At 71.8% G+C, this 113,803-nt stretch carries 95 protein-coding genes, 3 tRNA genes and 4 pseudogenes (1 of these 102 only partly in view); 48 read left to right on the forward strand and 54 right to left on the reverse strand.

The features are described 5' to 3' along the window. Positions 1–12: 12 nt before the first annotated feature. The 4 genes from ABZ490_RS01035 to ABZ490_RS01050 all read left to right on the forward strand — a co-directional run bounded on the left by ABZ490_RS01035 (position 13) and on the right by ABZ490_RS01050 (position 5,974). The gene (locus ABZ490_RS01035; protein WP_358982550.1) at positions 13–1,266 is read left to right on the forward strand and encodes a deoxyguanosinetriphosphate triphosphohydrolase; all 1,254 of its coding nucleotides are present in this window, start codon (positions 13–15) and stop codon (positions 1,264–1,266) included. A 143-nt stretch (positions 1,267–1,409) separates the two neighbouring features. Then, positions 1,410–2,675, forward strand: a complete 1,266-nt coding sequence (locus tag ABZ490_RS01040) for an FAD-dependent oxidoreductase (RefSeq protein ID WP_358982552.1) — start codon at positions 1,410–1,412, stop codon at positions 2,673–2,675. 124 nt (positions 2,676–2,799) lie between these two features. Then, positions 2,800–4,698, forward strand: a complete 1,899-nt coding sequence (gene dnaG, locus ABZ490_RS01045; RefSeq protein ID WP_358982554.1) for a DNA primase — start codon at positions 2,800–2,802, stop codon at positions 4,696–4,698. 115 nt (positions 4,699–4,813) lie between these two features. Then, on the forward strand, positions 4,814–5,974 hold the full coding sequence (locus ABZ490_RS01050) for an RNA polymerase sigma factor (protein ID WP_358982955.1): 1,161 nt from the start codon (positions 4,814–4,816) through the stop codon (positions 5,972–5,974). A 54-nt stretch (positions 5,975–6,028) separates the two neighbouring features. Here ABZ490_RS01050 and ABZ490_RS01055 read toward each other — a convergent pair whose 3' ends face one another. The 4 genes from ABZ490_RS01055 to ABZ490_RS01070 all read right to left on the reverse strand — a co-directional run bounded on the left by ABZ490_RS01055 (position 6,029) and on the right by ABZ490_RS01070 (position 11,751). Beyond that, positions 6,029–7,957 (reverse strand): ABC transporter ATP-binding protein, encoded by a 1,929-nt coding sequence (locus tag ABZ490_RS01055; RefSeq protein WP_358982556.1) that lies wholly within the window; start codon positions 7,955–7,957, stop codon positions 6,029–6,031. Then, positions 7,957–9,690 (reverse strand): ABC transporter ATP-binding protein, encoded by a 1,734-nt coding sequence (locus ABZ490_RS01060; protein ID WP_358982558.1) that lies wholly within the window; start codon positions 9,688–9,690, stop codon positions 7,957–7,959. The genes ABZ490_RS01055 and ABZ490_RS01060 overlap by 1 nt, the downstream gene beginning before the upstream one ends. Positions 9,691–9,839: 149 nt before the next feature. Further along, complete coding sequence (locus ABZ490_RS01065; protein WP_055636451.1) at positions 9,840–11,294, reverse strand: FGGY family carbohydrate kinase; 1,455 nt, start codon at positions 11,292–11,294, stop codon at positions 9,840–9,842. A 151-nt stretch (positions 11,295–11,445) separates the two neighbouring features. Further along, positions 11,446–11,751 carry a YtxH domain-containing protein gene (locus ABZ490_RS01070; RefSeq protein ID WP_358982561.1) on the reverse strand — a complete coding sequence of 102 codons (306 nt, stop codon included), beginning with the start codon at positions 11,749–11,751 and terminating at the stop codon, positions 11,446–11,448. A 158-nt stretch (positions 11,752–11,909) separates the two neighbouring features. On the opposite strand from ABZ490_RS01070, the gene ABZ490_RS01075 reads away from it, so the two are divergent. The 3 genes from ABZ490_RS01075 (at position 11,910) to ABZ490_RS01085 (ending at position 12,333) form a co-directional block, all read left to right on the forward strand. Beyond that, positions 11,910–11,982, forward strand: a tRNA-Asn gene (locus ABZ490_RS01075). Between the two features lie 5 nt (positions 11,983–11,987). Next, positions 11,988–12,060, forward strand: a tRNA-Asn gene (locus ABZ490_RS01080). A 199-nt stretch (positions 12,061–12,259) separates the two neighbouring features. After that, positions 12,260–12,333, forward strand: a tRNA-Ile gene (locus ABZ490_RS01085). 22 nt (positions 12,334–12,355) lie between these two features. On the opposite strand, the gene ABZ490_RS01090 is transcribed toward ABZ490_RS01085, so the two are convergent. The 3 genes from ABZ490_RS01090 to ABZ490_RS01100 are packed head-to-tail and all read right to left on the reverse strand — an operon-like array spanning position 12,356 to position 15,627. Next, a complete protein-coding gene (locus ABZ490_RS01090) occupies positions 12,356–13,846 on the reverse strand; it encodes an aldehyde dehydrogenase family protein (RefSeq protein WP_358982563.1) in 1,491 nt (496 codons plus the stop codon). Between the two features lie 7 nt (positions 13,847–13,853). After that, on the reverse strand, positions 13,854–14,675 hold the full coding sequence (locus ABZ490_RS01095) for an IclR family transcriptional regulator (protein ID WP_358982565.1): 822 nt from the start codon (positions 14,673–14,675) through the stop codon (positions 13,854–13,856). Between the two features lie 10 nt (positions 14,676–14,685). After that, positions 14,686–15,627 carry an NAD(P)-dependent oxidoreductase gene (locus tag ABZ490_RS01100; RefSeq protein ID WP_358982567.1) on the reverse strand — a complete coding sequence of 314 codons (942 nt, stop codon included), beginning with the start codon at positions 15,625–15,627 and terminating at the stop codon, positions 14,686–14,688. A 125-nt stretch (positions 15,628–15,752) separates the two neighbouring features. Here ABZ490_RS01100 and ABZ490_RS01105 point away from each other — a divergent pair, with 125 nt between their 5' ends. From ABZ490_RS01105 to ABZ490_RS01130, 6 genes are all read left to right on the forward strand, one after another. Beyond that, positions 15,753–16,673: a LysR family transcriptional regulator gene (locus ABZ490_RS01105; protein WP_358982569.1), complete on the forward strand. Its 921-nt coding sequence runs from the start codon at positions 15,753–15,755 to the stop codon at positions 16,671–16,673. A 208-nt stretch (positions 16,674–16,881) separates the two neighbouring features. Beyond that, complete coding sequence (locus tag ABZ490_RS01110; RefSeq protein ID WP_358982571.1) at positions 16,882–17,547, forward strand: ABC transporter permease; 666 nt, start codon at positions 16,882–16,884, stop codon at positions 17,545–17,547. Next, the gene (locus tag ABZ490_RS01115) at positions 17,540–18,571 is read left to right on the forward strand and encodes an ABC transporter ATP-binding protein (protein WP_358982574.1); all 1,032 of its coding nucleotides are present in this window, start codon (positions 17,540–17,542) and stop codon (positions 18,569–18,571) included. Before ABZ490_RS01110 ends, ABZ490_RS01115 begins: the two co-directional genes overlap by 8 nt. Next, positions 18,568–19,359 (forward strand): ABC transporter permease, encoded by a 792-nt coding sequence (locus ABZ490_RS01120; RefSeq protein WP_358982576.1) that lies wholly within the window; start codon positions 18,568–18,570, stop codon positions 19,357–19,359. The genes ABZ490_RS01115 and ABZ490_RS01120 overlap by 4 nt, the downstream gene beginning before the upstream one ends. A 91-nt stretch (positions 19,360–19,450) precedes the next feature. Then, a complete protein-coding gene (locus tag ABZ490_RS01125) occupies positions 19,451–20,434 on the forward strand; it encodes a glycine betaine ABC transporter substrate-binding protein (RefSeq protein ID WP_358982578.1) in 984 nt (327 codons plus the stop codon). A gap of 54 nt (positions 20,435–20,488) precedes the next feature. Further along, complete coding sequence (locus ABZ490_RS01130) at positions 20,489–21,763, forward strand: Xaa-Pro peptidase family protein (RefSeq protein WP_358982580.1); 1,275 nt, start codon at positions 20,489–20,491, stop codon at positions 21,761–21,763. Positions 21,764–21,787: 24 nt separating this feature from the next. On the opposite strand, the gene ABZ490_RS01135 is transcribed toward ABZ490_RS01130, so the two are convergent. Together ABZ490_RS01135 and ABZ490_RS01140 are read right to left on the reverse strand one after the other, a co-directional pair. Next, complete coding sequence (locus ABZ490_RS01135; RefSeq protein ID WP_358982582.1) at positions 21,788–21,946, reverse strand: hypothetical protein; 159 nt, start codon at positions 21,944–21,946, stop codon at positions 21,788–21,790. A 148-nt stretch (positions 21,947–22,094) separates the two neighbouring features. Beyond that, positions 22,095–23,006, reverse strand: coding sequence for a LysR family transcriptional regulator (locus tag ABZ490_RS01140; RefSeq protein WP_358982584.1), 912 nt, complete (start codon positions 23,004–23,006; stop codon positions 22,095–22,097). 83 nt (positions 23,007–23,089) lie between these two features. On the opposite strand from ABZ490_RS01140, the gene ABZ490_RS01145 reads away from it, so the two are divergent. The 4 genes from ABZ490_RS01145 (at position 23,090) to ABZ490_RS01160 (ending at position 27,163) form a co-directional block, all read left to right on the forward strand. Next, positions 23,090–23,992, forward strand: a complete 903-nt coding sequence (locus ABZ490_RS01145; protein WP_358982586.1) for a DMT family transporter — start codon at positions 23,090–23,092, stop codon at positions 23,990–23,992. Between the two features lie 69 nt (positions 23,993–24,061). Then, complete coding sequence (locus tag ABZ490_RS01150) at positions 24,062–24,721, forward strand: MSMEG_1061 family FMN-dependent PPOX-type flavoprotein (RefSeq protein ID WP_358982588.1); 660 nt, start codon at positions 24,062–24,064, stop codon at positions 24,719–24,721. A gap of 119 nt (positions 24,722–24,840) precedes the next feature. Beyond that, a complete protein-coding gene (locus tag ABZ490_RS01155; protein WP_358982590.1) occupies positions 24,841–25,488 on the forward strand; it encodes a dihydrofolate reductase family protein in 648 nt (215 codons plus the stop codon). 196 nt (positions 25,489–25,684) lie between these two features. Further along, entirely contained in the window at positions 25,685–27,163 is a 1,479-nt protein-coding gene (locus ABZ490_RS01160) for a ricin-type beta-trefoil lectin domain protein (protein ID WP_358982592.1), read from the forward strand. Between the two features lie 60 nt (positions 27,164–27,223). Here ABZ490_RS01160 and ABZ490_RS01165 read toward each other — a convergent pair whose 3' ends face one another. The 5 genes from ABZ490_RS01165 to ABZ490_RS01185 all read right to left on the reverse strand — a co-directional run bounded on the left by ABZ490_RS01165 (position 27,224) and on the right by ABZ490_RS01185 (position 31,798). Continuing rightward, on the reverse strand, positions 27,224–28,249 hold the full coding sequence (locus ABZ490_RS01165) for a LacI family DNA-binding transcriptional regulator (RefSeq protein ID WP_358982594.1): 1,026 nt from the start codon (positions 28,247–28,249) through the stop codon (positions 27,224–27,226). A 171-nt stretch (positions 28,250–28,420) separates the two neighbouring features. After that, the gene (locus ABZ490_RS01170) at positions 28,421–29,074 is read right to left on the reverse strand and encodes a LamG domain-containing protein (RefSeq protein ID WP_358982957.1); all 654 of its coding nucleotides are present in this window, start codon (positions 29,072–29,074) and stop codon (positions 28,421–28,423) included. 18 nt (positions 29,075–29,092) lie between these two features. Beyond that, positions 29,093–30,118 carry a macro domain-containing protein gene (locus ABZ490_RS01175; RefSeq protein WP_358982596.1) on the reverse strand — a complete coding sequence of 342 codons (1,026 nt, stop codon included), beginning with the start codon at positions 30,116–30,118 and terminating at the stop codon, positions 29,093–29,095. A 54-nt stretch (positions 30,119–30,172) separates the two neighbouring features. Then, positions 30,173–30,934 (reverse strand): nuclear transport factor 2 family protein, encoded by a 762-nt coding sequence (locus tag ABZ490_RS01180; protein WP_358982598.1) that lies wholly within the window; start codon positions 30,932–30,934, stop codon positions 30,173–30,175. A 12-nt stretch (positions 30,935–30,946) separates the two neighbouring features. Beyond that, positions 30,947–31,798, reverse strand: a complete 852-nt coding sequence (locus ABZ490_RS01185; protein WP_358982600.1) for an NAD-dependent protein deacetylase of SIR2 family — start codon at positions 31,796–31,798, stop codon at positions 30,947–30,949. Positions 31,799–31,908: 110 nt separating this feature from the next. Here ABZ490_RS01185 and ABZ490_RS01190 point away from each other — a divergent pair, with 110 nt between their 5' ends. Next, the gene (locus tag ABZ490_RS01190) at positions 31,909–32,874 is read left to right on the forward strand and encodes an AraC family transcriptional regulator (protein ID WP_358982602.1); all 966 of its coding nucleotides are present in this window, start codon (positions 31,909–31,911) and stop codon (positions 32,872–32,874) included. A 225-nt stretch (positions 32,875–33,099) separates the two neighbouring features. Here ABZ490_RS01190 and ABZ490_RS01195 read toward each other — a convergent pair. The 4 genes and pseudogenes from ABZ490_RS01195 to ABZ490_RS01210 all read right to left on the reverse strand — a co-directional run. Continuing rightward, a pseudogene (locus tag ABZ490_RS01195) lies at positions 33,100–34,290 on the reverse strand (ABC transporter permease); the annotation flags it as partial. A gap of 38 nt (positions 34,291–34,328) precedes the next feature. Beyond that, positions 34,329–35,012, reverse strand: coding sequence for an ABC transporter ATP-binding protein (locus ABZ490_RS01200; RefSeq protein ID WP_358982959.1), 684 nt, complete (start codon positions 35,010–35,012; stop codon positions 34,329–34,331). A gap of 35 nt (positions 35,013–35,047) precedes the next feature. After that, positions 35,048–36,292 carry a hypothetical protein gene (locus ABZ490_RS01205; RefSeq protein WP_358982604.1) on the reverse strand — a complete coding sequence of 415 codons (1,245 nt, stop codon included), beginning with the start codon at positions 36,290–36,292 and terminating at the stop codon, positions 35,048–35,050. Then, positions 36,282–36,833 (reverse strand): hypothetical protein, encoded by a 552-nt coding sequence (locus tag ABZ490_RS01210; protein ID WP_358982606.1) that lies wholly within the window; start codon positions 36,831–36,833, stop codon positions 36,282–36,284. Before ABZ490_RS01210 ends, ABZ490_RS01205 begins: the two co-directional genes overlap by 11 nt. 92 nt (positions 36,834–36,925) lie before the next feature. On the opposite strand from ABZ490_RS01210, the gene ABZ490_RS01215 reads away from it, so the two are divergent. Both ABZ490_RS01215 and ABZ490_RS01220 read left to right on the forward strand, forming a co-directional pair. Then, entirely contained in the window at positions 36,926–37,627 is a 702-nt protein-coding gene (locus ABZ490_RS01215) for a response regulator transcription factor (protein ID WP_358982608.1), read from the forward strand. Continuing rightward, a complete protein-coding gene (locus tag ABZ490_RS01220; protein WP_358982610.1) occupies positions 37,617–39,446 on the forward strand; it encodes a HAMP domain-containing sensor histidine kinase in 1,830 nt (609 codons plus the stop codon). The genes ABZ490_RS01215 and ABZ490_RS01220 overlap by 11 nt, the downstream gene beginning before the upstream one ends. On the opposite strand, the gene ABZ490_RS01225 is transcribed toward ABZ490_RS01220, so the two are convergent. Then, the gene (locus ABZ490_RS01225) at positions 39,394–40,377 is read right to left on the reverse strand and encodes a helix-turn-helix domain-containing protein (RefSeq protein ID WP_358982613.1); all 984 of its coding nucleotides are present in this window, start codon (positions 40,375–40,377) and stop codon (positions 39,394–39,396) included. The genes ABZ490_RS01220 and ABZ490_RS01225 overlap by 53 nt on opposite strands. A 202-nt stretch (positions 40,378–40,579) precedes the next feature. On the opposite strand from ABZ490_RS01225, the gene ABZ490_RS01230 reads away from it, so the two are divergent. From ABZ490_RS01230 to ABZ490_RS01255, 6 genes are all read left to right on the forward strand, one after another. Continuing rightward, a complete protein-coding gene (locus ABZ490_RS01230) occupies positions 40,580–41,593 on the forward strand; it encodes a phenylacetaldoxime dehydratase family protein (RefSeq protein ID WP_358982615.1) in 1,014 nt (337 codons plus the stop codon). Between the two features lie 15 nt (positions 41,594–41,608). After that, complete coding sequence (locus ABZ490_RS01235) at positions 41,609–43,177, forward strand: amidase (protein WP_358982617.1); 1,569 nt, start codon at positions 41,609–41,611, stop codon at positions 43,175–43,177. A gap of 13 nt (positions 43,178–43,190) precedes the next feature. Then, a complete protein-coding gene (gene nthB / locus ABZ490_RS01240) occupies positions 43,191–43,883 on the forward strand; it encodes a nitrile hydratase subunit beta (RefSeq protein ID WP_358982619.1) in 693 nt (230 codons plus the stop codon). Positions 43,884–43,885: 2 nt separating this feature from the next. Further along, the gene (gene nthA / locus ABZ490_RS01245; protein WP_358982622.1) at positions 43,886–44,497 is read left to right on the forward strand and encodes a nitrile hydratase subunit alpha; all 612 of its coding nucleotides are present in this window, start codon (positions 43,886–43,888) and stop codon (positions 44,495–44,497) included. Then, positions 44,494–44,886 (forward strand): nitrile hydratase accessory protein, encoded by a 393-nt coding sequence (locus ABZ490_RS01250; RefSeq protein ID WP_358982624.1) that lies wholly within the window; start codon positions 44,494–44,496, stop codon positions 44,884–44,886. Before nthA ends, ABZ490_RS01250 begins: the two co-directional genes overlap by 4 nt. Before the next feature lie 66 nt (positions 44,887–44,952). Next, positions 44,953–45,849, forward strand: coding sequence for an alpha/beta hydrolase (locus tag ABZ490_RS01255; RefSeq protein ID WP_358982626.1), 897 nt, complete (start codon positions 44,953–44,955; stop codon positions 45,847–45,849). Between the two features lie 12 nt (positions 45,850–45,861). Here ABZ490_RS01255 and ABZ490_RS01260 read toward each other — a convergent pair whose 3' ends face one another. Further along, the gene (locus ABZ490_RS01260; protein WP_358982628.1) at positions 45,862–46,632 is read right to left on the reverse strand and encodes a methyltransferase domain-containing protein; all 771 of its coding nucleotides are present in this window, start codon (positions 46,630–46,632) and stop codon (positions 45,862–45,864) included. A 233-nt stretch (positions 46,633–46,865) separates the two neighbouring features. Here ABZ490_RS01260 and ABZ490_RS01265 point away from each other — a divergent pair, with 233 nt between their 5' ends. The 5 genes from ABZ490_RS01265 (at position 46,866) to ABZ490_RS01285 (ending at position 52,542) form a co-directional block, all read left to right on the forward strand. Beyond that, positions 46,866–47,441 carry an IS607 family transposase gene (locus tag ABZ490_RS01265; protein WP_358982630.1) on the forward strand — a complete coding sequence of 192 codons (576 nt, stop codon included), beginning with the start codon at positions 46,866–46,868 and terminating at the stop codon, positions 47,439–47,441. Beyond that, a complete protein-coding gene (locus ABZ490_RS01270; RefSeq protein WP_358982632.1) occupies positions 47,434–49,062 on the forward strand; it encodes an IS200/IS605 family accessory protein TnpB-related protein in 1,629 nt (542 codons plus the stop codon). Before ABZ490_RS01265 ends, ABZ490_RS01270 begins: the two co-directional genes overlap by 8 nt. A 6-nt stretch (positions 49,063–49,068) precedes the next feature. Then, the gene (locus ABZ490_RS01275) at positions 49,069–49,362 is read left to right on the forward strand and encodes a zinc-binding dehydrogenase (protein WP_358982634.1); all 294 of its coding nucleotides are present in this window, start codon (positions 49,069–49,071) and stop codon (positions 49,360–49,362) included. 124 nt (positions 49,363–49,486) lie between these two features. Then, positions 49,487–50,278 (forward strand): hypothetical protein, encoded by a 792-nt coding sequence (locus ABZ490_RS01280; RefSeq protein ID WP_358982636.1) that lies wholly within the window; start codon positions 49,487–49,489, stop codon positions 50,276–50,278. Positions 50,279–50,394: 116 nt separating this feature from the next. Beyond that, a complete protein-coding gene (locus ABZ490_RS01285; protein ID WP_358982638.1) occupies positions 50,395–52,542 on the forward strand; it encodes a glycoside hydrolase family 36 protein in 2,148 nt (715 codons plus the stop codon). Between the two features lie 77 nt (positions 52,543–52,619). Here the strand turns inward: ABZ490_RS01285 and ABZ490_RS01290 are convergent, their stop codons facing one another. The 3 genes from ABZ490_RS01290 to ABZ490_RS01300 form a co-directional block, all read right to left on the reverse strand. Then, positions 52,620–53,804 (reverse strand): VCBS repeat-containing protein, encoded by a 1,185-nt coding sequence (locus ABZ490_RS01290; RefSeq protein ID WP_358982640.1) that lies wholly within the window; start codon positions 53,802–53,804, stop codon positions 52,620–52,622. A 134-nt stretch (positions 53,805–53,938) separates the two neighbouring features. Beyond that, positions 53,939–55,885, reverse strand: coding sequence for a hypothetical protein (locus ABZ490_RS01295; RefSeq protein ID WP_358982643.1), 1,947 nt, complete (start codon positions 55,883–55,885; stop codon positions 53,939–53,941). A 167-nt stretch (positions 55,886–56,052) separates the two neighbouring features. Continuing rightward, positions 56,053–57,411 (reverse strand): macro domain-containing protein, encoded by a 1,359-nt coding sequence (locus ABZ490_RS01300; RefSeq protein ID WP_358982645.1) that lies wholly within the window; start codon positions 57,409–57,411, stop codon positions 56,053–56,055. A 74-nt stretch (positions 57,412–57,485) separates the two neighbouring features. On the opposite strand from ABZ490_RS01300, the gene ABZ490_RS01305 reads away from it, so the two are divergent. Continuing rightward, entirely contained in the window at positions 57,486–58,400 is a 915-nt protein-coding gene (locus ABZ490_RS01305; protein ID WP_358982647.1) for a macro domain-containing protein, read from the forward strand. A 62-nt stretch (positions 58,401–58,462) separates the two neighbouring features. On the opposite strand, the gene ABZ490_RS01310 is transcribed toward ABZ490_RS01305, so the two are convergent. The 14 genes from ABZ490_RS01310 to ABZ490_RS01375 form a co-directional block, all read right to left on the reverse strand. Continuing rightward, on the reverse strand, positions 58,463–59,227 hold the full coding sequence (locus tag ABZ490_RS01310; RefSeq protein ID WP_358982649.1) for a TIR domain-containing protein: 765 nt from the start codon (positions 59,225–59,227) through the stop codon (positions 58,463–58,465). Continuing rightward, positions 59,224–60,765 (reverse strand): hypothetical protein, encoded by a 1,542-nt coding sequence (locus ABZ490_RS01315; RefSeq protein WP_358982651.1) that lies wholly within the window; start codon positions 60,763–60,765, stop codon positions 59,224–59,226. The genes ABZ490_RS01310 and ABZ490_RS01315 overlap by 4 nt, the downstream gene beginning before the upstream one ends. Beyond that, a complete protein-coding gene (locus tag ABZ490_RS01320; RefSeq protein WP_358982653.1) occupies positions 60,762–61,469 on the reverse strand; it encodes a hypothetical protein in 708 nt (235 codons plus the stop codon). The genes ABZ490_RS01315 and ABZ490_RS01320 overlap by 4 nt, the downstream gene beginning before the upstream one ends. A gap of 437 nt (positions 61,470–61,906) precedes the next feature. Continuing rightward, complete coding sequence (locus ABZ490_RS01325; RefSeq protein WP_358982655.1) at positions 61,907–62,794, reverse strand: LLM class flavin-dependent oxidoreductase; 888 nt, start codon at positions 62,792–62,794, stop codon at positions 61,907–61,909. Between the two features lie 84 nt (positions 62,795–62,878). Further along, entirely contained in the window at positions 62,879–63,970 is a 1,092-nt protein-coding gene (locus ABZ490_RS01330; RefSeq protein WP_358982657.1) for a cellulase family glycosylhydrolase, read from the reverse strand. 197 nt (positions 63,971–64,167) lie between these two features. Next, positions 64,168–65,208, reverse strand: a complete 1,041-nt coding sequence (locus tag ABZ490_RS01335) for a rod shape-determining protein (protein WP_358982659.1) — start codon at positions 65,206–65,208, stop codon at positions 64,168–64,170. 210 nt (positions 65,209–65,418) lie between these two features. Further along, complete coding sequence (locus ABZ490_RS01340) at positions 65,419–67,452, reverse strand: MMPL family transporter (RefSeq protein ID WP_358982962.1); 2,034 nt, start codon at positions 67,450–67,452, stop codon at positions 65,419–65,421. An 89-nt stretch (positions 67,453–67,541) separates the two neighbouring features. Further along, positions 67,542–68,489 carry an RNA polymerase sigma factor SigJ gene (gene sigJ / locus ABZ490_RS01345; protein ID WP_358982662.1) on the reverse strand — a complete coding sequence of 316 codons (948 nt, stop codon included), beginning with the start codon at positions 68,487–68,489 and terminating at the stop codon, positions 67,542–67,544. Between the two features lie 90 nt (positions 68,490–68,579). Continuing rightward, positions 68,580–72,920, reverse strand: coding sequence for an SAV_2336 N-terminal domain-related protein (locus ABZ490_RS01350; protein ID WP_358982664.1), 4,341 nt, complete (start codon positions 72,918–72,920; stop codon positions 68,580–68,582). Beyond that, entirely contained in the window at positions 72,910–73,941 is a 1,032-nt protein-coding gene (locus ABZ490_RS01355; RefSeq protein ID WP_358982666.1) for a MoxR family ATPase, read from the reverse strand. Before ABZ490_RS01355 ends, ABZ490_RS01350 begins: the two co-directional genes overlap by 11 nt. Before the next feature lie 67 nt (positions 73,942–74,008). Next, entirely contained in the window at positions 74,009–75,736 is a 1,728-nt protein-coding gene (locus tag ABZ490_RS01360; RefSeq protein ID WP_358982668.1) for a trypsin-like peptidase domain-containing protein, read from the reverse strand. Then, positions 75,733–76,107 (reverse strand): CU044_2847 family protein, encoded by a 375-nt coding sequence (locus ABZ490_RS01365; RefSeq protein WP_358982670.1) that lies wholly within the window; start codon positions 76,105–76,107, stop codon positions 75,733–75,735. Before ABZ490_RS01365 ends, ABZ490_RS01360 begins: the two co-directional genes overlap by 4 nt. A gap of 115 nt (positions 76,108–76,222) precedes the next feature. Beyond that, a complete protein-coding gene (locus tag ABZ490_RS01370) occupies positions 76,223–77,560 on the reverse strand; it encodes a carboxyl transferase domain-containing protein (protein WP_358982672.1) in 1,338 nt (445 codons plus the stop codon). After that, positions 77,557–79,002 (reverse strand): acyl-CoA synthetase, encoded by a 1,446-nt coding sequence (locus ABZ490_RS01375; RefSeq protein WP_358982675.1) that lies wholly within the window; start codon positions 79,000–79,002, stop codon positions 77,557–77,559. Before ABZ490_RS01375 ends, ABZ490_RS01370 begins: the two co-directional genes overlap by 4 nt. Positions 79,003–79,203: 201 nt before the next feature. Here ABZ490_RS01375 and ABZ490_RS01380 point away from each other — a divergent pair, with 201 nt between their 5' ends. Further along, the gene (locus ABZ490_RS01380; protein ID WP_358982677.1) at positions 79,204–80,079 is read left to right on the forward strand and encodes a hypothetical protein; all 876 of its coding nucleotides are present in this window, start codon (positions 79,204–79,206) and stop codon (positions 80,077–80,079) included. Between the two features lie 135 nt (positions 80,080–80,214). Here the strand turns inward: ABZ490_RS01380 and ABZ490_RS01385 are convergent. Beyond that, positions 80,215–80,796, reverse strand: a pseudogene (locus ABZ490_RS01385) (hypothetical protein); the annotation flags it as partial. Positions 80,797–80,932: 136 nt separating this feature from the next. Here ABZ490_RS01385 and ABZ490_RS01390 point away from each other — a divergent pair. Continuing rightward, positions 80,933–81,706: an IclR family transcriptional regulator gene (locus ABZ490_RS01390; RefSeq protein WP_358982679.1), complete on the forward strand. Its 774-nt coding sequence runs from the start codon at positions 80,933–80,935 to the stop codon at positions 81,704–81,706. Beyond that, positions 81,703–82,551, forward strand: a complete 849-nt coding sequence (locus tag ABZ490_RS01395) for an SMP-30/gluconolactonase/LRE family protein (protein ID WP_358982681.1) — start codon at positions 81,703–81,705, stop codon at positions 82,549–82,551. The genes ABZ490_RS01390 and ABZ490_RS01395 overlap by 4 nt, the downstream gene beginning before the upstream one ends. A 109-nt stretch (positions 82,552–82,660) precedes the next feature. On the opposite strand, the gene ABZ490_RS01400 is transcribed toward ABZ490_RS01395, so the two are convergent. The 3 genes and pseudogenes from ABZ490_RS01400 to ABZ490_RS01410 form a co-directional block, all read right to left on the reverse strand. Beyond that, on the reverse strand, positions 82,661–84,088 hold the full coding sequence (locus tag ABZ490_RS01400) for an FAD-dependent oxidoreductase (RefSeq protein WP_358982683.1): 1,428 nt from the start codon (positions 84,086–84,088) through the stop codon (positions 82,661–82,663). 719 nt (positions 84,089–84,807) lie between these two features. Next, a pseudogene (locus ABZ490_RS01405) lies at positions 84,808–85,920 on the reverse strand (MAB_1171c family putative transporter); the annotation flags it as partial. Further along, positions 85,920–86,597 (reverse strand): toxin-antitoxin system, toxin component family protein, encoded by a 678-nt coding sequence (locus ABZ490_RS01410; protein ID WP_358982685.1) that lies wholly within the window; start codon positions 86,595–86,597, stop codon positions 85,920–85,922. The pseudogene ABZ490_RS01405 and the gene ABZ490_RS01410, both read right to left, overlap by 1 nt. Before the next feature lie 276 nt (positions 86,598–86,873). Here ABZ490_RS01410 and ABZ490_RS01415 point away from each other — a divergent pair, with 276 nt between their 5' ends. The 8 genes from ABZ490_RS01415 to ABZ490_RS01450 all read left to right on the forward strand — a co-directional run bounded on the left by ABZ490_RS01415 (position 86,874) and on the right by ABZ490_RS01450 (position 94,422). Next, positions 86,874–88,232: an extracellular solute-binding protein gene (locus tag ABZ490_RS01415; RefSeq protein ID WP_358982687.1), complete on the forward strand. Its 1,359-nt coding sequence runs from the start codon at positions 86,874–86,876 to the stop codon at positions 88,230–88,232. After that, positions 88,229–88,564: a hypothetical protein gene (locus tag ABZ490_RS01420; protein ID WP_358982689.1), complete on the forward strand. Its 336-nt coding sequence runs from the start codon at positions 88,229–88,231 to the stop codon at positions 88,562–88,564. The genes ABZ490_RS01415 and ABZ490_RS01420 overlap by 4 nt, the downstream gene beginning before the upstream one ends. Then, a complete protein-coding gene (locus ABZ490_RS01425) occupies positions 88,561–89,505 on the forward strand; it encodes a sugar ABC transporter permease (protein WP_358982691.1) in 945 nt (314 codons plus the stop codon). The genes ABZ490_RS01420 and ABZ490_RS01425 overlap by 4 nt, the downstream gene beginning before the upstream one ends. After that, positions 89,502–90,353, forward strand: coding sequence for a carbohydrate ABC transporter permease (locus ABZ490_RS01430; protein ID WP_358982693.1), 852 nt, complete (start codon positions 89,502–89,504; stop codon positions 90,351–90,353). Before ABZ490_RS01425 ends, ABZ490_RS01430 begins: the two co-directional genes overlap by 4 nt. Before the next feature lie 11 nt (positions 90,354–90,364). Next, complete coding sequence (locus ABZ490_RS01435) at positions 90,365–91,330, forward strand: arabinan endo-1,5-alpha-L-arabinosidase (RefSeq protein ID WP_358982695.1); 966 nt, start codon at positions 90,365–90,367, stop codon at positions 91,328–91,330. A 66-nt stretch (positions 91,331–91,396) separates the two neighbouring features. Beyond that, on the forward strand, positions 91,397–92,908 hold the full coding sequence (locus ABZ490_RS01440; RefSeq protein ID WP_358982697.1) for an alpha-N-arabinofuranosidase: 1,512 nt from the start codon (positions 91,397–91,399) through the stop codon (positions 92,906–92,908). A 34-nt stretch (positions 92,909–92,942) separates the two neighbouring features. Further along, on the forward strand, positions 92,943–93,401 hold the full coding sequence (locus ABZ490_RS01445; RefSeq protein ID WP_358982699.1) for an Rrf2 family transcriptional regulator: 459 nt from the start codon (positions 92,943–92,945) through the stop codon (positions 93,399–93,401). Between the two features lie 112 nt (positions 93,402–93,513). Continuing rightward, entirely contained in the window at positions 93,514–94,422 is a 909-nt protein-coding gene (locus ABZ490_RS01450) for a sulfite exporter TauE/SafE family protein (protein ID WP_358982701.1), read from the forward strand. Between the two features lie 169 nt (positions 94,423–94,591). Here the strand turns inward: ABZ490_RS01450 and ABZ490_RS01455 are convergent, their stop codons facing one another. Together ABZ490_RS01455 and ABZ490_RS01460 are read right to left on the reverse strand one after the other, a co-directional pair. Beyond that, the gene (locus tag ABZ490_RS01455) at positions 94,592–95,452 is read right to left on the reverse strand and encodes an intradiol ring-cleavage dioxygenase (protein ID WP_358982703.1); all 861 of its coding nucleotides are present in this window, start codon (positions 95,450–95,452) and stop codon (positions 94,592–94,594) included. 112 nt (positions 95,453–95,564) lie between these two features. Beyond that, the gene (locus ABZ490_RS01460) at positions 95,565–96,242 is read right to left on the reverse strand and encodes a macro domain-containing protein (protein WP_358982705.1); all 678 of its coding nucleotides are present in this window, start codon (positions 96,240–96,242) and stop codon (positions 95,565–95,567) included. A 116-nt stretch (positions 96,243–96,358) separates the two neighbouring features. On the opposite strand from ABZ490_RS01460, the gene ABZ490_RS01465 reads away from it, so the two are divergent. After that, the gene (locus tag ABZ490_RS01465; RefSeq protein WP_358982707.1) at positions 96,359–97,978 is read left to right on the forward strand and encodes an ADP-ribosyltransferase domain-containing protein; all 1,620 of its coding nucleotides are present in this window, start codon (positions 96,359–96,361) and stop codon (positions 97,976–97,978) included. Positions 97,979–98,148: 170 nt separating this feature from the next. Then, on the forward strand, positions 98,149–98,796 hold the full coding sequence (locus tag ABZ490_RS01470) for a DUF4360 domain-containing protein (RefSeq protein ID WP_358982709.1): 648 nt from the start codon (positions 98,149–98,151) through the stop codon (positions 98,794–98,796). A 22-nt stretch (positions 98,797–98,818) separates the two neighbouring features. Here ABZ490_RS01470 and ABZ490_RS01475 read toward each other — a convergent pair whose 3' ends face one another. Together ABZ490_RS01475 and ABZ490_RS01480 are read right to left on the reverse strand one after the other, a co-directional pair. Continuing rightward, positions 98,819–99,001 (reverse strand): DUF397 domain-containing protein, encoded by a 183-nt coding sequence (locus ABZ490_RS01475; protein ID WP_358982712.1) that lies wholly within the window; start codon positions 98,999–99,001, stop codon positions 98,819–98,821. Further along, positions 98,998–99,813: a helix-turn-helix transcriptional regulator gene (locus ABZ490_RS01480; protein WP_358982964.1), complete on the reverse strand. Its 816-nt coding sequence runs from the start codon at positions 99,811–99,813 to the stop codon at positions 98,998–99,000. Before ABZ490_RS01480 ends, ABZ490_RS01475 begins: the two co-directional genes overlap by 4 nt. Positions 99,814–100,051: 238 nt before the next feature. Here ABZ490_RS01480 and ABZ490_RS01485 point away from each other — a divergent pair, with 238 nt between their 5' ends. Together ABZ490_RS01485 and ABZ490_RS01490 are read left to right on the forward strand one after the other, a co-directional pair. Then, on the forward strand, positions 100,052–101,353 hold the full coding sequence (locus ABZ490_RS01485) for a transposase (protein WP_358982714.1): 1,302 nt from the start codon (positions 100,052–100,054) through the stop codon (positions 101,351–101,353). A 17-nt stretch (positions 101,354–101,370) separates the two neighbouring features. Further along, positions 101,371–101,745: pseudogene (locus ABZ490_RS01490) on the forward strand (FAD-dependent monooxygenase); the annotation flags it as partial. A gap of 25 nt (positions 101,746–101,770) precedes the next feature. Here the strand turns inward: ABZ490_RS01490 and ABZ490_RS01495 are convergent. After that, entirely contained in the window at positions 101,771–102,538 is a 768-nt protein-coding gene (locus ABZ490_RS01495) for an intradiol ring-cleavage dioxygenase (protein WP_358982716.1), read from the reverse strand. Positions 102,539–102,720: 182 nt separating this feature from the next. On the opposite strand from ABZ490_RS01495, the gene ABZ490_RS01500 reads away from it, so the two are divergent. Next, positions 102,721–103,692: an arabinan endo-1,5-alpha-L-arabinosidase gene (locus tag ABZ490_RS01500; protein WP_358982718.1), complete on the forward strand. Its 972-nt coding sequence runs from the start codon at positions 102,721–102,723 to the stop codon at positions 103,690–103,692. Between the two features lie 95 nt (positions 103,693–103,787). Here ABZ490_RS01500 and ABZ490_RS01505 read toward each other — a convergent pair whose 3' ends face one another. From ABZ490_RS01505 to ABZ490_RS01540, 8 genes are all read right to left on the reverse strand, one after another. Then, positions 103,788–105,458 carry a histidinol-phosphate transaminase gene (locus tag ABZ490_RS01505; protein WP_358982720.1) on the reverse strand — a complete coding sequence of 557 codons (1,671 nt, stop codon included), beginning with the start codon at positions 105,456–105,458 and terminating at the stop codon, positions 103,788–103,790. 183 nt (positions 105,459–105,641) lie between these two features. After that, the gene (locus ABZ490_RS01510; RefSeq protein WP_358982722.1) at positions 105,642–106,694 is read right to left on the reverse strand and encodes an aldose epimerase family protein; all 1,053 of its coding nucleotides are present in this window, start codon (positions 106,692–106,694) and stop codon (positions 105,642–105,644) included. A 100-nt stretch (positions 106,695–106,794) separates the two neighbouring features. After that, positions 106,795–108,039: a multiple monosaccharide ABC transporter permease gene (gene mmsB / locus ABZ490_RS01515; RefSeq protein WP_358982724.1), complete on the reverse strand. Its 1,245-nt coding sequence runs from the start codon at positions 108,037–108,039 to the stop codon at positions 106,795–106,797. Next, positions 108,036–109,586 (reverse strand): multiple monosaccharide ABC transporter ATP-binding protein, encoded by a 1,551-nt coding sequence (gene mmsA, locus ABZ490_RS01520; protein ID WP_358982727.1) that lies wholly within the window; start codon positions 109,584–109,586, stop codon positions 108,036–108,038. The genes mmsB and mmsA overlap by 4 nt, the downstream gene beginning before the upstream one ends. A 32-nt stretch (positions 109,587–109,618) precedes the next feature. Beyond that, complete coding sequence (chvE, locus tag ABZ490_RS01525; protein WP_358982729.1) at positions 109,619–110,725, reverse strand: multiple monosaccharide ABC transporter substrate-binding protein; 1,107 nt, start codon at positions 110,723–110,725, stop codon at positions 109,619–109,621. Positions 110,726–110,866: 141 nt separating this feature from the next. After that, positions 110,867–111,835, reverse strand: a complete 969-nt coding sequence (locus ABZ490_RS01530) for a hypothetical protein (RefSeq protein ID WP_358982731.1) — start codon at positions 111,833–111,835, stop codon at positions 110,867–110,869. Positions 111,836–111,962: 127 nt separating this feature from the next. Continuing rightward, on the reverse strand, positions 111,963–112,967 hold the full coding sequence (locus ABZ490_RS01535; RefSeq protein ID WP_358982733.1) for an alcohol dehydrogenase catalytic domain-containing protein: 1,005 nt from the start codon (positions 112,965–112,967) through the stop codon (positions 111,963–111,965). Further along, on the reverse strand, positions 112,964–113,803 hold the 3' portion of the coding sequence (locus ABZ490_RS01540; RefSeq protein ID WP_358982735.1) for a mandelate racemase/muconate lactonizing enzyme family protein. The gene runs 318 nt beyond the window's last position; only the last 840 of its 1,158 coding nucleotides appear in the window; its start codon lies beyond the right edge, outside the window — the gene reads right to left on this strand; the stop codon is at positions 112,964–112,966. Before ABZ490_RS01540 ends, ABZ490_RS01535 begins: the two co-directional genes overlap by 4 nt.

Consider the following 113,803-nt stretch of genomic DNA (forward strand, 5'->3'; position numbering starts at 1 on the left):
TAATGTCGAAACATGCCCTATGACCTGCCGTCAGCCGAACGCTGGGCCCCCGAACCGGACAAGCGCCCCGGCCGCACCGCCTTCCAGCGCGACCGCGCGAGAATCCTGCACTCCTCCGCGCTGAGAAGGCTCGCGGGAAAGACCCAGGTCGTCACGCCGGGGGAGCGCAGCCAGGAGTGGGACGCCACCCCCCGCACCCGCCTCACCCACTCCCTGGAGTGCGCCCAGGTCGGCCGTGAACTGGGCGCCGCCCTCGGCTGCGACCCCGACCTCGTCGAAGCGGCCTGTCTCGCCCACGACCTCGGCCACCCCCCGTTCGGTCACAACGGCGAACAGGCCCTCAACGACTTCGCCCACGACTGCGGCGGCTTCGAGGGCAACGCGCAGTCGCTGCGCCTGCTCACCCGGATCGAGCCCAAGCGCTTCACCGCCGAGGGCTCCGTCGGTCTCAACCTCACCCGGGCCACCCTCGACGCCGCCACCAAGTACCCCTGGCCCAGGGGCGGCCACCCCACGGACCCGGCCTCCCCCAAGTTCGGCGTCTACGAGGACGACCGGCCCGTCTTCACATGGGCCCGCAAGGAGGCCCCCGGCTCCCGTACCTGCTTCGAGGCGCAGATCATGGACTGGTCCGACGACGTGGCCTACTCGGTGCACGACGTGGAGGACGGTCTGCACGCCGGCCACATCGACCCCGCCCGGCTGCGCGACGCGCCGGAGCGCGCCGAGGTCTTCCGGGTCGCCGTCGGCCGTTACGTCCCGGCGGACACCGACCCGGCCGAACTCGCCGCCGCCCTCGACCGCCTCGAGGACCAGGAGTGGTGGCCGCACGGCTACGACGGCTCCGCGGTCGCCCAGGCCCGCCTCAAGGACGCCACCAGCCAGCTCATCGGCCGCTTCTGCCTCGCCGCGGAGGGCGCCACCCGCGGGCGCTACGGCTCCGGGCCCCTCACCCGCTACGGCGCCGCACTCGTCGTACCGCACGAGACCCGCCTGGAGTGCGCGGTCCTCAAGGCCGTCGCCGACCGGTACGTCATGCAGCGCGCCGAGCAGGAGCGGCTCCGCGCCGACCAGCGCGTCGTGATCACCGAGCTGGCCGAGGCGCTCACCGCCCGCGCGCCCGAGGGCCTCGACCCCCAGTTCCGCGCCCTGTTCGCCGAGGCCGCCGACGACCGCGCCCGCAAACGCGTGATCGTCGACCAGATCGCCTCCCTCACCGACGCCTCCGCCCGCTCCCTTCACTCCCGGCTGACCGGGCACCCGTGACCCCAGGGGCAGGAGTGCGCGCAAGTGCACCCAAACGGACCCGAACGTGACCCAGCGTGGCCTGATCGGGCCACGTCCCCTTCCCCCATCACGCTCCGTGCGGGACGCTCGCATGTGGCGGTTCTCTTACGAGGAGGCATCACGTGGTCGACGCGGATCAGACATTCGTCATCGTCGGAGGAGGCCTGGCCGGCGCGAAGGCGGCCGAGACGCTGCGGGCGGAGGGCTTCACCGGCCGCGTGATACTGATCTGCGACGAACGCGACCACCCCTATGAGCGGCCGCCGCTGTCCAAGGGCTTCCTGCTCGGCAAGAAGACCCGCGAGAGCGTCTTCGTGCACGAACCCGCCTGGTACGCGCGCCACGACATCGAGCTGCACCTCGGCCAGACCGTCGACGCGATCGACCGCACGGCGAAGACGGTCCGCTTCGGCGACGACGGCACCCTCGTCCACTACGACAAGCTGCTGCTGGCCACCGGCGCCGAACCGCGCCGCCTCGACATCCCCGGCACCGACCTCGCGGGCGTCCACCACTTGCGCCGGCTCGCGCACGCCGAGCGCCTCAAGGGCGTCCTCACCGCCCTCGGCCGCGACAACGGCCACCTGGTCATCGCGGGCGCCGGCTGGATCGGCCTGGAGGTGGCGGCGGCGGCCCGCGAGTACGGCGCCGAGGTCACCGTCATCGAACCGGCCGCGACCCCCCTGCACAACGTCCTCGGCCCCGAGCTGGGCAATGTCTTCGCCGAGCTGCACCGCGAGCACGGCGTCCGCTTCCGCTTCGGCGTCCGGCTGACCGAGATCGTCGGCCAGGACGGCATGGTCCTCGCCGTGCGCACCGACGACGGCGAGGAGCACCCGGCGCACGACGTCCTCGCCGCGATCGGCGCGGCCCCGCGCACCGCGCTCGCGGAGGCCGCCGGGCTCACGCTCGCCGACCGCGCCCACGGCGGCGGCGTCGCCGTGGACGCCCGGCTGCGCACCTCCGACCCGGACGTGTACGCCGCCGGGGACGTCGCCTCGTTCCCGCACGGCCTGTTCGACACCCGGCTGCGGGTCGAGCACTGGGCCAACGCCCTCAACGGCGGACCGGCGGCGGCCCGCGCCATGCTCGGCAAGGACGTCACCTACGACCGCGTGCCCTACTTCTTCACCGACCAGTACGACCTGGGCATGGAGTACAGCGGCTGGGCGCCTCCGGGGTCGTATGACGAGGTCGTGATCCGCGGGGACGCGGGGAAGCGGGAGTTCGTCGCGTTCTGGGTGAAGGAAGGGCGCGTCCTCGCCGGGATGAACGTGAACGTGTGGGACGTCACAGAGCCGATCCAGAGGCTGATCGCCTCGCGGGCCGCCGTGGACACGGAGGCGCTGGCGGATCCCCATGTGCCGTGGGAGAGCCTTGGCGCCTAGGCGTCCGCGGGGCTCTGCCGTCGCACGCGTGCGGGCCGTACGTGGCTTGTCGCGCAGTTCCCCGCGCCCCTGAGGGGTGCGACCGCTCGCCGGAGTTGTCGGCGCGCCCCCGTAGAATTCACGCGTGGCAGGACGGATCAACGACGAGGACGTGAAGGCGGTACGGGACGCGGTCCCGATCGACGCCGTGGTGTCCGAGTACCTCCAGCTGCGCAACGCGGGCGGCGGCAACCTCAAGGGACTGTGCCCGTTCCACGACGAGAAGTCGCCCTCCTTCCAGGTCAGCCCGAGCAAGGGGCTCTTCCACTGCTTCGGCTGCCAGGAGGGCGGCGACACCCTCACCTTCGTGATGAAGGTCGATCACCTCACCTTCTCCGAGGCCGTCGAGCGGCTCGCCGCCCAGGCCGGCATCACCCTGCGCTACGAGGAGGGCGGCTACAACCCCTCCCACCAGCGCGGTGAACGCATCCGCCTGGTCGAGGCCCACAAGATCGCCGCCGACTTCTACACCGAACAGCTCGCCACCAGCCCGGAGGCCGACACCGGCCGTCAGTTCCTCGCCGAGCGCGGCTTCGACCAGGCCGCCGCCCAGCACTTCTCCGTCGGCTACAGCCCCCAGGGCTGGGACCACCTCACCCGCTTCCTGCGCGGCAAGGGCTTCACCGACAAGGAGCTGCTGCTCTCCGGCCTCTCCCAGGAGGGCCGCCGCGGCCCCATCGACCGCTTCCGCGGCCGGCTGATGTGGCCCATCCGCGACATCGGCGGCGAGGTCGTCGGCTTCGGCGCGCGCAAGCTCTACGAGGCGGACAACGGCCCCAAGTACCTCAACACGCCCGAGACGGCGATCTACAAGAAGTCCCAGGTGCTGTACGGCATCGACCTGGCGAAGAAGGACATCGCCAAGGCCAGCCGCGCCGTCGTCGTCGAGGGCTACACCGACGTCATGGCCTGCCACCTCGCCGGCGTCACCACCGCCATCGCCACCTGCGGCACGGCCTTCGGCGGCGACCACATCAAGGTTTTGCGCCGACTGCTGATGGACAACGGCACCGCACGCGTCATCTTCACCTTCGACGGCGACGCGGCAGGCCAGAAGGCTGCGTTGCGGGCGTTCGAGGATGACCAGAAGTTCGCCGCCGAGACCTACATCGCGATTGCTCCCGATGGCATGGACCCCTGCGAGCTGCGCTTGGCGAAGGGGGACGACGCCGTCGCCGAACTGGTTCAACCGCGCACCCCGCTCTTCAAGTTTGCGCTTCAGCAGATCGTGAAGCGCTACGACCTGGAGACCGCCGGGGGGCGTGCTGCAGCCCTGGACGAAGCGGCCCCCGTGGCAGCCCGGATCAAGGAGCGCACCGCGCGGCGTGAGATGGCCGTGGAACTCGCCGGCCTGGTCGGCATCCTCGACCCGGAGTTCGTCGTGGACCGTGTCGGTCACCTGCACCGACGCGGGGGCGGCAAGGGCCCCGCGCCGACCGGCCGCGGCGGCCCCCAGCAGGCCTACGAGGCCGCCCCCCGCCCCGCCACCGCCGGCCCGGCCCTCACCCTGCGCAACCCCGTCTACGCCACCGAGCGCGAGCTGCTCAAGCTCGCCCTCCAGCGCCCCGAACTGGTCTCCCCGGCCTTCGACGCGTACGGCGTCGACGAGTTCACCGCCGCCCCCTACGCCGCCGTACGCCAGGCCGTCATGGACGCGGGCGGCGCCGAGTGGGGGCTCCAGGACGCCCAGGAGTACCTGATCCGGGTCCGCGAGGCCGCCCCCGACGACACCGTCCGCGCCATGGTCACCGAACTCGCCGTCGAGCCGATCATGCGCCGCACGGTCGACGACGTCTACGCCGGCACGGTCCTCGTCCAGGTCCGCCGGCGCGCCGTGGAACGCCGCGTCCGTGACGTCCAGTCCCAGCTGACCCGTCTCGGCGCCGGCGGCGACCAGGCCCAACTGGCCGCCGTACAGAACGAGCTGTGGGTGCTTCAGCAGTACGACCAGGCGCTGCGGGCACACGGCGCCTCGGCGCTCTGAACAGCTGGTTACGGACCGGACTCAAAAAGTCACCGCACGCCCCTCGTGGCGGGGATGTGTCGTACCCCACACTGGGTCCGGTGCCTGAGTCCTCGGAGCGGCCCCCGCAGTACCGCTGCCGCTCACCTCAGCAGCGATCATCCTGGAGGTCGCCCCCGTGCAGACCCAGACCCTGACGCAGAACGCCAGCACTACCGACGACACGGAACCGGACGCCGAGACCGACGTGCTGGTCGCGGTCCCGCCGCAGCACCGTGCCGCGCACCACCCGGAGACGGAACCGCCCCCGGAGGCCCTGGAAGAGGCCTCCGAGGCCCCTGAGCCCGCCGAGGCGCCCCCCGCGCGGGCCGCCGCCGACACCAGCGGGCCCTCCTCCGACCTGTTCCGCCAGTACCTGCGGGAGATCGGACGCATCCCGCTGCTCACCGCGGCCGAGGAGGTCGACCTCGCCCGCCGGGTCGAGGCCGGGCTGTTCGCCGAGGAGAAACTGGGCAGCACGCCCGACCTGGACAGCGACCTCGCCCTCGACCTCGACCGGCTGGTCGTCATGGGCCGCATGGCCAAGCGCCGCCTCATCGAGGCCAACCTGCGGCTCGTCGTCTCCGTCGCCAAGCGGTACGTCGGACGCGGCCTGACCATGCTCGACCTCGTCCAGGAGGGCAACCTCGGACTGATCCGCGCGGTGGAGAAGTTCGACTACGCCCGCGGCTACAAGTTCTCCACCTACGCCACCTGGTGGATCCGCCAGGCCATGTCCCGCGCCCTCGCCGACCAGGCCCGCACCATCCGCGTCCCGGTGCATGTCGTCGAACTGATCAACCGGGTGGTGCGCGTCCAGCGGCGGATGCTCCAGGAACGCGGCTACGAGCCGACCGCCGACGAGGTCGCCGGCCAGCTCGACCTCGCCCCCGAGCGGGTCGGCGAAGTCCTGCGGCTGGCCCAGGAACCCGTCTCCCTGCACGCCCCGGTGGGCGAGGAGGACGACGTGGCCCTCGGCGACCTCATCGAGGACGGCGACGCGACCAGCCCCGTCGAGTCGGCCGCGTTCCTCCTCCTGCGCGAGCACCTGGAGGCGGTGCTCTCCACGCTCGGCGAGCGTGAGCGCAAGGTCGTACAGCTCCGCTACGGCCTCGCCGACGGGCGCCCGCGCACCCTGGAGGAGATCGGGCGCATCTTCGGGGTGACGCGGGAGCGGATCCGGCAGATCGAGTCGAAGACCCTCAACAAGCTGCGGGACCACGCGTTCGCGGACCAGCTTCGGGGCTACCTGGACTGAAGGTTGCCCACCCGGAGGTGGGCAACCCCGCAACCCCTCGACCCCGGACCTGGATCAGTCCACCTCCGCCACCGCCTGCGCGAACTGCGCCTTGTACAGACGCGCGTACGCCCCGCCCGCCTCCAGCAGCTCGGCGTGCGCGCCCTGTTCCACGATCGAGCCGTTCTCCATCACCAGGATGGTGTCCGCGTCCCGGATCGTCGACAGACGGTGGGCGATGACGAACGACGTCCGGCCGTGCGCCAGCTTCGCCATCGCCTTCTGGATCAGCACCTCGGTACGGGTGTCGACCGAGGAGGTCGCCTCGTCCAGCACCAGGATCGTCGGGTCGGACAGGAACGCCCGCGCGATGGTGATCAGCTGCTTCTCACCGGCGCTCACCCCGCTGCCCTCGTCGTCGATCACCGTGTCGTACCCCTCGGGCAGGGTCCGCACGAACCGGTCCGCGTGGGCCGCCCGCGCCGCCTCCTCGATCTCGCCCCGGGTGACCTCGCGCGAGGCGCCGTACGCGATGTTCTCCGCGATCGTGCCGCCGAACAGCCAGGTGTCCTGGAGCACCATGCCGATCCCGGCGCGCAGCTCGTTCCGCGACATCCGCGCGATGTCCACGCCGTCGAGGGTGATCCGGCCGCCGGAGACGTCGTAGAACCGCATCAGCAGGTTCACCAGGGTCGTCTTGCCGGCGCCCGTCGGGCCGACGATCGCGACCGTGTGGCCCGGTTCCACCGTCAGCGAGAGGTCCTCGATGAGCCCCTTCTCGGGGTCGTAGCGGAACGAGACGTGCTCCAGCGCGACCCGCCCGCGCAGCTCCTCCGGCCTCGCGCCGGCCGCCGGGTCGGCCTGCTGCTCCTCCGCGTCGAGCAGCTCGAAGATCCGCTCGGCGGAGGCCACGCCCGACTGCACCAGGTTCGCCATCGACGCGACCTGCGTCAGCGGCATCGAGAACTGCCGGGAGTACTGGATGAAGGCCTGGACGTCGCCGATGGACAGGGCACCCGACGCCACCCGCAGACCGCCGACCACCGCCACCAGCACATAGTTGATGTTCGACACGAAGAACATCAGCGGCTGCATGATCCCGCTGTTGAACTGCGCCTTGAACCCCGCCTCGTACAGCGCGTCGTTCTGCTCGGCGAACTGCCGCGCCGACTCCTCCTGGCGGCCGAACACCTTCACCAGCGTGTGGCCGGTGTACATCTCCTCGATGTGCGCGTTCAGCTTGCCGGTGGAGCGCCACTGCTGCACGAAGTGCGGCTGCGACCGCTTGCCCACCTTCGCGGCGACGACCGCCGACAGCGGCACGGTCACCAGCGCGACCAGCGCGAGCAGCCAGGAGACCCAGAACATCATCGCCAGCACGCCGATGATGGTCAGCAGTGAGTTGATGAGCTGGCCCAGCGACTGCTGGAGCGTCTGCTGGATGTTGTCGATGTCGTTCGTGGCGCGGGAGAGCACCTCGCCGCGCTGGCGCTTGTCGAAGTACGACAGCGGCAGCCGCGACAGCTTCGTCTGCACGTCCTCGCGCATCCGGAACATCGTGCGGTTGACGGCCCGGTTGACCAGGCGCGTCGCCACCGCCATCAGCAGACCCGCGACGAGGAACACCCCGACCGCGAACAGCAGGACCTCGCCGACCTGGTCGAAGTCGATGCCCTTGCCGGGGGTGAAGTCGGTGCTCTTGAGCATGTCGGCGACCTGACCCTCGCCGCGCTCGCGCATCGAGTCGAGCACCTGCTCCTTGCTGGCGCCGTCCGGCATCTGCCGGCCGATGATGCCCGCGAACACCAGGTCGGTGGCCTTGCCGAGGATCTTCGGGCCGACCACGTTCAGCCCGACGCTCAGCACCACGCAGAAGAGCATCACGTAGAGCGTCAGCCGCTCCGGCTTGAAGTGGGTGAGCAGCCGCCTGCCGGACACCTTGAAGTCCAGCGAGCGGTTGTCGGGACCGGTGCCGGCCATCATGCGTCCCATGGGCCCGGCCATCAGGCAGCCTCCGCTTCCGTCAGCTGGGAGAGCACGATCTCCCGGTAGGTCTCGTTGTCCGTCATCAGCTCACGGTGGGTGCCGGAGCCGACGACCAGGCCCTCGTCGAGGACGATGATCCGGTCGGCGTCCCGGATGGTCGCCACCCGCTGGGCGACGATCACCACCGTCGCCTCGGCCGTCTCCCGGCCGAGTGCCGCGCGCAGGGCCGCGTCGGTGGCGTAGTCGAGGGCGGAGAAGGAGTCGTCGAAGAGATAGATCTCCGGCCGCTGCACGAGCGTCCGGGCGATCGCGAGCCGCTGGCGCTGACCGCCGGAGACGTTCGTCCCGCCCTGGGCGATGGGGGAGTCCAGCCCGTTCTCCAGCTTGGTCACGAACTCCTTGGCCTGGGCCACCTCCAGCGCGTGCCACAGCTCCTCGTCCGTGGCGTCCGGGTTGCCGTAGCGCAGATTGCTCGCGACGGTCCCCGCGAAGAGGTACGGCTTCTGCGGGACCAGCCCGACGGTCCGGGCGAGGAGGACCGGGTCGACGTCGGCCACCGGCACCCCGTCGACCAGCACCTCCCCGTCGGTCGCGTCGAACAGCCGGGGGACCAGACCGAGCAGCGTGGACTTGCCGCTGCCGGTGGAGCCGATGACGGCGGTGACCTCGCCGGGCCGCGCCACCAGGTCGACCGCCTTCAGGACGGGCTCCTCGGCCCCCGGGTAGCGGAAGCCGGCCGCCCGGATCTCCAGATGCCCGTGCCGGCGCAGCTCGGTGACGGGCGCCACCGGCGGCACCACCGAGGAGGAGGTCTGGAGCACCTCCTGGATGCGCTCGGCGCACACCTCCGCCCGCGGCACCTGCATGAACATGAAGGTGGCCATCATCACGGACATGACGATCTGCATCAGATAGGCGAGGAACGCGGTCAGATCACCGATCTGCATCTCACCGCTGTCGATCCGGTGGGCGCCGAACCAGACCACCGCGATCGAGGACAGGTTCACCGTGGTCATGACCACCGGGAACATCAGCGCCAGCATGTTGCCGGTCTTCAGCGAGATGTCCGTGAGGTCGGTGTTGGCCTTCCGGAACCGCTGCTGCTCGTACTCGTCGCGGACGAACGCGCGGATCACCCGGTTGCCGGTGATCTGCTCGCGCAGCACCCGGTTCACGGTGTCCAGCCGCACCTGCATCGACCGGAACAGCGGTCGCAGCCGCCGCACGATCAGCGTCACACAGACGCCCAGCACCGGGACGACGGCGACCAGCACCCCGGACAGCGGGACGTCCAGGCCGAGCGCCATCACGATGCCGCCCACACACATGATCGGCGCCGACGCCATCAGGGTGAACGCCATCAGGGCCAGCATCTGGATCTGCTGGACGTCGTTGGTGGTCCGGGTGATCAGCGAGGGCGCGCCGAACTGACCGACCTCCCGGGAGGAGAAGGACTGCACCCGGTCGAAGACGCCCGCCCGGATGTCCCGGCCGAGCGCGGAGGCGGTCCGGGCACCGTAGTAGACGGCGCCGATGTTGCACACGACCTGCGCCAGCGAGATGCCGATCATCACGCCGCCGTAGGACAGGATGTAACCGGTGTCCCCCTCGACGACGCCGTTGTCGATGATGTGCGCGTTCAGCGTGGGCAGGTACAGGGTGGCGCAGGTCTGCAGGAACTGCAGCAGCACCAGCAGGGCGATGGGTTTCTTGTAGGGCCTGAGATAGGTCCGCAGAAGTCGTATGAGCACGCTACGTCTCTCGGAGTCGGCGGGAGGGGCATTGGTTGCCCCTGGCCCCTATCGTCGGACACTCCACCCGCGTTACCTCAACTGATTAAGCCGAGAGCCGCGTGATATACGCCGTCCGCGTACCTGGACGGGTGCCCCCGGGCCCGGCCCTATGCCCGGAACGCCCCCGGATGCGTCTGCTCCCGCACCGACACGTACTGCTGGCGCACCGCCTGCCCCACCGCCAGATCCTCGCCCGGATCCAGCACGACCGCCGCCGCGCCCTGCCACACCGGCGGGGTCCGCGGATCGAGGGTGCCCTGCTTCGCCCCGAGCGCCCAGGCCGCCTGCCGGGCCGCCCCGATCGCCGCGTAGTCCGCCGGCTGCGGTACGACGACCTGCGCGCCGAAGAGCGCCGGCGCCGCCGCCTGCACGGCCGGCAGCTCGGCCGCCGCGCCCAGCAGGAAGATCCGCTGCACGCTCACGCCCCGCCCGCGCAGCACGTCGAGCGCGTCCGCGAGCCCGCACAGCATGCCCTCGAACGCGGCCCGCGCGAAGTGCTCGGGCTTCATGGACTCCCGGCGCAGCCCCGCCAGCGTCCCGGCGGTGTGCGGCAGGTTCGGCGTCCGCTCGCCCTCCAGATAGGGCAGCATCACCAGCCCGTGCGAGCCCGGCGTCGACTTCATCGCCAGCTCGGACAGCCCCTCCAGATCGGGCGCGCCGAGCAGTTCGGCGGTGCCGCGCAGGGTCCGTACGGCGTTCAGGGTGGTCACCACCGGCAGGTGCATGCCGGTCGCGTCCGCGAGGGAGGTGATCATCCCGGACTGGTCGACCAGCGCCTCGGGATGCACGGCCATGACGGACCCGGAGGCGCCCAGGGACACCACCACGTCCCCCATGCCCAGCCCGAGCCCCAGCGCCGCCGCCATGGTCTCGCCGGTGCCGGCGGAGATCAGCAGCCCCTCCGGTGTCGTACCGGCCGCGTCGGACGGCCCGATCACCTCGGGCAGCATGGCCTGGTGACCGAGCGCCAGCTCGACCAGATCCGGCCGGTATCCGCCCATCGCGGCGGACCAGTACCCGGTCCCGGAGGCCCCGCCCCGGTCCGTGGTCCTTCTCACCGGCCGGCCCAGCAGCTGCCACACCAGCCAGTCGTGGGCCTGCATCAGCACGGCGGTGCGCAGCGCGGCCTCGGGCTCGGTCTTGGCCAGCCACCTCAGCTTGGTCACCGGCTGGGCGGCCTGCGGCACGCATCCCACGGCCTGCGCCCAGGCCTCGCGCCCTCCGAGGGCGTCGATCAGATCGGCCGCCGCGACCTGGGCGCGCTTGTCGCCGCCCACCATCGCCGGCCGCACGGTGTTGCCCTGCGCGTCCAGCGGGACCAGCGCGTTCTGCTGCGAGGACACCCCGATGGCCTGCACACCCTCCAGCAGACCCCCGCCGGCCGCCTCCCCGAGGGAGAGCAGCCAGGCCTGGGGATCGACGTCACTGAGCCGACCCCCGCTGTCCGGACTCTCCACCGGGTGCGGCGCATATCCCTGCCTGAGCACGGCTCCGGTGTCCGCGTCGCAGACGACGATACGAGTGAAATCGGGCGAACTGTCCAGCCCGGCGACTATCCCCATGACGAAAATTCTGCCGCACGCGCCGCCGAGGTTGAGCCGCGTAGACCGTAGGGGGTGCGGGGGTGTCGCGGGTGCGGTCGCGTCGTGGCTGGTCGCGCAGTTCCCCGCGCCCCTTGAAGGAGTCGGTGTGATCGGTACCGCAATGGTGCCGTTACGTGTTGCTGGTGCCCCAGTCGTCCTCGGCGCCGTTGTGGGAGCTGCGGTCGCGCAGGGAGCGCACCCGGCCCGCGACGGACTCCGGCATCCGGTCGCCGACCTTGGTGCTGACCGCGTGGTACGCCTTGCCCGCGTACTGGCGGCCCTGCTGGGCGGCCGTCTCGGCGGTGTTGCGGACGGCGGGGTTCTGCGCGACCTGCCGCGCGGACTTCTTCAGCTGCTCGTAGCGCTCCCGTCCGGCACGCGTGCCCAGCACGTAACCGACGGCGATCCCGACGACGAACGTCAGCTTGTAGCGCATGGCGGCCACCCTCTCCTTGCGTAGGTCCCTGGGTGCGGCGTCGGTGCCGGGGGAACCGATTGGCGGAGCACCCCCCTGCTTGCGCTAATGTATGTGTCGCAGCGAGCGTCCGCCCCCTGGCGAATACCCAGGTGGGTACGTTCGATGCAACGAGGCATTCCTCCGTAGCTCAATTGGCAGAGCAGCCGGCTGTTAACCGGCAGGTTACTGGTTCGAGTCCAGTCGGGGGAGCTCGGTCCTCCGTAGCTCAATTGGCAGAGCAGCCGGCTGTTAACCGGCAGGTTACTGGTTCGAGTCCAGTCGGGGGAGCATCGTGAACGAGGACCCCGGTGGGGTCCTTTTTCATGTGGGTTCCCGCCGGTACGCGCCGGTGCCACTCCGGTGGGAACCGCGCAGGCCGCAGCGGGGTCTCCCTGGTCGGGCAAGGTCGACCAGCCGAAGCGTGAGATCGTATGAGCGGCTATGCTGCGGCACACGGCGCGTACACATGTACGCGACACGCCGCTATGGGGCGGTAGCTCAGCCGGTTAGAGCAGCGGACTCATAATCCGTCGGCCGTGGGTTCGAGTCCCACCCGCCCCACTGCCACCCGCATGACCTTTCGTCAGGTCCGGCAGGGGGCGTCCGGGCCCGTGAACCATCGCTGGGGCGTGGGGCGGGTGTTGTGCCAGATGTGTTTGGTCTCGCGGTACTCGTCGAGTCCGGCCTGGCCCAGCTCGCGACCGATGCCGGACTGCTTGTAGCCGCCCCACTCGGCCTGGGGGACGTACGGGTGGTAGTCGTTGATCCACACCGTGCCCATCCGCAGCCGGCCCGCGACCCGCTCCGCCTTGCCGGCGTCCTGGGACCACACGGCCCCGGCCAGTCCGTAGACGCTGTCGTTGGCGAGCGTGACCGCCTCGTCCTCGCCGCGGAACGTCTCGACCGTCAGGACCGGGCCGAAGGACTCGTCCTGGGTCACCGACATGGCGCTGGTGCACCGGTCGAGCACGGTCGGGAGGTAGTAGAAGCCCTGGGCGAGCCGGGGGTCGTCGGGGCGTCGGCCGCCGCAGCGCAGTACGGCACCCTCGGCGATGCCCGCGGCGACGTACGCCTCGACCTTGTCGCGGTGCCGGGCGCTGGTGAGTGGCCCCGTCTCCGCGTGCTCGTCGAACGGACCGCCGAGCCGGATCCGCCGCGCGCGGTCCACGAGCGCGTCCACGAACTCGTCGTGGATCGATTCCTCGACCAGGAGCCGGGCGCCGGCCGAACAGACCTGCCCGGAGTGCAGGAAGACCGCGGTGAGGGCGAAGTCGAGCGCGACCTCGCGGTCGGCGTCGGCGAAGACGATGTTGGGGTTCTTGCCGCCGAGTTCGAGGGCGACCCTCTTCACAGAGGCGGACGCCGCCGCCATGATGCGGCGCCCGGTGTCGAGGCCGCCGGTGAACGAGACGAGGTCGACCCGCGGGTCGGTCGACAGCGCGGCTCCGGCCTCGGGGCCGGTGCCCAGGACCAGGTTGCCCACCCCGGCGGGCAAGCCCGCCTCCTCCAGCACCTTCATCAGGTGGATCGCGCTGTGCGGGGTGAGCTCGCTCGGCTTGAGCACGAACGTGTTGCCGGCCGCCAGGCAGGGCGCGACCTTCCAGGAGACCTGGAGCAGCGGGTAGTTCCACGGCGTGATCAGGCCGCAGACCCCGATCGGCTCCCGCACGATCCGGCTGACCACGCCGGGGTTGCCGGTGTCGACCACCCGGCCGGCGTCCTCGGCGGCGACGCGGCCGAAGTGGCGGAACACCGAGACCACGTCGTCGACGTCGTACTCCGACTCCACCAGCCGCTTGCCGGTGTCGAGCGACTCCCTGCGCGCGATCTCGCCGCGGTCGCGTGCGAGCAGGCCGGCCACCCTCAGCAGGAGGTCGCCGCGCTCACGGCTGGACGTCGTCGGCCACGGACCGCTGTGAAACGCCCTGGTGGCGGCCGCGATGGCGGCCTCGGTGTCCTCGGGACCGGCCTCGTCGACCTCGCCGACGAGCGCGCCGTCGGCCGGACACCGGATCTCACGGCGCGATCCCGATCGCGCGCTCTTCCACGCGCCGTCGAGGTAGAGCTCTGGCATCGGTGACTCACTCCCCGCGCGACGCGCCCGGCGACGCGCAACTGTGGTGCGGTGGACTTGTGGTGTGCGAAACCCTGACCCCGAGCCGGTGGGACACCTCGGCCGCGGCGGTCAGGACCAAGGGCGCGACGCTCTCGACGCGCCCCTCGGCCAGGGGGAAGGCCGGTGCCGAGACGCTCAGCGCGGCGATCACGTCGCCCCGCGCGTCGCGCACCGGCGCGGCCACCGCGGTCAGGTCCGCCTCGCCCTCGTCCGCGGTCACCGCGTAGCCGAGCGCGCGGACGTGTCCGAGCTCCGCGCGCAGCTCCGCCTTCTCGGCGGTCGTGAGCGGGGCGCCGCCCGAGAGGACGCCGAGCATCTCGGCCAGCTCGCCGTCCTCCAGTCCGGCCAGCAGCACCTTGCCGCCGCTGGTCGCGTGCAGCGGGAAGTGCCGCCCCACCTGATCGCGCGGTGGCGGTACCGAGGGGCCCGCCACCTGGTCCAGGCAGAACGCCGAGGTCTCCGACCGCACGGAGACGCGCACGGTTCCGCCCGTGTCCGCGGCGAGTCGTCGGCAGACCGGCTGCGCCTCCTGGAGCAGGTCCGGGCCCGGGGCGGTCGCTTCGGCCAGTCGCAGCAGGCCCACCCCGAGGCGGTACTTCCCGCGATCGCCCGACTGCTCCACGATCCGGTGCCGTCTGAGCGTCGCGAGCATCCGCCACGCCGTGCTCTTGTTGACGCCGAGTTCGTCGGCGAGCTCGGTGACGCCCGCCTCACTGTCCCTGGCCAGCACCTCGAGGATGCTCAGGGCCCGGTCGACGCACCGAATGCCGGTACCGACGTCGTTCATGACGCCGTACTCATGTCCGGACCGGAGCCGAGGCGGTGTTGTCGTCGACGTCCCACGGGGCGACCCAGTCCCCGGCGAGGCGGAAGGAGACGTCCGCGTCCTCTTCGATGCGCTTCGCGACATGGAGTTCGGCCGCCTGGGGGCCGTAGCGGTCGGCGGCGAGCTTGAACGCGCCGCGGGCGGCGTCGGTGAGCGGAAGGTCGGCGCCGAGGCCCTCCTGGAGCCCTTCGATGAGGCGAAGGTCCTTGAGGCACAGGTCCAGGGTGAAGGACGGATCGTAGTGCCCGGCGAAGATGGAGGGGGCGTCGTGGGAGGCGACGAAGGAGTCGCCGACGGACTGCCGGATCGCCGACCAGAGCGTCCCCAGTTCCACGCCGTTGCGGACACCGACCGCGAACCCCTCGCCGATGGCCGCGGCGGAGATGAACCAGAGCTGGTTGGTGACGAGCTTGACGACGTTGCCGGTCCCGAGCGGGCCGCAGGCGATCACCGTGCCGAGGTTCTCCAGGACCGGTCGGACCCGTTCGACATCGGCCGCATCGCCCCCGGCGAACAGCGTGAGCCGGCCGTTGCGGGCGCCGTCGACGGCGCCGGTCACCGGCGAGTCGACGACGCCGACACCGTCGGGTGCGCGCTCCGCCAGGCCGGTGACGAGGCCGATGTCGTTCGTGGTGAGGTCGACCCAGAGGGAGCCCGGCCGCAGCGCCGCGAGCGCGCCCCCGTCGACCATGACGGCCTCCACATGATCGGGGCGCGGCAGCGACGTCAGGAAGATGTCCGCCGCGGACGCGCACGCGCTCGCGGATGCGGCGGCGACAGCGCCGGCCTCGACCGCCGAGGCGAGCTTCCCGGGGTCGATGTCGAACGCATGGACGTCGTAGCCTGCTTGCGCGAGACGGCGACACATCGGTCCACCCATACTGCCGAGACCGACGAAGCCCACAGAAACCATGATTGCTGCCCTTCGCTCAGCGCATCGCCGGTGACGGCGCGCTCCCACTGGGTGTGCGCAGCAACCTAGGGCGCTCGCAGACAACGAGGTAGCCTTCGTCTCCTTTCGGAGCCAAAGGAGATGCCTTGGTTACGCTGCACCAACTGCGCTGTTTCGTGGCGACCGTCGAACACGGCTCGTTCACCAAGGCGGCCGAGGCCCTCGGCCTGGCCCAGCCCTCCCTGGCCCAGCAGATCCGCTTGCTCGAGCGTGGCGTGTCCGCCACCTTGTTCCAGCGCGTCGGGCGCGGGGTCGTCCCCACGGAAGCCGCCCTGGCCCTGGAAGGGCACGCCCGGCAGGCGCTCGACGCGGTCGAACAGGGGAGCAGGGCGGTCGCGAGCGCGGACCAGGCGGTCACCGGAACCATCCGGTTCGGCCTCTTCGGCGCCGCGCACCTCTACCTGGAGACCCAGCTCGTCGCCGACATGCGCGCGCGGTTCCCCTCGGCGCGGCTCGCTCTCATCGGCCAGAACTCCATGGACACCATCGAACTGGTCCGCCGCGGGCAACTCGAGGCGGCCCTCGTCGCTCTTCCCGTCGACGACAGCGTGCTGCACGTCAAACCGGTGACGCGGGACGAGGTCGTGTACGTCACCGCTGATCCGGATCGTGTCCAGCAGTTCGTGACCCCCACCGACCTCGCCGCCGCCACCCTGGTGCTGTCCGAGGTCACCTGGGGTGACGCCGACTTCACCCGCCAGCAGCTCAGGAGCGCCGTGCAGTCGGTGGGCGGCACGCTGCGTGCCGCCATCGAGGTCGAGAACGTGGAAACCGCGCTGGAGGTGGCCGCGCTGGGGCTCGCCGACGCGATCACCGCCCGCAGCGTCGTGCGACGGCATCAGGACAAGCTGTCCGCACCGCTCTACTGCTTCTCGTTGGAGCCGCGGCTCTACGACCACTTCGCCATCGTGTGCCGGCACAATGCGGTGATCTCCCGCCCGGTGCAGGCCGTGATCGAGATGGCTGCCGCCCGACTGCGCGAACTGGTCCGGACGACGACGGCCTGACCCGGTTCTGACCCGGTCCCCCCGGTGCCCAAGGTATTTCCACTGGCTCCTGATGGAGGCGACAGCTACCACGTCACCTGTCTGCGGCCTAGGTTGTGCGCACACAGCTGGAGCGCGTTCTCGCTGACGACGCGCTGAGTGAAAGACAGCGGTCATGGTCTCAAGGCTTTGTCGTGTCGACTACTTCTCCACCGGCGGGTGATCCCACATGATGACTGGCTTCGGACTCACATTCGGCGAGTACCTCTCCGGTAATCGCGACGACATCATGGTCCGGGTGGAGCAACACGCTCTCCTGTCGCTTTACACCATGGTGTGCGCCGCGGTGATCGGAATCGGGTTGGCGATTCTCGTTCATCGCATACGCGCGGTGGCGAATTTCTGCGTGGCGATCGCCGCGGTCGGTTTCACCCTCCCTTCCGTCGCCTTGTTCGGCATCCTGTTCTCGCTGGTGGGCGGAAGTCTGCTGGCGGTGTTTCCCCCGCTGGTGCTGTACGCGGTCCTGCCGATCCTGCGCAACAGCGTGGTCGGACTCCAGAACGTCGACGAGGACGTGCTCGACGCCGCCCGCGGAATGGGAGTGAACCGTTTCCGCAGGCTGTGGCAGATCGAATTGCCGATGGCCTGGCCGGTCATCCTCGCCGGCCTGCGGATCTCCGCGCAGCTGACCGTCGGCATCGTCACCATCGCGGCCTTCGTCGTCGACATGGGGCTCGGTTATTACGGTTACGCCTCGCTCGACAACCTCGGTTCGGCGAATACCGGGAACGAGGCCCTGGTGTGCGTGCTCTTCGTCGCTCTCATCGCGCTGGCCTTCGACGCCGTCTTCGTTGTCATCCGTCGCCTCACCATGCCCAGGGGACTCCATGTTTGAGCGAACCCGAAAAGCCACCGACACCGTCGCGGAATCCGCCGGCCTCCCGATCGTCCTGGAAAACCTGACCAAGTCGTATCCGGGGACACCCAGACCCGCCGTGGACGCCATCACCATGGAGATCCCCGCCGGCGAGATCGTCGTCTTCGTCGGACCCTCCGGTTGCGGCAAGACGACCACGATGCGGATGATCAACCGGCTCATCACGCCCACCTCGGGGCGGATCACGATCGGCGGGGAGGACGCCGCCGCACTCGACGACGTCACGCTCCGCCGCCGCATCGGCTATGTGATCCAGCAGGCCGGGCTGATTCCTCACCTGACCATCGCGCACAACGTGGGCCTGGTCCCGAGGATGCTGAAGTGGGGCAAGAAGGACATCGACCGGCGTGTCGACGAGATGCTCACCCTGGTCGGCCTGGATCCCGACCGGTACCGCGGCCGCTACCCGCGTCAGCTGTCCGGTGGTCAGCAGCAACGGGTCGGGGTCGCCCGCGCCCTGGCCGCCGACCCCCCGATCATGCTGATGGACGAGCCGTTCGGCGCCGTCGACCCGATCACCCGCGCCCGGCTGCAGGACGAGTTCCTCTCGCTTCAGAAGATCCTGCGCAAGACGATCATCTTCGTCACCCATGACTTCGACGAGGCACTCAAGCTCGGCGACCGTATCGCCGTACTCCGTGAGGGATCGTGCATCGTCCAGTACGACACCCCCGAGCGGATTCTCGCCCAGCCCGCCGACGAGTTCGTGGAGGGCTTCATCGGGGAGGGAGCCGCCCTGAAGCGGTTGCACTTCGAGCGTGTCGACTCCCTGCCGTTCGTCAAGAGCGCCGAGGGGCCGGCCCCGTCGGAGACCGTGGAGGTGTCCTCCACGCTGCACGCCGCCCTGGACCTGATGGTCGGCAAGGGGCTGCGCTCGGTCCGGGTCGCGCACGCCGGTCAGCCGGTCGGAACGATCGGCATCGACGACATCCTCAGCCGGGTCGTCGCGGCCGGGCAGCGCGATCAGGTCGGTGCTCCATGACGCCGACGGCCGCGTCGGCGGCCCTCGCGAACGGGACCCGGACCCGCGACGCACACGGAAAGCCGGTGTTCAGCCGGAGCACCTTTCTCGTGCCGGTGCTGTGCGCCTTCGCTCTCACCCTGCTCTACCTGGTGGTCCGGGGCCGCAGCGTCGACGTCGTCGAGGCGAACATGCTCCGCTGGTCGACACTGCGGCACGCCGTCATCGAGCACATCTACATCAGTGTGGTCATCGCCGCACTGGTCCTGCTGATCGCCGTCCCGCTCGGCGTCCTGGTGACCCGTCGCCGCACCCGGTGGATGGCACCCTTCGTGCTGGCCCTGGGCAATCTCGGCCAGTCGGCGCCCAGTCTCGGGCTGCTCGCCCTGTTCGGGAGCTACCTGTTCATCGGCTTCTGGGCGGTCGTCATCATCCTGACCGCCTACACCACCCTTTCCGTACTGCGCAACACCATCGTCGGCCTGCAAGGCATCGACCCCAGCGTGCTGGACGCGGCCAGGGGGATGGGCATGTCCCCGGCCAGAATCCTGCTCGGCGTCGAGTTGCCCCTGGCCGTGCCCATCATCGGCGCCGGCACCCGCACCGCGATCGTGCTGGCCGTGGCCACCGTGCCCCTGGGGAGCTTCCTCGGCGCGGGCGGTCTGGGCGCCACCCTGTTCGGCGCGGTGCGCAGCGACCGCCCGTTCGCCGTCCTGGTGGCCTCCGTGATGATCGCCGTGCTCGCCCTGCTCATGGACTGGGCCGCCGGAATCATCCAGCGCTGCCTCACTCCTCGCGGCATCCGCTGACCTCGTCGGCGTGATCGGTCCGCGACGTCTCTCTCCCCCCGATACACCTCAGCAAGCCCTGCCCGTTCAGGGAGAACGAGAAGAGGAAGTCATGCTGTCTTCGCAGAGATTGACCGCCGTCGCCGTCGGGACGACGACGGCCGTGCTCGCCCTGACCGCCTGCGGCAGCGGTCTGAGCGCGGGCGGAGCGGACACCGGAAAGGGGCCCTGCTCGGGAGTGAAGGCCGGATCGGTCGCTCCCGCCGCACTCAAAGGGGTCACGGTGAAGGTGGGTTCCAAGGAGTTCGACGAGCAGCTCCTTCTGGGGCAGCTCACCGTGAAGATGATGTGCGCCGCAGGAGCGAAGGTCGTCGATGCGACCAACAGCAAGGGTGCCAGCCAGACGCGCGCGAAGCTCGTGCGCGGCGAGAGCGACGTCTACTGGGAGTACACCGGAACGGCCTGGGTCGACTTCCTGAAGCAGAAGCCGATCTTCGACGCGGAGAAGCAGTACGAAGCGGTCAAGAAGATGGACCTGGAGAAGAACGGCGTGGTCTGGGGGCAGCGAGCCCCCTTCAACAACACCTTCGCCTTCGCGGTCGCCGACGACTTCGCCCGGAAGAACAACCTGAAGACCGACTCCGACATGGCCGCGTACCTCAACAAGAACCCTTCGTCGAAGGTCTGTCTGGAGTCGGAGTTCCTCAGCCGCGTCGACGGCTACCCGGGCTACAAGAAGGCCTACGGAATCACCGGCGGCAAGACGACCTCGCTCGGTATCGGCGTGGTCTACACCCAAACCGCCCAGGGCGGCTGTGACTTCGGCGAGGTGTTCACCACGGACGGCCGCATCGGCGCACTCGGCCTGCACGCGCTCGACGACGACAAGTCCTTCTTCCCGATCTACAACGCCGTCCCCCAGGTGATGAAGGAGACGGACAAGGAGCACCCGCAGATCCTGGAGGTGCTCAAGCCGCTCGCCGAGCTGCTGACCACGGAGGTGATGCAGGAGCTGAACACCCGGGTGAGCGCGAAGGGCGAGGAACCCGCCGATGTCGCCACGGACTTCCTGAAGGAGAAGGGCTTCCTGAAGTAGTACGTGGGCGCAGCACGGGGGTGGAGCCCGCTCGGAACGAAAGGACGAGAACCCGTGAGCCGTATCCGCGCGAGCGCAGCGAGCCGACCGCCCGAGGAGCCGACCGGGCGGCCGGGGCAGCTGGAGATCGACATACCCCGCCGGCTGGAACTGATCGACACCGGGCGCATGAACGCCGATCGCCTCGCGCGGCTCCGGGAGCAGTTGGCCCAGGCCGACTACGGCGCGGCTCTGCTCAGCGACCCCTTGAACATCCGTTACGCGACGGGCACCAGGAACATGCAGATCTGGACGATGCACGCTCCCGGACGCTACGTCTTCGTCCCCGTCGACGGCCCGGTGGTGCTGTTCGAGTTCGGGACGTCCCTGCACCTGGCCGACGGCTTCGAGACCCTTGACGAGGTACGACCCAGCACATCCCCCTTCTATTTCCTCACGGGCCCTCGCCGCCCGGAGAAGTCCGAGCAGTGGGCGCGGGACATCATCGATCTGATGCGGGCGTACGGCGGGAAGGACCAGCGGCTGGCCGTCGACCGCTGCGAACCCTGGAACGCGGAACTCCTGGTGCGGGCCGGTATCTCCCTCTTCGACGCACAGGAGCCGCTGGAGCTCGCCCGCATGATCAAGACCGAGGAGGAGATCCGGTGCGTGCGGCTCGCGGTCGACGTGGCCGACGTCGCGATCCGCCGTATGCGCGAGGCGCTGGAACCGGGCATGACCGAGAACCAGCTCTGGGCGATCCTCCACGAGACGAACATCGCCCACGACGGCGAATGGATCGAGTGCCGCCTCCTCGCGTCCGGGCCCCGGACGAACCCGTGGTTCCAGGAGAGCAGCAACCGGATCATCGAGCCCGGAGACCTGGTCGCGTTCGACACCGACATGATCGGACCCGCCGGTTACATGGCCGACCTCTCGCGCGCGTTCGTGTGCCCCGGCAAGGCGCCCTCGGGCGAGCAGCGTCGGCTCTACGAGCTGGCACAGGAGCAGGTCCTCACCAACGTCGAACTCATCCGACCGGGCATGTCGTTCGCCGAGTTCGGCGCGAAGTGCTGGCCGGTACCGGACGCGTTCGTGCCGCACCGCTACATGATGACGGTGCACGGTGCGGGGCTGGCGGACGAGAGCCCGGTGGTCACCTACGCGGCCGACCACCGGCGGTCGGGCTACGACGGGGTGTTCGAGGAAGGCATGGTCGTCTGCGTCGAAAGCTTCATCGGCGAAGTCGGAGGACGGGAGGGCGTCAAACTGGAGGAACAGGTGCTGGTCACGACGGCGGGAGCGGTACGGCTCTCCTCCGACGCCCTGGACGGCGGGCTCGTCGTCTGACCTGAGGGCCGAATGGACGGCAGGTCAGTTACCGGTCCTCTTGTTGAACCATCCGAGCGACTGGAGGACGGTCGCGCCGCCGGTGAGGATGCCGAGAGGAACGATCGTGAACCAGGTGGCGCCGGCTTTCACGGCCGCGAGCAGGGCGATGGCGCCGATGGCCAGCGCCAGGAGCACGAGCATGCCCAGAAGGACACGGATCTTGGAAACCAACGGAGGACTCTCCCCTGTTCGGCCGGGCTCTGTCGACTCCCCGGCGTGACACCACGGCTCGGCCGGGAAGCTCATGGGGCGAGCCTCGCAATACTGCCTTCCGGAGGCGCCAGTAGAACTACGTAATCGCATACTGAGGTTCATCCGGGTGTCCGGCGGCGCGCACCAGGCCTTCCAGCAGTTCGACCGTGCGCCGGGCAGCGGGGTGTCGCGCGATCGATTTCTTCACCGCGAGGCTGAGATACCGGACTGGGGTGGGGGACACCAGGGCGACGGTCGTCAGGTCTTCGGGCAGCTCGCCGATCCCGAGCGCCGGCACCACGGTCAGCCCGATTCCCGTGGCCACGAAGGACATCGCGGTCCGGTAGTCGTGTGTTTCCACCACGAAGCCCGGGGAGAATCCGGCTTGCGCGCAGGCGTTGAGGAGCACCTGGCGGCACGCCCCTTCGCGGGGTTCGTTGTCCACCCAGGGTCGCTCGGCGAGGGCCGCCAACGGCACCTCCGGCACCTCGGCGAGCGGGTCGTCGACGCGGACGACCGCGAGGTAGGGGTCCGCGGCGAGCCTGTGCACATCGACGGACCCGGGACGCCCGACACCCGTCTCCTCGACGAAGACGTCGATGTCCGGGTCGCCCCGCGTGAACTCGGGCAGCACCAGGTCCAGCCGGAGGTCCGGGAACTCGGCACGCAGCGCGGCGACGGTCGGTGCCATCCACGCCGCGCCGGCCGAGGCGAAGTAGCCGATCGAAAGGCTGCCGACCCGGCCGGCGCGCAGATCGCCGACCACCCGCTCGACCCGGCTGAACGCCTCGAACAACGTGTCGGCCTCGGCGGCGAGGGTCCGGCCGGCCGCGGTGGGCTCGATGCCGCGACCGGATCGTTCGAACAGCTGGAGCCCGGTCTCCCGTTGCAGTGTGGCGAGTTGCTGGCTCACCGCGGACGGTGTGTAGCCGAGTGCGGAGGCGCTCGCGCGGATCGAACCCGTCGCGACGACCGCCCGCAGGACACGAAGCCGTGGGATATCCAGCATGCACATCAATGTACAGCTGAACTTAACGAAGGTACAGAACTGATCGCTTGTGCTGTACGGATGGTAGGGATGACGATGCCTGGGTGACCGATTTGATGGAGACCGCCCGGCCCGTCGGCGCCGGCAGAACGCACACCGGCAGGATCGCGGCTGCCGCCGGGCTCGCGGTGGTGTTGTGGGCCTCGGCCTTCGTCGCCATCCGCGGCGTCGGGCACGCGCTGTCCCCCGCACCGCTGGCGCTGCTCCGGCTGGGCGTCGCCGCCGTCACGCTCACCGTGATCGCGATGGCCAGGGGGACGGTCCGCGTCCGGCTGTCCCGCGAGGCGTTCCTGCTGATCGCGGCGTACGCCGTGCTGTGGCTCGCCGGCTACACCGTCGCCCTCAACGCGGCGGAACGGCACGTCGACGCCGGGACCGCGGCACTGCTGGTGAACCTCGCGCCGCTGCTGGTCTCCGTCGCCGCCGGGAAGCTTCTCGGTGAAGGCTTCTCGCGATCCCTCATCGTCGGCTCGCTTGTCGCGCTGGGCGGAACCGCGGTCATCGCGGCCGGGGCCACCGCACAGCGCGACTGGGCGGGCGTTCTGCTGTGCCTGCTGGCCGCCGTGCTCTATGCCGCGGGCGTCATGATCCAGAAGGTGACGTTGCGCCACGTCGACGGGCTCACCGCGATCCGGCTCGGCTGTGTCGTCGCCACCGTGGTGCTGCTGCCCTGGGCGCCGCAGCTGGTCGGCGAGCTGCACACGGCGTCCACCGGAGCGGTGCTCGGTGCCGTCTACCTGGGCGTGTTCCCCACGGCGATCGGTTTCACCGCGTGGGCCTACGCGCTGCGCCGGATGGACGCCGGCCGGCTCTCCACGGTGACCTATGCCGTTCCGGCCGTGTCGGTGCTGTTGTCATGGCTGCTGCTCGCCGAGATCCCGACGGCGTACGGGCTCGTCGGCGGCGTGCTCTGCCTGACCGGTGTCGCCCTCTCCCGCCGCCCGTGAGCCACCGACGGTCACCATGGCCGACGCTTCGACGCGGTTGATCGCAGGCCGGCCGTTAGTGTCGGGGACATGACCTCACCCCTTTCCGCCAGTGCCTTCGACCTGCTGCGCCTCGACGCCGTGTCCGACCAGGAGGCGCTGCGGCAGGTCTACGATCTTCCCGGCGACGCCGCCGTGCGCAAGCAGATGAGTGAACTCACCGAGCAGACACGGCGGTTGATCGCGTGCTCCTCGCTGGTCCTGGTCGCCAGCGCGGACGCCGAGGGCAACTGTGATGTCTCCCCGCGGGGCGGCCCCGCCGGGTTCGTCGCCGTCCTGGACGCGCGGACGGTGGCGATACCGGACGCGACAGGCAACAAGCGTCTGGACACCCTGCAGAACGTCGTCGCCACCGGACGGGCCGGGCTGCTGTTCGTCGTCCCGGGGCGCACCACGACCCTCAGGGTGAACGGCCGGGCCTGTGTCTCCACCCGCCCGGAGCTGCTGTCGCAGCTGACCGCCGTGGGCAAGCCGCCGGCCAGTGCGCTGGTGGTGGGGATCGAGGAGGTCTACCCGCACTGTCCCAAGTCGCTTCTGCGCGGCGGGGCCTGGAAGCCGGAGCAGTGGCTCCCGGCGGACGCCCAGCCGACCTCGGCCGAGGTGACGCTGGCCCAGCTGCGGATGCCGGAGCTGACGATCGCCGACATCGAACAGGCGGAGGCGGACTCGCTGACGTACCGGTACGAGTGAGCGGTCGATCCGGTACGGCACTCGGGTGAGGTCTCCGGCGCGGCGATGAGTTCGTCCGTGTTCAGGGGTCTACCTCTCGACCGACGTGACCGACAGGGACGAATCACCGGGAGCAGGACATGGGCCTCATTCATATCGAGCTGTTCGCGACCCTCGATCTGGTCGGGCAGGCGCCCGGCGGGCCGGACGAGGATCCGGAGGGGTTTCCGTTCGGGGGGTGGCAGGCGCCGCTGATGGACGAGGTCTCGGGGGCGCAGATCGGTGCGGCGTACGAGGGTACGGACGCGCTTCTGCTGGGCCGGCGGACGTACGACATCTTCGCCGCCTACTGGCCGAAGTACCAGGACGGCGGTGAGGACAACGAGATCGCCGAGCTCTTCAACCGTGTTCCGAAGTACGTGGCCTCCCGGGGGACCCCCGATCTGTCGTGGGCCGGGTCCACGCAGCTCGGCCCGGATCTGGCCGCCGCGGTGCGGGAGGTCCGGGAGCGGCACGAGCAGGTGAAGGTCGTCGGGAGTCTGGATCTCGTGCAGACGCTGGTGCGGGAGAGGCTCTTCGACCGTCTCGACCTCTGGGTGCACCCGATCGTGCTCGGGGTCGGGAAGAAGGTGTTCGACGGCGGCGCCGTGCCCACGAACCTCACCCTTCTCGAACCGCCGGCGGCCGGTGGGAAGGGGACGGTGTACCTGCGGTACGGGCTGGCCGAGGGGACCCCCGGGACGGGGGACATGAGCGCACCCGATCGCGGGGTGGGGCGCGACGACTGAATCCGCGCCGTCCGAGATCCGCCAGGGGCTTGTCACAGGAGCGGGCAACGTGCCAATGTCCGGCCATGGTTACGTAACCATGGCCGGTTTACATGGGTCTGGGGGTCTGTTGTCGGACGCTTGGATCAACAGTGCCTCGGCTCAGGTGACGAACCCGCACTCCCGCACTCCGCGATTCCCGTCACTGGAGACAGACATGAAGAAGACCCTGAAGGGGTCGAGAAAACTGGCCGGTGTGATCATGGCCGGCTTCGGCGCTTCCCTCATGTTCCTGACCGCCCCCGCCCTCGCCCAGCCGGCCGCCACGGCGCCGGCCGCCCCGCACGTGTCGGCGAAGCCCGCGGCGAAGGGCGGCACCAGTGACTTCCGCGGAGTGAACTGGGCGGACCCGCGCGACAACTACGCCAGTGACGCCGTCGTGCCCAGCGGGCTGTCGGTGACCGACGACTACCGCACCGTCTACCGCACCACGGGCCGTATGGTGCGCGGCTTCAAGAAGAACCTGGGCGCCAACACGCTGCGACTGCCGATCAACCCGGCGAGCGTCGGCACCACCTGGTGGAAGTCGTACCGGGCGACGATCGACGCGGCCACGGCCCAGGGCGACAAGGTCATCGTCAGCTACTGGGAGGCGAACACCAGCAAGGACGGCCTGGTCGACGACACGGCCGCCTGGAACACCATGTGGAACACCGTGGTGCGGGAGTACAGGCACAACCCGCGGGTCTACTTCGAGCCCATGAACGAGCCCCACGGCTACACCCTGGACCAGTGGGTGTCCGTCACCAGTGGCTGGCTGGCCCGGCACAAGGACGTCCCGCGCGGCCGTGTCGTGATCAGCGGTACCGGCTACAACGACAACGTCACCGGTGTCGGCGCGGCCCGCGCCCTGAAGGGGACGCTGCTGTCGCTGCACTTCTACGGCTACTGGAACAGCTACACCCAGCAGTCGGACTGGGCCGCCGACCTCGCGTCCAGGATCGGCGACTACGCCGGGCGGACCATCATGGACGAGGCGGGCGCCCCGATGACCATCGGTCTGAACTACGGCGCGTGGAACGGCAACGTCTACACCTCGTACCTCGCGGCCGTGACCAACACCGCCCGGAGCAAGGGGATGGGCCTGGTGTACTGGCCGGGGCTGAGGTTCGGCGACGCCTACTCGATCGAGTCCCTGGACTCCGAGGGCAACCTGGTGGACAACAGCACCACCGGAACCGCGCTGTTGCGCTGGGGCTACGGCTTCGGTACGACCCCGCCCGTCAACGACCTGCCGGCCGCGCCTCCCGGCGAGGTCCTGCGCGGGGTGGGCTCGGGCCGCTGTGTCGACGTGCCCGGCTTCAGCACGACGAACAACACCCAGCTCGACCTCTGGGACTGCAACGACGGCGGCAACCAGTCCTGGAACTGGAACGCGGAGAAGCAGCTCACCGTCTACGGCAACAAGTGCATGACGCTGGGAGGCACCGGAGCCTCGGCGGGCGACCCCGTGGTCATCGCCGACTGCACCGGCGCGGCGGCACAGCAGTGGAACGTGAACGCCGACCTCACGGTGACCAGCGTCGCGAACCCGGCGCTCTGCCTGGACGCCTCCGGCGCGGGCACCGGCAACGGCACGTCGGTCGATGTCTGGTACTGCAACGGCGGCAGCAACCAGCAGTGGACCAGGAGCTGACGCCGGTACGTCCTTCCGCCGACCGCTGATCCGCACCGCGCGGGTCAGCGGTCGGCGCGCTCAATCCTCCGGGGAGGGCGGTGGTGCCGCGGTGCTCGCGCGGACCACCAGCCGGGTCGGCACCAAGGTCTTGTCGACCGTGTCGGGCCCGGTACGGCCGATCTTGCTCAGCAGCTTCTGCAGGCTGAGCCGGCCGACCGCCGCGAAGTCCTGCCGTACGGTGGTCAACGGCGGCCAGAAGGCATGGGCCTCCTCCATGTCGTCGAACCCCACCACGCTGACGTCCTCGGGAATCCGGCGGCCGAGTTCGTGCAGGGCACGCATCACACCGAGGGCCATGTGGTCGTTGGCGGCGAAGATCGCCGTGACCTCGGGCCTGCGCCCCAGGGACAGCCCGTGCCGGTATCCGGATCTGGTGGTCCAGTCGCCGTACAGCACCGGGGGAGGGACGACACCGGCGTCCTGGAGGGTGCACCGCCAGGACTCGACGCGACGGGTCGCGGAGAACGAGGTCGGCGGTCCGGCGATGTGCCACACCTGCCGGTGGCCGAGTTCCAGCAGGTGCTCCGTGGCCTGACGGGCGCCCTGGGCCTGATCGGTGTCCACCACGGTGTAGCCGGGGCCGGTGTCCGAGTCGACGACCACCATCGGAACCCCCGGCGGGAGGCTGAACTCGGCGTCGTCCAGGAGGTGCGCCTCGAAGATGAGGATCACTCCGTCGACGGCCGCCTCGCTGAGCCGGTCGTAGGCACCGGACACCCTGCCCATGGTCGGATCCGAGACGGGGATGAGGGTGACGGCGTACTTGGCGCGGGCGGCCTCCTCGGCGATCGCGTCGAGCGTGCGCGTGTTGCCGAAGGTCCTGAGCGTGAACGTGATGACACCGATGGTGTTGAACCGCCCGCTCTTGAGGGCCCGCGCGGCTCCGTTCGGCCGGTAGCCCAGCGCCCGCATCGACTCCACGACCCGCTGCCGGGTCGCCGGGTCGACGTTGCTGTGGCCGTTGGACACACGCGAGACCGTCTGCGGTGCGACACCGGCATGACGGGCGACATCCGCCATCGACGGCCGGGGTCGTCCGGACACGGGCTTGTCCCCCATCGCCATGATCCCTTGCTTCCCCTGCTTCCCCTGCTTCTCGGGTCTCCCGGTTTCTCGGGCCCTGACCACAGCCTAGGCCCCCGCCGGACGGCCCGCCGGAACCCGGGATCGGTTCGGGCGGGCCGTCGGGTGGGGAAGGTCAGGCGGCGGCGGGGGTCAGCACAGGCAGGGGTTCGTGCCCCAGCCCAGGCCGCGGACGTCCTCGTCCCGCAGCGCGCCGGCGTAGGCCTGGACCTCGTCCACGTCGCCGTGGAGGTACTCGCCCCAGCCGTCACCGGCCGTGGCCCGCCCGATCTGGAGGGCGCCGGTGCTGTGCAGGCCGTCGGGGAGGGTCCCGGTCGCCCCGGCGTTGGTGTAGCCGTCGACGTAGAGCTTGATCGTGTCGGTGGCGTCGTCGTAGACCACGGCGAGGCGGTGGCCCTGGCCCTCGCCCCCGTCCGCGGCCTCGACCCAGGACACCACCCTCTCGGGCGCCCCGGCCTCGTCCCTCTCCGGCATCACCAGCTGCCAGGTGTACGTGGACGGCTCGTAGCGCACCTTGAAGGCGTCGGTGTGCTCGCCGGCCTGCGAGAGCACGGTCATCGGGTGGGCCGGCGCGGAGTCCGCGAGGCGGACGACGACGCCCACGGTGAAACTGTCCCCGGTGTCCACGACGGGCCCGTCGGCGGCGGCGTACCCGCCCTCGCCGTCCAGCCGCAGATGCCCGTCGCCGACGAGCGGCGGCGGTACGTAGGTGCAGTCGGGGTCGAGGTCCGGGATGCAGGAGTCGTCGGAGCCCCGGTAGATCGAGGCCCCCGCGCCGAGCCGCAGCGGCGCGCCGTCCGAAAGTTAACAGAGGTGACCGACAGCGCGTCGGTAGGCCTGTTCGTCGGCCTCCTCGTACACGGTGAACACCACGCGGTCGAAGCGTCCGGGACGCGCCGCCAGCCAGTCCGCGACCGCGTGCAGCGCGACCGGGGCCGCCTCCTCCTTCGGGTAGCCGAAGACGCCCGTGCTCACGGCGCAGAAGGCGAGGGTGCGGAGGGACTCCACCTGTGCGGCGAGGTCGAGGCAGGCCCGGTAGGAGGAGGCGAGCGCCTGCGCGTCCCGTGCGCCGGGACGGCCCCGGACGACGGGACCCACGGTGTGCAGGACATGGCGGGCCGGCAGATGGTGACCCCGGGTGATCTTGGCGGTGCCGGTGGGCTCGGGGGCTCCCTGGGCCGCGACGATCGTGTGGCAGTCGTCGCGCAGGCGCGGTCCGGCGGCGCTGTGGAGGGCGTTGTCGATACAGGGGTGCAGCGGGCGGAAGCAGCCGAGCAGTTCACTGTTGGCGGCGTTGACCACGGCGTCCGCGGCGAGCGTGGTGATGTCTCCCCGCCACAGCACGGTCTCCGCCGCGGCGGGGAACGCCGTGCCGGGGAACTCCTCCTCGATCGTGGGGAGTTCCCGCGCCGCGACGGTGGGCCGCAGCTGACGCTCCGCACCGAGCAGCGCGTCCAGCTCCCGGTCCGCTCCTTCCGGCAGCGGACCGGGATCCCGGACGGTCAGCAGGGCGCGCAGCAGGTTCCTGCGGGCCGCCGTCGCGGCGCCGGCACCGGCATCCGTATGCGCGTCGGAGTCCGCGTCGGCGAGGCTTCTCACCGCCTCGGGCCGCAGTCCCAGCCGGGACACGGCCGGATCCCCGCTGAGCAGGCGCAGGGCCGCGCGCACATGGGCGTCCAGCCGGGCGGGTGCGGCCGGGGCCGCCGTCGGGTGGAAAGGCTCGTCGAGGGCCACGGCCGACCGGTAGGCGGTCAGGGGCAGCCCGGCGGGCCGTGTCTCCGTCCCGGCGGCGAGGGCGACGGCGTCGGACTCGGCGCGGATCGGGATCATCGCGGGCTCCGGGTGAGGCTCGGGAACGAGGGGCTGCGGCGCTTCGCGGCCGGGTCAGAACAGGCCGTTGCCGTGCGGCAGTTCGGCCGGTACGGGGGCGATGACGTCCCAGTGCTCGACGATCCTGCCGTCCGCGACACGGAAGAGGTCGTAGTAGGCGACGGGCACGCCGAACTCGCCCTCGGACTGCGTCAGGACGAACTCGCCCTCGGCGATGACCCGGTGGACCTTCTTGTAGACGAGGTTCCGGCCCTGCTCGGCCCACCTGGCCGCGGCCGCCCCGAAGCCGTCGAGGCCGTCGGCGGCCTCGGCGTTGTGCTGGTGGTAGGTGTCGGTGGAGATGTAGTCGGTGAGCACCGAGTAGTCGGCGCCGACGAGGACCTTCTCCGCGAACTCGGTCACCAGGGCACGGTTGGCGTCGGTCCGGCCGGGCTCGGTGACCTCGGTGGGGCCGTCGGTCTGGGAGCGGCCGGAGACGGTGTCCTCGACCAGCGGGGCCAGGGCGTCCCAGTGCTCGGCCAGCTTGCCGTCGGCGTCGACGCGGAAGATGTCGAACGCGACGAGCGGGGCCGGGCCGAAGCCGTGGTAGGTGCCGTGCAGGGCGACCAGGTCGCCGTCGGCGATGACGCGGGCGCCTTCGTAGCGGAAGTCCTCGCCCAGCACGGAGACGAGTCCGCGCAGGGCCTCGGGGCCGTCGGCGGCGAGCGCGCTGTGCTGCCTGTAGCCCGGGGCCACCCAGCGGTCCACGGCGGAGGGATCCTTGGCGCCGAACAGCTCGGCGGCGGCCTGGAGGACGGTGTTCTTCGCGTTGCTCATGACTGATTCCAATCAGGCGGGGAGGGTGTCGAGCAGCAGGTCTGCTGCCACGGGCACGGACAGGGCCCGTATCCCGAGGTCGGAGGGGACCTCGGGATGGCCGGGATTGATCCGGACGAGCCGGGCCCGGGGGGTCCGGCGCACCAGGTGCTCCATGGGCCGGCGGATCACGCCGGGGGTGTTGAACCCGGCACCGATCTCCACGACGAGCAGGGAGCTGTCCGCGGGCGCCTCGTCGAGCCAGCGGACCAGCCGCCGCCCCGCGGGCAGATAGGGGTCGTCGACGAACTCGGGGCCGACCCGGACATTGGGGAAGACGTCGGCGCCGCAGCGGGGGCAGCGCGGGAGGGCCCGGGGGTCGCTCACCCGGCCGGTCTCGCGGTCGTACGCGGCGAGGATCGTGTCGAGGAAGGGTCTGCTGGACCAGGTCTCCCGTGTGCACGGGACCGTGCACTGGAGCCGGCCGTAGTCGCCCTGCGGGGTGTGGACCCGGTCCGCCTCGAAGCCGTTGCGGGCGAACAGGGCGTCGACGTTGGACGTCATCACCCGGTGGTCGCGGTCGCCGACCAGCTCCCTCAGCCTGCGGTAGAGGGGGTTGGGCCCGGCGCCGTAACGGATGTCGTCGATGTGGACGGCCCAGTAGCCCCACATCATGTCCTCCGGCAGGGGCACGCCGAGCAGATAGCGCGAACGCAGGCCGAGGCGGTGCAGGGCCGGCAGCAGCTCCCTGAAGCGTTCGGTGTCGCCGTAGTCGTAACCGGCGGCCGCGCTCAGACCGGCGCCGGCCGCGATCAGGACCCGGTCGGACTCCTCCAGCCAGGCGCGGATGCGCTCCCCGAAGGCCGTGGCCACGGTCGTCGCCATGTGCCGTTCCTCCTTCCTTTCCTGTTTCCGCCAGAGGGACGTTCCGTTTCCGCGGCGGCATGACCAACGTACGAGCCAGATACGGGGGGAGCGGGATAAACTTCCGACTGATGATGGCCAAAAGCCGACACGATTCGCCGTATGGGATCGCGGAGATCGCGGAGATCGGGTTCGCCGCGCCCGCGGGCACGCCGGCCGGTGTCGAGGTCATGTCGCTGGCCGAGCTGCGGCGGCGCGTCCCCGGGGACACCCTCGCGCGGCCGCAGCGCCCCGACTTCCATCACCTGCTCACGCTCACCGAGGGCGGGCTCCGGCACCTCGTCGACTTCGACGGCCACACCCTGCGGCCGGGCTCCTGGCTGTGGCTGCGTCCGGGGCAGGTGCACCAGTGGGGCGACCTGGCCCGGGCCGAGGGCACGCTGATCCTCTTCCGGCAGGACGCGCTGGACCCGGCCACGGCGACGGCCGCCCGGGTCGACGACCCGTACGCACCGGTCGTCACCACCCCCGTCGCCGCGGACGCCGACGCGGTGACCATGGCGGCGGAACATCTGAGCCGCGAGTTCCGGGCGCTCGGTCAGCTGCCGCTCGACGTGCACATCGCGGCCCTGCGGCACCTGCTCGCCGTCCTCCTGCTGCGGATCGCCCATCTCACCGTCCCGGCCGGTGGCCCCGCTCCGGAGCCGGACGAGACCTATCTGCGGTTCCGTGACGCGGTCGAACGGCACTTCACCGCCACCCGGCAGGTGGAGGACTACGCCCGCATGCTCGGCTACTCGGGCCGGACCCTCGCCCGGGCGACGCAGGCGGGCGCCGGGCTCGGTGCGAAGGAGTTCATCGACCGCAGGGTCGTCCTGGAGGCGAAACGCCTGCTGGCGCACGGCGACGAGACCGCGGCGCGGATCTCCGACCACCTCGGCTTCGGCACGCCCTCCCAGTTCGGCAAGTACTTCACACAGCGCACGGGCCGTTCCCCCCTCGACTTCCGCAAGGAGATCCGGGGTCTGGCGGGGAGCGGGGCCCAGGGCGGGCGTCCGGCGGGAGGCGCGGCGCCCCGCGGGGATTCCGGCCACTGACCACCCGCGGGGATTCCGGCCACTGACCGCCGCGCCCGCGACGGGGTCCCCGGGGCGCGGAGCCGTGTTCGAGGCCAGGCCGCGTCGATCTGGAAGGCCGTAAGGATCCGGGTCGAGGGCGTCGCGGACCCTGCCGGGTCTGCTGTCGCACTCCGGGTGAGCCGCCGCCCGGCGCGCGGAGCCGCACGGGGCGTACCACCGCTCGGGTGCACCCCTCCGATGCGCCTACGTCGTCGCCAGGGCCTCCGTAGGGGTCAGGCGGGCGGCGCGGAGGGAGGGGTGGACGCCGGCGAGCATGCCGATCAGGACCGCGCCGCCGCATCCCGCGGTCACCGAGGTGAGGGGGACGACCGGCGGCCAGTGCTGGTGGGCGGCGTAGGCGACGGTCGCGAGGGCGCCGAGTGCCGTGCCGGCCAGACCGCCGAGGCCCGACAGGACGACCGACTCCGTGAGGAACTGGGCGCGTATCTGGCCCCGGTTGGCGCCCAGGGCGCGGCGCAGGCCGATCTCCCGGCGGCGTTCGAGGACGGAGATGACCATGGTGTTGGCCACGCCGATGCCGCCGACGAGGAGGGCGACCCCGGCGAGTCCCAGGAAGAGCGCGGAGAACGTGCTCTCGGTGGCCCGTTTGGCGGCCAGCGCGTCGGACGGGCGGCTGACCTGGACCACGCCCGGCAGCGCGGGGTTGATGGTGGCGGGCAGGACGTCGCGTACGGCCTCGATCTCCGACTCCCTGGCCTTGAGGTAGATCACCGTGGGGTGGCCGTCGAACTTCAGCAGACGGCGCGCGGCGTCCCAGCCGACCAGCACCGAGCGGTCGATGTCCGGCGACAGCGGGGTCTTCTCGAGGATCCCGATGACCGTGAACCAGCGGCGGCCGAGGTAGATCTGCGGGGCGGGCCGCCAGGCGGTGAGCGCCGGGATGCCGAGCCGGGAGGCGGCGACCGAGCCGAGGACGGCGGTGGGGAACTTCTCCGTGCCCGCGCTGAGGAACCGGCCCGAGCCCACCGTGGCGTTGATCGTCCGCAGCAGATCGACTCTGGTGGCCAGGACGGTCAGTCCGGTGTAGTCGGCGGCGTTCTCGCGGTCGTTGCGGAAGACCTCGGTATGGGTGTTGGCGACCGCGCTGGCCATCGTGACCGGCCCGATCCGGCGGGTCATGGCCACCGATTCCGGCGGCAGCAGCACCGGCGGGTCCTGGCGGGCGGGCACGGCCTGCAGCATGTCGGTGCCCAGCGCGGAGAGCTCCTCCATGAGTGCTTTCTGGCTGGACGCCGGGATCCCGGTGACGACGACCAGGGTGGCGATGCCGATCGAGATGCCGAGGGCGGACAGGGCCGCCCGTATTTTCCGGGTCCGGATGCCCAGCAGGCCCAGGCCCAGGATGTCCAGCGGCGCCAGCCGCACCGGCCTGCTGTCGGCGACCCGGGCGGCCGACCTCGTGGATGTGACGGTCATGACCAGCTTTCCGTACGGGGGAGGGACTCGGTGCGGGCGTCGGTGCGGGTGTCGGAGCGGAGGCGGCCGTCGCGGATCTCCACCCGGCGGGGCAACTGGGCCGCGATGTCCCGGTCGTGGGTGATGACCGCGATGGTGGTGCCCTCGCGGTTCAGCGCGGTCAGCAGATCCAGTACGGCCACGCCGTTCGCGGTGTCCAGGGCGCCCGTCGGCTCGTCCGCGAGCACCAGGACGGGCCGGTTGACGAGCGCGCGGGCGATCGCCACCCGCTGCCGCTCACCGCCGGAGAGCTGCTGCGGCAGATGCCGGGCCCGACGGGCCAGCCCCACCCGGTCCAGTGCCTCCAGGGCCAGCGGGCGGCGCCTGCCGCGCGGCACCCCGGCGTAGAGCAGACCGGTCGCGACGTTCTCGGCGGCGGTCAGCCCGTCGGTGAGCTGGAACTGCTGGAAAACGAAGCCGAGTCGGCGGCCCCGCAGCGCCGACAGCCTGCGGTCGGAGAGTTCCGCGACGTCCTGGCCGTCGATCTCCACGGTGCCGCCGGTCGGCCGGTCCAGCGTGCCCATGATGTTCAGCAGGGTCGACTTGCCGGACCCGGACGGGCCGACGATGCCCAGCAGTTCGCCCTGCTCGACCGTGAGCGAGACGTCGTCGAGCGCCGTGACCCCGCCGGGGTACACCATGCTCGCGCCGCGCACCGCCAGCACCGGGCGCGCGCTCACGAGGTCGTCACCACCTTGGTCCCGGCGCCGATGCCCGAGCCGCTGATCTCCACCAGCCCCTTGGAGAACATCCCGGTCCTCACCGCGATCAGTCGGCCGCCCGGCAGCTGGACGGCGTAGCCGCCCTCGCTCAGTGCCAACAGGGCGCCGACGGGCACGGCGAGCACGCCCTTGCGGGTCTCCGAGGTGAACCGCACCTGTACCGGCGCGGAGTTCAGCCCGCGTACCGCACCGGTGTCCCGCAGCGCGACGCCGACGGTCAACCGGGGCTGCCCGGAGGTGTCGTCGCCGCTCGACGCGTCGCTGGTCCGGACCGTGGTGCCGATGGCGGTGACGGTGCCCTGTGCCGTGGAGCTGTCGGGCAGGTCCACGGTCACCGCGTCGCCGCGTCTCATCGAGCCCGCCTCGCCCGGGTCCACCGAGACGGTCACCGACTTGGTGGTGGACGTGACGGTCATCAGGGTCCCGTCGGCCGCGTCGGCGAGCTGCGCCTGTACGCCGTCGACCCGTACGGCACCCGACAGCACCGCGAGGTCGCCGACGCCCAGCACGCCCGTGGACGGCAGGCCGGCCGCGGTCTGCCACCGTTCGACGGCGGCGATGAGAGCGGCGGTCAGGACCCCGTCGCCGCGTTTGACCTGGACGGGCGCGGTGAGGGGGGAGGGGGTGGAGAGGGGGGTGTCGGGCGTGTTGCCCGGACGCGGACTCGCCGTGGTCGTCGGCCCGGACGACTCCCGGTGCGTGACCGGCCGCGGGGTGACCCACGTGCCCACCGCGGGCTGTCCGCCGATGTCGTAGCCGAGCGCCTCGAGATTGTCGGCCACCGTCCTCACGTCCGGGCCGGTGGTGCCCTCGGCCTCCAGGGTCCGGTACAGCGGTGTACCGCCGTAGAAGACCGGCACCGGCACGTTGTCCACCCGGTACAGCGGCTCGCCCCGCCGTACCGTGGCCCCCGTCGCCGGCAGCCAGGTGATCAGGCCCGCCTTGCCGCCCTTCACCGTGGTCGCCCGGCCGTAGCCGAGGATCCCTTCCAGCGTCCGGGAGTTGGAGAGGTCGCTCCTGGTCACCACGGCGGTCGCGGTCCGTACGGCACCGCCCTTCGCGGTGTCCGGTCTCCCGTCGCCGTCCTGCCACGCGGTCACGGTGAACGCGCTCGCCACGACGACCGCCGCCGCCACCGCCCCGAGGACCGTCCGCCGTCCGCCCCGCGTACGCGCGGCCCGGGCGCCGTTACCTGTCACCGTACGCCTTCACCTGGCAGTCGAGTTCGATGTCGTCGTAGTGGGGCGCGTTGAGGCTGTTTCCGTCCTCCAGCGCCCACAGTCCGTCCGCGACCACGCTCTTGATGCCGTGCTCGTTCATGCACTTCACCATCGCGCGCGTGTCGTCGCTGAAGTCCGGGTTCCTGGCCGGGTCCAGCTCCGGCGGATCGAGCGGTTCCTTCCCCTTGCAGGCCAGCACCGAGGGATCGTTCGGCTTGCGCTTGTACTTCTCCGCCGCGCCGTGCTCCTTCAGACACGCGAGCCAGGCGTCGTACAGGCGATTGACCTCCTCGTTGGTGCTGTCCAGCCGGATCTGTGGCCGGCCCGCGTCGGGATCGGCGCTCGCGCTCGCCGCACCACCGCCCGCCGCGGGGGTGGTGATCGAGGCGACGTCGCCCCGACCGCCCTGGCCCGCGTCGTCGCTCCCGCCGACGCCCCCGCCCCCGCAGGCGGTGAGGACGACCAGACCGGCCGCGCCGGCCGAGGTGAACACCGTGGCTCGCTTGAAGAGGTTCCCCATGGCGCAGACCATGGCCCGAAGTTATGACGATCCTGTCAGGACGCGGTCAGAAAGCCGTCTGGCCTCATTCCGCCGTGCCTACGCTGGCCCCCATGAACGCCCTTGTCCTCGTGGCCGAGGACGACACCAAACAGGCCGAGGTGATCCGCCGCTATCTGGAGAGCGAGGGGCACACCGCCCTGCTCGTCCATGACGGGCGCGCGGCGCTCGACGGGGTGCGCCGCCACCGGCCCGACCTGCTGGTCCTCGATGTGATGATGCCGGTCGTCGACGGTCTGGACGTGTGCCGCATCCTGCGGCGCGAGAGCGACCTGCCGGTGCTGATGCTGACCGCCCGCAGCACCGAGGAGGACCTGCTGCTCGGCCTGGACCTCGGCGCCGACGACTATCTGACCAAGCCCTACAGCCCGCGCGAGCTGATGGCCCGGATCCGTACCCTGCTGCGGCGGACCCGGACGTCCGGCGTCGCCGCGGCGGACCCGGTGCTGCGGGTGGGCGCCCTCCGCGTCGACCCCCTGCGCCGCGCCGTCGAGATCGCGGGCCGGCAAGTCGCCTGCACACCGGGTGAGTTCGACGTCCTGGCGACGATGGCCGCCGAACCCGAACGGGTCTTCACCCGGCGCCAGTTGCTGTCCGGCACGCGCGGGGACGACCGCTACATCACCGAACGCACCATCGACGTGCACATCCTGAACCTCCGCAAGAAGATCGAGCCCGTCCCCCGGCAACCGGTCTATCTCCGGACGGTGTTCGGCGTCGGCTACCGCCTCTCCGACGGCACCCGTGGCCGCTGAGACGGCCCCGGACGGCGGCCGGCTGCCGCTGCGGCGGAGTCTGCTGGTACGGCTGCTGGCGGCGTCGGTCACCATCGCCGTCTGCTCGGTCGCGGCCACCGCCTGGCTCGCCGCGCGCACCACCACCAGCGCCATCCAGCAGGAGCAGGGACAGGTCCTCGCCGACGACGCCCAGATCTACGACACGTTGATCGGCTACGCGGCCGCCCACACCGACTGGTCCGCGGTGACGCCCACGCTGAGACGGCTGACCGAGCGGACCGGTCGCCACATCACCCTGACCACCCAGGACCGTCGGCCCATCGCCGCGTCCGGCACCGCGGCCGCCCTCCCCACCAGGGCCTCGGCGCTCCTCGACCCGCTGCGGGCCGACCCGGCGCTGCTGCCCGGCGTCAAGGCGGACGGGATCGACCCGCGAGCGATCGGCCCGTACCGGCTGCCGGAGGCCGAGCGCCGCGAACTACTGGACCGGGTGCGGAAGTTGCGGGCCTGCATGCGCGGCGTCGGTCACCCCGTCGTCGTCGCCGACGCGCCGAGCGGCCGGCCCTCCCTCGTCATCACCGGTGACAGCAGACTCCAGCAGAAGGTCGGCGAGGTGTGCGCCCTGTACACCCTCGACGATCCCACGCCGACCGAGAAACGGGCGCTCGACCGGCTCAACACCCTGGCCGGCGACTGCGTGAGACGCCAGAAGCTGGCCCCGGTGACGATCGGTCTCAGCTTCACCCCCGAGGGGGGCGGCGGTGAGGCCGTCCAGCGGTGCATCGACACCGCCCGCCGTGAGCAGCTCGCCCCGTACGTCGCTCCGCCCGCGCTGCTGTTCGTCGCCACCCCGGCCGGATCGGCCGCGCCCGGCTTCGACCTGTCCTCGGCCAACACGGGCCGGGTCGCCGGTGTCGCCGCGCTCGTCCTCGTCCTCACCGTGGCCGTCACCGTCACCGTGGGCACCCGGCTGGTCAGACCCCTGCGGGCGCTGACCGACGCCGCCCGCCGCCCGGCCCGGCAGCATCTGCGGGTACCGGTGACCACCCACGACGAGATCGGCCGTCTGGCCGCCGCCTTCAACGACCTGGCGGAGCGCCGCGAGCGCGTCGAGGACCAGCGCAGGGCCATGGTCAGCGATGTCGCCCACGAACTGCGCACCCCGCTCAGCACGATCCGTAGCTGGCTCGAAGCGGCCCAGGACGGCCTGGCCGTCTCCGACGAGGCGTTCGTGGCCTCGCTGCTGGAGGAGGCCCTGCTGCTCCAGCACATCGTCGACGACCTCCAGCACCTGGCCCAGGCGGACGCGGGCCGGCTCCGGCTGCACCCGGAACCCCTGAGCCTGCGGGAACTCCTCGACCATGTGGCCGCGGCCCACCGCGGCGGTGCCGAGGCCGCCGGCGTCACCCTCACCACCCGCATCGAGGACACCCCGGCCCTCCACGCCGACCCCGCGCGCCTGCGCCAGGCCGTCGGCAACCTGCTGTCCAACGCCCTCCGGCACACCCCTCCCGGAGGCACCGTGACCCTGCGCTGCCGCCGTACCGGCGACGAGGTCGTGATCGAGGTCGCCGACACCGGCACCGGTATCGCCGCCGAGGACCTGCCCCGGGTCTTCGACCGCTTCTGGCGCGCCGACAAGTCCCGCAGCCGCCAGACCGGCGGCAGCGGCCTGGGCCTGGCCATCGTCCGCCAGCTCGTCGAGGCCCACGGCGGCACGGTCTCGGTGACCAGCACCCCGGACGCGGAGACGGTCTTCACCTTGCGCCTGCCCCGCACGGCACCTACCGGTTCAGCTCCCGGTAGCGGCTCGGGCTCACCCCGTACAGCGCCTTGAAGGCCCTGCTGAAGACCGCCAGGTCGGTGAAGCCGAAGCGCGAGGCGATCTCGGTGAGGGGCCGGTGGGTGTGCCGCGGTGACAGCATGGCCTCGCGGCAGGCCTTCAGGCGGCGCAGCCGGATCGTGGCCGCGACGGTCTCGCCGGAGCGGGCGAACAGCCGGTGCAGGGTCCGGGGCGAGACGAAGAACGCCTCGGCGATCCGCTGAGGGGTGAGTCCGGCGTCGTCGATATGCGCGTCGATGTAGCGCAGGATGTTTTCACGGAATTCCAGCGCCCGGGAGTCCTGATCACCGGGGTCGCTTTCCTCCAGTGCGGCCGTGATCGCCAATTCCGCTATTTCGTCGGCCAGTCTGATCGCGCCGCCGGACGACACGTCCCGGTCATGGAGGAGAAGCCCCGACAACAAAGGGGAAAGCAGCTGACCGACCGCGGTGTCGGCCCGGACCGTGCGCGCCGTCAGCTGCTGCGACCGCGTGTCGCTGAGCGGAATCGATTCCCGCGGCCAGGTGAAGACCCGCAGATGCCAGTCCGGGCGCAGATGCCAGGTGAACGGCCGGGCGCTCTCGTAGAGCGCGAAGTCCCCCGGCCGCAGGGCGCAGGTCCGCCCGTCCTGGATCAGTTCGCCCTCGCCCGCGACGACCATGCCGATCTGCATCAGGTCCAGCGGCTGGCGCGAGGTCAGCCGGCCGGTCCGGTCGAAGGTCTGGGACGTGGCGAGGACGTCGGCCGCCATGAGGTGCGCCAGCCGCCGGGTGCGCACGGTCCCGGTGAACCGTCCGGACGCGTCCGGCCTGATGTCGAGCGCCACGAAGGTGTCCCGGATGGCGTCGGTCCAGGCGCCCAGGGAATCCGTCCGCACGATCTCCGTGAGGCGCCGGCCCGCACCGGCGGTCTCCGCGTGCGCAGGACCCGGTGCGTTCCCGCTCACGAGGTTCCTCCTCCCACGTGGAGTGCACGGTAGGAGGACACCGGGCGCTGGTCAATACACGCGGATTTCCTCCCGCGGAGATCCCGACAGTGGCGCAGAACGTCAAACCGGCTGTCTCCCAGCGACAAACACCGGACTCCGGGCCGCCGTACGGTCAATCACCGCGACCCGATCTGGAGGACCGATGCCACGTCATATTCGAGTGACCGATTCGGAACCGCGCTTCGACATGTGGTCGACGACTTATCCGGAAGGGGTCACCGAGATTCTCTTCGCGCAGTTCGGTGTGCAGGCCCCGAGCCTGGACGAGGCGGACAAGGCGATCGAGGAGATGCTTCCGCTGTTCGGCATGGAGGCGCAGCCGACGGTGCTCGACCGGGGGCGGTACACCGACGCGTACGGCTATGCGAACGCCACGCTCATGGCGTACTGGTTCGCGCCGGAGGAGTACACACGGTGGGCCGGGCAGGAGGCCGTCGCTGCCTACTGGGCGTCACGGCCGGTCGGCGGCCCCCTGGGCTTCTACCGGGAGGCCGTGACCATCCCCCGCGACCACATCGAGACGCTGTACACACCGCACGATCCCAAGGAGTACGACACCCCCGGCATCGCCCAGCACGTGCAGGTCGGGCCGACCAAGGTGCACGACTACTGGGGATCGGCGAGGGACCGGATCACCGCCTCGCGGACCGACGAGCTCGAAGGCGCGCTGTACGCGTACACCCCGACCACCGAGGAGACGCTCGGCAAGCGGGTCTCCGTCACCGTGCCGGGCAACGTCTGTCTGATCCGCACCGCCCAGGACTGGCGCAGGAGCACGGTCTTCAAGGACGACTACTTCGCCAACGTCGATCCGGTGAAGGACATCGGCGTCGACTACCTGGCCGTTCATCCCAGTACGGGCTGTCTGCAGACCCGCAAGATCCGCGAGCAGGCGCTCGGCGGCGAGATCATCGACCGCGCGTGCACCGTCGGCTGGTTCCTCTCCCTGGAACACCTCATGACGTGGTCGCGCGGCCACCGCAGCCATCTGGAGATCTACGGCGCCTTCTTCCAGATGATGCAGGGCAAGGACGGGCAGCCGATGGACATGTCGCTCTGGCACGAGGTCTCGGTGATCCCCGAGGGCGGCGGGTCCTCGGAGTACGTCAACTGCCACAACCGGACCGGCTTCCTGACCCTCCTCGACCACGTCCCCGCGCAGCTCGCCGGATAGCGGAGGAACCGCCCCATGACGTCTCTTCCCCCACCGGACGCCGAGCGCCTGGCCGCCCTCGGCCGGCACTTCCGGTTCGGACTGACCCCCGCCGAACTCGCCGAGTACGCGCCCGCGGTGGAGGCCACCCTGGCCTCCCCCGCCGCGGTCGAGGCACTCTACGCACGCGCCGCCCGGAGCGCCCCGGCACCCCGACGGGAGTGGGCGGCGCCCCGGCCCGGGCACAACCGCCTCGGCGCCTGGTACGTGACCACCTCGCTCACCGGGTCGGCGGACGGCCCGCTCGCCGGGCGTACCGTGGCCGTCAAGGACAACATCGCCGTGGCGGGCGTACCGATGATGAACGGATCCCGCACGGTCGAGGGCTTCGTGCCCCGCCAGGACGCCACCGTGGTCCGCCGGCTGCTCGACGCCGGAGCCACGATCACCGGCAAGGCCGTCTGCGAGGACCTGTGCTTCTCCGGGGCCAGTTTCACCTCGCACCCGGGCCCGGTGCGCAACCCGTGGGACGAGACCCGCACCGCCGGCGGCTCCTCCAGCGGCTGCGGTGCCCTCGTGGCCGCGGGCGAGGCCGATCTGGCCGTCGGCGGCGACCAGGGCGGTTCGATCCGCATCCCGGGCGCCTTCTGCGGGATCGTCGGGCACAAACCGACGCACGGACTGGTGCCCTACACCGGCGCGTTCCCCATCGAGCGGACCATCGACCACCTCGGGCCGATGGCGCGCACGGTGGCCGACGCCGCGGCCCTGCTCGCCGTCCTGGCCGGCCCGGACGGCGCCGATCCCCGGCAGCCGGGCGCGGTCGCCCCGGTCGACTACCCGGCGGCGCTCGCCGAACCCGCGGCGGGCCTGCGGGTCGGTGTGGTCGCCGAGGGATTCGGTACGGCCGTGTCGGACCCGGCGGTCGACGCCTCCGTCCGCGCCGCGGTAGACGTTCTGCGCGGCGCCGGGCTCGACGCGGCGGAGGTGTCGGTCCCCTGGCACACCGACGCCCTGCACGTGTGGAACGTGATCGCGACCGAGGGCGCCGCGTACCAGATGCTCGACGGCAACGCGTACGGCATGAACACCGACGGCTTCTACGACCCCGAGCTGATCGCCCACTTCGCCCGGCGGCGGCTGGAGCACGGGCACGAGCTGTCCAGGACGGTGAAGCTGGTCGGGCTGTCCGGGCGCCACACCTTCGAGGAGGGCGGCGGGAAGTACTACGCCATGGCCCGTCGGCTCGTCCCCGAGGTGCGCGCGGCCTACGACGCCGCGCTCGCCCGGTACGACGTGCTGGTCATGCCCACCCTCCCGTACACGGCGACCGCCCTTCCCCCGGCCGACGTGACGCTGGCCGACTATCTGACCACCGCGCTGTCGATGGTCGGCAACACCGCCCCGTTCGACGTGACCGGCCACCCGGCGTGCACCGTGCCGGCCGGACCGGTCGGCGGACTGCCGACCGGACTGATGATCGTCGGCCGGCGCTTCGACGACGCCACCGTCCTGCGGGTGGCGCACACCTACGAACAGGCCGTCGGAGGCTTCCCCGCGCCACCGGCCGCCGCGAGCAGCCGTACGAACGGAGCAGAGGTATGAACGGAGCAGCCGTATGAACGGAGTATTCGACCTCGGCGGTACGGACGGGCTGGGCCCCGTGCTGACCGAGGAGAACGAGCCGGTCTTCCGCGCCGAGTGGGAGAAGGGGGCGTTCTCCCTGTTCGCCAGCTGCTTCCGGGCCGGGCTGTTCAACGTCGACATGTTCCGGCACGGGATCGAGCAGATGGACCCGGCGGAGTACCTGCTGTCCAACTACTACGAGCACTGGGTGCACACCGCCGAGCACTTCGCGGCGAAGGCCGGGATGATCGACCCCGCCGAACTGGCCGCGCGGACCGCGTTCTTCCTCGCGCACCCGGACGCGGCACTGCCGCAGCGTGAGGACCCCGAGCTGCTGGCCTTCGTCGACGCGGCCGTCACCGGCGGGGCGCCCGCCGCACGCCCGTCGGACAAGGCGGCCCGGTTCGCCGTCGGCGACGTCGTCACCATCGCCGCCGACAGCCCGGTCGGACACACCCGCCGGGCCCGCTACGTCCGCGGCCGCACCGGTGTGGTCACCGGGGCGCACGGCACCTTCATCTACCCCGACAGCGCCGGCAACGGCGGCGACGACGCGCCCGAGCACCTCTACACCGTCCGCTTCACCGCGCACGAGCTCTGGGGAGCGAAGGCCGGCGACCCCAACGCCACCGTCTGTTACGACGCCTGGGAGCCCTACATGAGCCTCGCCGAAGGGAAGAAGTGACCATGGCACCGACCGACACCCGGCTGCGGACGCAGGCCGAGATCACCGCGCGGGTCAGGGCGCTGGAAGCGCTGCTGATCGAGAAGGGCGTCCTGACCACGGCCGCGGTGGACCGGCTGGCCGAGATCTACGAGAACGAGGTGGGACCCCAGCTCGGCGCCAAGGTCGTGGCACGGGCCTGGACCGACCCCGCGTTCAAGGCCCGGCTGCTCGACGACGCCTCCGCCGCCTGCGCGGAGATGGGCATCGGCGGCCTCCAGGGCGAGGACATGGTCGTGGTCGAGAACACGGACGCCGTCCACAACGTGATCGTCTGCACGCTCTGCTCCTGCTACCCGTGGCCGGTGCTCGGTCTGCCGCCCAACTGGTACAAGGCGCCGCCGTTCCGGGCCCGTATCGTCCGGGAGCCGCGCAAGGTGCTGGCCCAGGACTTCCGGTTCCCGATCCCGGACTCGGTGGAGATCCGGGTCTGGGACTCCAGCTCCGAACTGCGGTACTGGGTGCTGCCGCGGCGGCCCGAGGGCACCGAGGGGCTGAGCGCCGAGCGGCTCCGGGCGCTGGTCACCCGGAACTCGATGATCGGCGTCGGTCCCGTCGCCGCCCCGGCGTCATGAACGCCGCCGGATCCGACGACGCGCGCCGGCGCGTGGAGGACCTCGTCTGCGGTCTGCCGGGCGCCGACCGCCCCTTCGAGGCACCGTGGGAGCTGCGGGCCTTCGCCCTGGCGGTGGCCGCCCATGACAGCGGCCACTACGCCTGGAGCGAGTTCCAGCTCTCCCTCATCGCGTCCATCCGCCGCTGGGAGAAGGAACCGGACGGCGAACCGTGGAGCTACTACACCCACTGGCTCGCGGCCCTGGAGTCCCTCCTCGCCGGCCAGGGCACCCTCTCCGAGGCAAGCCTGGCGGAACGGACCCGCACCGTCCTGGCCACCCCCCGCGACACCGACCACCACCAGGCCCGCCGCGATCCGGTGGCCGTCTCCCCGCCCCGGTCCGCTTGACATCCCCACCCAAGGTGCATTATCAGGAATCCTGATACTTGAACTTTGGAGAGTTGAGGCGGGGTCATGTCATTGAGCTCAGGAATCCAGGCCAGAGGCGTCCAGCTGCTGCTCGGCCGGGTGATGTCCCGCGTGCACGCGGACCTGCGGTCCACCGGTGTTCCGACGCCGGCCGAAACCCTCCGGGTGGAGACCGGCGCCGGCCCGGTGACCTGCACCGTCTACCGCCCCGCGGCCCCGGCCGCCGCCTCACCCGCCCCCGTCTACGTCAACTTCCACGGCGGCGGTTTCGTGGTCGGCCGCCCGGAACAGGACGACCACATCTGCCGGTCCATAGCCGCCACGGCCGGCTGTGTGGTGATCAACGTGGACTACGCCGTCGCCCCGCAGCGGCCGTACCCCGCACCCGTCACGCAGGCCTACGACGTCACCGCGTGGGTCGCCGCGCACGGCGCCGCGGGCGGCTGGGACGGTACGCGGCTCGCCGTCGGCGGGCACAGCGCCGGGGCCAACCTGACCGCCGCGGTCTGCCGCCTCGCCCGGGACCGCGGCACCTTCACCCCCCGCCTCCAGATCCTCGACTCGGCCCCGCTGGACCAGGTCGCCGACCCGGCCACCAAGCGCTCCCTCATCGCCAGGCCGCTGCTCAGCCCGGGGCTGATGCGGATCTTCACCGCCGCCTACGTTCCCGACCCGGCCGACCGCGCCCATCCGCTGGTCTCTCCGGGGCTGGCCGACGACCTCGCCGGACTCCCGCCCGCCCTGGTCATCACCGCGGAGAACGACCGCCTGCGCGACGAGGGCGACGCCTACGCCAAGGCCCTGGAGGCCGCCGGCGTCCCCGTCACCCACCGTGTCTTCGAGGGCGTCGACCACTACTTCACCCACACCGGCCCGGTACCGGCGGCGCGGGAGGCCATCGCCCTGATGGGGACGGCCCTGCGGACCGCGTTCGAGGGCTGAACGGGGGGCGGTTCAGTCCCGTCGTCCCGAGAGGCGGACGCCGCCGACCCCGCCGCCCGTGAACAGGGAGGCGACCGTGTCGTAGAAGCGCAGCAGCCGGGTGGCGAGCGGTTCGCCGTGCAGGCGTACGTGCTGGGGGAGTTCCCGCCGGAAGCGCTCGGCCCGGTCGACGACGAAGGGCAGCCAGAGGCCGGTGGCGTCCGTCCAGACGACGTCGGTCAGGTCCGCTTCGGCCCGCTCCCCGTCGGTCAGGGGGCGGCGGGCGTAGAAGTCCTCGCGGTAGAAGGTGCCGCCGGGGCGCAGCAGGCCGTGGAGGACGCCGAAGAGGTCGGCGCGGCGCGGGATGTGCAGGATCGTCAGGAGCGAGACCGGATGGTCGTACCGCTGCGACCAGGGCGCCCCGCGCAGGGCCAGGGCGTCGGCCCGTACGGCGGTGACGCGCTCCGACAGCCCGCAGAGCGCGGTGAGCTCCGTGCTCAGCTCATGGAGTTCCGGCTGTAGTTCGACGGCGGTGACCCGGCATCCGTACCGCTCGGCGAGATAGCGGGCCGGACCGCCGAGCCCGGCGCCGATGTCCACGACGTCCGCGCCGGGGACGGCACCCAGCCGGGCGACGGCGTGGTCGAGGGCCCGGTGGCCGAGGTGGTGGAGCTGGTCGTACGGTTCGAGATCGGCGGGCGTGAGAGGGCCGGGGCGGGCCGGCCGGGCGGCCGGCGCGTTGCGGACGTGCTGGAGGTCGTACAGGGCCATCGCGTCGAGGCGGGCGCCGGGTTGTTCCGTCACGCGGGCTCCGCACCTTCCTCTCCGCCCTGTGCACGGCCCGCGCGGCCGCCGCCCCGGGGAAGCGCTGGGCCCACCGGGCGGGGAGCCCGCGGAAGGGACGCGGTAACTTCGGTGGCGGGCAGGGGCGGGTCCGGGTGCCGGGACCTGCCCGTACGAGAGGGTTCTCCACCTGCTGGTCCTCAAAGTCGGTTAAGTGAGCGTGACCATGTATGAGTGAGTGTCGTTGTCGGAGTGTGAATCTGACGGAATGGGCGAAGACGCAGGGCGTGCATCCGCAGACCGCGTACCGCTGGTTCCGTGAGGGAACGTTGCCGGTACCGGCTCAGCGGGTGGGGCCACGCACGATCCTGGTGAACATCGACGCAAACACCGCCCCCGAGGCCATCGGCGGTCTGGGCCTGTATGCCCGTGTGTCCTCGCACGATCAGAAGGCCGATCTGGAACGCCAGGTCGCTCGCCTGTCGGCGTGGGCGGCGCAGGCCCGTCACCGAGTCGTTCGTGTTGAGGCGGAGATCGCTTCCGGGATGAACGGCTGCCGGTCCAAGGCCCGGCGTCTGCTGGCCGACCCGAACGTGACCACCGTGGTGGTGGAGCACAAGGACCGGCTCGGCCGGATGAACGTCGAGCTTGTCGAGGCTGCCTTGTCCGCGACGAGCCGTCGCCTGCTGGTCCTGGATGACGGCGAGGTCGAAGACGACCTGGTGCGGGACATGGTGGAGGTGCTGACCTCGTTCTGCGCCCGCCTGTACGGGCGCGGGTCGGCGAAGAACCGCGCCCGCAAGGCACTGGAAGCCGCCGAACATGGCTGACCTCCGCCCGATTGCCGCACCGTTCGTTGCTCTCGGTCCGTCCGGTGTCGCGATCCGTGCCCGGCTGAAGGACCTTGCCCCCGAGGATGAGAAGGTTCTGCGCTTGGTGGGTGCGCACCTGGGCTCGCTCGCCTCGAAGGACCTCAAAGCGCGTTGCGCGGACGGCCTGGAGCACTCCACCGAGTCATGGGCGGCCCGTAAGCGGCACCTGACAGCCCAGTCGTCGTCCAGGTGGGCCGGGTCGATCACGAGGGCCACGCATGACCAGTGGGCGCTCGCCCGGCGGGGCCAGGCCGCACACGTGCAGTCTCTCGAAGCCGGTATCACGACGATCCGGCACCGGCTGTCGCTGCCGGTCGGTCACAAAGGCACCAAGCGGGCTCCGGGCGGCTACCGCTCCGCGCACGAGTGGTTTCACAAGACGCGACGGCTGCATGTGCTGGAGGACCGGCTCGAGAGGGTTCGGGCCGACCGGGAAGCGGGCTGGGTACATGTCGTGCGTGGCGGCAAACGTCTGCTGGGCGCCCGTCACAACCTCGACACGGCGCAGCTCACCGGGGCCGGGTGGCGTGAGCGGTGGGAAGCCGGGCGCTGGTTCCTCCAAGCGGACGGCGAGTCGGGGAAAGGGTTCGGCAACGAGACGGTCCGTATCACGCCCGAGGGCGAAGTGTCGATCAAGCTCCCGGCCCCGCTCGCCGACCTGGCGAACGCCAGGCATGGCCGGTACGTGCTCGCTGCGAAGGTGCGGTTCCGGCACCGGGGGCAGGAGTGGGCCGACCGCGTGGAAGCCGACCGGGCCGTGGCCTACCGCATCCACTACGACACAGGACGCGGACGCTGGTACACGGACGCCGCCTGGCAGATCCCACCCGCCAGGACCCTCCCGCTCGAAGCCGCCCTCACCCATGGCGTGATCGGCGTGGACACCAACGCCGATCACCTCGCCGCATGGCGCCTGGACACGCACGGCAACCCGGTCGGCCGGCCGCGCCGGTTCTTCTACGACCTGTCCGCAGGCGCCCAGCACCGCGACGCCCAGGTACGGCACGCCCTCACACGGCTGCTGAACTGGGCCAAGACCTGCGGCGTCAAGGCCATCGCGGTCGAAGACCTCGACTTCCAGGCCGAGAAAACCAGAGAGAAGCACGGGCACAAGCGCCGATTCCGGCAGCTCATCTCCGGCATGCCGACTGGCAGGCTCCGCGCCCGGCTGACCTCTATGGCCGACGCCACAGGTGTCACGATCATCGCCGTGGACCCGGCCTACACCAGCAAATGGGGCGCCCAGCACTGGCAAAAACCGATGGCCGGCCCCACCCGTAAGACCACCCGGCACGACGCGGCGAGCATCGCGGTCGGGCGACGCGCCCAGGGACACCCGATCCGGCGACGGACGACACCGCCCCGTGCACACCAGAGCGATGTGCACGGGCATCGGACCGTCCAGGCCGACCGGCGTGTCCCTGGGCGTGAGGAACCCCGCCCCCGCATCCCCGGACCACGGACACGATCCGTGCCGCCGGACGCGGCGAGTAAGCGGGCGACCAGGACATCCAAAACCGTTCGGGGTGTCCGTAGTGACCAGGTATGGGTCCAAGACTCACTCCTGCTCACTGATTAGGAACGGTTGGTGGAGATCGGCACGCAGCAGCGCGCGCCCCTGAGCAGGAAGCGGGTGCTGGACACCGCCGTGGCGCTGGCCGACGAGGGCGGGGCCGACGCGCTCAGCATGCGCAGGATCGCGCAGGCGCTCGATGTCGTGCCCATGGCGCTGTACAAGCACGGCGCGCTCATCCCGGTGGTCGACCGGACGTACGCCCTGGCCGACACCGCCGAGGGGCTGCGCCATGTGGAGCGGGGGCACGCCCGGGGCAAGGCCGTGATCGACGTGGCGGCGGCCTCGGAGTCATCGGCGGCATGAGAAGAGGTCGAGGGTCCGCGCGGGGCAACCGGGACCGCCCCTCGTGGGTCTAGGCAGCGTGACACATCATCAGGCCCGCCGCGCGGAGGAGCCGGCGGGCCCGAGCGTCCCGAAGGGGGAGTCCATGCGTATCCGCTCGGCCGTCGCCGTCGTATCCCTTGCCACCGCCGTGTCCGCGTCGGTGGTGCCGGCCGCCGCCCAGGCAGCGGCCCGGGTGCCGATCGGGGGGAGCACGTTCTCGAACGTCGCCGTCAACGGCGGCAAGGACATCGTGCTCGGCACGACCAACCGCAAGACCGTCACCCTCACCTGGACGGTGACCGACCCGGAGGGTGTCGCCGCGACCTGGGCCTTTTTGTGGCACGGCCCCAACACCGACGACGCCGACGGCCACCTGCCGCAATACCCCCCGGCGGGCACCTGCACCGTCTCGCCCACCGACCCCACCGTCTCCGCCTGCGCAATGTCCTTCGAGGTGGACCCCAGGCGGGATCTGCACCGCAACAGCCTGGCCGGCACCTGGAACATGCTCATCGAGGCACAGGACGCGACCGACGACTGGACGGACGACGACGTCGCGGCCACGGCGAAGATCAAGCGGAACGCCAAGGTGACCGTCAACGCCTCGCCCGAGCCGGTGAAGAAGGGCCGGACCATCACGGTCACCGGCAAGCTGACCCGCGCCAACTGGGAGACCCACACCTACGCCGGGTACCGGGGCCAGTCGGTGAAGCTCCAGTTCCGCAAGAAGGGCAGCAGCACCTACACCACCGTGAAGACGGTCACCACCGGCAGCGGCGGCGCCCTGAGGACCACCGTCAAGGCCACGAAGGACGGCTACTACCGGTACGTCTTCGCGGGCACGGGCACCACCGGCCCGTCCACCGCCGCGGGGGACTTCGTCGACGTCAGGTGAGGCCGCCCCGGCACGGGCGGGGGTGACCGGTCACATCCGTGGGTAGATACGCCCGGACCAGGGAGACCCGGGCCCACGGAAACCCGCACACCCGCACACCGGAAGGGGAGGCCTCGTTGGCCGTCGCAGCCGAGCAGACCGTCCTGTGGTCCCACGACGTCCTCGGGCTGCACGCCGTGGCGGACTCCGCCGGGGCGGTCCGGCTGGGGGTGGCGGGCCAGGACTGGGACCGGCTGTCGCCCCTCGTCGAGGTGACCGTCACCGGGCACGGCCGCACCTGGTCGGGGGAGCGGTTCGTCGACACCACCGTCGGCGGCCGCCTCGCCCACCGGGGCCGGGAGACGGTGGCGGACGGCGACCGGGTGACCACGACGATCCGGCTGAAGGACCCGGTGACCGGTCTCGCCGCCGAGATCGCCCTGATGACCGGCCCCGGCGCCGGTCATCTGCGCTCCCAGGTGCGCCTGGTCAACGAGGGGGAGACCCCGCTCCGGCTGGAGAGCGTGTCGAGCCTGGCACTCGGCGGCCTCCTGGACACCGGCGGCCCCCCGGACACAGGCGGCTCCCCGACCGCCGGTCCGACCCTGCACTGGGCGGACAACGACTGGCTCGCCGAATGCCGTTGGCGCCGGGCCCCCTTCCGCGAGCAGGTCGTCCCCCTGAACCGGTCCGCCCACGGCCATGAGGGACGCGGCTGCTTCGAGCGCTCCTCGCAGGGCAGTTGGTCCACGGGCCGGCATCTGCCGCTCGCCGCGCTCACCGATCCGGCCGGACGCGCCTGGCTCTGGCAGATCGAGTCCAGTGCGGGCTGGCGTTACGAGACCGGCGAACGCGAAGGCGCCGCCTACGTCGCGCTGTTCGGCCCCGACGACGCCCATCACCAGTGGCACGAGACCCTCGCGCCCGGGCAGGAGTTCACCACCGTCCCGGCCGTCCTCGTCGGATCCCGGACCGGAGGCCTGGACGCGGCGTTCGGCGAACTCACCTCCTACCGCCGCCGGACGCGCCGCCCCCACCCGGACCACACGGCACTCCCGGTGATCTACAACGACTACATGAACACCCTCATGGGCGACCCCACCACCGACAAGCTCCTGCCGCTCGTCGCGGCGGCGGCCTCGGCGGGCGCCGAGGTGTTCGTCGTCGACGCCGGCTGGTACGACGACGACGCCCAGGGCTGGTGGGACGCCGTCGGTGCCTGGGAGCCCTCCGGCCGCCGCTTCCCCGGCGGCATCCGGGAGGTGCTGGACGCCGTCGTGCGGCACGGCATGACCCCCGGCCTCTGGCTGGAGCCCGAAGTGGTCGGCGTCCGCAGCCCCCTCGCCCGCACCCTGCCGCCCGAGGCGTTCTTCCGCCGGGGCGGGGTCCGCGTCACCGAGCACGGCCGGCACCACCTGGATCTGCGCCACCCCGCCGCCCGCGCCCACCTGGACCGGGTCGTCGACCGGATCGTGGGCGACTGGGGGGTGGGCTATCTGAAGCTCGACTACAACGTCAACATCGGCGCCGGCACCGAGAACGGCACCGAGAGCGCGGGCGCCGGACTGCTCGGCCACCACCGCGCCCACCTCGACTGGCTCGGCTCCCTGCTCGACCGGTATCCCGGGCTCGTCCTGGAGAACTGCGCCTCGGGCGGACTCCGGATGGACCACGCCCAACTCGCCGTCACCCAGGTGCAGTCCACCAGCGACCAGCAGGACCCCGCCCGCTACCCGCCCATCGCCGCCGCGGCCGCCACCGCCGTCACCCCCGAGCAGGCCGCCGTCTGGGCCTACCCCCAGCCGCACTTCACGCCCGACGAGATCGCCTTCACCCTCACCGGCGCCCTCCAGGGCCGTATCCATCTGTCCGGCTTCCTCGACCGGATGAGCCCCGAACAGTCCGCGCTCGTGCGCTCCGCCGTCTCCGCCTACAAGACCCTCCGCCCGGAGATCCCCGCCGCGCTTCCCTTCTGGCCGCTCGGGCTGCCCGCCTGGGAGGACACCTGGCTCGCCGCCGGCCTGCGCGGCCCGGCCGGCGCCGCCACCTGGCTCACCGTATGGCGCCGCGCACCGGCCCCCGGGGCCCCGCGGACACCCGACGACAGCACCCGCACCCTCCCGATCCCCCACCTGCGCGGCACCGGCATCCGCCCCGCGGTGCACCACCCGGCCACCTCCGACGCCACCACCACGTGGGACCCGACCACCTCCCACCTCACGGTCACCCTGCCCCGCCCCGGCACCGCGGTACTGCTGCGTCTCGCCGGGGACGAGGACCACTGACGCGGGACGGCAGAAGGCCGGCGGCGGGGTCGTCACCCCGTCGCCGGCCCCGGTGGCCCCGCTGCCGGGGGCCGGTCTCAGCCGCAGGACCCGGTGAACACGTCCACCTCGTCGCTGCTGCTGCTCGCGACCACGAGGTCCTGGGTGCCGTCGGTGGTCAGGTCGGCGGCCGCCGCCTCGTAGGCCCCGGCGGACGTCAGTTCGGTCAGTTCGGTGAGGTCGCCGCCCGAGGTGCCCTGGAAGACGGTGACGGAGTTGCCCTTGACCGAGGAGACGAGGACGTCCGTCACGTCGTCGCCGTCGAGGTCGGCGGCGCCCACGGCGACCGGCAGGGCGGACGTCGTGTAGTCGACCGGGTCCGCGAAGGTGCCGTCCCCTTGGCCCGCGTAGATCTCCAGGGTGTTGGAGCCGTTGCTGATGGTGGCCAGGTCGGTCTCGCCGTCCCCGTCGAAGTCGCCCTGGGCGATCGAGTAGAGCCGGGCGACACTGGCGTACTCGGTGACGTCCCCGAAGGAACCGTCGCCGTTGCCGAGGGCCACGCTGACGCCGCCCGCGGTGGCGACGCTGGCGGTGGCGATGTCGAGCGCGCCGTCGCCGTCGAAGTCGGTGAGGACCAGCCCGTGCGGCCGGGTCAGGGTGACGGCCTCCAGGTCGACCGTGAACGCCCCGGTGCCGTCGCCGAACAGCAGGCTCACGCCGCCGCCGCTCTCCTCGGCCACGGCCAGATCCAGATGGCCGTCGCCGTCGATGTCGCCGGGCACGAGCGAACGGGCGCCCGCGCCGACGGTGTACTGGACGGAGCTGCCGAAGGTGCCGTCCCCGGTGCCGAGCAGGACGCTGACGGTGCCGCCGTCGAAGTCGGCGGTGGCGATGTCCGGGGTGCCGTCGGCGTCGAAGTCGGCGATCACGGACTGGTACGGCTTGTCGCCCACCGCGTACTCGGTGGCCGTGCCGAAGGTGCCGTCGCCGTTGCCCAGCAGCACGGACAGCGAGTCGCCGTCGTTGTTGGCCGCGACGACATCGGCGTTGCCGTCGCCGTCGAGGTCACCGGTGACCACGTGCCGGGGGTTGTCCCCGACCGTGGCGGACGCCTTCGACTCGGTGAAGACGAGGTCGGACGAGCACACGGTGGCCGTCGCGGTGGTCGTGGTGGCCGTTCCGGTCGCCGAGGCCATCGCCGCGACGCTCGCGCCCAGCGCTAACGCGCCGGCGGTGCCGAGGGCCAGGATGCGACGGCTCCGGTGCTTCTTGTGGTTGCTCATGGGAAAAGGGGGTGCCCTTCATGTGGAGGGGGAGAGGCCGGGAAGAACAGCCTTGTCATGGGCACGGGAACTTACGGTGTGCGGCTGTGAACCACGTGTAACGGGACCGTGGTTTCGTATAGCGCGGGCCCGGCTCACGCCACGCTCAGCGTGATCGCCCCGCTGTAGGTCTGGCCCGGCTCGGGCGCGGTCGGCGTCCCGTCCACCGTCATCGTCACCGTGCTCCCGTCCGGGGCCGTCACCGAGGAGTCCGCGTCGAGGGTCAGGACGCTGACGTACGACGTGCCGGTCACCGTCCAGACCGAGCCTCCGGTCAGGGTGACCTGGACGCCGTTGTTGACGACCGGCCCCACGGTGTTGGTGACATGGCCCAGTTCGGCGTACTCGGCCGAGCCGATCGAGTCGACCGCATGCCGGGAGACGGACGCGGACAGGACACCCGCGACGGTCGAGCCGTCGAAGACCAGCGCCAGGTTCTGGCCGCTGCGGCGCGCGTTGTAGAAGTCGCCCCGCAGGTCCGTCGCGGCGAAGGAGGCCGTCGTGTCCGCGGAGTGCACCGCGGTGACGTCGAAGGAGGCGTCGCGCACCGGATCGCCGACGGGCTCGGTGTACACGCCGTTGAGGGAGCCGGGGTTGTCGGTCTCCATGACTTGCAGCAGCACACCGTTCCCGGCGCTGACGGTCGCCCCCGCGGAGCCGTCGACGGTGATCGTGGCGCGCACGGCCTTGACCAGGAACGTGGTGTCCGCGGTGCTCAGCGCGGTCGCCCCGCTGATGTCCAGCGTCCCCGCCCCGTGCCACAGCACCCCGAAGCCCCGGGAGTCGATCCGGCTGCCGCGCACCGGGAGCGCGGCCAGCTCGGCGTCCGAAAGCCCCAGTGCGAGTTCGGAGTTGAGGGCCGCGACCGCCTCCGCCGTGCTGTCGCCGTAGGTCACCGTCCCGTTGGAGGCGCCGATGATCGTCGCATAGGTGCCCGCGTCGATCTCGCAGCCCAGCAGACGCTCGTCGATGGCGCCGTCGGCGAAGGTGGCGTACCCCTCGTCGCCCAGGTTGGCGATCCGGCAATTGATGGCGGTGGCACGGGAGTTGGAGGTGGAGTCGGTGGAGAAGGCGCCCCAGGTCCCGGACTCGACGGTCGAGGAGAGATAGGTGGCGGTGGTGTTCGTGCCGAGCAGGTTGACGGTGCGGACATTGCCGGAGATGCCCAGCCGCCACGGCACGACCAGCATGTTGGCGCCGCCCGCCGGGACGTAGTCGGCGGGGAGGACCCCGTTCAGGCAGCGGATCAGGGAGTTCTTGACCAGCAGGGCGCAGCCGTCCGCCGCGACCACGCCGGTGCGCACGACCCCCACGTTCTCGATGGTCACCCCGTCCAGCACCAGGCGGGTGCCCTGGCCCGTCCCCACCACGGCCGCGCCGTCGCCGACGAAGTCGCAGCGGCCGTTGCCGGTGAAGGCGAACCCGGAGTCCCGCACGGTGTACGTGCCGCCCTCGGCCACGTAGACCCCGTCGAAGGCCTCCCCGGTCGAGACGATCCGCACGCCGTCCGCGGCGGAGTCCGTCACCTGCCCGCCGGTCACGGCCGGCAGCGCCGACCTGGCCGCGACGGCGCCGGCCGCCCCGACGTACAGGGCCTGCCGGAGCGAGAAGGTCACGTCGGCGAAGGCGGCCGTGGTCAGCTCGGCCACGGTCAGCACGAGGTCGCCCTCGTACGTGCCCGGGGCGAGGGTGGTGCTGGTCGCGAGCGTGGGGGTGATCGCCGAGCCGGTCTCCACGCCGTCGACGGTCAGCGTCAGCGTGTACCCGTCCGGTACGGCGAGCGTCCCGCCCTCGGCGATCGTGAGGGCGCTCAGCCGGGTCGTGGCGTCCAGGACGTACGTCTCGCCCGCGCCGACCGTCAGCGTGCCGGACTCGGCCGCGGCGTGCGCGGGCGCCGGCAGGGCGGGCAGGGCGAGCGCCGCGGCGCCGGCGGCGAGCAGGGCCCGGACCCGGGCCCGCATCGGCACACCGGACGGGCCGGCCGTCGCGGCATCGGTTCCTTGGACGGGCTGCATGTGCTGCATGGGCTTCGTGGGCTTCATGAGCACCTCTCTAGTGTCGACACTAGAGGCCGGTCAAGGGGGTGCGCTTTGATTCTTAGGCTCATATGTCGACAGGAGAGGGTGTGAAGCAGGCCGGAAGCAAGCCGGAAGCGCCCGATGGCTGTCGGGGGAAGCGGGCGCCGATCTTTGCTGGGGGAGTGATCAGGTCACTCCACGCGCAGGTCCCGAAGAAAAGCCTCCACCGCCGACAGATCCGTCCGCTCCAGTTCGTCGGCCCGCAGGACCACCCGCAGCTCGGGGGAGACGGCGGGGTCCTCGCGCAGACTCTCCGTGAAGGTCTCGACGATCAGCAACAGCAGCTGGGTGCGGTCGAGTTCGACGACCCGGGCCAGTCCCGCGCCGATCAGCGGGACGGCCACCGGCTTGAACAGGCCGTGCACCGCCACCGCCGGCCACAGGCGCTCCAGGCTCAGCCGCAGGTCCGCCGGCGCGGAGCGGGCGCGCAGATCGTTGCCCAGCCGGGAGTAGGCGAGGGCGAAGACCCGTCGGGCGCCGACGGGGACGGCCACCGCCGTACCGACCGGATAGCGGGTGCGGCGGCCCCGCCGCTTCGCCCGGACGCTCTCCGTGGCCAGCGGGGCGACCTCCTTGAGCCCCCGCCGCAGACCGTCGTCCAGCAGCCGGTGCCGGCCCTCGAAGAGCCGCTCCACCAGCTGGCCCTGCACGCTCTCCCGGCTGATCACGACATCGTCGGCGGAGGTGTCGAAGGTGTCGGAGAAACCCACGACCAGATTGGCGTCCTCCTGGTCGAACAGGTCGCCGCGCACCACGACCACGTCCACCCGCAGTCCGCGCAGGGTGTGGCACAGCAGTTCGCCGCCGTGCCGCTCCCGCAGCCGGGCGTGCAGCCGGGTGAGGGCGGCGGCGGCCTCGGGGTCGTCCGGCCGTTCCCGGGCGGCCTGCTCGGCGACCGGCAGGGCGAGGTCGTGGCGTCCCAACGCGCTGTGTCCGGCGATCAGTTCGCGCCGGGCGGTCTCGCGGAGCCGGGTCAGCCGCCGTACCGCGGCGACGGCGAACGCCTCGTCGTGCGCCTCGGCCAGCGGACGGCCCCGCCACAGCCGCAGCGCCTCCGTGAGCAGCCGGACGGCGGAGGCGGGCGCCGCCCGCAGCGCGCCATCGATCAGCCGGGTGAACTCGGCGCTGTCCAACTCCTCGGTGGCCAGAACCAGTTGGTAACTGCTCTCGATCCCGCGCGCGGTCGGCAGCTGTGCGGTGCGGACGACCTGGGCGCCGAGACCGGGTCCGGCGAGGTCGAGGGCGCGGCGCAGCTCCAGGATCCGTTTCTGCACCTCGTTGCGGCCCCGCAGATCCTGGCGGGGCAGTTCGGCGGTCGGCTGCCAGACGTCCCGGTAGAGCTGCCGGGCCGGTACGGCCTCGCCGTCGGCGGCGACCAGCCGCACCAGCAGACGGGCGGTCAGCGGGGTGAGATGCGCCTCGGCGCCGTTCACGTCCAGCCGGACGGGGCCCAGGACGCTCACCCGCACGCTCGGTGTCCGGGTTTCCACGCGCTTCGCCCCCTTCACCGCGTGATGGCCCGTCAGGAGAGAACTCAGCGTACCAAGGCGTTCTGGAGGGATGCATGCGATCGACCGGCCCATCAGCGCCGCACCGGCCCGCACGGGCGCGGCTGACGGGATCACGGCGCGGCAGGCGGGTGTTCGCCGGGAGCGTGCTGGTGGCGTTCGGCGCGGTGTCGGCCGTCGTGCAGTTCGTCGGCCAGCTCTTTCCGGACCTCGTCGGGCATCCCGGCTGGGTGACGACCGGCTCCGTGGCGCTCTGCCTGGCCTGGGGGCTGGTCCGGGCCCGTCCGCAGGCCGCCGTACGGCAGGAGTTCGGGCGTCCCGGGATGACGGTGGTGGTGGAGGAGGGCGATCTCTTCGACCAGCCCGGCCATCTGGTCGTCGGCTTCACCGACACCTTCGACACCCTCGTGGACGACGGCTTCGTCATCAACGACACCAGTGTGCAGGGGCAGTTGCTGGCCCGCCGCTACGACGGGGACGCCGGACGGCTGGACGCGGAGCTGGCCGCGGCGCTGCACGGGGTGGCGCCGGTGCTGCGGGAACGGGCCCGGGACAAGCCGCGGGGCAAGCGCGACCGGTACCCGATCGGCACCGTCGCCGTCCTCGGCGCCCGGCCGCGGCTGGTCTTCGCCGTCGCCTACAGCAGGATGGGCGCCGACTGCGTCGCCTCCTCCAGCGTCCAGGACCTGTGGCTCGGCCTGGACCGGCTGTGGGACGCCGTCCGCCGGCACGGCCAGCTCGAACGCGTCACCATGCCGCTGACCGGGGCGGGCCTCGCCCGGCTGCACGACCTCGACGAGGACAGCCTGCTCCGGCTGATCCTGCTGTCGTTCGTCGTCCACGCCTGGGAGCGGCCGCTCAGCCGGGAGCTGCACGTGGTCGTCCGCCCCGGTGAACTGGGGCGGATCGACCTGCCGGAGACCGCGGCGTTCCTGGCGGGTCTGGCGGCGGGAGCCCGGCGCCATGTCTGACGCCGGGCGGCGGTACGGGCCCCTCCCCCGGCCGTGGACGACCACCGGGCCCGTACCGCGGTTCACGGGGTGGGCGGCACTCCCCGCCCGGTGCGGCCGTAGGCCGACAGACGGCTGTACGGCCAGGTCTGCCGCCAGTCGGAGCCCGTGTCGTTGACCCGGCAGCCGGCGCCCTTCAGCCGCTCCACGATCTTGCCGAGGGCGGCCGCCGAGCCGTCGAAGCGGATGACGTTGCGGCCCCCGATGTCGGAGACCGGGCGCAGCTCGCCGATCTCCACGATCAGCGTCCGCTCCGGGTAGGCCATCAGCACCATGCCCAGTTCGATCAGCACGTTCGGCCGGGGCTGGCCCGTCGGCTGCGTCTCGTACGGCGGCTCGACCGCGCCCCGGAGCGCCGGGTGCAGCTGCACCACGTCGTCCGGGGTGAGCAGCACCAGCGCGGCCTGGGCCCGGGCGGGGGCACCGGCGACGACCTCGCCGAGGAACGGCGCGCTCTGCCCGGTGGCCCGGACCAGGTCCTCCCATTCCAGCGGGCGCAGATCGAGCAGGCGCAGCAGATCGAACATCTTCATCCGCACCTCCTCGTCCCGCCCGTGCACGACGAAGACGTTGCGGCTGACGTCCGCGGAGGGACCGTCGTCACCCGCTTCCGGCCGCACCGGGGCGGGGGCGGGGGCCACGGGGGCCGGCGGGGCGTCGTAGAAGTTCTGCGTCCCGGAGTTCGTGCTGTTGTTGTTCCCGGTCACGAAGTTGTTGCCGTGCCCGAAGTCGTTGCCGTGCCCGTAGTCGCCGCGGTGACCGCCGCCGCCCGTCGAGGTGTCGCTCATGCGGTGCCGCCCCCCTGCGCCGCGGCGGGGGCGCGGTGGAAGTTCTGGGTGCCGGAGTTGGCGGTGTTGTTGTCGCCGGTCATGAAGTTGTTGTTGCTCCCGTAGTCGTTGAGGATGTTCGTCTGGCGTGCCTCGTGCTCCGCCAGGTCGACGTTGTGCTCGTGCAGGAAGCCACGGACGACATGCAGGAGCTGGCGCTCCACGATCTGCGTGTACTTGATCGTGTCCGTCTCCTGGAAGAAGTGCAGGAAGTCCTCGCTGGTGGCCATCTCCCGGATACTGGTGAGCGCCCCGAGGTTGAGCACGGTGTCCGCGTAGCGGCCGAGGCGGAACTCGCTGGTGTCCAGGGGCAGCCGCACCCGGATCCGGATCCTGTCGCGGCGCCAGGACAGCAGCCGGGGCAGCCAGGACGCCACCCGGGTGATGACGGGCCGCACCAGGGCCTCGGGCGCGCCGAGCAGGGTGTCCCACCCGACGCGGGCCAGCAGCCGGGCGCCCAGGGTGTCGGGCAGCCGGTCCACCAGATGGAAGTCGGCCTGGATCGGGGCCAGCACGTACGAGTAGAACTCGGTGTGCAGGGTGTTGCCCTTGAGGTCGAAGCCCACGAACGCCGTGGTGACCAGCTCCTGCTGCCAGGAGCCCACCCGCACGCACAGATAGGCGCGGGCGGAGTCGTAGACCTCCTCCCAGCGCCCCTCGCCGTCCACCGGGGCGGGCTCGGCCAGGCCGCGCCGGGTCGTGACGGCCGTCGTGAACGTGGACCGCTCGACGGCGAGACCGTCGATCCGCTCCGACTGCCGTGCGCGGTCGCGCAGTTCGGCGTTCATCCGGTCCGCGACACAGGCGGTGATCTCCTCGACGGTGAAGGGGACGACCTCCTTGCGCTTCGGCTCCTGGGCGGCCGGTGCCCCGGCGACCGGCGGCGCGCCCGGCGGCAGGTGACCGTGCTCGACCACCGGGAGCGGCGCGCCGGTGAGCAGTTCGGCGGTCGACCACCGCCGTACCGGCTCGCCCGCGCCGACGAACGGCTTGTACCCGCCGTAGCGGACCAGCGTGCCGTCCGAGGCCTGCTCCCGGTCGATCTTGGACACCAGGTCGGGGGTCAGCTGTGGATGGCGCGGGTACGCGCCGGTGAACCCGCCGCTGCCCCGCCCCAGCCGGCCCACCAGGGTCTGGAGGGTGACGACCCGCCGCAGATAGGCGGTGACCCAGCACAGCCACAGCACGGCCAGGAACCCGGAGATCACGTTGAGGACGCCGGCCATGGTCAGCAGGACGGTGCCCACGAGGCCCGCGCCGAGGACGGCCAGCCGGATCCGCTGCAACCGGCGCGCGGCCAGCGCGTGCGCGAGGACGGGCACCGCGTCGTAGCCGTACGACGGGGCCACCACCCGGAACCGGTGGGTCAGCAACTCCCGTATGACGGAGGCCCGGTAGAGCGGATCGAGATAGGTGCCCGCGCACAGCAGCCGGGTCGCGTTGCTCGTGGCGTCGCCCGCCGCGCGCGGGACGGTCGAGAGGGTGGTGTCCGTGGTCATGGCGTCGCTGCTCCGCTCTCGGATCCGACCGGGTCCATCGAACCGCTCGTGATGACCCCGTCCACCACGGTGTAGGTGCCGCGGTACGACTTCTGCGTGCCGTCGGTCCCCTCGGCGAGGAGGCCGACCGTGACGGTGTCGCCGTCGACGGACTCGACGGTGACCTCGGCCCGCGCGGTGTCCTGGTAGCCCAGCACGAAGCCCTGGTAGCCGCCTGCGTCCCCGAGGTTCTTGCCGCCGAGCTCCCAGGCGGTCTCGTAGTCCCGCGCGTTGACGGCGTCGTAGTAGGCGAGGACGGTCGCGTCGGGACCGCCGGAGGGGCTGACGCTCCCGGAGGGGCTCGGGGAGGTCCCCCACAGCCCCGAGTCGTCGTCCGTGCCGGTGTACTCCTCGGTGGGGTACGCCTCGCTGGGGTACGGATCGGTCGGGTCCTGCTCGGTGGGGTACTGCTCGCCGGAGTACGCCGCGCTCGGCGAGGCCCACCAGGCACCCCCGGTCCCGTCGGAGGCCCCGGACGACCCCGAGGAGCCCGTGTCCGCGGACGCCAGCGAGGGCAGGACGCTGATCAGCAGGATCAGCAGCAGCGGTATCCCGGCGACGATCAGGGCGTACGTCCGCTCCTGGCCGGCGGTGGGTAACAGGGTCGGCGCCTCGTAGACGCTGCCCGGTCTCGTACGGTCGTCGGGATGGTTCGGCTGGCTCATGGGCCCCTCGCAACTCCCGGCGGGCTGCCGGGTCTTCGCTGTTCTCGCGGCACGACCAGAGTCACTCTGCCCGACATCCGTGGGGCGCGATCCGGTTTCGCGCTGACGAGATGTGACCAGACGCCCCGCTTCCCCGGCCAGCCTTTCCACCTGCCGATCCGCTTCCGATCCGCTTCCGGAGGAACCCCGCGGGGACCGGCGGGTTCACCTGTTCCAGGGTGCGGGAGGCCGGGGTGAGGGAGGCCGGCCCGCTGCTGGCGTTCACCACGACCGGGGCGGCGGAGCATCGGGGGGCCGTCTCGAATCCGATGCCGTTGTCGGCACCGGTGATCCAGTGTGGTGGTCATGCCTCCGGCCTGCGGCGGGCGGCCCGGGGCGGCAGCAGCCGGTTCCCCCGGCTTGGGAGCCGCCGGGACTGTCGCAGGACCATCGCGGGGCTAGTGACCGGAGCCCGTCCGTCCCAGGGCCTCCAGCACCGCGGCGAGCTGTCCGAGCGGTTCCGGGCCGACCACGCGCAGGACGACGGTGGCGGCGCCCGCCTTCGCGAGGTCCCCGATGTTCCCGGCGGCCTCGCGCGCGCTGCCGGAGACGGTGAAGACCTCCTCCTGCGGGCGGCCGAGCCAGGCGCCGTGGCCCTCGGTGTGCGGGTGGAGCGTGCGGGACACCTCGTCGGGGTCGTCGCCGACGCAGGCGAAGGAGAAGACGGTGAGGGTGTGGTCGGGGCCGGCACCGCCCTGTGCGGTCAGGGCGCGGACACGGTCCAGGTCGCCCGGCCCGTGGCCCTCGGCGATCAGTGTGCCGTCCGCGACCCGGCCGGACAGCTCCAGCGAGCGGGGCCGTACGACCCCCGCCACGACGGGCGGCACCTCGGCCGGCGGATGCACCAACCGGATCCCGTCCAGCCGGACTTCACGCCCGTCGAGGTCCACCTGCGCGCCGCGCAGCAGCGCCCGCACCGAGGTGATCGTCTCCTCCAGCAGCGCCAGCGGGGAGCGGGGCGCGACACCGGCCTGGGCCATCCACTCCGGCACCCCGTGCCCGATCCCGGCCACCAGCCGGCCGGGGAACACCCGGGCCAGCGTGGCCAGTTCCATCGCCAGCAGCGCCGGGCTGCGCAGCGGGGCGGGGGCGATGCCGATGCCCACCCGGAGGCGTTCGGTCGCCCCCAGCGCCACGGCGGCCGCCGACACCCCGCCGTTCCAGCCGAGGTCCTCCACGACCCAGAGGTCGTCGGCCCCGAGCGCCTCGGCCCGCCGGGCGAACCCGGGCAGTTCCTCGGGCGCCCAGTCGCGGTCGTACATCACACCGATGCGTACGTTCGTCATGTTCCGGAACCTATGAGAGAGGCGGAAGGGGATCAACGGCGACCGGCCCGCCGGTGTCAGGGACGGCGGGCCGGTCTGTCGGGGTCAGCCCTGGACCGGCCTGCCGCGGCCCCAGGCCCAGGCGAGGCGGTCCGCGCCGGACTGGTTGGTGGTCTCCAGCCATGGACGGTTCACCGGGCCGACGAGCTTCTGCACGGAGTAGATGTCGTCGGTGCGCAGCCCCGGCCAGTACACCGAGCCCATCTTCAGCTCGCGGAAGGTGTCGGTGACGGCCTGGATGAAGTTGATGTAGTTGTTGTCCGGCGTCTTCACGTTGTAGTCCAGACCGTCGGTCATGGGGGCGCCGAACTCGTCCGCCACGGTCCGGTTCGCGCAGTCCCCGATGCGCACCTTCAGGTCGGCGACCCACTGGTCGTAGGTGGCGTACGACTTCCAGAAGCCGTAGTGGTGCAGGGAGAGGTAGGTGCCCTTCAGGCGCGGGTCGGCGCAGACCGAGGTGACGTGGTCGTTGTAGCCGGCGCCGCTGACGAAGACCCGGTTGCGGGGCACCGACTTGTACGTGTCGAGCCACTTCGCGGCGATGTCGGCCCACTCGGTGTCGGTGTAGCCGTGCGGCTCGTTCATCGGCTCGAAGTAGACGCGCTTGTCGTTCTTGTACGCCTTGACGACGGTGTTCCACATCGGCCAGTAGGTGGCCTCGTCGTCGATGTAGCCGTCCTTGCGGGTTCCGGTGCCCTCCCAGTAGGACACGATCACCTTGAAGCCCTGGTCGGAGGCCGCGTCGATGACTCCGCGGTACGACTTCCAGTACGCCCCGTCGACCGTGTACGGGTTGATCGGCAGCCGGACCGTGTTGGCGCCGAGGTTGGCGCGGAAGGCGGCGATGATCCGGCTCGCCTTCGCGTACGTCTGCCGGTAGCTGTCCGAGGTCGACAGACCGGAGAGCTGGAGCAGGTCGTCGGCGAAGTTGTCGCGCGGGTCCGCCCAGTTCACGCCCTTGAACTGGGTCGTGTCGGCGGCGAGGCCGGAGTGGGCCGGGGCGGCCGGGGCGGGGGCCGCGGCGAGGGTGCTGCCGGCGACGGCGGCCACCGCGACCGCGGCGAGGACGGCCCGCAGCCGGGGCGAGCGGGAGGAGCGGGAGGTGCCGGCGGCGGCTCTGACGGGGGTCCTGCGCATCGACTTGCCCTTTCCGAACGACTTCCGAACGACTTCCGAAACGACTTCCGAACGACGATGTTTACGCAAACATCGACCTCCGTGGAGAGCTGATGTTTACGTAAACATGGCGGCGCCGGAAGCTTGGCACTGTGCCCGGTGATCGTCAAGGTTTCGCGCGCGTAACGTTTGCCGGTGAGGAGCCCCCCCGGAGTCGCTCAGGAGGTGGCCAGCGGGGTGAGGGTCAGCGGCGCGATCTTGCCCTCCAGCATGGCGCCGATGCCCTGCGCGGCGCAGATGTCGGGCCGCTCCGCGATGTGCACCGGCATACCGGTGGCCTGTCGCAGCATGTGGTCGAAGCCCGGCAGCAGGGCGGAGCCGCCCACCATCATGATCCCCCGGTCGGCGAGGTCGGCGACCAGGTCCGGCGGGCACTCCCGCAGCACCCTGCCGATGCCGTCGAGCACGGCCGTCAGCGGGGTCTCGATCGCGTCCCGTACGGCGGCGGTGTCGACGAGGACGGAACGGGCCAGGCCCGTCGCCACGTCCCGCCCGTGGATCTCCGTGGAGGCCGGGCCGTGCGGGGTGAGACCGTTGCCGGACAGGGCCAGCTGCAAGGGCCGTACGGACTGGCTCGGCAGCATCAACTCATGTTCCAGGCGCAGGTGTTGCACGATCGCGTGGTCCACGGCCTCGCCGCCCACCGGGATCCGCTCGGCGGTCACGATCGAGCCGAGCGAGAGCACCGCGATCTGGGTCGCGGCCGCCCCGCACACCATGATCATCGTGGCCTCGGGGTGCTCGACCGGCAGTCCGCAGCCGACGGCCGCGGCGATCAGGGTGTCCACCAGCTCCACCCGGCGCGAGCCCAGCCCGACGAGCGTCTCGATCGTGGCGCGGCGGGCCAGCGGGTCGGCGTCGTGCGGGGTGCAGGCGGCGGCCCGCAGGAACGGCTTGCGGCGCAGCTGCCGGCGGATCTTGTCGCCGAGCAGATGCCGCAGCATGCGCTGGGCCATCTCGATGTCGACGACCGTGCCGCCGGAGACCGGCCGCATCACCCGGATGTAGTCCGGGGTGCGGCCCGTCATCCGCTCGGCGAACTCGCCCACCGCGATCAGCGCGCCGGTACGGGTGTTCACGGCGGCAACCGACGGCTGGTCCACGACCAGCCCCGCCCCCCGCACATACACCCGGGTCCGTGCCGCCCCGAGGTCGACGGCGAAGTGGCAGCGGCGCAACTGCTCCAGACTGGCGGTCATGGCAGGTCCTCCCGAGAGCGCAGACCATGGGGCCGCCTGGCCGGCGGGCCTTTGGTGCGGGTGGGCCGGCGGGCGGCCGGCCTCCCTCGCATCCTGCGCGGGCCGTGAGGGGGGACGCCTCCTGAAGGGGGCCGGGCGGGGCGCGCCCGAATGGGGGGTTGTCCCGGCGGGGCGCCCCGCGCGCCGCCGGACCAGGGGTCCGGGAGAGCCTCAGTTGCCCCTGGACGCCGCCGGTTCCGGAGCGGGTTCGGCCTCCTCCCGGGGCGTGCCGTCGGTCCGGCGGAACAGCGCGCTCGGCCACCACATCCAGCGGCCGACGTCCAGGGTCAGCGCGGTGACCAGGACCGAGCGGACGACCAGGGTGTCCAGCAGCACCCCGAACGCCACCGCGAACCCGAGCTCGGCCGCGAACACCAGCGGCAGCGAGGCCATCGCCGCGAAGGTGCCCGCCAGCACCACCCCCGCCGAGGTGATCACACCGCCGGTGGCCGACAGCCCGGTCAGCGCCCCGCGCCGGGTGCCGTGCCGGACCGCCTCCTCCCGCACCCGGGTGACCAGGAAGATGTTGTAGTCGATGCCCAGGGCGACCAGGAACACGAACGCCAGCAGCGGGAACGACGCCTCCTCCCCGGCGAAGTGGAACACGTGCTCGAACACCAGGGCGCTCACGCCCATCGCCGCCCCGAACGACAGCACCACCGTCGCCATCAGCAGCAGCGGGGCGACGACCGCCCGCAGCAGCAGCGCGAGCACGAGGAACACCGCCACCAGCACGATGGGGATGATCACCACCGAGTCGCGGTCGGCCGCCTCCCGGGTGTCGAGCAGCACCGCCGTGGTCCCGCCGACCTGCGCCCGCGCGCCCTCGACCCCGTGGACCGCGGCCCTGGCCCGCTCGACCGCCCGCATCGCGGCCGTGCTGCTGGGATCGTCCCGCAGCTCCCCGAGCACCAGCGCCTCGTCCCCCTTGACCACCGGCGCGGCGACGCGGGCCACCCCCGGGACACCGGACAGCGCGCTGCGCACCCCCTGCGCCGCGTCCGCCCTCGCCACCACGAGGACCGGGTCGCCCGAGCCGGCCGGGAAGTGCCGGGCGCGGATCTCCTCGCCGACGACCGTCTGCGGACGGCCGGTGAACTGGTCCGTCCCGGCCAGCCCGTCGGCCCGCAGCGCGAACATCCCGAGCGTCATCGCACCGAGGACCAGCGCCGTACCGGCCCACACGAGCCGCGGCCGCCCGGAGACCGCGGCGCCCACCCGGGCCCAGACCCCGCCGTCCACCGCACCGGCGGGCGTCGCGTCGTACGACGGGATCGTCGGCCAGAAGACCCAGCGGCCGCAGACGACCAGCAGCGCCGGCATCAGGGTGGTCATGGCGAGCAGACCGACGAGGACACCGACAGCGCACGCCGGGCCGAGCCCCTGCGTGGAGTTGAGGGAGGCCAGCATCAGCAGCGTCAGGCTGACCGCGACGGTCGCCGCGCCGGCGACGATCGCGGGACCGGACCGCCGCAGGGCCCGCTCCATCGCCTCGTGCCGGTCCTCGTGCCGCCGCAGCTCCTCCCGGTAGCGCGAGGTGAGCAGCAGGGCGTAGTCGGTGGCCGCGCCGAACACCAGCACGGTCAGGATGAAGCCGGTCTGCTTGTTGACGGTCAGTCCGGCGTTCCTCGCCAGGACGTAGATCACCGCCTCGGAGGTGACCAGCGCCGCGCCCGCGGTCAGCAGCGGCAGCAGGGGGAGGACCGGGCTGCGGTAGGTGAGCAGCAGGATCAGGACCACCACGGACGCGGTGATCGCCGTCAGCCCGCCCCCGCCGCCGAAGGCCTTGATCGAGTCGGCGGCCTGCCCGGCCGGCCCGGTGACATGGAACCCGAGCCCGCCGCCCGTGTCCCTCTCGCCGACCTCGGTCAGCGCGTCGACGACCTTGCCGATCCCCTCCCAGCCCGTCCGGTCCTTGTGCACCTGGACCACGGTCTGGATCGCCCGCCCGTCCGCCGACCGCACGGGTCCCTGCGGCGCGCCCTCGACCCCTTCGACGTCCCGGAAGGCCTCGGCGTCGGCCCGCGCCTTCGCCAGATCGGCGGCGGTCACGCCCTCCTGCCGGTCGTAGACCACGATCGCGGGCACGGTGTCGGCGGGCTGGAACCGCGCCACCCGCTCGACGACCCGCGTCGACTCCGCGTCGCCCGGCAGCCAGGCCGAGTTGTCGTTCTGCTCGACCTCGCCGAGCCGCCCGGCCAGCATCAGCGCCGGGACCAGCAGGACCGCCCAGAGGGCGAGGACGACCCACTTGCCGACCCGCCCGCTCGGCAGGGACACCAGCGTGCGCGCGTTCACAGGGACCTCGCCGTGGTGTCGATGTGGGAGAGCTTGTCGGGGTTGGCGACGGCGTAGATCCCGCACACCCGGTCCCCGTCCGGGGTCAGGTCGAGGACCAGGACCGCGTACGGGGTGTCGCCGGCGAACAGCAGCGCCGACGGATCGCCGTTGACACTGCGGTAGGCGATACGCAGGCCCTGCCCGGATCGCGGCGCGACCGAGGCGAGCAGCCGGGCCACCTTGTCCCGGCCCCGCAGCGGCCGGGGACCCCCCGCGCCCTTGCCGCCGCCGTCGCCCCACAGCGTCACGTCCGGCGCCAGGAGCCGCAGCAGGGCGTCCAGGTCACCGCCGAGCGCGGCGTCCAGGAACCGCTCGGTCACCTGCCGCCTGACCTGCGGATCGGGCGCGTACCGGGGGCGCCGGGCGTGCACGTGCTCCCGGGCGCGATGGGCGAGCTGACGGATCGCCGAGGGGCTGCGGCCGAGGATCTCCGCGATCTCGGTGTGGGGGTAGCCGAACACCTCGTGCAGCACGAACACGCCCCGCTCCAGCGGGGTGAGGGTCTCCAGGACTACCAGCAGCGCCATGGACACCGACTCGGCGCGCAGGGCCGCGTCGGCCGCGTCCACCGCGTCGGCGGGCACCGCGGCGTCCGGGAGGGGCCCCACCAGCGGTTCGGGCAGCCACGGCCCGACATAGGTCTCCCGGCGGCGGCTGACGGCGGCCCGGTGCGCGAGCGCCCCGTTCACCGCGATCCGCACCAGATAGGCGCGCGGATGCCCGATCGCCGCCGCCCCCTCCGCCTCGTACCGGGCCGCCCACGACAGCCAGGTCTCCTGCATCACGTCCTCGGTGTCGGAGACGCTGCCGAGCATGTTGTAGACGATGGAGAACAGCAGCTCCCGGTGATCGGCGAACACCTGGGTCGCGGTGCGTGCCACCGGGTGCGGTGGGTGGGACATCGTGGGCCTCCCGTCGCGGATGCTTTCCGGACGGAGAGGGCACCGGCCGCCCGGAGTGTGACATGGCCACCCCGGTATGTGACCCACATCTCACGCATGCGGGCGCTCCAACGACCGTGCCGCCTCCAGTACGGCGGTCAGCGAGGGCACCGTGACCGCGCAGCCCGCCTCGCGCAGCCCCTGCTCGACCGTGGGATTGCGGGCCAGACCGACGAACCGCAGGCCCACCTGCTGGGCCGCGGTGAGTTCGGCGAGCGTGGAGCCGATCAGGACCCCGGTGCCGGCCGGGGTGCTCGCCGGGCCCAGCGCGCGCAGCAGACGGTCCGGGTGCGGCATCAGCCGGCCGAGATCCTCCGACCGGCCGTGCACCCCCGCGAGGAGCGGCAGCGGGTGCGCCTCCAGATGCCGCCGGACGGCCTGCTCGCAGACGTCCGTGGCGACCCCGACCCGGCGCCCGGCGGTGTGCAGGGCCCGTACCAGGGCCAGGGAGTGATGGGTCGTCGGCGCGTCCGGTACGGCCGCCAGCTCCAGCCGGTCGAGCCGGTCCCGCAGGTGCGGGCCGACCCGGTCGTGCGCGAAGGCCCGCAGGACGTCCAGCGGATGCACGAACAGCTCCCGTGCCGCCCCCGCGTCCCCCGCCCCGCGGCCCGCGAGCGCGTCGTCGGGATCACGGTGTTCCGCCACCACCCGCAGCAGCTCCACGGCGGCCGCCCGGGCGTCGGCCGCCGTGAACAGCCGCAGCAGCGGCCCGTCGAAGCCGAACAGCACGGTCCCGGCGTCCGCGAGCAGCTCGGACAGGGACCGGGCGGTGGCGCCCGGTCGGGGGACCTCCGGCGGCGGCGCGTAGTCGGGCGCGAGGGTGACCGCGCACGTCACCTCCAGCCCCGGCACGGGCCACCGCCCCAGCTGGGAGTTGACGGCCCGCCGGGCCCCCGCCGGGCGCCGTACGGAGTGATGGCGGGTGATCCGCGGCGCGGCCTCCCGGAAGTGATCCAGCAGCCGCTCCGCCACCCCGGCGACCTCCCCCCGTACGAAGGCCACCGGATCGGCGACCCGCCAGGACAGCTCGACGGCGGCCGTGAAGTCGCCCTTGCCGGAGCTGGGCAGGGCGACCTGGTGCACGGCGTGCTGCGGGGTCAGGTCCACCTCGTAGTACGTCACCGGACGGGCCGGGCCGCCGCCGTACGGGTCGGCCGGGTTCAGCAGGGTGAGCGGCCCCTCCGGACCGGTGTGCACGACGGCGGTGCGGCCCGGCACGGGGATCCTCAGCCGCCCCAGGTCCCCGACGACCCCGGGCCCCTTCACCAGCTCCCGCTCCCCGCCGCCCGGGTGACACCAGGCGCGGGGCACCCCCGTGTCCCCGTACGACGGGTGGAACCGGTACGGCCCCGAGGCGGCGGAACTGCCGGTGAAACGGCCGTAGAGGGCGGGGGAGACGACGATCAGCAACGGGGCGTCCCCCGCCTCGGGAGCCGGGACGCCGAAGCCCACGGTCAGCCGGGGCGGCGCGGTGAGCGTGGCCCAGTGGTCGGGCAGCCAGCGCAGGGCGGCGACGAGGACGGGGAGCAGCTCGGTGCCCGGCTGCACCCGGACGGAGTAGCCGTCGGGGTGGACGTGCACCGCGTACTGCTGCGGCGTCAGGGCACCCCGGGACAGCACCTGGTGGACGGCGTACTCCAGGGTGATCCGGCTCTCGGGGTGGGCGGAGAGGTCGGTGGCGGTCTTGAAGCGGAGGGGCGGGGGCGCGGTCTCGTCCAGGGCGGCGGTGAGGTCCCGGTGGAGGGAGCGCAGCCGCGCGCGGGCGGCTTCGGCGGCGGGGCCGGGGATGCCGTCGAGGGGGGTGCCGCGGAAGAGGGCGAGGGTCTCCTGGAGCAGGGAGCGGCGCTGGTCGGGGGTCTGGCCGGGCGGGCGGTGGGTCAGGACGCCCTCGCTGGTGAAGGCGTCGACGTGGGTGGCGGCCAGGTGCATGGCGTACCCGCCGGACACGGCGGCCAGGGTGCCCGGGCCGAGGTGGCGGCTCGCCTCCCGCGCCAACTCCTGGATCCGGTGGGCGGCGTCCAGCCCGACGGGCGGCTCCTCCCACACACCCGCGGCCAGCTCGTCGTAGGTCAGGCGCCGACCGCGGTGGAGGACCAGCACGCACAGCAGCGCCTGGGCCTCGTGGGAGGGGAGGAGCAGGGGCTCCGTGCCCCGGGCGAGGCGGAGGGGGCCGAGCATCCGGATGTGCAGGGGTTCCACGTCCCGGGCCTCGGCGAGCTGCGCCGGTGCGGAGGACGGGATCCGGCCGTCGGTGAACTGGCCGAGCAGTACGCGGAAGCGCGGGGGAGCCGGCACGTCCGGAGCGAGCTGCCGCAGCAGCTGGTGGAACGCGCCGATGTCCCGGTCCGCCCCTGCCGCACCGGACTCCCCGCCCAGGGCGACCCGACTGAGCATCACCCGGCCGTCGTGACGCAGCAACAGACCCTCGACGCCGCCCTGCCCGCGCACCAGCCCTCGCTCGTGCAGCGCGCTCAGCCCCGCCCTCCCGTCGGACACCAACCGGGCGAAGACGTTGAAGGAAACACCCGGCCCACTGCCTTCGACGAGCTCGGCCAGCGTCACCCCGTCCTCGAACTCCGCCACCAGGTACGGGAGGTCGCCGTGCACCCCGAAATCCCGCACCCGCATCACACACGGATCCTCGATCCCGGCCAGCGCCCGCGCCTCCCGCAGGAAGCGGTCCTGCGGAGCCGCCTGCTCGGGGTACAGGTGGACGACGACCGGCCGCTCGGTGCGGACGTCCACCGCGCTCCACACCCTGCGCCCCGGCCCCCGCCGCTCCCGCAGCCGGTACCGCCCCCCGATCAGTTCCTCGGCGGACTCCTCGGCGGGCGCTCCGCCCAGCAGCCGTACGGTCTCCGGGCGCACCGTCGCGATCGTCGGCCCGCCTGCGCCGTTCCCGGCCGCCTGCGCCCGGAACTCTCCCGCCGTCAGCCCCGCCCGCTCGTCGATCAACCCGCCTATCCGCGCGAGGAGTTCCCGCGTGCGGCCCCGGGTGGAGCGGGGCAGGGTGCGCAGCAGGAGGTCGCGGACGCCGGGGCGGAAGTCGTAGGAGCCGGGCGGGCCGGGGACGGCGGTGAGCATGCCGCTGAGGATCACCTCGGCGAGGTGCTGCGGACGGGGGTCGCGGTCCACGGCCCGCTGGACCAGGCGCATCACCGGGACCGACGGGACGGCCAGCGCCAGATGGCCGGCCAGGCGGAACGCCTCGGGGGAGGCCGTGGCCCGGAAGCGCAGGACCAGGTCCTGGGCGGACAGGTCCGTGGGGGAGGGGACGGGCCCCGTGGGCGGTGGCGCGGCCGGCAGCCGGGCCGCCGCTCCGGGCGTGCGGGCCCCGCCCGGGGACGCCACCAGCGCCGCCCAGTGGGCGAGCCACGGCGCCCCCGGCTCCAGCACGGGGAGGGGGAGGGCGGACGGGCCCGGCGGGGGGTCGGCCTCCGGGGCGTAGGGGCTGAAGGCGAGGGCCGTGAGCGGGGCCGCCGCGGCCGGGGCGGACAGGACACCGGGCTCCGCCGGGAGGGCCGTCGTCGGCCACAGCTGTTCCGGCAGCGGCTGTACGACGGCCAGCGGCATCCGGGACGCCCAGTGCCGCAGGGCGCGGTACCAGCGCTCGCCCGCCGGGCCGGCGCGCCACTGCGGGCCCATGCAGTCGCTGACGACCAGGGTGACCGTCCGGCCGTCCCCCGGGTCGGGCACGTGCCGGGCGCCCCCGTCGGGGCCCGCCGGGTGCACGGTGACCGTGCGGAACACGCCCGACTGGGCCAGCACGGTGTGCAGTTCGCGGACCAGCGGCCGCCAGACGGGCATGGTCGGGCCCGTGTCGTGGACCAGGTTCAGCCGCAGCCAGCGGTCCCGGGCGGGGCGCAGCACCGGCAGCCAGACGTCCGGGTGCGCGCCGAGCCGCGCGATGCGGTCCGCGGTGGCCCGTTCGTCGAGGAGCCGGGCGCGGGCCGCCGGGACCGTGCGCTTCAGCGGACGCAGGGCCCGCTGGAGGGCCAGGGGGCGGGGCAGCATCGGGGGTGCGGGAGCGAGGAGGGGGGTGGTGCCGCCGGTCGCGGCGGTGGTGGGGCGGGCGGGTGTGGGGAGGGGGAGGTGGAGCGGGACGCGGTCGTCGGGCGGGAGCGCGGGCGGCGGGACGGGAGGGGCCGGGGGTGCCGCCGGGGCGGACGTCCCCGGGGTGGTGTCCGCCCCGGGCTGTCCCTCCGCCTCCGGCGAAGGCCCCTGGGCGTCCTCCGACTGCCGTGCCAGCCACAGCACTTCCGCGAGTTCCCGGGCCGTCGGCGGGGTGCCCGCGGCGGCGGTGAGCAGGGCCGCGAGCCGGGCGAGCGCGGGGGTGTCGCCGACGGGGGCCGGGAGGGGGCCCGGGACGGGGGCCGGGGGGTCAGAAGCCATCGCCGTCCGCCGTGGCCCCGAGGTACGGCATCAGCTGCTCGGCGAGCGCGTCCCGAGAGTCGGCGTCCAGGCCCGCGACCCCGGTGAGGTAAAGGGCGTTCAGCAGCTGGTCGGTGGCGAGTTCGCCGTCGGCCGCGCGGGCCAGGAAGCGGCCGATGAGGTGTTCCGCCTCGCCGGGCGGGGTGTCGAGGTGGGCGCGGACGATCTCGGTGAGCTGCTCGCGGCCGGGGCGGCGCAGCTTCAGCCGGACGCAGCGGCGCAGGAAGGCGGGCGGGAACTCGCGCTCGCCGTTGCTGGTGAGGACCACGAACGGGAACGCCCGGCAGCGGACCCGGCCCCGGGTGACGGTGACCGGCGCCTGGGTCCCGTCGGCGAGCACCTCGGCGGTGGCGCCCCCGCCGGCATCGCGGCCGGCCCGCAGCAGCTCGGGGATCTCGTACTGGCCCTCCTCCAGCACGTTCAGCAGGTCGTTGGGCAGATCGAGGTCGCTCTTGTCGATCTCGTCGACCAGGAGGGCGCGGGGACGGGCGTACGGCAGCAGGGCGGTCCCGAGGGGGCCGAGCCGCAGATGGTCCTCGACACCTCCGCCGTCCGGCACCGCCTCCGGGGCCCGGGACGCCGCCTGCCGTGCCGCGTACAGCCGGGACAGCGGGTCGTACTGGTAGAGCCCGTCGGCGAGGGTGGAGCGGCTGGTGATGTTCCAGCGCAGTACCGGTCCGAGGCCCAGCTCGCGGGCGACCGCGTAGGCCAGGGAGGACTTGCCGGTGCCGGGCGGGCCGGTGACCAGCAGCGGGCGGCGCAGGACGAGGGCCGCGTTGACGAGCTGGACGCTGTCCGGGGTGGCGACGTACGTACGGGCGCGGTGGACGCGGTCGGGGGAGACGGCGGCCTCGTCGTCGCCCTCGCGCGGCGGCGGCAGCACGGGCTCGCCGTCGAACGCCCGCCAGGGCGGCGGCTCGGGCAGCCGGTCGATGCCGTCGTGCGGCTCGCTGCTGCCGGTGTAGACGGTCCAGTGGGGCATGGTTCTCCGAAACTCGGCGTGACTCGGCGTGACTCGGCGTACGCATCGGTCGAGGGGCGGTGGCGGCTCAGGTGACGGGGGAGCGGGCGTGGGCGGGGGCGTCGCCGTGCGGGTCCGTGAAGACGCGCGGGTCGTCCCACAGCAGCTGGATGTCGCGGGCCCAGTGGCCCTCCTCCGCGTCGGCCTCCTCACGCAACGCCAGGATCTCGCGCGGCAGTTCGGCGGGCGGCACGGCGGCGACGCAGGCGTCCAGCTCGTCCAGGAAGGTCTTGCCGGCGCAGCCGTCCCCGCCCGCACAGCCCTCGGCGCCGCCCGCGCAGCCACCCCGCGACCAGACGACCACCGGGGCGGGCGCGGTGAGCGAGGTGTCGAAATGGGGACGGGTGCGCGAGGCGGCCGGGGCGGTGGCGAAACCGGCCAGACAGGCGTCGGGCCTGCGCAGCCTCAGCCGCAGCCGGGCGGGCTCCTCGGAGCCGGCGCACTCCACCCGGTGCACCCGCGCCCCGGGCAGAGTGTCGAGCCGCTTCCAGGCGCGGGTCAGCTGATGCCGGGTGCCGGGCCGCAGGCGCGCCTGGTCGGTGACGACGAGCGGGTACACGGACCCCAGCGGGGTCTCGTCGTCGGGGGCGCTCGCCCAGCGGTCCACCGGCAGGTCGATCCAGTCCCGGGGCAGCGCGAAAGCGATCAACTCGTCGCAGCCGGGCGTCAGATACCGGAACGCGGCGTCGATCCGCTCCTGCACATAGGCCCGCACCCGGGCCTGCGGCACGGTCTCCGAGGCGACCGGATGCCGGCGGCCCCCGCTGTACGCGGACACCTCCACCCGCACATGCCCGTCCCCGGCGCCGCTGTGCCGCAGATCGACGAGGATCGGCGACCAGTCGGGCGCGGCGCCGGGCCCGGCGGCCGGGGTGGCGGGGGCCTGGAACAGCGCCTCCACCTGGGCGGTGAAGCGGGCGACGGTGCCGGCCGCGTCGGCGCCGTCGATCTCGCACAGCACGAACAGGGCCGCCGACCACAGGGAGTCGAACCCCTCCTCGGGCGCGTCCGGGTCCAGCGGGCCCCTCGCGGCCTCGTAGAGCCGGACGAGCCGCACGGGACCGCAGTCCAGGTGCGCGCGCACGGCCCGCTCGACGAGGGCGCGCAGCCGGGCCCGGTCGGCCGCCCCGTGGTCGGAGGTGGGCACCAGGCCCTCCAGTCCCGGCCAGTAGCGGGCCAGGACCTCGGTGGGCATCATCCGCCCGTTGCGCACGTCCTGCGCGCCCGCCGCCGCGGTGACCATGCCGACGACCTCGCCGGTGTCCGCGAGGGCGACGGCGGCGCCGCTGAACCCGGGTGCGAGCGGCTGCCCGCCGGGCTGCCAGGCCTCCAGCTGGATCCACTCACGGTTGAGCAGCTGGGCGGCGGTGACGCGGTACTCGGCGAGCGTGCCCTCGTCGAAGCCGACCGGGAAGCCGTAGACGACCAGTTTGCGGGGCCGGTCGGCGCGCTGTCCGTGCGCCGCGTCGACCGGGGCGAGCGCGGCCGGCGCGATCGGCACCTCGTGCGCCAGTTCCAGTACGGCGAGATCGCCGAGGTCGGTCGGGCCGCCGCCCCAGCCGCCGTCGGCGACCACCCGCGCCGGCACCGCGGGGAAGCCCGGCCGCTCGGTGAACGTCACCGTCAGCCCGTCCGCCGCACCGGCCCCGCCCACCACGTGCGCGCAGGTCAGCACCTTGCGCGGGGTGATCAGGAAGCCGGCCCCGGCGACCCGGCCGGCGGTCTCGATCCGGGCGTGCCACTCGGCGCTGTTCATGAGGCGGCGGTGGGCTCCGGCCCCCTGTCGGGCGCGGGCGGTCGCGCGTCGGCCGCCGCGGGGGACCAGGACAGCTTCACCACGAGGTGGCCCTCCGCCGTGCCCTTGGCGATGATCGCGCCGGTCTCCGCCGAGAGCTTCACCCCGAACTCGATCTCCACCCCGTCCGGCCGTAACGTGCCGTCCCGGAACACCCGCAGCGCGGACTCGGCCGCCGCCCGGACCCCTTCCAGCGCGCCCTCGAAGGTACGGGCCGCCTGGACCGTGCCGTCGCCGCGCGCCACCAGCCGTGACCCGGGCCGCCGGTCGGCCGCCTCCTCGACGGAGACCACGGCCCCGTCGTCGGTCCTGAACTCCACCAGTCCGTCCACGACGCCCCCGTAGCCCCTTCTCTCGCTCTCCCGGACCGCCCAGGCCGCCCCGCGGCGCTGCGCAGCCCCATTGTTACGGACGGTACTCGGGGTTGTCCTGTTCCCCCGCCGGTTTTCACGCTGTCCCCCGCTCCGGCGCCCGGATCACCCCCAGTTCCACCAAGTCCTGCGGCCGGATCCGGAGTTGACCGGCCGTCGCCTCCACCTCCGCGGGCGGCCGCTTGAGGATCGCGGCGGCCATCTCGGGCGCGATCACGGAGAAGTAGCTGTCCGGCGCGGCCCAGGTGCGGCCGGGCGCGGCCAGCGCGAGCGCCCCGCCGGAGCCGCCCTCGCCGATCACCAGCGTGGTGACCGGTGTCCGCACGGTGGCGAGGACCCCGAACAGCTCCGCGATCGCCGCGCCCGCGCCCTGCCGCTCCGCCTCGGCGTCGTTGGCCGCGCCGGGGGTGTCCACCAGGGTGAGCACCGGGATGCCGAGCCGGTCCGCGAGCCGGATCAGCCGGGTCGCCGTACGGTATCCGGCGGGCCGGGTGGCCGCCCCGGTCTGCGCGGCGTACGCGACCGTACGGCCGTCCTGCTCGCCGAAGCCGCACAGCATGCCGTCCGGGTCGGTGCCCCCGCACCGGTCGCCGGAGAGCGCGACCCGCCCGGTGAGACAGGCGTCCAGGTACTGCGTGGCGCGCGGCCGGCGGGGGGAGCGGGCCCGGCGTACCGCGTCCCAGCCGGAGACCGGCAGATCCCGCGCGCCGAGCGGTTCCGGCACCGGGACGGGCTCCCGCGACCCTCCGGTCAGCAGCCGCAGCCACCGCCCGAGCGTCTCCCGCAGCTCCCCCTCGGGCACGACGGCGTCCGCAGCCCCCGCCGCGACCTGCGCCTCGGCCGTGTACGCGGCCGGATCGGCGTCCGCCGGCCGCACCCGCGACCCGGCGAAACCGACCTGGGCCCCGGGCAGCGCGAGGACGACGTCGGCACCCGCGCCGAGCGTGGCCCAGCCCCCGCCGGTCGTCGGGTCCCGCACCACCGCGATCTGCGCCGGCCCGGCCTGCCGGGTCAGCGCCGACTCCCGCGCCACCCGCTGGAGTTGGGTGAGGGCGAGCATGCCCTCCTGCATCCGGCTGCCGCCGGTGGCGACCAACGGCACGACGGGCAGCCGGTGTTCCCGCGCGTGGGCGTACGCCGCCGTCAGCCGGTCGCCGGTGCGTTCGCCCAGCGAGCCGCCCAGGAAGCCGAACTCGAAGGCGATCAGCACCGCTTCGGTGCCCTCGACCTCGGCGGTGCCGCAGACGACGGACTCGCTCTCGCCGGTGCGTTCGGCCGCGCGGGCGCGCGAGAGGTCGTAGCCGGGCCAGGCCAGCGGCCCGTCGGGGCGGAAGTCCCTTTGTGGGGAGGGGAGTTCGCTGAAGGAGTCGGTGACCAGGGCGATGACCTCGCGGGCGCTCGCACGTCCCGTCATGCCGGCAGCGCCCGCTTCATGATCTTCCCCATGTCGTTGCGGGGCAGCGCGTCGAGGTACCGCACCTCGCGGGGCCGCTTGTGCGGCGCGAGCCGCCGGGCCACATGGTCGGCCAACTCCGCCTCCCCCGGCGGGGACTGGGGATCGACCGGGACGATCCAGGCGACGATCCGCTCCCCGAGGTCCGCGTCCGGCGCCCCCGTGACGGCCGCCTCGCGCACCCCCGGATGCTCCAGCAGCGCGTTCTCGATCTCCCCGGCCCCGATCTTGTACCCGCCGCTCTTGATGAGATCGGTGGCCTTGCGCCCCACGATCCGCACATACCCGTCCGGATCGAGCACCGCCACGTCACCCGTGCGGAACCAGCCGTCGGCGGTGAAGGCGGCGGCGGTCGCCTCGGGCCGGTTGAGGTACTCCGTGAACAGATTCGGCCCGCGCACCTGGATCTCCCCGACGGTCTCCCCGTCGTACGCCGCGACGGCCGCCCCGCCCTCGTCGACCAGCCGCAGCTCCACCCCCGGCAGCGGCACCCCGACGGTCCCCGCCCGGGCCTCCCCGTCGGCCCGCACCGCCGTGTTCATCAGGGTCTCCGTCATGCCGTACCGCTCGATCACCCGCCGCCCGGTCGCCGCCGCGATCCGCTCGTGGTCGTGCACGGGCAGCGCGGCCGAACCCGACACCAGCAGCCGCGCCCCCGACAGCGCCTTGACCAGCTCCGGGTCCGCCGGGAGCGTCTCCGCGATCCGGTGGTACATCGTCGGCACCCCGAACAGCATGGTCGCGCCGCCGTTCAGCTCCCGGGCCACGCCCTCCGTGGTGAACCGCCCCAGATGCCGTACGGCCCCGCCCCGGCGCAGCGGCCCGAGCACGCCGAGCACCAGCCCGTGCACATGGAACAGGGGCAGCCCGTGCACCAGCACGTCCCGCCCCGTCCACTGCCAGGCGTCCGCCAGGGCGTCCAGGGTGGCGGCGACGGCCCGCCGGGGGATGACCGCGCCCTTCGGGGGGCCGGTGGTGCCGGAGGTGTAGACGACGAGGGCCGGCTCCTCGTCGGACCCCGGCGCCCCGGCGGGCACCGGCCCGACGGCGGACACGTCCACGTCGACCCGCTCCAACCCGGCCAGTGCGGCGGGCAGTTCGTCACCGGGCGCCGCGAGCACGAGCTCCGGCGCGCTGTCGCCGAGGATGTGCGCCAGCTCCTTGTCCCCCGACCTCGGATTGAGCGGCACGGCCGCGGCCCCGGCGAGCAGCACGCCCACCACCGCCACGGCGGTCTCCAGCGTGGACGTGGCCCACACCGCCACCCGCCCCGCCCCGCGCACCCGCTCCCCGACGGCCCCGGCGGCCGCCGCGAGCTCCGCGTACGTCAGCCCACGCTCACCGAACCGCACCGCGGCACGCTCGGAAGGATCACCCGTGAGGGCCGGAAAGAGAGAGGACACGCGGACGCTCCTTGAACCGGTGTGCTGTGGTCACGTGCCCCCGATCCTGCCCCGGCTCACCCCACTTGCACCACGTCGGCCACCACACAGCCATGGGTTCACCCAAGGGGGAAGGCCAAGCGGCCCGTGCGGGTTCCCGTGGCCGTTGTTAGCCTTCCGGGGAAGGATCATCGGACATGCGTACGAAGGGGGAGTCCCGCTGTGTCCCGTATCGCCCTCGTCACCTGCCGGCCCGGACCCGAGGTCGCCGTCGACCGGGATCTGCCGGGGCTGGTGGCGGCGCTGACCGGGGCTGGGGCGGACGCGCGGGCCGTCGTCTGGGACGATCCCGAGGCCGACTGGGCCGGGTTCGACCTCGCCGTCATCCGCTCGACCTGGGACTACAGCTGGCGCGCGGCCGAGTTCCTGGCCTGGGCCGAGAAGACCGGCGCCCTCACCCGGCTGGCCAATCCGGCCGAGGTGATCCGCTGGAACAGCGACAAGCGCTACCTCGGCGCGCTCGCGGCCGCCGGGGTCGCGACCGTCCCGACCCGCTACCTCGCGCCCGGCGAGCCGGTGGCCGGCCTCCCCGACGACCACGAGTACGTCGTGAAGCCGACCTCCGGCGGCGGCGCCCGCTTCGCCGCCCGCTACACCCCCGACGAGCACGACACCGCCGTACGGCACCTCGCGCGCCTGCACGCCGAGGGCTTCACCGCGATGGTGCAGCCCTATGTGCGGGGCATCGACGCGGCGGGCGAGCGGGCCCTGCAGTTCTTCGGGGGACGCCTGCTGCACGCCAGCCGCAAGGGCGCCGTCCTCGCGCCCGGCACGCCGTACGACGAGCGCAAGGTGGCCCACCCGGGCCTGGAGGCCTGGCAGCCGACGGACGCCGAACTGGCCGTGGCCGCCCAGGCCCTGGCGGCCGTGCCCGAGGCCCCCGAGCTGCTGTACGCGCGCGTGGACCTCGTGGACGGCGACGACGGCCGCCCCCAGGTCATGGAACTGGAACTGGTCGAACCGAACCTGTTCCTGTCCCTGCACACCGGCTCGGTGGCGCCGGTCGCGGCGGCGATCCTCGCGGCGGCCCGCCGGTAGCGCCGTGCGGCCCGGCTAGTACGGTCCGTACTGCTGCCCGTGGGTTCCGTACTGCCGCTCGTGCTGTGCGCGCTGCTCGTACAGTTCGTGTTCGTGCTGCTCGTACGGCCCCGGGCCCGGGGCGTTCCCGTCCCGGACCGCCGTCCGCTGGAGCAGGCCCCAGGTGAACTCGGCGACCACCTCCCTGGGCGTGCCCAGCGCGTCCGGCGCGGTGAACGCCAGTCCCCAGCGGCCGGGCGCGGTCCCCTCCAACGGGCGGGCCGGCGCGAAGGCGCGGGCGACCTCGTCGACCGTGCAGGACCAGGGGGCCAGGTCGTCCAGGGTGCGCAGCGCCGGGCCCGGCTGCTGCGGGGAGCGGACCAGCCAGTCGTTCCAGACGGCGTTGTCCGGCGCGAGCAGCACCTCGAAGCGCAGCTCGGGCCAGAGCGGGATCGGCCACTGCCAGGACTCGCAGTCGAGGTCGCCGACGCGGCGGGCGGTCCTCGATTCGGGTTCACCGAGGACCGAGCGGTAACGGGAGAGGGCGCCCCGTGCGTGCGGGGAGTGGACCATGGCCTGCCAGCGCTTGTTGGCCTCCCTCATCTGCGCCAGGGACACCCCCAGGGCATGGCGGGCGTCGTCCACCAGATCCGGGTTGTGGTCGGCCATGCGGCGCAGCAGCACGAGTTGGAAGTCGGCGACACTGAAGGTGCCGGCGAGACGTTTCGGGGTCGGCATGCCCCCATCCTGGCCCACCGAGGCGTTTCAGGACCATTGCCCAGCGCAGCGCCATATGACAGCCTGTGTTCGCCATGCCGATCGCCTGTTGAAATTTCGAACGCAGGCCAGGGACGAAACAGGGAGGGGGCCGGTCGTGGGACGCCTCGTACCAGCCGTGACCCGAGCTCTCGACATTCTCGAGCTCTTCCTCGACGGGGACGGGACGCTCTCCGCCCCCGACATCGTGCGCAGGCTCCAGCTCCCGCGCACCACGGTGCACGAACTGGTGACCACGCTCGCCGCGCGCTCCTACATCGTCCCCGTGCCCGGACAGCCCGGACGGTACCGCCTCGGTGTCCGCCCGTACCAGCTCGGCAGCCGGTACGCCGAGCAGCTCGACCTCGCCGCCGAGGGTCAGCAGGTCGCCCGCAGTGTCGCCGAGACGTGTGACGAGACGGTCCACGTGGCGATCCTGGAGGGCACGGACGTCATCTACATCGCCAAGGTCGACTCCACGCACGCGGTGCGCATGGTCTCGGCCGCCGGCCGCCGGCTGCCCGCCCACTGCACCTCCGTCGGCAAGATGCTGCTGGCCTCCCTGTCCGAGAGCGAGCTCTCCGCCCGGGTCCCGGACGACGCCCAGCTCATGCGGATGACCCCGAACAGCATCACCGACCCCGCCGCCCTGCGCACCGCGCTCGCGGAGATCCGGGACCGGGGCGTCGCCGTGGAGAGCCGTGAGTCGAACCCCGACGTCAGCTGTGTGGCCGCGCCCGTCCGCGACCGCACCGGCCAGGTCGTGGCCGCCCTGTCGATCTCCGTTCCCATGATCCGCTGGAGCGACGAGCGCCGTATCGAGCTGGAGCAGCTCGCCGCCAAGGGCGCCGCGGAACTCTCCGAACTCCTCGGCTACCGGAGCGTGGCATGAGCACGAAGTACGACGTCGCGGTACGGGCCGAGGCCACCCTCGGCGAGGGCCCCACCTGGGACCCGGCCACCGGCCGCCTGCTCTGGCTCGACATCCTCGGCTCCCGGCTGCACACCTACGACCCCTCGACCGGCCGCCGCACGGTCCGGGTCACCGACCAGCACGTGGGCGCGGCCAAGCCCCGCGAGGGCGGCGGTCTGGTCCTCAACCTCCGTGACGGCGTGGCCCTGCTGGACGAGGACGGCACCTTCCGCTGGCTGCACCACGAGCCGGTCCCCGGCCGCCGCGCCAACGACGCCGCCGTCGCCCCCGACGGCTCCCTGTGGGCCGGCACCATGCGCTACGACGAGGCGCCCGGCGGCGGCACCCTGTCCCGCTTCACCGGCGACGGCACCGCCGAGGTCGTCCTCGACGACGTGGCGGTGAGCAACGGCACGGGCTGGAGCCCGGACCACTCGCTCATGTACTACATCGACTCCCCGACCCGCCGGGTCGACGTCTTCTCCTGCACCGACGGCCGGATCGCCGACCGCCGCCCCTTCGCCGTGATCGAGGACGGTGCCGGCTTCCCCGACGGCCTCACCGTCGACGCGGACGGCTGCGTCTGGGTCGCGCTCTGGGACGGCGGAGCGGTACGCCGTTACACCCCCGCGGGTGAACTCGACCGCGTCATCACCCTCCCCACCCCCCGGGTGACGGCCTGCGCCTTCGGCGGCTCCGACCTCACCGACCTCTACATCACGACGGCGACGGTGGGCCTCGACGCCCCCCACCCGATCGCCGGCTCGCTCCTGGTGATCCCGGACGCGGGCAAGGGCGTACCCCAGCCGGCGTTCCGGGGCTGACCGACCCGCGCCCCGACAGGGGCGCGGGGCCGTGTCCGTCTGCGGCTCCGCCGCGGGGCGCGACCAGCCACGACGGCGCCGCGCCCGGACACCCTGGCGCGGCTACCGGTTACCGGCTGCCGGCTACCGGCTGAGGCAACCCCACTCGCTTCAGTTCCTCCCCGGTCAACGGCGGTCCGCTCAAGGCCGGTTTGAGCGGACCCCTCGCGGCGGCCAGCAGTACCGGCGGCGTCAGCAGCACCGCGGCCCCCCGCTCCAGCGAGGTCACGTCGGTCACCCGCCGGGCGATCCGTCCGTTGCCCGTCGCGGTCAGCATCAGCCGGCCCACGTACGCCGACAGCACCCGGTCCCGTACCGTCGGCCCGCCCTCCGCCGCCCCCGGATAGAACACGTCCTGCCCGACCGCGAGATCCCACGCGGCCCCCGCCGGCCGGACCACCGCCCGCTGCACCCGCCGCGCCAGACCGGCCGCCCCCCAGCCGTACCGCCGCACCACGTCCCGCAGCAGCACCGCGCTCTGCGCGGCGACGGCGAGCCCGTGCCCGTAGAGCGGGTTGAACGCGGCCAGCGCGTCGCCGAGCACCGCGAAGTTCTCCGGCCACCGCGGCATCCGCTCGTAGAAGTGCCGCCGGTTGAGCGTGGCCCGCGTGTACGACACGTCGGTCAGCGGCTCGGCCCGCTCCAGCAGCTCCCCGATGACCGGGTGCCGCAGCTCCTCCCGGGCGAACCGGACGAAGTCCCCGGCGTCGGCGGAGGGTTCACCACCGCGCGTGCCGTTGAGGGTGACGATCCAGCGCCCGTCCTCGATGGGCAGCAGGAAGCCGGCCCGCCCCGGACGGGTGTCCCGCGGATCCGGCTGCACGTTCACGATCGGATAGCCGGACCGCGCCTGCTCGGGAGCGAGATAGAGCCGGCTCGCGTACGCCAGCCCCGAGTCGACCTCGCGCCGCTCCACCTCGGGCAGCCCCAGCTCCGTCAGCCACCGCGACGCCCGCGAGCCGCGCCCGGTCGCGTCCACGACCAGTCCGGCCCGCAGCACCCGTACGGCGTCCCGCTCCCGGTCGCGGACCCGCACCCCGGTGACCGCCCCCGCGGTGCCCTCCAGCCCCAGCACCTCGGTGCCGTCGAGCAGTTCGACCCGCTCGTCCGCCAGGACCTGACCCCGGACCGTCGCGTCCAGCAGGTCCCGCCCGGCGAGGATCACATGGTGCGACTCGGGCCAGCGCCGGAACCAGCCGCGCGGCCCCAGGACGACCATGTCGCTGGTGACCGGGTGCCGGCGCGCCCCGGCCGCGCGCAACGCCTCCGTGGCGCCCGGCAGCAGCTCGGTGAGCGCCCGCACCCCGCCCGACCACAGCATGTGGGCGTGACGGGCCTGGGGCAGGCCCTTGCGGGGCTCGGGACCGTCGGGCAGGACGTCCCGCTCGACGACGACGACCCGCTCGGCGTACGGGGCCAGGGCGGCCGCCGCGAGCATGCCGGCATGGGATCCCCCCAGGACTACGGCGGTTCTGGCGGGGGTGGGATCTTCAGTCATGCGGGGACATGCTCTCTGCCGGGGCGGACCGCGAGCTCACGGACCGCGTCGATGTCATCGGGATGCCGGAGAACCGCGGACACGGCCTGGATCTCCCGCAACAGATAAGTCGTGTCCGCCCCGGCCGCCCCGCCGGGGCCCCCGGCCTCCGCCCCGCCGGGCGCGGCCTCTGCCCTGCCGGGCGCGGCCTCCGTCCTGCCGGGCGCGGCCTCCGTCCCGCCGGTGGCGGCTTCCGTCCTGCCGGTGGCGGCCTCCGTCCTGCCGGGCGCGGCCTCTGCCCTGCCGGGCGCGGCTTCCGTCCTGCCGGTGGCGGCTTCCGTCCTGCCGGTGGCGGCCTCCGCCTTGCCAGGCTCCATGCCCGCCTCGACAGGCGCGGCTTCCGCCCCGTCGGGCTCCGGCCCCGTCCCGTCGGGCAGTGTTTCCTCCAGGCGGGGTCCTGCGGCGCGGGCTTCCGCGATGGCGGCTCCGGGGCCCCCGGCCTCCGTCCCGCCGGGCGCGGCCTCCGTCCCGCCGGTGGCGGCGTCTGCCCTGCCGGTGGCGGCCTCCGCCCCGCCGGGCTCCATGCCCGCCCCGATAGGCGCGGCCTCCGCCCCGCCGGGCTCCAGGCCAGCCTCGACAGGCGCGGCCTCCGCCCCGTCGGGCTCCGGCCCCGTCCCGCCGGGCAGCGTTTCCTCCAGGCGGGGTCCCGCGCCGCGGGCTCCCGCGATGGCGGCTCCGGGGCCCAGGGACGGGGTGCCGATCGGGGTGGTGGCCCCGGAGGGGGCCCTCGGGGGCTCCGGTGAGGATTCCGCTCCGCGGCTCGCCGCCACCGCCGCCTGGATCGTCACCGCCGCCGCCAGGGCCTGGGCGCGGCCGCGGTCGTGGCCGAGGGCGACCGCCGCGTCGTAGGAGCGCCTGCGCAGGTCGTCGTCGAGATGGCGGGAGAGCTGGAGGACGGCGTCACGGATGAAGGTCTCGCGGCGGATCAGCCGGAGCTCGGGGGTGGCGCGCAGGGCGAGCGGCTCACGGGCGCCGACGACGGGCCGCATCAGCCGGGCGAGCGGCCCGAGACCGCGGTGCAGCCGGCGGACCCGCCACCGCTCCTGGAGGTACTGGCCGGCGTGCGGCACGATGAAGCCGATCGCGACCAGGGTGGCGGCGACACAGGCCGCCGACGGCGCGATGTTGGTGTTCAGCCAGTCCAGGTCGTGCCCGGTCCAGCGGGCCACCACAGCCGTCAGCTTGGCCGCGCTGAACAGCAGGTTCGTCACATACCCGGCCCCGAGGAAGCGCAGCCCCCAGCGCAGCCAGGCGTCGAGGCCGTCGGTGCGGCTCCAGTTCCAGATCAGCCCGGCGGTGACCGAGCAGGCCACCGTGTGCGCGAGCAGATAGAGCAGGATCTCCTCGCGCATGAAGGGCGTCGTGGCGTAGTACGTGTCCAGGTCCCGGATCCGCTCCACGGGCACGTCGGCGAGCGCGAACAGCACCCACAGCGTGACCACCACCCCCGCGTACACGGACACCACCCACCGCGTGGCCCGCCGGGTCTGCGCCGAGCGTTCGGTGAGGTTGTTGCGCCAGGCGATGACCAGCAGCAGCCAGGACGCGGAGAGCGCGGTGAGCAGCGAGTACACCCAGGGCGCGGCGATGTTGGGGACCCCGGTGACCCGGTTGGTCCAGGCGATCGTCCGCGGCGCGGCGAACACGAACACCGCGCAGGCGAACAGCAGCAGCCCGCCGACCGCCCGCAGCAGCGGATCCCGCCACAGCTTGAGGATGCTGGGCAGCTTGATGGCCAGGGCGGCGCCCAGCACCACCGTGGGCAGCCAGAAGGAGATGTACAGACCGTGCATCACCGGGCCGCGCCCCCGCGTCCCCGGTACCCCAGCGTCCGCTGCACCGGCGAGACCTCCACACCGGAGCCCCCCGAGCCACCGAGGCCGCCGGAGCCGCCGGAGCCGCCGGAGCCGCCGAAGCCCCCGCCCCCGTCCCCGCCCTCGGCGAGATACCGCCGGAACCGCGCAGCGAGCCGGTGCCCGAAGTCGTCGGCCTCGGCCTCGTCGGCCTCCCGGGACCCGTTGCGGGCGGCCACCGTCAGCGCCATGGAGTCCCAGCCGCCCCGGCCCGCGAGCACCCCCGCCGCGTCCCGGCCGACCCCGTGATGGTGGTGCCGGTGCCCGGCGTGCAGATGCCACAGCTCATGCCCGAGGATGACCAGCTGCTGCACGGCCTCGGCCCGTTCCTCCACGATGACCAGGTCGAAGTCGCGGAACTCCATCCACAGGCCGGTCACCCCGATCTCGTCCGGGAACCGCTCGAACCGCAGTTCCACGGAGCGTCCGCCGCGCCGCGCGGCCATCGCCTCGCACAGGGCCCGGGACACCTCCCGCACCCCGGCCGGCCGCCGGGGCCTGGCCCGCAGCGCGGCGGAGAGCCCCGCCGTGAGTTCGCGCATGGCCGGTCCGGTCCTCGGGCGCCGCAGCGCGGAGGCGATCCGGGACGCCGTCCCGCGCGCGCCCGCGATGTCCATCAGGTCCCGCCCCCTTCTCGCCGCCGTACGGCAGCCCGCCCGGCGCCCTCCGGCCGCGGCGTCGAGCCTACGCGGCTGGTTGTGTCCGCGTCACGAAAACATTCGACGGGGGTGGGGCGAGCGGCCCGACGACGATAGAAAGCGCTATCAGACTTCGTGTCGAAACCATTGACGCGCAAGCGCATCGATTTTACGGTCGCGTTCGAAGTTACGTTCGTGATCCGAAATGCCGAACGATGCTGAAGTGATGGACCGACCGGACGACAGGGGCAAGGTATGGCACAACCTCGCCTGAATCGCAGGCAACTCCTCACCGCCGCGGGCGGTGCCGTGGTCGCGGGCAGCCTCGGCTTCGCCGCCCTCGGCACCGGCGCCGACGCGCTCGCGGCCGGCAGCCGCACCCGCGTCCGCTACTGGAACCTCTTCCAGGGCGGCGACGGCGCCAACCAGGTCGCGATGGTGGACGCCTTCCGCAAGGAGCACCCGGACATCGCCGTCAAGGACGCCACCCTCACCTGGGGCGGACCGTACTACACCAAGCTCGCCATGGCCGCGGCCGGCAACCGCGCCCCCGAGCTGGCCGTCATGCACCAGGGCCGTATCCCCGGCTTCGCCCCGGGCCGCCTCCTGGACCCCTGGGACGTCGACCTCCTCGCCCGGCACGGCGTGCGGGAGGCCGACTTCAACCCGGTCCTGTGGCAGCGCGGCATCGTGGACGGCAAGCTGTACGCCCTCCCGCTGGACATCCACGTCCAGCTCAGCTTCTACCGCAAGGACGTCTGCGCGCGGGCGGGCCTCCTCGACGCCGACGGCCGGCTGCCCACCGTCACCTCGGTGGACGACTGGTTCGCCGTACTGAAGGCGGCGAAGGCGCGGCTGAAGGACGGACAGCAGACCCTCGGCCTGCACGCCAACGACCAGAACTTCTGCTGGTGGTTCTTCGTCGCCTTCCACCAGCAGCTCGGCGGCACCTACTTCACCGACGACCACACGGACGTCACCTTCGACACCGGCAAGGCCACCGAGGTCCTGGAGTTCTTCCGCAAGCACGTCACCGACGGCTATGTCACGGTCGGCGAGGCCGACGCCGAGGCCTTCCTCGCCGGCTCGCCCTTCACCTGGGAGGGCAACTGGTCGGTGCCGTACTTCAACTCCCAGAAGATCGAGTACGGCGCCCAGCCGCTGCCCCCCGTCTTCGGCACCCCGGCCACCCACGCCGAGTCGCACTCCTTCATCCTGCCCCACCAGGCACACCGCGGCGGCGCCGCGAACGAGGACGCCTACCGGCTCGCCGCCTACATGGTCACCCACGCCACCACCTGGGCCAACGGCGGCCATGTCCCCGCCTATCTGCCCACCTTCGAGGACCCGGCGTACCTGAAGCTGTCCCCCCAGAACGAGTACTCGCGCCCCGCGATGGACCACCCCGCCACCGAACCCCACATCTGGTTCGCGGGCTCCACGGGCATCCTCGCCCAGCGCATGGGCCCGATCGTCGCGTCCTCCAACCTCGGCTCGGCGAAGCCGGAGGCGGCCGCCCGCCGGATGAAGTCCGCCCTCGAACAACTCCTGGCGGCGAAGAACCCGATGGACGGCCGCACGGCGGCCCAGGAGCTGAAGGGAGCGCGCGCATGAGCACCACCGCCCGGCACCCGGAGGGCGCCCGCATCTGGAGCGGCCTCGTCCAGCGGCCGGAGGGCGCCCTCTTCGGCAGCACCCTTGCCCGGCGGCGGGACGAGGGTGCTCACCTGTGGAGCGCCTTCGCGCAGCGGCCGGTGGGCACCCGGGCGCGGAGCGGTCTCGCCCTGCGGCCGGAGGGGTCCCTGATCCGCAGCGCGTCTGCCCCGCGACCGCCAGGTTCCCGCCCGGGGCACGGCGTCACCCGTCGCCCGGAGGGGGCCCGCCCGGGGAACATCCCCGTCCGGCAGCCGGAGGGCGTCCGCGCCCGGAGGGGAGCCGGCGTATGAGCACCCTCGCCCAGGCCGGCACCGCACTCCCGGCCCGCACCGCGACCGCCGCCGACTCCGCCCGCGCCCGCTGGGGCCGGCGCTTCCAGCACGGCGGCTGGTTCGTCGCCCCCTTCTTCGTCCTCTACGGCCTGTTCGTCCTCGTCCCCGTCGTCCGGGGCCTCTACCTCAGCTTCACCGACGCCAACATCTCCGGCGACGACTCCGGCTTCGTCGGCCTCGCCAACTACCGCGAGGCCCTCCACGACGACCTGGTCTGGGACTCCCTCAAGCACAGCGTCCAGTTCACCGTCTACGTGGTCCCGGTGATCGTCGTCATGGCCCTGCTGATGGCCCTGATCGCCCACCACACCGTGCACTTCAAGTGGCTGTGGCGGCTCTGCTTCTTCGCCCCGTTCCTGCTGCCCTCGGCCGTCGTGGGCAACCTGTGGTGGTGGCTGTTCCAGCCCACCAACGGCATGGTCAACCACGTCCTCGGCTGGGACACCCCCTGGCTCACCCAGAAGTCCACGGCGATGCTCGCCGTGGTGATCGCGACCCTGTGGTGGACGGTCGGCTTCTCCTTCCTCCTCTACCTGGCCGCCCTCCAGAACATCCCCCAGCACCTGTACGAGGCCGCCGAACTGGACGGCGCGAACGCCTGGCAGCGGCTGCTGCACATCACCGTCCCCAACCTGCGCAACATCACCGGCCTGGTCATCGCCCTCCAGGTCCTCGCCTCCCTCCAGGTCTTCGACCAGGCCGTGGTGATGTACCAGTTCGGCCCAGGACCCGAGGAATCGACCCGCACCTTCGTGCAGTACACGCTCGAAGAGGGCTTCACCAGCTACCGCGTGGGCTACGCCTCCGCGATCTCCTTCATCCTGTTCCTGATCATCGCGGCCGTCGCCCTCGGCCGGATGTGGCTGCTGCGCGGACGCGAGGAGGCGGCGACCCGATGACGACCCCCGCGATACGCAAACCCCGCAGCACCTGGACCCCCGGCCAGATCGCCCTGACCGCCGTCGCCTCGGCGCTGTCGCTCGTCTGGCTGGCCCCCCTGGCCTGGGCGCTGTCCACGTCCCTCAAGACGCCCGCCGAATCCGTCGCGTCCCCGCACTGGATCCCCGACCACCTCACCCTGGAGTCCTGGAAGGAGGTCCTGGAGGCAGGCAACATCCCCAACTGGTTCGTGAACTCGGTCGTGGTGTCCGTCTGCGTCACCTTCCTGGTCCTGCTGGTCTCCTCGCTCGCCGGATACGGCTTCGCCCGCACCGAGTTCCGCGGCAAGTCCGCGCTGATGGCCCTGACCATGGCGGGCCTGATGTTCTCCCCGGCGATCGTCGGCGTCCCGCTCTTCACGACGGTCCAGTCGCTCGGCATGGTCGACACGTACTGGGGCATGATCCTGCCGCAGTGCGCACCGGCGGCGATGGTCTACATCCTCTACAAGTTCTTCCAGTCGCTCCCGAAGGAGCTGGAGGAGGCGGCCTTCATCGACGGCGCGGGCCGCTGGCGGATCTTCCTCACGATCGTCCTGCCGCTGTCGAAGCCGTCCCTCTCGGCGGTCGGCATCTTCACCTTCATCGCCTCGTGGAACAACTTCCTGTGGCCGTACATGGTGACCAACAACCCCGACCTGATGACCATGCCGAACGGCATCGCCACCGTCCAGAACGCCTTCGGCATCGTCTGGCCCCAGCTCATGGCGGGCGGCCTGATCGCGGGCCTGCCGCTGATCGTCGTGTTCGTCTTCTTCCAGAGCCAGATCGTGCGGGGCGTCGCCCACACCGGTCTGGCCGGACAGTAGAGGGGACCGCGGTGCGCCAAAGACTCGCCACCCTCCTGGCAGCGGCCACCCTGGCCCTGCTCCCCACCACCGCCGAGGCCTCGGTCACCTACCCGGACCCCCAGCCGATCACCGGCCAGCAGATCATCCACGACCCCACGGTCCTCCGCCTCAAGTCCGGCGGATACGTGGCCTATTCGACCGGCGGGATCATCGGCGCCCGCACCTCGAAGGACCGCGTCCGGTGGGACGACGCGGGCAACGCCTTCTCCACCCCGCCGAGCTGGTGGTACGAGTACAACGCCACCGGCGACCCCTGGGCCCCCGACCTCTCCTACCGCGCGGGCCGCTACTGGCTCTACTACGCGGTCTCCTCCTGGGGCACCAACCACTCCGCGATCGGCGTGGCCACCTCCCCGACCGGCCTCCCCGGCACCTGGACGGACCACGGCAAGGTCTTCACCTCCGAAACCACGGACACCTGGAACGCCATCGACCCGGCGGTGATCCACGCCGACGGCCGCCTGTGGATGAGCTTCGGCTCGTACTGGACGGGCATCCGGATGATCGAGCTGGACCCGAGGACCGGCAAGGCGATCGAGGAGGCGACGGTCCACCACCTGGCGACCCGCCCGGATGCCCCTTACGCGGTGGAGGGCCCGTACCTCGTCCGCCACGGCCGCTACTACTACCTCTTCGCGAGCTACGACCAGTGCTGCGCGGGCGTGAACTCCACCTACAAGATCAGGGTGGGCAGAGCGACGAAGGTGACGGGCCCGTACGTGGACAGCACCGGCAAGCCCCTCCTGGAGGGCGGCGGCGACCTCCTCCTGGAGGGCCACGGCCGCTACATCGGCACCGGCGGAGAGTCGATCTTCAAGGACAGGGGCAGAGATGTCCTGGCGTACCACTACTACGACGCAGAGGACGGCGGCACGCCAAAGCTGGGGCTGAACACGCTCAGCTGGACAAGAGACGGCTGGCCAGTCGTCCGTTAGGGGCGCGGGGAACTGCGCGACAAGCCCCCACGCACCCGCAGACAAAACTGAACCTGAAAGGAAAAGATGCGCACCGCCCGCTTCACCCTCGACCCCGCCTTCACGATAGGCGAAGTCAACCCCCGCCTCTTCGGCTCCTTCGTCGAACACCTGGGCCGCTGCGTCTACACCGGCATCTTCGAACCGGACCACCCCACCGCGGACGCCGAAGGTCTCCGCCAGGACGTCCTCGACCTCGTCCGCGAACTCGGCGTCACGGCCATCCGCTACCCCGGCGGCAACTTCGTCTCGGGCTACAAGTGGGAGGACTCGGTCGGCCCGAAGGAGGACCGCCCCCGCCGTCTCGACCTGGCCTGGCGCTCGACGGAGACGAACCGCTTCGGCCTCTCCGAGTACATCGACTTCCTCCGCAAAGTGGGCCCGCAGTCGGAGCCGATGATGGCGGTGAACCTCGGCACCCGTGGCGTCGCCGAGGCCCTGGAACTCCAGGAGTACGCCAACCACCCCGCCGGCACGGCACTCTCCGACCTCCGGGTGACCCACGGCGACAAGGACCCCTTCGGCATCCGGCTCTGGTGCCTGGGCAACGAGATGGACGGCCCCTGGCAGACCGGCCACAAGACGGCGGAGGAGTACGGCCGCCTCGCCGCCGAGACGGCCAGGGCGATGCGCCAGCTGGACCCGGACGTGGAGCTGGTGGCCTGCGGCTCCTCCAGCCAGTCCATGCCGACCTTCGCCGAGTGGGAGGCGACGGTCCTCAAGGAGACGTACGACCTCATCGACTACATCTCCCTGCACGCCTACTACCAGCCAGAAGACGGCGACGTCGACTCGTTCCTGGCCTCCGCCGTCGACATGGAGTCCTTCATCGAGAACGTGGTCGCCACCGCCGACCACGTGGGCGCGAGGCTCAAGTCCACGAAGAAGATCAACCTCTCCTTCGACGAGTGGAACGTCTGGTACATCTCGAAGTGGCACGAGATCGAGAACTCCGGCGCCCGGGACTGGGAGGAGGCCCCCCGCCTCCTGGAGGACAACTACAGCGTCCTGGACGCCGTCGTCTTCGGCTCGCTCCTCATCGCGCTGCTGCGCCACGCGGACCGCGTCACCGTCGCCTGTCTCGCCCAGCTCGTCAACGTCATCGCCCCGATCATGACCGAGCCCGGCGGCCCGGCCTGGCGGCAGACGACGTTCTTCCCGTTCGCCCAGGCCGCCCGCCACGGCCGCGGCCGGGTGCTCGACGTACGGGTGGAGTCACCGACGTACGAGACGAAGAAGTACGGCGAGACCGACCTGCTGCACGCTACGGCGGTCCGGGCCGAGGACGGCACCGTCACCGTCTTCGCCGTCAACCGCAGCCGCACCGAGGCCCTGCCCCTCGAAGTCGCCCTGAACGGCCTCGGCCTCACCTCGGTCGTCGAGCACACCGTCCTGGCCGACGCCGACCCGGACGCCCGCAACACCCTCGCCGAGCCCGAGCGGGTCCTCCCGCACGCGGCCGAGGGCACGGCGCTGACGGACGGCACCCTCACCGCCGTACTCGAACCGCTGTCCTGGAACGTGATCCGGCTGGTCTGATCCTGCGGGATGCGCGGCGCGTCACAATGTGGGCATGAGGATCTCGGCACGGGCGGACTACGCGGTACGGGCGGTACTGGAGCTCGCCGTACGGCAGGGCGGTGACCCGGTGAAGGCGGAGACGGTGGCCGCCGCGCAGGACATTCCGCACAAGTTTCTGGAAGGGATCCTCGGCGACCTCCGCCGGGCCGGTGTGGTCGACAGCCGGCGCGGCGGAGGGGGCGGCTACCGTCTGGCCCGCGATCCCGCGTCGATCACCGTAGCGGACGTGATCAGGGCGGTGGACGGCCCGATCGTCTCCGTCCGGGGCGAACGCCCCACCGGCCTGTCCTACACGGGCTCCGCCCAGCCCCTGCTCCCGCTGTGGATCGCCCTGCGGGCGAACGTGCGCCGCATCCTGGAGGGCGTCACCGTCGCGGACATCGCGGCGGACGCGCTTCCGGAACCGGTGAAGGAACTGGCGGCGGAACCGGCCGCCTGGGAGAACCCCTAGCTTTCACACGCTGCTCTCAGCTTGCCCCCCTACTCTCGCTTCCCGTTAATCCCCACCTAACCGGTGGGGAAGGCAGGGAAAACGGCAGGGAACTAGGGAACAGGTGTCTGGCATGCGCACGCTCGTCCTGCTCGCTCTCGCGGGCCTCGGCGCCCAGCTCGTGGACGGCAGTCTCGGGATGGCCTACGGCGTCACCTCGACCACGCTGCTGCTGGCCATGGGCACCCATCCGGCCGCCGCCTCGGCCACCGTCCATCTCGCCGAGATCGGTACGACCCTGATGTCCGGCGCCTCGCACTGGCGGTTCGGGAACGTCGACTGGAAGGTCGTCGCGCGGATCGGCGTACCGGGGGCGGTGGGCTCCTTCCTGGGCGCGACCGTGCTGTCGCGGCTGTCCACGGAGCTGGCGGCCCCGGTGATGTCCCTGATCCTGCTCGGTCTGGGCCTGTACGTGATGTCCCGGTTCACGTTCCGGGGGCTGCCCAAGGACCGGCTGGGCAAGCCGCTGCGCCGCCGCTTCCTGACCCCGCTCGGGCTGGTCGCCGGCTTCCTGGACGCGACCGGCGGGGGCGGCTGGGGACCGGTCGGCACCCCGGCGCTGCTGGCCAGCGGCCGGATGGAGCCCCGCAAGGTGATCGGCTCGGTCGACACGAGCGAGTTCCTGGTGGCGCTCGCGGCCAGTCTCGGCTTCCTGCTCTCGCTGGGCTCGCAGGGCCTGAAGTGGCCCTGGGTGCTGGCCTTCCTGCTGGGCGGCATGGTCGCCGCGCCCCTCGCGGCCTGGCTGGTCCGGCTGCTCCCGCCGCGCGTCCTCGGCTCGGCGGTCGGCGGGGTCATCGTCGTCACGAACGTCCGTACGCTCCTGAAGAGCGACTGGGTGGCGGCGTCGGATTCGACGAGCGCGCTGGTCTACGTCGTCCTGTACGCGGCGTGGGCGGGCGGGCTGACCTACTCGATCCGGGCGCACCTGAAGGAGAAGGCGGCCGAGGCGCCCGTCGCGGAACGCGAGCCGGCGGCGGCCTGAGGAGGGACCGCCGCCGGGCTTCGTCGTGCTTGCGTGAGCACTGCTCGACAAGAGGGCAGCTTCGTCGAGGGTCGAGAGTCGGGAGTCGAGAAGGGGGCCGTTCCGCCGCGGCCCTGACCAGTGCGTGGCTGGGGGCCGCGGCGGGGGTGGGTGGGCACCGCCCTGGGGGTCAGGCGGAGTTGACGCCCACGGTGAGAGTGGCCTTGTAGCCGTCGGAGACGCTGGAGCCGAGCGCGGTCAGGGTCAGCAGGCCCGAGGACGCGCCTCCGTCGTCGTAGATGCTGTCGTCGGCGAGTGCGGTCTCCTTGGTGGTGTTCGCGGAGTACGGCGAGGTCGCCTGGATCTCCTCGTTGATGTCCGCGTCGAAGAACAACTGACCGGTGTGGATGACGTCGCCGCCGGTGTACGAGTCGTCGGTGAGCGTCACGTCCGTGTGCACTCGCATATGGACGTGCACCGCGCGGGAGACGTAGTGGCCGGGCCAGATCGAGGTGATGCTGCACTGGCCGTTCTCGTCGGTCATCTGACCGCCGCGCAGGAAGGTGCCGTTGTCCTCCTCCGTGTGGCCGTTGCCGCCCACGAAGCCGGAGTACTCGCCGAGGGCGTCGCAGTGCCAGATCTCCACGAGGGCGTCCGCGAGCGGCTCGCAGTCGTTGGCCTGGTCGACGACGGTGAAGGTGTACTGGACCTCGAAGCCCTCCTTGTCCTCCCGGATGTCCTCGCGGACGAGGGCGCCGTCCAGGGAGTACGGACCCTCGGTGACCTCGGCGTTCAGGGTGCAGACGCCGGAGGTGGTGGAGGTGGAGGTGGAGGCCTTGGCCTCGGCGGCCGAGGAGCTCGACTCGCTGGTGGTGGTGTCGGCCGAGGCCATTCCGGCGATCGCCAGTCCGCCGGCGGCGGCGACCGCGCTGCCGCCGATCAGGACGCGGCGGCGCTTCATGCTCTTGTCGAGCCGGTGCCTCCCGGGCTGCTGGGGGTCGGTGGTGTCGTTGCTGTCGAGGATCTCGTGGTGCTCGTTGTTTCCCGTCATGCGGAAGAAATTAGGAGCGCAGCTGAGGAAATCCTTAATGTGCGGCTGTGAAGGACCTGGGGATGCAACGGTCAACCCCCCGTGATTCACGGCGAGTTGGGGCAAGTCCCCATCAGCGGCGCGGGGTTGCGCGCTTCGGCGGCGCTATCCGGACCCGCTGCTCGGCGGGCGCGCTCTCGATGTGGTCGAGCTGGGCGACGATCGTGGCGCGCAGGTCGTCGTAGTCCTCGAAGCGGTGGTCGTTGAAGAGCGTGTAGCCCGTCCACATCAGGTTCGCGCACACCCGGGCCGGCACCCGTCCGGTCTGCGCGCCCATGCCGACCAGGGCCACCGACCCGATGGCGCCGGGCGTGTCGTCGTTCTTCCGGTGGATCGCCTGGAACGCGGCGGCGCAGGCCAGGGCCACGTTCAGCGTCTCGCTCACGTTCTGCGAGGACTGCTCCATCGTGGGCGTGGAGATCAGGAACTGGGGGTTCGTCGCCCCGGACGGCACGCACACCGCGCTGCCCACCGGGAGCCGCCCGCCGAACCCGTCGCGGATCGCCCGCTGCACCCGCAGCTGGATGCCCGCGCCGAGGTGCCGCTTGACGACGGCGTCCACCCCGCCGTTCATCAGTCCGCGGGCGTTGGTCGGGCTGACCCAGGCGTCGGCCCGTACGTCGAGGATCGAGCCCTTGCGGATCTCGATCTCCGGCGTGTCGGCGAACGCGGCCCGCCAGGCCTCGACCACCTTGGTGTTGACGTCGGTCAGCACCACCTTCAGCGGCGCCTGCGCACGGTTCACGGTCATCTTCCACACTCCCGTCGGGACCTGCTCCATCCAGTGATCACGACGCTACAAGGACCCACTGACAACGCCCCGTGGCCGACGGGGCGTTGTCAGTGGGTCCCAGTAGCGTCCGCGCCATGATCGACGCCAACGCCTCCGCGCAGCCCGACCCGAACGACCCGCTGGCCCTCACCGACCTGTTCAAGGGCGGCGGTGAACCGTGGCTTCCGCTGCTCAAGCCCGTCATCGAAGCGCAGCCGGGCGCCGCCTCGTTCATCGGCCCGGGCCGCGGTCCGGACGTGGTCCCGGTCCGTGAACTGACCTTCCAGGCGCTCAAGCCGAACCCGCCGCAGAAGTGGAAGGTCGTCGTCTTCGGGCAGAACCCGTATCCGCGTCCGGAGAGCGCCACCGGCATCGCGATGTTCGACAACACCTTCCACGACTGGAAGGACAGCCAGTTCGGCCGGGCCGTGAGCATCCGCTGCCTGATCAAGGCGGCGGCCATGTGGAAGTACGGCATCCCGAAGAAGACCCCGATAGCCGACGTCCGCGCGCTGCTGAAGGAGCAGGACACGGTCCAGCCGCCGGAGTGGTTCCAGGCGATGCTCACCCAGGGCGTCCTGCTGCTGAACGCGGCCCTCACCGCGAGCAGCGACGGACCGCGCGGGTCCGATCCGCACACCGCGTTCTGGCGGCCGGTCGCCGAGCGGATCGTCGAGGAGATCCTCAAGGCCAAGCAGGACGCCGAGGACGAGGAGGACCGCGGTGTCGTCTTCGCCTGGTGGGGAGCGCACGCGCGCAGCCTGAAGTCGGTCGTCCAGCGGCTCCAGAAGAAGTACCCGGACGTCGAGGTCCGCCACCTCGACCACTGCAACCCCGCCGCCCAAGGCGACATCTTCTGCGACGGCGACCACTTCACCCTGGTCAACGACGCCCTCGCGGCGGTGGGCGCGGAACCGGTCGACTGGCTGCCGAGCACCGGCTGGGACCAGCAGGCGGGGGAGGCCGGCGGGGCCGACGACGGGGTCGCCGCCCGCATGGGCGCGTTCATCACATCCACCATGGAGCTGCACCAGCTCTATCTGGAGCGGCTCTCCAGCGTCAAGGACGAGGGTCTCGTCCTCCCCGAGATCACCGGGGTGTTCGACACCCCGCTGCTGGCCTTCCCGGACGCCGTCGGCCCCGTCGCCGGCCTGCTGCGCGGCCTCGACCGGCACGTCCAGCGCTCGCACGAGTTCGGCAAGCGGCTCGCCGACCAGCAGCAGGGGAGCCTGGCCGCCGACGCGGTCGCCGCGCTCTACCTCTACACCTGCGAGTCGGCGTTCTACCGGGAGATCAACGCGGTCCTGCGCCACCCCGACCGGTCGCGTGTGGTTCCGTACCTGCCGTATCTGCGGCTGCTGTTCTCGGCGGTGTCGGCGCTGCCCGCGCGCACCGAGCCGCTGTGGCGCGGCGTCCCGCTGGACCTGAGGTCGCAGTACCCGGTCGGCCGGACCGTCACCTGGTGGGGTGTGTCGTCCTGCACCTCCGAGGCCGGCGTGGCCCGCGCCTTCCTGGGCAGCCGCGGCAAGCGGACGCTGTTCGAGGTGCAGCCCGCGCGGGCCGTCGGCATCCGGCAGTTCTCCGCGTTCACCGGCGAGGAGGAGTTCATCCTGCTGCCCGGCACCCAGCTCAAGGTGACCGAGGTGACGACCGAGCGCGGCGGACTGTGCACCGTGCGGCTGACCGAGTCGGAGGAGCAGCCCCTGGTCTCCTGATCCGGTGTGCGCGGGGGCCGGTGTGTGAACGGGCCGGGGTGAATGGCCGGAGTTCGCCCTGACCGATTCCCGACGGTCTCCCTACGATTCCATCGCCGCGGTGCTCCACAGAAACCTCACAGGTTCTCCACGCTTCAACGAAGTGCTTCCTCGAAGAGGAGAGACCCCCCATGGCAAGTGGACTGTTCCTGGGCGGCGCCGTCGCCGCCCTCGTCACCGCGGCGATGCCCGCGCCCCATTCGGGCGGGATCGCCGACCCGCCCCCGGACAAGATCGTCATCGATGTCGCCACGGTCAACGGCTCCGGCTGCCGTCCCGGTTCGGCGGCGGTCGCGGTCTCCGAGGACAACACCGCCTTCACCGTGACCTACAGCGAGTACCTCGCCCAGGTCGGCGGCAACTCCGACCCGACCGCGTTCCGCAAGAACTGCCAGCTCAGCCTGATCGTCCATGTCCCGTCGGGCTTCACGTACGCCATCGCCCAGGCGGACTACCGCGGCTTCGCCTCGCTCCAGTCGGGCGCGAACGCCGTGCAGCGGTCGTCGTACTACTTCCAGGGCTCGTCGCAGACGGTGTTCAAGAACCACACCTTCAACGGCGCGCTCAACGACAACTGGCAGGCGACCGACACCACGGACTGGGCGAACCTCGTCTACGCCCCGTGCGGCGTCCAGCGCAACTTCAACATCAACACCGAGCTGCGCGTGAACGCGGGCAGTTCCTCGCCGTCCAAGGTCAGCTTCATGACGATGGACTCGACCGACGGCGACATCAACACCGTCTACCACATGGCGTGGAAGCAGTGCCCCGCCAAGTAGACCGGCTGCCTTGACCCTCGGGTCACCTCCCCGCGTGGGCCACGAACTCGGCCCACGCGGTGGGGGAGAGGGTGAGGTGGGGGCCGGACTCGTCCTTGGAGTCGCGTACGTGGATCTGGTGGGGGCGGGGGGCGACTTCTACGCAGTCGCCGTCGCCGCTGCTGCTGTAGCTGCTCTTGAACCAGGCCAGTTCGGACGTGTTCATAGGTCTCCTCGGATCTGCCGCAACAGGCTCCTGGAATCATCCGGTCGGAGAGCCTGCGAAAGCATCCTGGCATAGCGCATGTGGAGGATGCTGACCTCTTTCGGTTCGGAGACCAGCAGGCCACCCCGCTGGCCCTCGCAGTATGCGTACCACTTGTGATTCGGCGTCTCCAGTAGCTGGAGCGGGCCGCCGAGTCCTGGGTGCGACTCGCAGACCATCGGCATGATCTGGATGTCGAGGTTGCGCGGGTCGCTCATCGCCAACAGGTGATCGATGGCTCCGCGAGCGACCTCCGCACCGCCGGTCCGTCGCCGTAGTGCGTGCTCTTCGAGGACGAAACCGAACTTGGTGTTCGGCCTTTCCTGGAGCAGCAGTTGACGCTTGGCCCGGGCTGCCCAGTTGGCTTCGATCTGCTCGTCGGTCAGGGGCGGCAGTTTCTCCGTGAACAGATGCCGCGCGTACGCCTCCGTCTGCAACAACCCCGGAATCATCCGGCTCTCGTACACGTACAGCGTGATCGCCGTCGCCTCCAGCCGGGCCCACCGCTGGAACCAGGTCGCCAACCCGGCCTGCCGTTCGACGAAACCGGCCGCCCGCCGCAACGCCCCCGTGTTGCCCAAGGCCCCCTCCGCCGCCTCCACGAACTCCTCGTCCGGCATTCGCCTCCCCAGCTCCACGGAGGCCACCGTGTGTTTGGAGAAGCCCACGACGTCGCCGAGTTCCTCCCTGCTCAGTCCGTGGTGCTCCCGCAGGCCCTGGACGACCGCCCCGAACGTCCGCCTTGCTCCTGGACAGGGTGCCCGGTTCTTCAGGGCCGGGGTGAATGTCCGCTCCCGCGTAGCGGGGCAGAGGACGCTGGATCGCCGCCTGGGCGATTCGTCGTGTCGGGAGATGCGGCGGTGAGGCCGGCCTCAGGCTGTTCGTGGTGTCGGCGGGTTGAGGGTCTGTGGCAGGGCGCTGCTCTGGGATGGAGGGCGTGTCGGTCACTCTCACGGGTGATGGTGATCGAAGGCAGGCGCGGGAGGGGAACGGGGTGGCTAGTTTCGTGGCATGTCACGTTTCCGGCTGTACCCGACGCCCGTGCAGGAGCGGCAGATGCTGCTGTACTGCGCGCACGCGAGGTACGTGTGGAACCTGGCGGTGGAGCAGCACGCGCACTGGCGGCCCGGCCGCAGGTCCGCGCCTGGCTTCGCGGAGCAGTGCCGTCAGCTGACCGAGGCACGGCGGGAGAACGCGTGGCTGGCCGCTGGGAGCGCGGATGTGCAGCAGCAGGCGCTGAAGGACTTCGCCCAGGCCAGGAGTGCCCGGTTCACGTCCGGGTTCGGTGAGCCGACCTGGCGCAAAAGGTTCCGGCATGAGGGTTTCCGGGTCATCGGCACCGACCGGGTCCCGGAGTACGACGCGGACGGGTCGCCGAAGCTGAACGCGAAGACCGGTAAGCAGGTCATGGGCCGCTCGGTGGTCGTGCAGAGGCTCAACCGGCGATGGGCGCAGGTAAAAGTGCCCGGCTGCGGATGGGTCTGGCTCCGCCTCAGCGCCAGGGGCAGGGGAGCGCGGCTGCCCGACGCGAAGACGTTCCGGGTCACCTTCCGCAACGGTCAGTGGCACATCGCGTTCGCGGTCGTCCCTGAGCCGGTCGCGGCGCCCGGCGCGGGTGGGGTGATCGGCATCGACCGGGGTGTCACGATCACCGCTGCCCTCTCGGACGGCCGGAAGCTGAGCTGCCCGCAGCTCACCGTCAGGGAACGTGCCCGGATCCGCAAGCATGAGCGGCGGGCGGCCCGGGCGAAGAAGGGCAGCCCCCAGAAAGCGGCCGGGTACGCGAGGGTCGCCCGGCTCAAGGCGCGGGAGGTGAACCGGCGCAAGGACTGGTGCGAGAAGACCTCCACCATGCTCGCCCGAACCTACAACCTGATCCGGTTCGAGAAGCTGAACATCAAGAACATGACTCGCTCGGCGAAGGGAACCGTGGGCCAGCCCGGCAGGAACGTGGCGCAGAAGTCCGGGCTGAACCGGGGCATCCTCGCCCAGGGCTGGGGCCTGCTCCGCCGGCGCACGGAGCAGAAGGCCCCGGGCCGGGTCGAGGATGTTCCGGCCCCCTACACGAGTCTGCGGTGCAGTGCCTGTGGGTGGATCGACAAGAACTCGCGCAAGAGCCAAGCCGAGTTCTGCTGCTCCTCCTGCGGCTTCACCTGCAACGCGGATGAGAACGCAGCCAACAATGTCGCGGCAGGACAGGGCGGGATCCCCCGCCCCCGGCGAACAGCCGGTGCCGGAGGAGTGACAGCGGCCACCAGCCGTTCGAGCACCCGTGAACCTCAACCCAACCGGGTTGGAATCCCACTCTTTTAAGAGGGGGAGGATGTCAAGACATCCATGAACTGCGCACCCCGCTCCCGGCGTTCACCCTGGGCCGGGTCGCCCTGCTCGGCGACGCGGCGCACGCCATGACCCCGAACCTCGGCCAGGGCGCGAGCCAGGCGCTGGAGGACGCGGTGGTCCTGGCCGCCCGCCTGGCGGACGGACCCACCGTCACGGCGGCCCTGCGCCGCTACGACGCGGAACGCCGACGCCGTACACAGTCCGTGGCCCGCGCCGCCCGCCAGGCGGGCCGGATCGGCCACGGCCTCACCCACCCCCTCGCCACCGCCCTGCGCGACACGGCCCTGCGGCTGGCCCCCTCGGAACTCACCCTCCGCGCGGCCCTCCGACACGCGGACTGGGCGCCACCGCGGTTGCGATGACGCCCAGCCGGAAGACAGGTGGGGCTCAGCTGTCGACACCCAGGGTCAGGGTGGCCGAGTACCCGGAGGACGTGGAGCTCCCCAGGGCGGTCAGCGTCATCAGGCCGGAGGAGGCGCCCGCGTCGTCGTAGATGGAGTCCTGGGCGAGGGTGGTGCGGGTGACCGTGTTGGTCGAGTACGGCGAGATCTTCGCGACGGCGGTCGTGATGGTCTCGTCGATGAAGAGCTGGCCGGTGTGCAGCTCGTTGCCGCCGCTGAAGTGCCCGTCGGAGGAGACCGTGACACCGGTGGCGACCTTGACGTGGATGTGGATGCAGCGGCCGCGGTACCAGCCGGGGTAGATCGTGGTGATCGAGGCGAGCCCGCTGGAGTTGGTGAGCACACCACCGCGCAGGAAGGTGCCGTCGTCCGGTTCGCTGTGGCCGTTGTTGCCGACGTAACCGGAGTATTCGCCGAGGGCGTCGGCGTGCCAGATCTCCACCAGGGCGTTGCTGAGGGGGGCGCAGCTGCTGGAGTCGACCACGGTCAGGGCCAGCTTCAGCGGGATGCCGGCCTTGCCCTCGGTGACGTCGGAACGGACGTACTGTCCGTCGAGGTAGTAGGGGCCTTCGGTCATCTCCTTGGTGAGGGTGCAGACGGCCGCGGCGGCGACGGGAGCGGTGTCGTCCGCCGTGACGGTGGGGGCTTCGGTCGACGCGGCGGCGCCGACGGCGAGGGCGGCGGCGGTGGCGCCCGTCGCGACCAGCACCGTGCGGCGTCCGATGGGGCTGCGAGTTTCCGAGGTGTCTGTCATGAACACGGCACCGTAGGGAGCGTTTCTGTCCGCAGTCTGTCAGAACAGTAAAGTGAACATCCGTCAAGTTACTTGTCAGGCAAAGTGTCGACAGTAGTTGCCTGTTGCACGATTTTCGAAGAGTTTCGAATGGGCGTGGGGAACGTTGACGCGCAAAGGGTTCGATTTTACGTTCCGTCCGCATGAGCCCCACCTCACGCAGAACAGCCCTGCTCGCGGTCCCGGCCGCGATCCTGCTGGCCCTGACCCCCACCACGGCCTCCGCCTACCCCAACCCGGGCACGGTCACCGGCTCCACGGTCGTCCACGACCCCACCATGATCCGCACCTCGGCCGGCCGCTATCTGCTGTACGCCACCGGCGGCGGCCTCGCCTACCGCACCTCCACCGACCGGATCGCCTTCAGCGCGGGCGGTGACGCGTTCTCGACCCGGCCGAGCTGGTGGTCGTCGTACGGGACCACCGAGGCCTGGGCGCCGGACATCTCGTACCACGGCGGCAAGTACCTGATGTACTACGCCGTCTCGACCTTCGGCTCCAACAAGTCCGCCATCGGACTGGCGGGTTCGAGTACCGGCCTGCCCGGCTCCTGGACCGACTACGGCACGGTCTACACGTCCACCACGGCCGGCGACTACAACGCCATCGACCCGAACCTCTTCGTCGACGACGACGGCAAGTGGTGGCTGTCCTTCGGGAGTTGGTGGACCGGCATCAAGATGATCCGCATCGACCCCTCCACCGGGAAACAGCTCTCCTCCGACACCGCCCGCCGCTCCCTGGCCGCCCGCCCGACCGGCACCAAGGCCATCGAGGCCCCGTACATCGTCAAGCGCAACGGCTACTACTACCTCTTCGCGTCCTACGACACCTGCTGCACCGGCACCAGTTCGACGTACAAGGTGAAGGTCGGCCGTGCCACGAGCGTCACCGGCCCCTACTACGACAAGAGCGGGGTCGCCCTCACGAACAACGGCGGCACCCCGGTCCTGGAGTCCCACGGCAGCGTCATCGGCCCCGGCGGCCAGTCCATCCTGAACGACACCGACGGCGACCTGATCGTCTACCACTACTACGACGCCAACGACAACGGCACACCCAAGCTGGGCATCAACCTGCTGAGCTGGAGCACGGGTTGGCCGGTGGCTTATTGACGCAGGGCGCCTGGTGTGTCTTTAGGGGCGCGGGGAACTGCGCGACCAGCCACGACGAACCCGCACCCGGCCGCGCACCAGCACCCCCCCGAGCGCTACCCGACCTGCCCCATCCCCGCCGCATTCGGCCACGACTGCGCAGGCTGGGCATTCGGCCACCCCGTGGCGGCCGCGGGCGCCAGCCCGTTAGTGCCACGGACCTGCGCCGCCGTGAGCCCGCCACGAGCGGGCACGCCGGGCGGCGTCTGGGCCTGGGGCGCGGCCGGAGCCATCGGCGCCTGCATGGCCGGAGCCATCGCCGGGGCCATCGCCGGGGACATCATCGGCGCGGGCGCCTGCATGGGCACGGGAGCCTGCATGGGCGCGGGGACCGGCGCCGGGGCCGGAGCGGCCGCGGGCACAGGCTGGGGGAAGACCTGTGCGGCGGCCGGCAACGGCATCCCGGCGCCGTTGGACGGGGCGGGCTGCGCCATCGCGGGCGCCTGCATCTGCATGCCGGCGGCGGCCGGGACCAGCCCCGGCATGCCCATGGCCTGAGCGGCGAGGCCCTGCATGCCCGCCCCGTTGGTCGCCTCGACCAGGAGCCGGTCCACGGCTGCCGTGCCCGAGCTGTAGCTGACTGCGGCGCTCAGCTCGGGTACGGCTCCCCTCCTGGTCCCGTAGAGCACCTGTTCCAGGCCGATCACCAGGCGACGCACGTCCACCTGGGGGCGCACCACGAGCCGCGCGAAGCGGCTGGAGGAGCCGATCTTGTTGCCGCACTCCCGGATCAGGATGCGGTGCTCGGTGAGCAGCCGGTCCCGTACGACCGTGCCCTCGGCGCCGACGGGAAGGCGCACGAAGAGGAAGTTGCCCTGGGACGGGTAGACGGTGAGGCCGGGGAGCGCCGAGAGCTGGCTGGCCATGTCGAGGCGGTCCCGGCGCACCTGCATCAGGCTCTGCATGTACTCGGGGCCGTGCTCCTTGAGCATGAAGACCACGTACTCGGCGAAGGCGTTGAGGTTCCACTTCGGCAGCATCGAGCGGACCTTGCCGGCCAGGGAGGGGTTGGCGACCATGTAGCCGAACCGGATGCCGTGCAGACCGAAGTTCTTGCCGAGGCTGCGCAGGACGATGACGTTGGGGCGGATCATCGCCTCCTGCACGACGCTGGGCTCCTGCTCGGCGTCGGCGAACTCCAGGAACGACTCGTCGATGATGATCAGGTCGAGGTCGGCCATCGCGTCCATGAACTGCACGAGGGCGTGCTTGTGCTGGAAGCCGCCGTCAGGGTTGTTCGGGTTGCAGATGACCGCGACCCGGGTCCCGCGGGTGCGGATGAAGTCGGCGTAAGCCGCGAGGTCGAGGGCGAAGCCGCTGGACTCCTGGAGCGGGAACATGTCGACGCGCTTGCCGGTCTCCATCGGCTGGTCGGTCCAGCGGCCGAAGGTGGGCACGGGGACGGCGACGGACTCACGGATCAGCAGATGGTCGATCCAGGTGATCAGCTCGGTGGAGCCGTTGCCCATCGCGACGGCGGACGGCGGCAGTTGGAGGAGGTTGCACAGCTCGGCGGTGATGGTGTCGGCGCTGCTGGGGTAGTAGGTGACGATGTCCCGCAGTCTGGCGGACATGGTGTCCATCATGGCCGGGGTGGGGAAGTAGGGGTTGCAGGGGATACAGAAGTCGACCGGGCCCGTCCCGTCGCCGCCTTCTCGTGTCAGCGCCGCCATCGACGGGCTGTGAGCCGCCGTACTGCGGAACAACGAGGTGACGTTGTCGGCCATGGAACCTCCGTAGGGGGCGGGCCCGCTGGGGACGACCGGGCCCGTCGTCTGGGTGGCCCGCGCGGGGGAGCACGGGCCACTGCTACATACGGGGTTGTGAGTCACCCCGTTCAACCGATGTGAAAAAAATGTGAGTTGCGGAACCGGAAAGTGATGTTTCGCATCAGCCCCCCGCTTCCGCCCCTACGAGCCGAAGGTGTGCACCGTCGTCGAGCGGTACGTCTCCCCGGGCCGCAGGGTCGTCGACGGGAACGACGGCTGGTTCGGGGAGTCCGGGAAGTGCTGGGTCTCCAGGCAGAGCGCGTCGCCCTGACGGTAGACCCGGCCGCCGGGGCCGGTCAGGGTGCCGTCGAGGAAGTTGCCCGAGTAGAACTGGAGGCCCGGCTCGGTCGTGGCGACGGTCAGGGTGCGGCCGGAGGACGGGTCGCGCAGGAACGCCACCGGGACGGGCTCGTCGGTGACGCCCTTGTCGAGGACCCAGTTGTGGTCGTAGCCCTGGCCGTGCAGCACCTGCGGGTCGGCGACCCGCAGGTCCCGGCCGATCTCCTTCGCGGTGCGGAAGTCGAAGGGGGTGCCCGCGACCTCGGCCAGTTCGCCCGTGGGGATCAGCCCCGGGCCGACCGGGGTGTAGCGGGCGGCGGCGATCGACAGTTCGTGGTCCGTGACCGGGCCGCTGCCCTCGCCGGCCAGGTTCCAGTAGACGTGGTTCGTCAGGTTGACCACCGTCGGGCGGTCGGTGGTGGCCTCGTAGTCGATCCGCCAGCCGCCGTCCGCGGTGAGGGTGTACGTCACCCGGACCGCGAGCGTGCCGGGGTGGCCCATCTCGCCGTCGGGGCTGGTGCGGGACAGCCGCAGGCCGACGTCCTCGCCGTCCTCGAAGGGCTCGACGTCCCAGACCCGGCGGTCGAAGCCCTGCGCCCCGCCGTGCAGGCTGTTCGGCCCGTCGTTGACGTCCACCCGGTGGGTCTCGCCGTCGAGGGTGTAGCGGCCCGCGCCGAGCCGGTTGCCGTAGCGGCCGATCAGCGCGCCGAAGTACGGGGTCCTCTCGACGTACTCCTCGATCGTGCCGAAGCCGAGGCTGACGTTCGCGAGGCGGCCCGCGCGGTCGGGGATCTCCAGGGACCGCACGATCCCGCCGTAGGAGAGGACCTCCAGCCGGGTCCCGCCGTTCTCCAGCGCCCAGCTGTGGATCTCCGTGCCGTCGGCCAGCTTGCCGAACAGCGACTTCACCGGCATTGCGCCTCCCTGTTCACAGTTCACAGGACCTCATGGAAAGGGCCCCGCCGCACGGCGGGGCCCGATCCGGTCTGCATCCGGTCTGTTCGGTCGATCCGGTCTACGAACCGGACTTGCGCTTGTTCCAGACGTCGAAGCCGACCGCGAGCAGCAGGGCGAGGCCCTTGATGACCTGCTGCCAGTCGGTGCCGACGCTCAGGAGGTTCATGCCGTTGTTCAGGACACCGAGGACGAGACCACCGATGATCGCGCCGAGGACGGTGCCGACACCACCGCTCATCGACGCGCCGCCGATGAACGACGAGGCGATCGCCTCGAGTTCGAAGCTGAGGCCCGCCTTCGGCGAGGCCGCGTTCAGCCGGGCGGCGACCACCAGACCGGCCAGGGCCGCGAGCGCGCCCATGTTCAGGAAGACGAGGAAGGTGACCTTCTTGTCCTTGACGCCGGACAGCTTCGCCGCCGGCAGGTTGCCGCCGATCGCGTAGATGTGACGGCCGAAGACGGCGTTGCGCATGATGTAGCCGTAGCCGACCACCAGCGCGCCGAGGACGATCAGGATGATCGGCGCGCCCTTGTAGCTGGCGAGCAGCATCGTGACGGCGAGGATCGCGGCGGAGATGGCGACGAGCTTGAGCAGGAAGAGGTTCCTGGGCGCCACCTCGAGCGCGAACTCCTGCTGACGCTTGCGGTCGCGGACCTCCTGGAGGACCACGAAGGCCAGCAGGGCGAAGCCCAGCAGCAGCGTGAGGTTGTGGTAGTTCGTGTTCGGGCCGACCTCGGGCAGGAAGCCGTTGCCCATCTCCTGGAGGCCGTCCGGGAACGGGCCGAGGGTCTGGCCCTTCAGGAACATCTCCGTCAGACCACGGAAGATCAGCATGCCCGCGAGGGTGACGATGAAGGAGGGGATGCCGAGGTAGGCGATCAGGTAACCCTGCACCGCGCCGGCCACCGCGCCGATGGCCAGGCACAGCACCAGCGCGAGCGGCCACGCCACACCGTGCTGCACCGTCAGTACGGCCGCGAAGGCGCCGGTGAACGCCGTCACCGATCCGACGGACAGATCGATGTGACCCGCGATGATCACCAGCATCATGCCGATCGCGAGGATCAGGATGTAGCTGTTCTGCAGGACCAGGTTGGAGACGTTGCGCGGCAGCAGCAGGTCGCCGCCGGTCCACACCTGGAACAGGACCACGAGCAGGCCGAGCGCGATCAGCATGCCGTACTGCCGCATGTTGCGGCGCAGGCCGTCCAGCATCAGCTGCAGCAGTCCGCCGCCGGTGGCCGAGCCCCCGCTCTTGCCGGGCGGGGCCGCCGCCGGGCTCTTGGTCACGTCCGTGCTCATCGCGTTACCTCTTTGTCCTTCGTCATCTGACGCATCAGCACTTCCTGCGTGGCCTCGGCCCGCGGGACCTCGCCCGTGAGCCGTCCGGCGGCCATGGTGTAGATGCGGTCGCACATGCCGAGCAGTTCGGGCAGCTCGGAGGAGATGAAGACGACCGCCTTGCCCTCGGCGGCCAGCTGGTCGATGACCGTGTAGATCTCGTACTTGGCGCCGACGTCGATGCCGCGCGTGGGCTCGTCCAGGATCAGCACGTCCGGACCCGCGAAGATCCACTTGCTGAGGACGACCTTCTGCTGGTTGCCGCCGGACAGCTTGCCCACCGGCTCGAAGACGGTCGGCGCCTTGATGTTCATCGTCTTGCGGTAGCCCTCGGAGACCTGCCGCTCCTCGTGCTCGTCGACGATGCCCCGCTTGGCCACCTTGTTCAGGGCGGTCAGCGAGATGTTGCGATTGATGGTGTCGATGAGGTTGAGGCCGTAGTGCTTGCGGTCCTCGGTGACGTACGCGATGCCGTGGTCGACCGCCTCCGCGACGGTCCTGGTACGGATCTCCTTGCCGTCCTTGAGGACCGTGCCGCCCGAGTAGCGGCCGTAGGTCCGCCCGAAGACGCTCATCGCGAGTTCGGTGCGGCCGGCGCCCATCAGGCCCGCGATGCCGACGATCTCCCCGCGCCGCACCTGGATCGACACGTCGTCGACGACCTTGCGCTGCTGGTCGATCGGGTGGTGCACGGTCCAGTTGCGGATCTCCAGGGCGGGAGACGCGTCCACCTCCGCCTCGTGCGGGGTGCGCTCGGGGAAGCGGTGGTCGAGGTCGCGGCCGACCATGCCGCTGATGATCCGGTCCTCGGTCGTCTCCGCCGCCTTCACATCGAGCGTCTCGATGGTCTGGCCGTCGCGGATGATCGTCACCGAGTCGGCGACCTTGCGGATCTCGTTGAGCTTGTGGGAGATGATGATCGAGGTGATGCCCTGCTTCTTCAACTCCAGGATGAGATCGAGCAGTTTGTCGCTGTCCTCGTCGTTCAGCGCCGCGGTCGGCTCGTCGAGGATGAGCAGCTTCACCTTCTTCGACAGCGCCTTCGCGATCTCCACGAGCTGCTGCTTGCCCACGCCGATGTCGGCGACGCGGGTCTCCGGGTGGTCGTGCAGACCGACCCGGCGCAGCAGCTCCGTGGCGTGCCGCAGGGTCTCCCGCCAGTCGATGAACCCGCCCTTGGCGTGCTCGTTGCCGAGGAAGATGTTCTCCGCGAGGGAGAGGTACGGCGACAGCGCCAGTTCCTGGTGGATGATGACGATGCCGTGCTGCTCGCTCGCGCGGATGTCCTTGAAGTGGACGACCTCTCCCTCGAAGAGGATGTCGCCCTCGTAGGTGCCGTGCGGATGGACGCCGGAGAGCACCTTCATCAAGGTGGACTTCCCGGCGCCGTTCTCACCGCAGATGGCATGGACCTCGCCCTGACGGACGGTCAGTGAGACGTCCGACAGCGCTTTCACACCGGGAAAGGTCTTGACGATCGAGCGCATTTCCAGGACGGGTCCCGCCATGGTCGTGCCTTCCAATCCTTAAGGGCCGACGCTTACTTGAGCTGGTCCGCCGTGTAGTAGCCGCCCTCGACGAGCTCCTTCTCGTAGTTCGTCTTGTCGACGCTGACCGGCTGCAGCAGGTAGGCGGGGACGACCTTGGTGCCGTTGTCGTACGACTTGGTGTCGTTGATCTCGGGCTTCTTGCCGTTGAGGGAGGCGTCGACCATGTCGGTGGCGACCTGGGCGAGCTTGCGGAGGTCCTTGTAGACCGTCTGCGACTGCTCACCGGCGATGATCGACTTCACCGAGGCCAGCTCGGCGTCCTGGCCGGTGATGACCGGGAGCGGCTTGGCCTTGGTGCCGTAGCCGTCCGACTTCAGCGCGGCGATGATGCCGATCGAGATGCCGTCGTACGGCGAGAGCACCGCGTCGACCCGGCCCTTGGTGTACGAGGAGGTGAGGTTGTCCTCCATGCGCTTCTGGGCGGTGGCACCGTCCCAGCGCAGGGTGGTGACCTGGGTGAGCGCGGTCTGGCCGGACTTGACCACCAGCTTCTTGCTGTCGATGTACGGCTGGAGCACGCTCATCGCGCCGTTGAAGAAGTACTTGGTGTTGTTGTCGTCGTTGGAGCCGGCGAACAGCTCGATGTTGAAGGGGCCCTTGCCGCCGGCCAGGCCGAGCTTGTCGACGATGTACTGGCCCTGGAGCTTGCCGACCTTCTCGTTGTCGAAGGACGCGTAGTAGTCGACGTTCTTCGTGCCGAGGATCAGACGGTCGTAGGAGATGACCGGGATCTTGGCGTCGGCGGCCTGCTGGAGCACGTTGTTCAGCGACTTGTTGTCGATCGCGGCCACGATCAGCGCCTTGACGCCCTGCGTGATCAGGTTCTCGATCTGGGAGACCTGCTGGTCGGGGTCGTCCTCGCCGAAGACCAGCTTGGTCTTGTAGCCCTTGGCCTGGAGGTCCTTCTCGACGTTGGCACCGTCGGTGATCCAGCGCTCCGAGGACTTGGTCGGCATCGCGATACCGATCGTGCCGCCCTTGGCGCTGCCCTTCTCCTCCTTGCTGCCACCCTCGCCGCTCTGGCCACAGGCGCTGAGCGTGAGGGCGAGGGAAGCGGCTCCGGCTATGGCGGCGAGTGCGGCTCTGCGGTTACGCATGTTCATCATCCTTGATGTGTGGCAGGGCTCGGTCCCGCGGTGCGAGGACGCCCTGGAGGGACGCCGTGAAAAGACCGAGAAGGAGGTGTGTGGGATTCTGCGCGCCTGTGTCGGCTTGTGTGAAGCGAGGTTTCCGGAACGTTATGACCGGACGTCAAACCTGTTCAGTTCGCCGGGCAGCCTGGACCCCAGCGGGGCCATGTCGCCGTCCGCTCCGTGCCGCGCGAGCAGGTCGAGCGCGAGCCGGCCGCGCCGGACCCGCTCCCGTGCGGTGGACAGGGTCAGATCCCTCATGTGGTGGCCGTAAGGGTAGATCCCCGGGGCCTTGGACAGACCGAACTTCAGGTACAGAGGTGCGCCGCGCCGGATCAGCTCGGCCACTTCGTACATCCGGATGTACCCGCCGAGGTCGTCGGGTGCCTCGATGTACATGTCCATCGGGGCACCGGAGACCCGGCGGATCTCGGTCAGGTGGTCCAGCGTGAGATCGCTGGGCACATTCACGGAGTCGGCGCCGAGCCGCTCGTACACGGCGTAGGCGGCCGGGTTCACGGGGCCGATCAGCGCCGACACCTTCAGCGTGGTGTCGGCCGGAATGAGGCCGGCCGTACGGGCCTGGTGCAGCGTCCACAGCACGCCCTCGTCGGCGACGAGCAGGCACTTCACGCCCAGCTCGGTCGCGCGGACGGCGTCCTCGACACAGCCGGCGACGGCGTCGTGCCCACGGGCGCGCAGGCCCCCGCCGCGCGAGTCGGTCCGGGTGGAGCCGCCGATGTCCCAGGTGCCGCGCGGACCGGTGAACAGGCAGAGCTCGATGTCCCGCTCGTTCGTCGCGTCGACCATCTCGGTGATCTCGGCGTCGGTCAGCATCCACACGCCGCTGCCCTGGCTGATGCGGTGGATCGGCACGTCGAGCCGCGAGGCCTCCTTCAGGATGACGGCCAGCGCCTCGGGGCCCTCGCAGGAGGGGACCTCGGTGCGCCAGCGGCCGCCGCCCGGGAAGGAGTGCGACGAGGCGTCGGCGGGGTCGAGGGCGGGTGCGCCCAGGCCGAGTGCGGCGAGCGCCTGCTCACCGGGTCGACGGGCTGCCGGGGCGGAAGCGTCGGTCACAGGGTGTCCTTCGTGTTCGATATTTCGGACGAGGTTCGCGGCTCAGGGTGCGGGTGGGTCTGGGTGTACGCCGGTGCGGAGACCGTCAGGTCGCCCCCGCACCGGCGTACGTCTCGAGGGGCGTCTGCTACGGCTTGAGCAGCACCTTGCCCACCTTCGGATCGCCGGATCCCACCAGCTCGATGGCCTCGGGGAACTCGGCCAGCGGCAGTTCGTGCGTGACCAGCGGCAGCGGGTCCAGCAGTCCGGCCCCGAACACCCTCACCGTGTGCGACCAGGCGTCCGGCGGTGCCCCGAAGACGGTGTGCACCTCCAGCTGCCGTACCACGAGATCCGTCGGGTCGAGGCCGTCGGCGCCCGCGGCAGGAATGCCCGTGAGGACCAGACGTCCGCCCCTGCGGAGCAGCGAGGCGGCCGTTCGGGCAGCACTCGCGGACCCCGCGGTCTCGATCACGACGTCGAAGTCGTCGGGGAGCTCCTGGTCCTTGGTGCGGAAGTCGGTCGCCCCGAACCGCCGTGACAGCGTTTCCCTGTCGTCCCGGGTGCCCACGACCAGCAGCTCCGCCGGCGAGCCCGCCTTCAGGAACTGCACCGCGAACATGCCCAGCGTCCCGGTGCCCACCACGGCCACCTTCTCGCCCGGCAGCGCCCGCGCCTTGATGGCGGCGGCCGCGATGCACGCGGCGGGCTCCAGCAGGGCGGCGGCCGTGAGATCGGCGTCCTCGGGCAGCACGTGCAGCAGCCGCGCCGGGAGGGTCAGGGTGGTGGCCATCGCCCCCGGCTGGGTGAAGCCGGTCTCCTCGTACCCGTCCGTGCACAGCGTCGTCTCGCCCGCGTGGCAGCGGTCGCAGACCTGGCAGTTGCGGAAGCCCTCGCCCACCACCTTCCGGCCGACCAGGACCGAGGGAACCCCGGCGCCCACGGCCTGCACGGTCCCGGACCACTCGTGGCCGGGGGTGAGCGGGTAGCGGACGTACCCCTCGGGCCGGTTGCCCTGGTACACCTCGCGGTCGCTGCCGCAGATGCCCACCGCGTGGACCCGTACCAGCGCCTCGCCCGGGCCCGGCTCGCGCGGGGTGTGCGCGGTGAGCCGGTGCTCGCCGGGCGCCTCGATGACGACCTCGGTGCTCACTTGGCGCCCTTCGGCTTCCGCTGCTCCCAGCCCTCGGCCCACAGGTCGAAGCGGGCCTGCTGCTGCGGGAACTCGGCGGCGGCGTCCACGTCCAGCTCGACGCCGAGGCCGGGCTTGTCGGAGAGGTGGAAGTAGCCGTCGATCACCTCGGGCGCGCCCTTGACGACCTTCTTGATCTCCGCGTCGGCGAAGTCGTTGAAGTGCTCGAGGATCTTGAAGTTGGGGGAGGTGAAGCCGACCTGGAGGGAGGCGGCGGTCAGCACCGGGCCACCGACGTTGTGCGGGGCGACGAGCACGTAGTGCGCCTCGGCGGTCGCGGCCAGCTTGCGGGTCTCCCAGATGCCGCCGATGTGGCCGACGTCCGGCTGGATGATGTCCACGGCCTGGCTCTCGAAGAGCTCGCGGAACTCGATGCGGTCGTGGATCCGCTCACCGGTGGCGACCGGGATGTCGACCTTGGCGGCGACCTTCTCCAGCGCCTTCAGGTTCTCCGGCGGGCAGGGCTCCTCCAGCCACGCGGGCTTGAACGGGGCCAGCTCCTTGGCCAGCCGCACCGCCGTGGCGGGGGAGAAGCGGCCGTGCATCTCCAGCATCAGCTCGGCGTCCGGCCCGATGGCGTCGCGCACGGCCTCGATGAGGGAGACGGCGTACAGGCTCTGCTCGTGGTCGAGCTCGAAGTGCCCGGTGCCGAAGGGGTCGATCTTGAGCGCCTTGTAGCCGCGCTCCATGACGCCCTGGGCGGCCTTGTGGTAGGCCTCCGGGGTGCGCTCGGTGGTGTACCAGCCGTTCGCGTACGCCTTGACCTTGTCGGTGACCTTGCCGCCGAGCAGCTGCCA

The sequence above is a fragment of the Streptomyces sp. NPDC005811 genome (genome assembly GCF_040630405.1).
Classification (GTDB): Bacteria; Actinomycetota; Actinomycetes; order Streptomycetales; family Streptomycetaceae; genus Streptomyces.

Bases quoted from the DNA above. Each gene is read 5' to 3' on its own strand.
- ABZ490_RS01035 (WP_358982550.1), top strand. From the start codon at position 13: ATGCCCTATGACCTGCCGTCAGCCGAACGCTGGGCCCCCGAACCGGAC.
- ABZ490_RS01055 (WP_358982556.1), bottom strand. From the start codon at position 7,957: ATGGCCGGGCCCATGGGACGCATGATGGCCGGCACCGGTCCCGACAAC.
- ABZ490_RS01065 (WP_055636451.1), bottom strand. From the start codon at position 11,294: ATGGGGATAGTCGCCGGGCTGGACAGTTCGCCCGATTTCACTCGTATC.
- ABZ490_RS01070 (WP_358982561.1), bottom strand. From the start codon at position 11,751: ATGCGCTACAAGCTGACGTTCGTCGTCGGGATCGCCGTCGGTTACGTG.
- ABZ490_RS01090 (WP_358982563.1), bottom strand. From the start codon at position 13,846: ATGCCAGAGCTCTACCTCGACGGCGCGTGGAAGAGCGCGCGATCGGGA.
- ABZ490_RS01095 (WP_358982565.1), bottom strand. From the start codon at position 14,675: ATGAACGACGTCGGTACCGGCATTCGGTGCGTCGACCGGGCCCTGAGC.
- ABZ490_RS01100 (WP_358982567.1), bottom strand. From the start codon at position 15,627: ATGGTTTCTGTGGGCTTCGTCGGTCTCGGCAGTATGGGTGGACCGATG.
- ABZ490_RS01110 (WP_358982571.1), top strand. From the start codon at position 16,882: ATGATGACTGGCTTCGGACTCACATTCGGCGAGTACCTCTCCGGTAAT.
- ABZ490_RS01115 (WP_358982574.1), top strand. From the start codon at position 17,540: ATGTTTGAGCGAACCCGAAAAGCCACCGACACCGTCGCGGAATCCGCC.
- ABZ490_RS01120 (WP_358982576.1), top strand. From the start codon at position 18,568: ATGACGCCGACGGCCGCGTCGGCGGCCCTCGCGAACGGGACCCGGACC.
- ABZ490_RS01125 (WP_358982578.1), top strand. From the start codon at position 19,451: ATGCTGTCTTCGCAGAGATTGACCGCCGTCGCCGTCGGGACGACGACG.
- ABZ490_RS01135 (WP_358982582.1), bottom strand. From the start codon at position 21,946: ATGCTCGTGCTCCTGGCGCTGGCCATCGGCGCCATCGCCCTGCTCGCG.
- ABZ490_RS01140 (WP_358982584.1), bottom strand. From the start codon at position 23,006: ATGCTGGATATCCCACGGCTTCGTGTCCTGCGGGCGGTCGTCGCGACG.
- ABZ490_RS01150 (WP_358982588.1), top strand. From the start codon at position 24,062: ATGACCTCACCCCTTTCCGCCAGTGCCTTCGACCTGCTGCGCCTCGAC.
- ABZ490_RS01155 (WP_358982590.1), top strand. From the start codon at position 24,841: ATGGGCCTCATTCATATCGAGCTGTTCGCGACCCTCGATCTGGTCGGG.
- ABZ490_RS01160 (WP_358982592.1), top strand. From the start codon at position 25,685: ATGAAGAAGACCCTGAAGGGGTCGAGAAAACTGGCCGGTGTGATCATG.
- ABZ490_RS01175 (WP_358982596.1), bottom strand. From the start codon at position 30,118: ATGATCCCGATCCGCGCCGAGTCCGACGCCGTCGCCCTCGCCGCCGGG.
- ABZ490_RS01180 (WP_358982598.1), bottom strand. From the start codon at position 30,934: ATGAGCAACGCGAAGAACACCGTCCTCCAGGCCGCCGCCGAGCTGTTC.
- ABZ490_RS01185 (WP_358982600.1), bottom strand. From the start codon at position 31,798: ATGGCGACGACCGTGGCCACGGCCTTCGGGGAGCGCATCCGCGCCTGG.
- ABZ490_RS01190 (WP_358982602.1), top strand. From the start codon at position 31,909: ATGATGGCCAAAAGCCGACACGATTCGCCGTATGGGATCGCGGAGATC.
- ABZ490_RS01200 (WP_358982959.1), bottom strand. From the start codon at position 35,012: ATGGTGTACCCCGGCGGGGTCACGGCGCTCGACGACGTCTCGCTCACG.
- ABZ490_RS01210 (WP_358982606.1), bottom strand. From the start codon at position 36,833: ATGGGGAACCTCTTCAAGCGAGCCACGGTGTTCACCTCGGCCGGCGCG.
- ABZ490_RS01215 (WP_358982608.1), top strand. From the start codon at position 36,926: ATGAACGCCCTTGTCCTCGTGGCCGAGGACGACACCAAACAGGCCGAG.
- ABZ490_RS01235 (WP_358982617.1), top strand. From the start codon at position 41,609: ATGACGTCTCTTCCCCCACCGGACGCCGAGCGCCTGGCCGCCCTCGGC.
- nthB (WP_358982619.1), top strand. From the start codon at position 43,191: ATGAACGGAGTATTCGACCTCGGCGGTACGGACGGGCTGGGCCCCGTG.
- nthA (WP_358982622.1), top strand. From the start codon at position 43,886: ATGGCACCGACCGACACCCGGCTGCGGACGCAGGCCGAGATCACCGCG.
- ABZ490_RS01250 (WP_358982624.1), top strand. From the start codon at position 44,494: ATGAACGCCGCCGGATCCGACGACGCGCGCCGGCGCGTGGAGGACCTC.
- ABZ490_RS01255 (WP_358982626.1), top strand. From the start codon at position 44,953: ATGTCATTGAGCTCAGGAATCCAGGCCAGAGGCGTCCAGCTGCTGCTC.
- ABZ490_RS01270 (WP_358982632.1), top strand. From the start codon at position 47,434: ATGGCTGACCTCCGCCCGATTGCCGCACCGTTCGTTGCTCTCGGTCCG.
- ABZ490_RS01280 (WP_358982636.1), top strand. From the start codon at position 49,487: ATGCGTATCCGCTCGGCCGTCGCCGTCGTATCCCTTGCCACCGCCGTG.
- ABZ490_RS01290 (WP_358982640.1), bottom strand. From the start codon at position 53,804: ATGAGCAACCACAAGAAGCACCGGAGCCGTCGCATCCTGGCCCTCGGC.
- ABZ490_RS01295 (WP_358982643.1), bottom strand. From the start codon at position 55,885: ATGAAGCCCACGAAGCCCATGCAGCACATGCAGCCCGTCCAAGGAACC.
- ABZ490_RS01305 (WP_358982647.1), top strand. From the start codon at position 57,486: ATGCGATCGACCGGCCCATCAGCGCCGCACCGGCCCGCACGGGCGCGG.
- ABZ490_RS01310 (WP_358982649.1), bottom strand. From the start codon at position 59,227: ATGAGCGACACCTCGACGGGCGGCGGCGGTCACCGCGGCGACTACGGG.
- ABZ490_RS01315 (WP_358982651.1), bottom strand. From the start codon at position 60,765: ATGACCACGGACACCACCCTCTCGACCGTCCCGCGCGCGGCGGGCGAC.
- ABZ490_RS01320 (WP_358982653.1), bottom strand. From the start codon at position 61,469: ATGAGCCAGCCGAACCATCCCGACGACCGTACGAGACCGGGCAGCGTC.
- ABZ490_RS01325 (WP_358982655.1), bottom strand. From the start codon at position 62,794: ATGACGAACGTACGCATCGGTGTGATGTACGACCGCGACTGGGCGCCC.
- ABZ490_RS01330 (WP_358982657.1), bottom strand. From the start codon at position 63,970: ATGCGCAGGACCCCCGTCAGAGCCGCCGCCGGCACCTCCCGCTCCTCC.
- ABZ490_RS01335 (WP_358982659.1), bottom strand. From the start codon at position 65,208: ATGACCGCCAGTCTGGAGCAGTTGCGCCGCTGCCACTTCGCCGTCGAC.
- ABZ490_RS01340 (WP_358982962.1), bottom strand. From the start codon at position 67,452: ATGCTGGCCGGGCGGCTCGGCGAGGTCGAGCAGAACGACAACTCGGCC.
- sigJ (WP_358982662.1), bottom strand. From the start codon at position 68,489: ATGTCCCACCCACCGCACCCGGTGGCACGCACCGCGACCCAGGTGTTC.
- ABZ490_RS01350 (WP_358982664.1), bottom strand. From the start codon at position 72,920: ATGGCTTCTGACCCCCCGGCCCCCGTCCCGGGCCCCCTCCCGGCCCCC.
- ABZ490_RS01355 (WP_358982666.1), bottom strand. From the start codon at position 73,941: ATGCCCCACTGGACCGTCTACACCGGCAGCAGCGAGCCGCACGACGGC.
- ABZ490_RS01360 (WP_358982668.1), bottom strand. From the start codon at position 75,736: ATGAACAGCGCCGAGTGGCACGCCCGGATCGAGACCGCCGGCCGGGTC.
- ABZ490_RS01370 (WP_358982672.1), bottom strand. From the start codon at position 77,560: ATGACGGGACGTGCGAGCGCCCGCGAGGTCATCGCCCTGGTCACCGAC.
- ABZ490_RS01395 (WP_358982681.1), top strand. From the start codon at position 81,703: ATGAGCACGAAGTACGACGTCGCGGTACGGGCCGAGGCCACCCTCGGC.
- ABZ490_RS01400 (WP_358982683.1), bottom strand. From the start codon at position 84,088: ATGACTGAAGATCCCACCCCCGCCAGAACCGCCGTAGTCCTGGGGGGA.
- ABZ490_RS01410 (WP_358982685.1), bottom strand. From the start codon at position 86,597: ATGGACATCGCGGGCGCGCGCGGGACGGCGTCCCGGATCGCCTCCGCG.
- ABZ490_RS01415 (WP_358982687.1), top strand. From the start codon at position 86,874: ATGGCACAACCTCGCCTGAATCGCAGGCAACTCCTCACCGCCGCGGGC.
- ABZ490_RS01420 (WP_358982689.1), top strand. From the start codon at position 88,229: ATGAGCACCACCGCCCGGCACCCGGAGGGCGCCCGCATCTGGAGCGGC.
- ABZ490_RS01425 (WP_358982691.1), top strand. From the start codon at position 88,561: ATGAGCACCCTCGCCCAGGCCGGCACCGCACTCCCGGCCCGCACCGCG.
- ABZ490_RS01430 (WP_358982693.1), top strand. From the start codon at position 89,502: ATGACGACCCCCGCGATACGCAAACCCCGCAGCACCTGGACCCCCGGC.
- ABZ490_RS01440 (WP_358982697.1), top strand. From the start codon at position 91,397: ATGCGCACCGCCCGCTTCACCCTCGACCCCGCCTTCACGATAGGCGAA.
- ABZ490_RS01445 (WP_358982699.1), top strand. From the start codon at position 92,943: ATGAGGATCTCGGCACGGGCGGACTACGCGGTACGGGCGGTACTGGAG.
- ABZ490_RS01450 (WP_358982701.1), top strand. From the start codon at position 93,514: ATGCGCACGCTCGTCCTGCTCGCTCTCGCGGGCCTCGGCGCCCAGCTC.
- ABZ490_RS01455 (WP_358982703.1), bottom strand. From the start codon at position 95,452: ATGACGGGAAACAACGAGCACCACGAGATCCTCGACAGCAACGACACC.
- ABZ490_RS01460 (WP_358982705.1), bottom strand. From the start codon at position 96,242: ATGACCGTGAACCGTGCGCAGGCGCCGCTGAAGGTGGTGCTGACCGAC.
- ABZ490_RS01465 (WP_358982707.1), top strand. From the start codon at position 96,359: ATGATCGACGCCAACGCCTCCGCGCAGCCCGACCCGAACGACCCGCTG.
- ABZ490_RS01470 (WP_358982709.1), top strand. From the start codon at position 98,149: ATGGCAAGTGGACTGTTCCTGGGCGGCGCCGTCGCCGCCCTCGTCACC.
- ABZ490_RS01475 (WP_358982712.1), bottom strand. From the start codon at position 99,001: ATGAACACGTCCGAACTGGCCTGGTTCAAGAGCAGCTACAGCAGCAGC.
- ABZ490_RS01485 (WP_358982714.1), top strand. From the start codon at position 100,052: ATGTCACGTTTCCGGCTGTACCCGACGCCCGTGCAGGAGCGGCAGATG.
- ABZ490_RS01495 (WP_358982716.1), bottom strand. From the start codon at position 102,538: ATGACAGACACCTCGGAAACTCGCAGCCCCATCGGACGCCGCACGGTG.
- ABZ490_RS01500 (WP_358982718.1), top strand. From the start codon at position 102,721: ATGAGCCCCACCTCACGCAGAACAGCCCTGCTCGCGGTCCCGGCCGCG.
- ABZ490_RS01505 (WP_358982720.1), bottom strand. From the start codon at position 105,458: ATGGCCGACAACGTCACCTCGTTGTTCCGCAGTACGGCGGCTCACAGC.
- ABZ490_RS01510 (WP_358982722.1), bottom strand. From the start codon at position 106,694: ATGCCGGTGAAGTCGCTGTTCGGCAAGCTGGCCGACGGCACGGAGATC.
- mmsB (WP_358982724.1), bottom strand. From the start codon at position 108,039: ATGAGCACGGACGTGACCAAGAGCCCGGCGGCGGCCCCGCCCGGCAAG.
- mmsA (WP_358982727.1), bottom strand. From the start codon at position 109,586: ATGGCGGGACCCGTCCTGGAAATGCGCTCGATCGTCAAGACCTTTCCC.
- chvE (WP_358982729.1), bottom strand. From the start codon at position 110,725: ATGCGTAACCGCAGAGCCGCACTCGCCGCCATAGCCGGAGCCGCTTCC.